Here is an 85,571-nt window from a genome sequence, read left to right as displayed (position 1 = left end):
AAGTGGGCGGGTGATCACCCGCCCACTTCTCTATGCCCGGTGGTTCTTCCCCGCGGCTTGTACCCAGGACTTCTGCCCCGGAACCCAAGTGCCCTGAGCCTCGGTGCTCAGGGCACTTCGCGTTCTCGCTCAGCGGCGTTCGTCGTCGGCGGAGACGTCGCCGGTGCCCGCGACTCCGCCCGCGCCGGGGGCTGCCGGAGCTGCACCGGGGACTGGCACCTCGGGAGCGGCGTTCGCCTCGGCGTCGAGGGATGTCGTTTCCCCGCCGCCGGTCGCTTCCGGTGGATCGCTGTCAGGATCACGGTCCGGCCGGGGTCCGTTGGCTCTGACGATGTATCCGACCATCGTGTTGAGGACCGCCACGAGCGGCACCGCGAACAAGGCGCCGACGATCCCGAACAGATAGGCGCCTGCGGCGACCGCGAGCACCACGGCCAGCGGATGCACCGACACCGCCTTGCCCATGATGAACGGCTGGAGCACCTGCCCTTCGATCTGCTGCACGGCGACGACGACCAGGAGCATGATCAGCGCACTGCCGAGGCCATTGGACACCAGCGCGACGAGCACCGCGATGACGCCTGAGGCGACCGCACCGACGACGGGCACGAATGACGACAGGAACACGAGCACCGTCAGCGGGATCACCAGTGGCACCCCGAGGAAGGCTGCGCCGATTCCGATGCCGATCGCGTCGATGCCGGCGACGAGGATCTGACTGCGCACATACTGGACCAATGACTTCCATCCGCGCAGCGCCGCACCCTCAGCGGTCTTCTGTGCCGGGATGGGCAGCAGGTTGATCATCCACTTCGAGATCTTCTTCCCGTCATAGAGGAAGAAGAAGGTCGTGAACAGGCACAGGGCAGCGCCGGCGAGGAACGACCCAACCGAGGACGTGGCCTGCCACGCGCCGCCGAGGAGCTGGCTGCTGTTGCTCTGCAGCCAGCTCGTGGCTCGGGCGATCGATTCATCGATGTAGGCCGAGACGGTCGTGGAGTCGATGCCGAAAGGCCTGTTGGCCAGCCAATCACTGATGGCGGAGAACCCGGAGATGACCTGCGAGACCAGCTCGGGCATCCCAGAGTAGATCTGCTGACCGACGAGGGTGATCAGCCCGGCGACGACGACGAGGAAGCCGACGAAGCTGATCGCCGCGGCCGCAGCCTGGGGCAGGCCCTTGCGCACCAGCCAACTTGTCAGCGGCGCAAGCAGCGCCGTCAGGAGCAGGGCGATGAGCGCCGGAAGCAGGACGTCGGAGACCTTGGCCAGCAGCCACAGGGCCACCCCGATGCCGACAAGGACCACGATCGAGCGCCAGGACCAGGCTGCGGCGACTTTGAGACCGGGAGACACATAGGGTTCGGCTTCGGCCTCCGCACGGATCCGCGCGATCTCCTCGGGAGTCAGGTGCAGATCGGTGTACTGGGAGCTCGGGTCCAGGGCTCGTGCCTGGTCCCGTTTGAGACGAAACGTGTCCCACGCCCCCCGGAATCTGTTCGCGCCGGGCTTCTTCTCGTTCTCAGACATGCTTCAACAATAGTTGTTCGGTGCCTTTCGGAGGTGCAATGATGGCGGAGAAAGGGGAAAATCTTATGGGTAAGCGAATGCTCTACGCCCTTGCCACCATGACCGGCACTGCGGTGGGGGTGGGTGCTTCCGCCGTGGGTCTCCTCCGCCACCAGGCCGGCTCTCTCCGGCGTGCCTTCGACGACGACGTCAACCGGCACTACGAACCCGTCACCGAGGCCATACCTCCTCCCGAAGGCGACGACGATGGCGATTCCGTGGCATTGGCGATTCTCGGTGACTCGTGGCTGTGCGGCCTCGAGGTCGAGGATCCGACCCGGACGCCGCCCCACCTCATCGCCCGCGGACTCGCCAGAATGCTCAGCACCACCGTCCGCGTCCAATCGACGGCCCGCCCCTCGGCCCTGTCCGAGGACCTGCCGGCGCAGGTGGGTGAGATCCTCAACTCGGCGTCGCTCTCGCGCCAGCTCTCGCAGCGACGGAGCGACGACCGGCGCTTCGCCGTCATCTCGATCGGCACCGGGGACATCATCCATCCGATCCATGGCACGATCGGCATCCCTGTCCTCAACCAGGCGATCAACCGACTCCAGCGCGAGGGCCGGTACACGGTGTTCGTGCTGGTGTGCCCCAACCTCGGAGGGCTGCCGGGGCTGCGCGACCCGTTGAAGACGTCTCTGCGTCGCACCTCCCGGGTGCTCGCGGGTTCCCAATGGCTGGCAGCTCTGGCCGCCCATGCCGTCCCCCTTACCGCGACCCAATCGCTGAGCGGCACGACGAAGGCCTCTCTGCTCAACGAGTCCGGTCGGTTCCCCAGCACCCTCGGCTATGCGCAGCTCTCGAGCACCGTGCTGGCTGCCATCGCCGAACGCATCGATGCCCCCGTCCTCGTCGACCGCAGCCTCGACATTCCCGAATTCGCCGAGCGCAGCTCGGATCCTGAGGCGAATTCGCCGACCGAGGCGGAGGATGAGGCCACCCCCCGCGAGGAATCGGACTCGGAGGTTCGATGATCCCTGTCGTCCTCGCCTCTCAGTCGCCCGCGCGCCGGCAGATCCTCAGAGCCTCGGGAATCGATCCGATCATCGTCGTCTCCCATGTCGATGAGGAGGCCATCGAGGCGTCCTTCTCCGGAGACGTCTGCGAGCTGACCACAGCGCTCTCCGAGGCCAAGGCGCGCGCTGTCATCGACAGGATCCTCAACGAACCGCCGGCGCAGCTCCTCGGCGCTCTCGCAGACTCCGCCGCAGTCCCCGCCCCGGCAGTCGCCTCTGCCGCAGTCGCCGGAATCTCGCCGCGGGGCGGCACCGTCGTGCTCGTCGCCGGCGACTCCCTCCTCGAACTCGACGGACGCCCCATCGGCAAGCCCGGCACCGCCGAGCGCACCCGCGAGGTGTGGAGGGACATGGCCGGCCGGACGACGGTCCTCCACACCGGGCACACTGTGGCCGTGCTCGAGGTCTCCTTCCCACAATCGGGCCGCCCGCAGTTCGAGGTCAGGGACATCCGGTCGGCCCGTTCGTCCACCTCGGTGCTCATCGGCCGACCGACCCCGGCCGAGCTCGAGGCCTACATCGCGACTGAGGAGCCCTTCCACGTGGCCGGGGCCCTGACCATCGACGGATACGGCGGAGCGTTCGTCGACCGACTCGACGGCGACCATCTGACCGTCCTCGGACTGAGCCTGCCCGTGGTCCGAGGCCTCGTCTCCGACGTGGGACTGTTCTGGCCCGACCTGTGGTCTGCGCGGCGACACGCCCGGACCGATTGAAGACATCACCCCTGGTTTTTATCGCATGCCTACAATCTCTTGGTGCCGCTCCCTAAATTGATCGGAGATCATACTTAAAGGAGCGCCATGACCACAGTTCTCCCCGAGCAGACCGCACTGCTGCACACTCACGTCCCCACTGCCGCAGTCCACCGCGTCCTCATCGCCAACCGCGGTGAGATCGCGCTGCGCATCATCCGCGCGGCACACGACATGGGAGTCAAAGCCGTCGCCGTCTACACCCGCGCGGACTCGGACGCCGACTTCGTGCAGCTCGCGGACGATGCGTGGCTGCTCGACGGTGCGGGCGCAGGGGAGACCTACCTCGACATCGACAAGATCCTCGCGCTGGCCAAACGCGCCGGCGCCGATGCCATCCACCCCGGCTACGGCTACCTGGCCGAGAACGCCCTGTTCGCCCAGGCCGTCATCGACGCGGGCCTGACCTGGATCGGTCCTCCCCCGGCCGCGATCGAGCTCCTCGGCGACAAGTCAGGGGCCAGGGAGGTCGCCGAGGCGGTGTCCGCACCCGTGGCGCCGGGCTCCGACGGTGCCGTCGCCGATGTCACCGAGGCCGCCCGGGTCGCCGAGCAGATCGGCTATCCCGTCGTCATCAAGGCCGTCCACGGCGGTGGCGGACGAGGCTTCCGCGCCTGCGCCTCGGCCGACGAACTCGAAGCCGCCTACACCGCCGCCACCCGAGAGGCGCTGGCCGCCTTCGGCCGCGGAGAATGCCTGATCGAGAAGCAGATCGTGCGCCCCCGCCACATCGAGACCCAGTGCCTGGCTGATGCCCACGGCAATGTCCGTGTGCTCTCCACCCGCGACTGCACGCTCCAGCGCCGCAACCAGAAGATCGTCGAAGAGGCGCCGGCGCCCTACCTCTCCGCCGAGCAGGAGCAGATCGTCACCGAAGCCTCAGCCCGGGTGCTCACCCACGTCGGCTACGTCGGAGCAGCCACCTGCGAGTTCCTCCTCGGCACCGACGGCACCATCATCTTCATGGAGGCCAACGCACGGATCCAGGTGGAGCACACTGTGACCGAGGAGGTCACCGGCGTCGACCTCGTCGCCTGGCAGCTGAAGATCGCCTCTGGCCAGCGACTGCCCGACGAGTTCCCCACGGTGCGCGGCCACTCCATCCAGTTCCGCATCAACGCGGAGGATCCGACGACGTTCTTCCCCGCCACCGGCACCGTGAAGAACTATCGGGCGCCCGCAGGCCCCGGGGTGCGGCTGGATTCCGGGATCGGCGAGGGCAGCGTCGTCGGCACCGACTTCGACCCGATGCTCGCCAAGCTCATCGTCACCGGGGCCGATCGCCCTCAGGCCCTGGCCAGGGCCAAGCGCGCCCTCGACGAGTACCGGATCGACGGTGTGTCGACCCTGCTGCCGCTCCACCGTGTCCTCGTCGCCGAGGACGCCTTCGCGAAGGACTTCCAGGTCTGGACGAACTGGCTCGAGACCGCCTTCGTCAATCCGCTCACCAACCCACAGCCAGGAGATCACATGAGCGCGAGCGTCGACAGCTTCACCGTCGTGGTCGAGGTCGACGGACGCCGGATGACGGTGTCTGTGCCCAAGGACGTCGTCTCCGACCTCGGACACGTTCCGAGTCCGAGCGTTCCCCGCCGCAAGCGCAGCCTGCGCCGGAAGGGAGCCCGCCTCGACGATGACTCGAATGCCCTCAATGCGCCGATGCAGGGCACGATCGTCTCCGTTGCCGTCAGCCCCGGCGACAGCGTCGAAGCCGGGGACACCCTGGCCGTCATCGAGGCGATGAAGATGGAGCAGCCGCTCAAGGCCGGGCATGCCGGCACCGTCGCCGAGGTGCTCGTGGCCGCCGGTTCCTCCGTGAAGGCCGGAGAGGCGCTCATCCGCTTCTCCGCCTGAGCGCGTTCTCCGCCTGAGCGCGCGGGGCGGTCCGACCGCCCCCGCTCTCGGGAGTCCAGTGAGATGCTAGTCTCACTGGTGTGAACCACGCCACGACTCTCGACGAACTCGCGCAGCGCCTGCCCTCCGGCGCGCTCATCACCGACCCGGTCAAGCTCGAAGCCTACCGCCGCGATCGTGCGGAGGACCCAGATGCCGGCACTCCTCTGGCCGTCGTCCGCGTGACCTGCACGGCTGACGTGCAGGAGGTGATGCGCTTCGCCTCGGCGACCCGCACCCCGGTGATCCCGCGCGGGGCCGGGTCGAGTCTGTCAGGTGGTTCGACAGCCGTCGACGGGGCGATCACGCTGTCGCTCGAACAGATGCGCGAAGTCACCGTCGACCCCGCCACCCGGATCGCCACCGCTCAGCCCGGGGCCTTCAACTTCGAGGTCAAGGACGCGGCCGCCGAGCACGGGCTCTGGTACCCGCCGGACCCCGCCTCTTACACCTTCTGTTCGATCGGCGGAAACATCGCCACCAATGCCGGCGGGCTGTGCTGTGTGAAGTACGGGGTCACCGTCGACTATGTGATGGGGTTGGAGGTCGTGCTTGCCGACGGTCGCGTCGTCAACCTCGGCGGTCCGCGGATCAAGGACGTCGCCGGGCTGCCGTTGACGAAGCTCTTCGTCGGCAGCGAGGGCACCTTGGGCATCATCACTGAGATCACCCTGCGCCTCATTCCCGCTCAGCGTCGGCCGCAGACGCTCGTCGCGACGTTTCCCACACTCGCCTCGGCGACTGCCGCAGTGCTCGCGATCACCTCGACCATGCGCCCGTCCATGCTCGAGTTCATGGACGCGCCGACGATCAACGCCGTCGAGGACGAGACCAAGATGGGCCTCGACCGCGAGGCCGCGGCGATGGTCATCGTCCAGTCGGACGAGCCCGCCGAACACGCCGGAGTGGAGATCGCCGAGGTCACCCGCCTGTGCGAGGAGGCAGGAGCCACCGAGGTGTTCTCCACCGACGACCCCGACGACGGAGAGGCATTCGTCGCCGCACGCAGGCTGGCGATCCCGGCGGTGGAGAAGAAGGGCACGATCCTCCTCGAGGATGTCGGAGTTCCCATCCCCGCGCTCGGCGACCTCGTCGACGGGATCGCCGAGATCTCGACCCGGCACGACGTCATCGTCGCCGTCCTCGCCCATGCGGGCGACGGCAACACGCACCCGCTCGTCGTCTTCGACCCCACCGACGAGGCCGCCCGCGAACGCGCCCACCTCGCCTACGGCGAGATCATGGACCTCGCCGTCGGCCTCGGCGGAACGATCACCGGCGAGCACGGCGTCGGCCGGCTCAAACGTCCCTGGTTGGCCGGGTACCTCGGCGACGATGTGATGGACCTCAACCACCGGGTCAAGGACGCTTTCGACCCGCTCGGCATCCTCAACCCCGGAGCCATGCTGCTCTCGGCGGAGCAGCGCGCCTCCGCCGACGGATAGGTCTTCCCCGGCCGCAGGGACTTCTCAGAGGTCGATGAAGGCGGATTCGGCATCGTTGCCGGGACACCGCCGCGCCCGCTCGGCCTCGGCTGCGCCAGCAGCCTCGTCCCCCACCTCACGCAGCATGATCGACCGGGCGATGTGGAAGGGGCGGCGGCCCTCCAGGCCCACCTCCTCCAGGGCTCGCAGACCGGCGCGAGGCCCCTCGCTGCGGGAGATCGCCACCGCCTCGGCGAGGGCGACCATCGGAGTCGGTTCGAGCCGGTGGAGCATCGCGTAGAGCACCCGGATCTGCTTCCAATCCGTGTCCGCGAAACTCGCGGCCTCCGCGTGGAGGGCAGCGATCGCGGCCTGGATCGTATAGCCGCCCGACCCCGGTTCTCCGGCGGCGCGGGTGACGAGGGAGAGCCCTTCGACGATGAGGGACGAATCCCACCGACTGCGCTCCTGCCGTGACAGCGGCACCGGCAGCCCCTCCGCGTCACTGCGCGTGGCCTGCCTGGCCTCGGTCAGCAGGAACAGAGCCAGCAGTCCTCTCACCTCGGTCTCTGCGGGCAGCAGATGAGCGAGCACCCGAGTCAGTCGGATCGCCTCGGTCGTCAGCTCCGGGCGCACGTGGGCCGGCCCCGCCGTCGCGACGTAGCCCTGCGTGTAGATGAGGTAGAGCACCCGCAGCACGGGCGGCAGTCGCTCGGGCAGCTCGTCGTCGGCGGGGCGGCGGAAGGGGATCCCGGTGACGCGGATGCGCTTCTTCGCCCGCACGAGGCGCTGCTGCATCGTCGTCGTGTCGACGAGGAATCCGGCGGCCACCTCGGCAGTGGACAGTCCGCCCAGGCAGCGGAGGATGAGAGCCACCTGCTCGCTCGTCTTCAGAGTCGGGTGCGAGCAGGTGAAGAACAGGTTCAGGCGCTCGTCGGGGATCCGGGCGGAGCCGAAGGACTCGACGAGTTCCTCGGAATGATCGCGGGCCTCGCCTGCGACCAGCTCGTCCTCGATTCGAAGGGTTGCCAGTCGCCTGGCCCGCACCGCATCCCCGCGGACGATGTCCAGGGCCCGGTTCTTCGCAACGGTGAGCAGCCAGGCGGCGGGATTGTCCGGGGTTCCGGCCTCCGGCCACCTCTCCATCGCCGCCACCATCGCATCGGAGAGGACGTCCTCGGCGAGGTCGAGGTCGTGGAAGCGGTGGGCGAGCACCGCCAGCAGGCGCGACCGGTCCTCTGCCCCGAGGCGGGAGAGGACGGCGGCGACTGCGGCGGTGTGCTCGCCGGGGCCTGTGGTCATCGGTTCGGACCGGCGTCGGTTCAGTACTCGGCGACGGGCCGGATCTCGATGTGACCGAATCGCGCTCCCGGGCTCCTCTTCGCCCAGGCGATGGCCTCGTCGATGTCGGCGACCTCGATGACATAGCTCCCGCCGACGAAGTCCCCCGTCTCGGCGAACGGGCCGGAGGTCACCAGCAGCTCCTCGGACTCCGAGTCCGCGCTCACTCTCACCGCGGTCTCGGGGCCCTCGAGGGCGAACCCGCCGACGACGACGCCCGCCTCGGTGATCTCCTGGTCGAACTTCATGAACTCGGCCGGATCGGGCCCTGACTGGTCACCGCATTCGGCATCCTGGTGGTCGCCCATGAGCAGCAGCACATACTTCATCGCTCTCCCCTTTCGAAGGAGATCTCGGGCCGGGCGGAAGTGCCCGACATCGATATGACGGACGAGCACCGCCGACATCGACAGGTGAGCCGCAGAATTCTCGCGAGCAGCCGTGCGCTGCCAAGAACCTCCCGGTCGCCGCAGCCTCAGAGGTGACGGTGCAGCTTCCTCGACGCTTCGGTCAGGGAGCCGCTCACGGACGGGTAGACGACGAAGGAGGCCGAGAGCTGATCGACGGTCAGGCGGTTCTCGACAGCCATGGTGATGGGGAGGATGAGCTCGCTGGCGCGCGGGCCGACGACGACACCGCCGAGGATGGAGCCCGAGCCGCGGCGGGCGAAGATCTTGACGAACCCGTCCTTGATGCCGAGCATCTTGGCTCTGGGGTTCGTGTCCAGGGGAAGCATCACGGTGTCGATGTCGGTGGGGTTGTCGCGGTAGTCGCTCTGGGTGAAGCCGACGGTCGCGATCTCCGGGGCGGTGAACACATTCGAGGCGACGTTGCGCAGCTTGAGCGGCTGGACCGCGTCCCCGAGTGCGTGCGACATGGCGATCCGGCCCTGCATCGCGGCCACCGAGGCCAGGGGCAGCACGCCGGTGCAGTCACCGGCAGCGTAGATCCCCGGACGGGAGGTGCGCGAGACGCCGTCGACGGCGATGTGCCCCGATTCGCTGACCTTGACCCCTGCCGCCTCGAGCCCGAGGTCGGTCGTGTTGGGGATCGATCCGACCGCCATCAGGCAGTGCGAGCCCTCGACCCGACGCCCGTCGGCCAGGGTCACGAGCACTCCGGAATCGGTGCGTTCGACCGACTGCGCCCGCGACCGGGAGAGGACGTTCATGCCCTTGTTGCGGAAGACGAATTCGAGGACGTCCGCCGCGTCCTCGTCCTGCCCCGGGAGGACCTTGTCACGCGACGACACGAGTGTCACCTTCACGCCCAGCGCCCGGTACGCCGAGGCGAACTCCGCACCCGTGACACCGGATCCGACGACGATGAGGTGCTGGGGCAGGGTGTCGAGGTCGTAGAGCTGAGTCCAGCTCAAGATCCGCTCACCGTCGGGCTGGGCGCTGGGCAGCTCGCGCGGATGGGCGCCGACGGCCAGCAGGATCGTCGAGGCCTCCAGTTCGTATTCGGTGCCGCCTGCCTCGACGACTGTGACCCGATCCCGGTCGGCCAGGGTCGCCCGGCCCTTGATGACCTTGACCCCGGCCCGGACCAAGCCCTCGTAGACGTGTGTCGCCTGGGCGTCGGCGAGGTTCATGATGCGCTTGTTGACCGCCTTGAGGTCGGCGCTGACCGTGCCGCCCTCATCGTCTGCCTCGTCCACTCCGGCGATGCGGATGCCGAGCTTGTACGACCCCGAGATCTCATCCATCATCTCGGCGGTGGCGATGAGGGACTTCGACGGCACCACGTCGGTGACGACGGCAGCGCCGCCGCACCTGTTGGCCTCGATGAGCATGACGTCTGCGCCCAATTGAGCGGCGACCAGGGCGGCTTCATAGCCTCCAGGGCCTCCACCGATGATGATGACTCGACCTGCAGCGGATTCGAATTGTGTGTTCACGGGGCAATTCTCTCAAATCTCGGGTCGCGGGCGCGAATGGCGCGCGAATGGGGTCAGCGGGCACGAACGGGGTCAGCGGGCGCGAATGGGGTCAGGGGGCGGGGACGATCTCTGCGGTGTCCCTGTGCAGGGCGGAGATCCGCAGGTAGGACTGTGCGTTCTCCCGCACCTTCTCCACCCCCTCGGCAGTCATCTCCCGTCGCACCTTCGCGGGGACCCCGGCAACCAACGACCGACGTGGGATCTCAGTGCCCTCGAGCACGATCGCCCCGGCGGCGACGAGCGACTCCGAACCGACGTGGGCGCCGTTGAGGACGGTCGCATGCATGCCGATGAGAACATCGTCGTCGACCGTCGCCCCGTGAACGAGAGCCTGGTGGCCGATCGACACCCGCGCCCCAATGGTCACGGGACGACCCTCGTCGGTGTGCATCACGGTGTTGTCCTGGACGTTCGAGTCCTCGCCGATCGTGATCGGCGCGGATTCCGCTCTGAGCACGCACCCATAGAAGACGCTGGCACCGGCCTTGACATGGACGTTGCCGACGAGGGTGGCTCCGGCGGCGATGAACGCCCCCGGCTCGATCCGAGGTGTGTGTCCGGCCACGCTGATGATGCGCGCCTGCGGTTGATCCTCAGTGGTCATGAGCCCTCCGTCGGGTCGTCTCCTGCCCGCCGCCACGAGTGTGGCGGCGCTGGTCACCGTCAGTCTATCCGCCGTCTCACCATGACGGATGCGGCACGAGTCGATTTGCGTTCGATGGTCCTGTAGCAGGAGAATGGGCGATTTATTTGTCAGACATTTCACACTGCCACACCCTTGTGCCCCCATGACGCTTGTGTGAACCTTGACTGAGAGAGTTGCGCCGGCCATTGCTGCGCACCGAGTTCATCTTCACCACCGTCGAAAGGTCACCATGGATTGGCGACACCGTGCCGCATGCCTCAACGAGGATCCGGAACTGTTCTTCCCCATCGGAAACACCGGTCCGGCACTTCTCCAGATCGAAGAGGCCAAGACCGTCTGTCGCCGTTGTGAAGTTGCAGAGACATGCCTGCAGTGGGCCCTCGAATCCGGCCAGGACGCCGGTGTCTGGGGCGGACTGAGCGAAGACGAGCGCCGCGCACTCAAGCGTCGTGCCGCTCGTGCCCGTCGGGCCGGCTGAGCGCCACCCCCACGACATCTCAGACCCGGCCGGTCGCGCAGATCACCAACTGCGCAACCGAGCCGGGTTTCGTCGTCCGGCCCGCTGAGCGGCGCACTTCGCGAACCGACCGAGCTGCTCACCTCGGCGAACCGCCTGCTCAGTCGTAGGTGTCCGCCCGCAGCGGAACGTCGAGGACCGCTTCGGTCCCGCCACCCTCACGTTCGCGCCATTGGATCGACCCGGCCAGGTCGGCCGACACCAGGGTGCGCACGATCTGAGTGCCCAGACCGTTCCCCGGACTCTGGGACTCCCCGAGCCCGACACCGTCATCGGCGATCGTCACCCGCAGGTGGTCGCCGTTGCGCTCCGGAGTCACCCATACGTGGCCGTTGAGGGTCTCCCCCGGGGCGAGGTTCGACTGCTCCGAGACGGGGAACCCGTGCTCGATCGCGTTCGTGATCAGCTCCGTGATCGCCAGCGCCAGAGACGTCGCATCCGCCGAGGAGATGGTGCCGAAGCTGCCGCAGCGCTTGAGCGTGATCTGCACCAAGGGACTGGTCAGCTCGGGCGTCAGGCGCAGCCCTTTGTCGACGACCTCGTCGAAGTCCACCTCGGACTCCACACCTTGGCTGAGCACGTCGTGGACGACAGCGATGATCGAGACCCGCCGCATCGCCTCCGACAGGGCGGCTTTGGCCGCCGGTTCGTCGATGCGCCGGGTCTGCAGACGCAGCAGCGCCGACACCGTCTGCAGGTTGTTCTTCACCCGGTGATGCATCTCCTTGATCATCGCATCCCGCGACTGGAGCTCCCGTTGCCGGCGGCGCATCTCGGACACGTCCCGCGCGAGCACGATGGCACCGGTCCTCGCCCCGTGGTCGGTCAGCGGAATCGCGCGCAGGGACACACTCATCCGCCCCACCTCGAGCTCCGTGCGCCACGGGGCACGACCGGTGAGCACCAGCGGCAGGGTCTCGTCGACCTGACGGAGGTCGTCGGTGAGGCTCGAGACCACCTCGGCGAGGTAGGCCCCCTCGATCGCCCCTGCATGCCCCAGCCGGTGGACCAGGGACAATGCGTTCGGGGACGCATACGTCACGTGTGAGTCCCGATCCAGGAGCAGGATCCCGTCACCCACCCGCGGGTCGCCGTGGCGGGCACCGGTGGGGGCGTCCCGATCGGGGAACGCCCCCTGGGCGATCATCTGCAGCAGCGACATCGCCGCCTGGCGGTAGAACCGCTCCAGCCGGGACGATCCGCGGCGGCGGACCTCTTCCGAATACCGCACCATGATCGCAATGGTCTCGCCGTGCCGGACCAGGGGCACGGCCTCGGCGGTCACTGCGGTGTCCTCGGTGGCGGCGTTGACCCCCATGCACTTGGCCTCCGCGACCTCGGTGACCAGACCGTCGGCGTGCATGGCGGCGGTGAGAAGCTCACGTTCGAGACCGGTGGCCCGGGCTCCGAGGAGATCGCGGTTGAACACACTCGCCCCGGTCGTGGGACGAGTGTGCGCGACCACGGTGTAGGTCCCGCCCGTCGAGGGCACCCACAGGACAAGGTCGGCGAAGGACAGGTCGGCGATCAGCTGCCAGTCCCCCACCAGCAGGTGGATGTACTCGACATCCGATTCGTCGGTGATGCCTTCCGCGGCGAGGAGCTCCCCGAGCATCAGGCGCTGTGCTCGGATTCCCAGTCCGACGACCGCACCACTCCGCGCATCATGCGCAGCAGCACGGACAGAGGCGCCTGGGTCACGGTCTCGAGGCCGAGGACGGTCTCGATCGTCTCGAGCACCCGGGCCGCGACGGTCTCGTTGCGGTCGAGCCATTCGAGCAGACGCTGATCGGCCCGCTCCTCCGGGGTCCCTGAGACCGGGGACCGGGTGGCCGAGAGCACCGAGCCGGCGACGGACAGGATCGCAGAGTAGAAGTCGTCACGCAGAGAACCGCGGGCCAGAGCCGACCACCGGTCACTGCGGTCGAGACCGCCGATGAGGCTGAGCATCTGCGAGCCGGAGAACTTGTCGTTGACGGCGTAGTACACCTCGGCGACGTCCTCAGCGGATTCACTCGACCGCGAGGCCAGCTGCGCGACGTCGAGGAGCGCGAACTCGTCGAGCAGCGCAGCGGCGCGCCAAGCGAGATCCGAGGGCACACCTTCGGTGATGTACTCCTCGGCCTTGGCTGACATCACCGCCGAGTCGTAGCCGCGCACCAGCTCAGGAACCCGAGCGCGCAGGGCTTTGACGACCCGTCCGTACTTCTCGATGCCCGAATCGACGTCGAGGGTGTCCGGCGCCTGCTGCACCAGCCAGCGGGAGGATCGGTCGAGCAGACGCACATAGTCGTGCTGGAGCTTGACCTGGACATCGGTGGGCACGACGTTGTCGAGGGCGCACACCGAGTCGAAGAACTCGTCGAGGTCGAAGATCTCGGACACGACGACGAACACCCTCGCGATCTGCGGAACCGAGGCCGGGGTCTCCTCGAGCATCCGGTAGATGTAGGTCAGACCTCCACGGTCGACCATCCGGTTGACGAGCTTCGTCGTCGCGATCTCCCTGTGCAGGGGATGTTCGGGAATGAGATCCCCGTACTCGGAGACCAGGGCGTCCGGGAAGTAGGACACAGCGACCCGCTTCATCCAGTCCTCGTCGGGAACCTCACTGCTGAGGATCTCGTCGGCGGCGTGCATCTTCGCGTAGGCCAGCAGCACGGCCAGCTCCGGCGAGACGTAGTACGGGTAGTCCCGCTGCGCGAGTTCGTCGGGGCCGGGCAGGAATTCGACCGCCCGGTCGAGCTCGGCGTGCCTCTCCAGGTAGGTGAGCATGCGACCGTAGGTGCCGGACATCGACCGCGTCTGCGCGCGGGCCTCGCCGAGGACGACGTTCTGGGCGTAGTTGTTGGCCAGCACGCTGTTCGCCACCTCGTCGGTGAACGACAGGAGCACCTTCTCCCGGTCGGCCGCCTCGAAGACGCCCTTCTGCAGCAGGGTCCGCAGCAGCAGTTTGATGTTGACCTCGTGGTCGGAGCTGTCGACGCCGGCGGAGTTGTCGACGGCATCCGTGTTGATCGCGACGCCGTGCAGCGCGGCCTCGACGCGGCCCAGCTGAGTCACGCCGAGGTTGCCGCCCTCACCGACGACCCGGCAGCGGACCTCACGGCCGTCGATGCGGATCGAGTCGTTGGCCTTGTCGCCGACGTCGCCGTGGGTTTCGTCGCTCGACTTGATGTACGTGCCGATGCCGCCGTTGTAGAGCAGGTCGACGGGAGCTTTGAGGATCTCGGACATCAGCTGCGCGGGACTGCGCTTGCCGGCGGCCACTCCGAGCACCTCGGCGGCCTCGGGACTGAGGTCGATCGATTTCGCCGACCGCGGGAAGACTCCGCCTCCGGCCGAGATCAGTTCGCGGTCGTAGTCCTGCCAGCTCGAGCGCGGCAGGTCGAAGAGACGCTGACGCTCGACGTAGCTGCGGGCGGCGTCGGGGTTGGGGTCGAGGAAGATGTCGCGGTGGTCGAAGGCGGCGACGAGGCGGATGTGCTCGCTGCGCAGCATGCCATTGCCGAACACGTCGCCGCTCATGTCACCGATGCCGACGACGGTGAAGTCGTCCTCTGCGGTGTTGAGGCCGAGCTCGCGGAAGTGCCTCTCCACAGACTTCCACGCTCCGCGCGAGGTGATGGCCATCTTCTTGTGGTCGTACCCGACGGAGCCGCCAGAGGCGAAGGCATCGCCGAGCCAGAATCCGCGGCGCTCGGCGATCGCATTGGCGACGTCCGAGAAGCGGGCGGTCCCCTTGTCGGCGGCGACGACGAGGTAGTAGTCGTCTCCGTCGTGACGGACAACCCTCTCGGGGTGGACGACCTGCTGGACGCCGCCCGAGTAGACGAGGTTGTCGGAGACCTCGAGCAGGCTTTCGATGAACACCTCGTAGGCGGCCTGGCCGGCGGCCATCCATGCATCGCGGTCCGTCATCGGGGGCAGCTGCTTCGGGAAGAAGCCGCCCTTGGCACCCGTGGGCACGATGAGCGCGTTCTTGACCATCTGGGCCTTGACGAGTCCGAGCACCTCGGTGCGGAAGTCGTCGCGACGGTCCGACCAGCGCAGTCCGCCGCGAGCCACCGTGCCGAAGCGCAGGTGCACGCCCTCGACCTGCGGCGAATAGACCCACATCTCCAGGGCGGGCTTGGGCTTGGGGACGAAGCTGAGCTCCGTAGGGCGGATCTTGAGCACGAGCGCGGTCGGCAGGTCGCCGGACTCGTCGATGTAGTAGTTCGTCCGCACGGTGGCGCGGAGCAGTTCGAGCGAGGAGCGCAGCACTCGGTCGGCGTCGAGGCTGGCCACCTCGGTCAGCGTCGATTCGATTGACTCGTTGAGTTCCTCCATCTTCGCCTCACGCGTCGAATCGTCGACCGCGGGGTCGAACTTCGCGGTGAAGTAGTCGACGAGCAGGCCCGAGATCACCGGATTGGCGCTGTAGACCTCGCCGACGTAGGCGTCGGAGTAGGTGAAGCCGGCCTGGCGCAGGTACTTGCCGAGCGCACGGATGATCGTCACGTGCTTCCAGTCGAGGCCGGAGACGACGAGGCGGTCGAAGACGCCTGCCTCCTTCTTGCCCTCCCAGCCGGCCATGAAGGCCGCGGCGATCCGCTCGTAGTCGGCATCGTCGAGGTCTTCGTCGAACTTGAGCCCGAAGTCGTAGATGTAGCGGTGGCTGCCGTCGGGCATGTCGAGTTCGTGCGGCCGCTCGTCGAGGACCGTGGCGCCGAATGCGGTGAGGAACGGAAGCACCCCGGACAGCCCGATGCGGTCGCGACGGTACAGGGCCAACCGCACCGAGGCGTTGTCGTCGGCAGCGGGCTGGTAAAGGTGGACGGAGGGGCCGCGGCCCGATTCCAGGGCCTCGAACCGCTCCACGTCGGCGACCGCATCGGCCGGAGTGTGGTGTTCCTTGTAGCTGGGAGGGAACGCCTTCGACCAGGTGTTGGCCCGGGCGATGGAGTTGCCAGTGTCCCACCTCTCGGTCGGGGCGAGGAAGGCGTGGACGTCCTCGGACCAGGAGCGCACGGCGCCGACGATCCGGTTCTTCACGGCGTCCTCGTCGATCTCGGGCAGCGCACCCGAGTGGGAGACGCGGGCGACGAAGTGGATGCGGGCCAGCGCGGATTCGGAGAGCAGCACATCGAAATCGACGCTCTGGGCATGGTAGAAGTCGCGCAGCACCTCCTGGACCCGGACTCGGGCACCCGTGTCGTAGAGGTCGCGGGGCAGATAAAGGATGACCGAGACGAAGCGCTGGTAGGGATCGCGGCGGATGAACACGCGGGTCTGGCGACGCTCCTGCATGTCGACGATCTGCATGACGATGTCGAAGATCGCCTCGGTGCTGTCGTGCATGAGGTCATCGCGCGGGTAGGTCTCGAGGATCCCGAGGAGCTCGTTGGCCGAGTGGGACCCGGAGGGGTACCCGCTGGCGGAGAGGATCTTGCGGACCTTGCGGTTGATGATGGGGATGTTGAGGACGCTGTCGTTGTAGAACTCAGGCTTGAAGAGGCCGACGAAGCGGCGCTCACCGACGATCCGTCCGGATTCGTCGAACGTCTTGACGCCGATGTAGTCCATGTAGGAACCGCGGATGACCCGGGACCGGGAGTTCGCCTTCGTCAGCACGAGCACGTGCGGCTCGAGCGCCTTCGCTGCCACGGCCGAGTTCAGCTGGGACTTCGTCAGCGGGCGCAGGGCGGAGATGCCCAACGAGGTGTGCTCGAGAGGTTCGAGTTCGCTGTGGCCATCGGTCTGGGAGTAGTCGTATTCGCGGTAGCCGAGGAACGTGAAGTGCCCGTCGAGCCAGGTGAGCAGCTCGGCGGCGGATTCGGCCTCACCGGCGAGCTCGGGTCGCGGCGGCTTCGCCTGGAGTTCGGCGGCGATCTCGCGGGCCTTGTCGGCCATCGCACGGGCATCGCCGGCGGCGGCGCTGACGTAGGAGAGCACGCTGCGCAGCCGCTCCTCGAGGTCGCCGAACTCCGCCTCGGGAATGCGATCGATCTCGATCCGGATCCACGACTGCTGCTCGGGCATGTCCGTGGCGGGCGTCTCCGTCATCTCACTCACCAACGGGAGGCCGGCGGTGTCCGCGGAGACGGCGGGCGCCTCGGCGCGGGAGAGGACCGTCAGCTGCGATCCGTGCCCGTCGACGGCGAGAATCGGATGGTGGACCAGGCGGATCGCGTGGCCTGCGGTTGCCAGATCGCTGACGATCGAGGCGACGAGGTGCGGCATGTCGGCCAGGACCATCGCGATGACGGTGTGATTGCCGAGGAACTCCGGGGAGTCGACCGGCGGGTTGCAGATCTCGATGACAGGCGCCGTGCCGTCGTTCTCGAGTCCGAGGGCGTAGTGGTGAGCCGCCGCGGCGGCCATCGCCTGCGGTGCGGTCTCGGGAGCGCCCGGGTCAAAACGCGGAAAGTACGATTCGATGAAGTTCTCCGGGGCCGCCTGCCCCTTGAGCTTCCTCCACTCTTCTGCAATCTCCGAATACGAGACCTGAGACACCTTGCCACCTCTACGATCAATGCACAGTTGAGAATGCGATCCGGGTCAGAATCGCCACGACCAACACTATGCTCAAACGCCGGGAAAGGCACGCCGGACGGACCTCTGCCGCGGTCGCCGCACCGGCTGGCAGACTGGAGGCATGCGAACTCTGACTCTGCACCGCGAGACGTCACTCGACCGCTCAGCCTTCCTGGCCCGACTCTCCGACGCCGCGCTCTGGGACTCGCTCGGATCCCGAGCCCGGCTCGAACGCCTCGACGCCGACACCAGGGTCGAGGTGACGACTCCGATGTCGGCCTCGGACCTGCCCGAGGCGCTGGCGTCGCGTTTGCCGAGCAGCGCCGAGCTGGTCGAGGTCTACATTCTGCCCGGCGACATCGTCGGCGCATCGACGGAGGTCCGGATGACCGCTCATGCGGCGGGCGTTCCCGTCGAGATCGATGCGCTCATCACCCTCATCGACAGGGACGCAAGCGGGACGGGAGCGGGCACCGCCGTGGATGTGCGAGCGGAGATCAGCTCCTCGGTCCCGCTCTTCGGCTCAATGATCGAGTCTGCCGTCGCTCCCGTGCTCGAGAAGAAGCTGGGTCAGCGACTGGCGACGTTCGCGGCATAGCCGCTGGGGACGCGGCCGGAGCAGATCGGCCCGGACGGCTAGGGCCGGAGCAGATCGGGCAGTTCCGTGACGTCGTACCAGAGCAGATCCGAGTCGCCGAGGTGGTCCTCCGCAGCCTCGAGACCCTCGGCTTCGGCCACGGCCACCGCACGCTCCCAGACATCGGGCTCGTCGACGTGGATGCTCACCATGGCGCTGGGGTCGAGCCTCTCGAGGCGGACGAGTTCGAATCCTTCGATGAGCATCTCCCGCGGGCACGTCTCCGGCGCGTCGAAGGCAACCACGGCACGCGGGGAGGGTGGCGCTGATCCATCGCGACCCTCCAGCGCCTCCGTGGCGGCGAGTGCCGCGGCGATGCACAGGGCGTCGAACTCCTTCGCCTCCCCCTCTTCGCCGCGCAATCCGCGGGCCTCGGCGTCGGGAGCAACGGCATAGCCGGAGTCGACCGCCGTCTCGAGCGCGGACAGGGTCGTCGGGATGTAGCAGCGGATGGCCATGCCCCCCATCCTAAGACTTCGCCGCGCTAGGACTTCGCCGCGCCGAACCCCCGCAGTCTCCGTCGAGCGCTCCTGCCGGCACCCCGCCGACCGCTGTCGGGCGTGCCGGGGTGTCTGCGTGAGCGGGTGCGCGCCGGGACCAGCTCCTCAACCGCCTCGGCGAATTCTCGGCTCAGCTGCGACCTCGGGTTCGCCTCGTGCAGGGTCAGTCCGGCGAGCATCGCCGCGTCGAGTCCCGACCGGTCGTCGCTGAAGACGAAGTCGGGCGCAGCACTGAGGAATCGCGTCAGCACTTCCCGGATCCGGTCCTCGGCACGGTGCCCCACGGCTCCTGCCCTGACCTTCGTGATGGCAAGGCGCGACTTCTCCCTGATCCGCTCGGCCCGCTCGGTGCCGAGCAGCCTGACCAGTCGCTGCAGTCCGATCGGGTCACCGGCGGCGAGGACGAGCACGGTGTCCGCCGCGTCCAGGGCCGCCCGGGTGGCGCAGTGCCGATCGTAGAACGGATCGGCGAACTCGTCGTCGGGGTCGCAGCGGTCGGAGACATCGACGATGACGAGGTCGTACATCGTCGCCAGCCGGTTCAGGACCGCGGTCAGGGTCCCCGCGCGCACCTCCGGCCATCTGTCGGCGCGGGTCAGCCCGGTGACCGCGTGAAGGTCCGCGGAGATGACCGCGTGCGGAACATCTTCGACGTCCACCGGCGGGTTCTTCTCGGCCTCCCGTCGGCACAGACTCGCCAGGTGGGACGACTCCTCGGTCAGCCCCAGGCTGGTCGCGACCATCGCCGAGACAGTGTCGGCGTCGACGATGACGGTCCGGTGTCCCTGTCTGGCGGCGTGGTCGCCGAGGTTGACGGCGGTGGCGGTCCGGCCGGGGGACGATCCTGTCCCCCACACCGTGAGGATCCTTCCGGCTCCGCGCTCGGGGCCCGGCGGACGGCTCGGCCGGGGTGGGACCAGAGTCGAGTGCAGGACCTCGTCGAGGCCGGCACGCATCGTCGCCGAGTCCGCTGTCGAGGCGATGCTGCGCGTCACGCCGAGCGATCCGAGGGCGTCCGCGTCGTTGCCGAATCCGAGGACCTTGGTCCCGGTGGCCGTGATCGCAGCGACGACATCGGCATCGAGGCCCGGGAAGTACTGGCCGACGACGGCGACGTCGGCACCGCCCGTCCGCGCGTGGGCGAGCAGCTCGACGTCGTCCGCGGGCCGGGCGACGGTGGTCACGTCCTCGATTTCGCTGAGAAGTTCGAACAGGATGAGGTCGAGTTCGAAGTCGACAGCCAGGACCACCTGCGTCATCGCCGGGTCCCTGTCGAGTCCCCGGGTGCTCCGACGACCGAGAGGATGCTGTTGCCGTCGAGCACCGTGAGCAGTCCGGCGAGCTCGTCGATCGGGACGAAGACTTCGATCCGCGCCCCATCGCCGACCCCGAAGCTCCCTGTCTCCCGGGTGATGTCAGCCACCGGCGCAGATGTCACGATCTGCGTCGGCTCCGCCTCGACCTCATCGAGGCCGTTCGATTCGGGCACAGCCCACACGTCGACAAGGCTTCCGGTGTCGACCCCGGACGGAACCGACCCGGCGACGTCGATCGCCACCGTCCGGCCCGAGAGCTCGGGCAGAGGCACCAGCACCGAGGCGGCGAGCAGCTCACCCGGCGCGACGACGCTGCGCACGCTCGAGTCGGGCGGAAGCGGGGAATCGGCCGAGACGTAGCGGTCCCCGACGTCCGCCAGGTTCACCTCGGCGACGACCAGGTCGTCGGAGCCGACTTCCTGACCGGGCACCAGGGAGGACGCACTGGCCCAGACCCTCGTCGTGGATGTCGCCGCCTCGATGAGGAGGTAGGTCGCGATGACGGCGAGGACGACCAGGACCGCTCCGATGAGCAGACGGGCATCGGTCCAGCGCGGGCGGCGGAAACGTTTCGAGAGCTCCATTGCATCCCCTGAATCCTCAAGTTTCCTCTGACGGAAACCGTGTAGTAGTGATAGTATTGAGCATCAAATGAGGTCAAAGCAATGCTTTTGGCAAAAATCAGATCACCGGTGACAGAGAAAGGCTTCTCATGGTTGTCGAAAACCGCTTCCTGCCACTCACCGATGTGGCCGACCTGCTCAACGTCTCGATCGCCCAGGCCCGGGCTCTGGTGCGCACCGGCGACCTCCGCGCCATCAAAGTGGGCGGACGCGGGCAGTGGCGGGTCGAGAAGTCCGAGATCGAGGCGTACATCCAGCGCATGTACGAACGGACCGAGCACGAGATCAAGTCCGGCTCCATCGACGACTGACGGCTCGCTCGCGTTCATGCGAACGGGTTGATCCGCGCCGACACGAGTGCGATCGCGTGGTGGGGAATGATCCTCCCGGCGATCTCGAGGTAGTCCGAGGCCACCATCTCGGCGTGCCCGCGGATCGTGCCGCCCTCGCCGGTGAGCACGATGGTCAGCTCCTCCCTCGCCGCGCTCAGCCGCCGCAGCGCCGAGCCCATGCCCAAGCGCTCGAGACCTCCGACCTCCCTCTGATGCCGTCGCGCGCGTGTTCTCGCCTCGACGACGCTGGACAGGGAGACCACGACGGTCTCGATCCCCGTCACCACGAGAATCCCCGCGCCGAGGAAGTCGGCGGTGCCGGCGACCTCGCGCCCGGCCACCCTGAGTTGGACGGGGTGGCCGAGGCTCCCACGCAGCCGCTCGACGAGGGTCCGCTCAGCAGCCTGCGCCGCCAGCTCCTCCGCCAACTCACCCCGTCTGGCGTGCACCTCCTGTGAGCTGTGCATAGCCTCGAGGTCCGAGAGCAGCGCGTTGATCCGGTCATCCATAGAGTGAAGCCTGCCCCAGCCCGAAGTCGCTGACAAGACACTTCTCTGTCAGATGTCGGCAGTGTTCAGTTCCGTTCAGAATTATCTATTGACATCAAACGCGACCGGAATGCATAGTTGGTGAACTAACCCAACGAAGGGCAGTCAACGTGTATTTACTGATCGCTTGTGCGTCGTCATGGCTGGTACTCCTCGGCGGGTATGCCGTCGCGTGGACACGACTGAGCGCCCCGTGGACGACTGCGGATCTGCTCGTGCTCATCCTCGCCGGAACCGCAGCGCTGGCCTTCACCCGGATCGGTCTGGTCTCGCTCTTCTCCCTGTCCCTGCGCCTGCTCCCGCATGGCCGACTGCGCCGGCGGCTGAGCGCGATGCTCCTGCGCTTCGGCCCGCTGCTGCTGCGCTCCAGCGTCGCCGCCGTGGTCTCGGCGGGACTGGTGGCCCAGGCCGGGCACGCCCTGCCGCACCCCTCGACCGCGGCGGCGTCGCTGACCTCGGAGCCATACTGGTCCTCCGCTGCCTCGCCGCCCGATCCCGGATGGCCGACCACCCCGGCGGAGGCCGCGAATGAGGAGGACGAGAGGACTGCGCCGGCAAAGACAGAGGAGTCCGGGGACACGGAACCCGACCCACCTCTGGATCCCGCCTGGCCGACCGAGCCTCCTAGAAGTGGAGACACCGGTGGACACTCCGACGGCGGCGAGGACAGCGCAGAGCGGGACAGCGGCGACGAGGACAGCGCAGAGCGGGATGCGGATGGAGGTACTGCCGAGGGCCCTGCCGCGGGTCGTGCGGAGGGTCCTGTCGACGGTCCTGTCGACGGTCCTGCCGCTGCGGGAACCTACACTGTCCGGTCCGGTGACTCCCTGTGGTCGATCGCGCTCGCGCACGCCGAGGACAGTTCGACCGCGGCTGCGCTGGTCCGCGAGATCCACGCCGACAATCGGGACACGATCGGCCCAGACCCGAATCTCATCATGCCCGGACAACGATTGGAGATCCAGCCATGACCGCCCCTTTGGTCCTCACCCGCCCGCGTGCGGCCGAACCTCCGCGGCCGATCGGCCGGAGGGCGCAGGCTCCCGCAGTGGCGCCGGGCGACGGCGACGATGCCCGGATCGCCGCCACCGCCAAATCCCTGGCCGTGGCCTGCCTGGAGGTGTTCGCCGGAGTCAGGCGCAGCGATTCCATCGCCCGATGGGTCGACCGCGAGCTGCTGGAGAAGATCGACCAGCGTGCCCGACTGCGTGCGGAGCTGGCACCCGTGAAGCCGATGGGCGATCTCGGAACCCGCCGGAGGGTGCAGGCCGGCAGCGCCAGGGTCTGCCGGATCGACGAAACGGTCGCCGAGGTGGCGGTCGTCGTCCGCACCCACAACCGCTTCCGGGCGGTGGCAGTCCGCTTGGAACTGCTCACCACCCGGTGGACGATGACTGCGCTGCAGACGATGTAGCGGTGCCGCGCATCGCGGTTCTACCGAACGGCGGATCAGCCGAACGATCGGATCAGCGCTTGACCTTCTTCTTCTGACGGCGCTGGGCGCGGTTGGCAGCCTGCGGCTCCTCGACCTCGTCCTCGTCCTCGTCGCTTGCGCTCGCACCGTCGACCGACGGCGCCGTGAGCTGCATCTTCGGGGTGGTGTGCCGCAGTTCGGCGGCATCCACTTCGACGTTGGAGTCGTCTCCGTTGCCGGCATGAGTGTTGACGGTGACCTGCAGGGTGTTGGTCAGGCGGACGACGTCCTCCTTGATCCCATCCTGCATGGTCTTGAACATCTCGTAGCCTTCTCGCTGGTACTCCACCAGCGGGTCCCTCTGGGCCATCGCCCGCAGACCGATGCCGTTCTTCAGGTAGTCCATCTCATAGAGGTGTTCGCGCCAGCGCTTGTCGATCACGGACAGCACGACCCGGCGCTCGAGCTCGCGGGTGCCTTCCTCCCCGAGCTCCTCTTCGCGGCGACGGTAGAAGAGGTCGATGTCGGCCTGGACCTCCTGATTGAGGCGGTTCTTGGTCAGTTTGCCCAGTCCGCCGAGCTCCTCGGCGAGGTCCTCCTCGGTGATCGACGGGGTGTAGATCTTGCCGAGCGCTTCGAACAGCTCGTCGATCTTCCATTCCTCGACGGGACCCGTCGTGGCTTCGGACACGTAGGCATCGATGACCTCTTCGCGGAACTTCGCCACCTGCTCGGCGAGGTCCTCGCCGTCGAGGACCTTGCGGCGCTCGGTGTAGATGACGGTGCGCTGACGGTTGAGGACGTCATCGTACTTGAGGACGTTCTTGCGCTGTTCGGCGTTGCGCTGCTCGATCTGGGTCTGCGCCGAGAGGATCGCCCGGGTGACCATCTTCGATTCGAGCGGGACGTCGTCGGGGACGTTGGCGGTGGCCATGATGCGCTCGGCCGCGCCCGAACCGAACAGGCGCATGAGGTCATCGGTCAGTGACAGGTAGAACCTGCTCTCACCGGGGTCGCCCTGACGTCCGGAGCGACCGCGCAGCTGATTGTCGATGCGCCTCGACTCGTGGCGTTCGGTTCCCAGCACATAGAGTCCGCCCAGCTCGGTGACTTCCTCCGCTTCGGACTTGACCCTCTCCTCGGCGGCGCGGAGCACGTCCTGCCACTGTGCTTCGTACTCCTCCGGATTGTCGTGAGGGTCGAGTCCGCGCTTCTCCATCTCGCTCACGGCGATGAACTCGGCGTTGCCGCCGAGCATGATGTCGGTACCGCGGCCGGCCATGTTCGTGGCCACGGTGACCGCACCCTTCCGGCCTGCCAGGGCGACGATCGAGGCCTCCCGGGCGTGGTTCTTCGCGTTGAGCACCTCGTGGCGGACTCCGCGCTTGGCGAGGTGCTTCGAGAGGTACTCGCTCTTCTCGACGCTGGTGGTGCCGACGAGGATCGGCTGCCCGAGCTCATGGCGTTCGACGATGTCGTCGACGACGGCTTCGAACTTCGCGACTTCGTTCTTGTAGACGAAGTCGGGCTGATCGATGCGCTGCATCGGCTTGTTCGTCGGGATCGGGACCACGCCGAGCTTGTAGGTTGACATGAATTCGGCCGCCTCGGTCTCGGCGGTTCCGGTCATTCCCGACAGCTTCTCGTAGAGGCGGAAGTAGTTCTGCAAGGTGATCGTCGCCAGCGTCTGGTTCTCCGCCTGGACCTTGACGTTCTCCTTGGCCTCGATGGCCTGGTGGAGCCCTTCGTTGTACCGGCGACCCTTGAGCACGCGACCGGTGTGCTCGTCGACGATGAGGACCTCGCCGTCGAGGAGGACATAGTCCTTGTCCCGCTTGAACAGCTCCTTGGCGCGGATCGCGTTGTTGAGGAAGCTGATCAGCGGGGTGTTCTCGGCGTCGTAGAGGTTGCCGATTCCGAGGTAGTCCTCAACCCTTTCGATTCCGGGCTCGAGGACTCCGACGGTGCGCTTCTTCTCATCGACCTCGTAGTCGCGGTCGGGCTTGAGTCGTTTGACGACCTTCGCGAACTCCTCGTACCACCGGTTGGCGTCGCCCTCGGCGGGTCCGGAGATGATGAGCGGGGTGCGGGCCTCGTCGATGAGGATCGAGTCGACCTCATCGACGACGGCGAAGTGGTGGCCGCGCTGGACGAGCTCTTCGGCCGACCAGGCCATGTTGTCGCGCAGGTAGTCGAAGCCGAATTCGTTGTTCGTCCCATAGGTGATGTCAGCGGCGTACTGCCTGCGCCGGTTGTCCGAGGACATGTTGGCCAGGATGCAGCCGGTCTCCATGCCGAGGAACCGGAACACGCGTCCCATCAGGTCGGACTGGTAGGTCGCCAGGTAGTCGTTGACGGTGATGATGTGAACGCCGTTGCCGGTCAGCGCGTTGAGGTAGGCCGGCAGCGTCGCCACCAGGGTCTTGCCCTCACCGGTCTTCATCTCCGCGATGTTGCCGAGGTGGAGTGCGGCGCCGCCCATCAGCTGCACATCGAAGTGGCGCATGCCCAGCGTCCGACTCGCGGCTTCACGGACGGTGGCGAAGGCTTCGGGAAGCAGCGAGTCCAGCGTCTCGCCGTCCTCATAGCGCTGCTTGAAGCGATCGGTTTCCTCCCGCAGCTCAGCATCCGTCATGGCGCTGAACTCCTCGGACAGCTGGTTGATCGCGTCCGTGTAACGGCGGAGCTTCTTCAGCGTGCGACCTTCACCGGTCCGCAGAAGCTTCTCGAGGAAATTAGCCACTTCTCTCCTAAATGGCTCTTCGTGAGCCTGACGACAACTCGAATGACTGTATAGTCCCTAGCTTAACGGCAGGTGAGTGCCTTCCACGTCCAGCGCCTGAGCGCCCAGCCAGTTGCCCATCAGTCGGAGTTCTGCGATCAGCTCGTCCCAGTGCTCCTCCCCCGGCTCCCAGGTGATCCGGTGGGCGCGCAGCGTCTTCGCACGGGCGTCCCGGTGCAGATCGACGCGGGCGACCAGCCTGTCGCCGAGGAGGAACGGCAGCACGTAGTAGCCGTGCACGCGTCTGGCCGCCGGGGTGTAGATCTCGATCCGGTAGTGGAAGTCGAAGAGCCATTCGATTCTGGGCCGGTGGAAGACCAGCGGATCGAACGGCGCCAGCAGCGCTCGAGCGCTCACCTGGCGTGGGGCCCTGGCCGCATGCCATTTGAATGCCCTGGTCCCTTCGACGTCGACTTCGCTCAGCTCACCGGCGTCGAGCAGAGCGGAGATCGCCTCCTCGGTGGGTCTGCGCTGCTGGCGGAAGTAATCGGCGAGGCAGTCGGCGCGGGCGATTCCCAGCGCGCGGGCCGCGACCCGGGTCAGTTCGAGGACGTTGTTCGTGGTTCCCGAGACCCCGCGCACGCGAGCGGCGTCGGCGGAGTCGATGCCCAATCGCGGATCGTCTGCGGTGCCATACGTCAGTGTCGGCTGTGGGAGGACGGGGCTGACGTCGCGGGGCAGGGCGTAGATCCGCTCGAAATGGTCGTTGCGCGCCGCGGAGCTGATCACGCCCGCGGCGAAGAGGGACTCGAGCGCCAGTTTGACCTGGCTCGGATTCCAGCCCCAGTGACCGCGATTGCGTTCGGTAATCCCGTGGTCGACGACCTCGGCGGCTGCGCGGGCTGACATCGGCCCGGACTCCAGCGCCTCGAGGAGCGAGCGCTGCAGCGCCCGGAACGCGGGCCCGGTCTCGGGGTGCCGCTGTCCGAAGTCGCCCCGCCACCATTCCGTTCGGGTGCGTTCGAAGTGGTGCAGGGTCTCGGGCGGAACGTAGGCCGCGGCATGTGCCCAGTACTCGACGCCCATCCGCGGGTCCTCGTGGAGGAGCCGGTCGAGGGTTGGACGCGGGTACGGCCCCAGCCGTGAGAAGAAGGGAAGGTAGTGGGAGCGGACGACCCGGGCGACCGAATCGATCTGGACCAGACCCATCGTCGCGAACGCCGCCTTCAGGTGCCGGGCGGTGACCGAACCCGGACGTGGGCGATCCAAGCCTGTCGCAGCGATCGCCGTCCGTCGCGCCGCCGCCAGTGACATCTTCCTCATGTGAAGAAGACTAAGCCACACCCCGGACATGGGCATCGGCCCGGGCTGGGCCACACCCCGGACATGGGAATCGCCGAGGTGGATGTTCGACACATCCACCTCGGCGATCGCGCCGGCCCCGGTCGGTCCCGGGTCAGCGGAAGTCAGTCAAGAGCGGCCTCGAGCTCGTGGTCGAGGGCGATGACTCCGTAGCTCCAGCCCTTGCGCCGGTAGACCACGGATGGTTTGGCAGATTCTTCGTCGATGAACAGGTAGAAGTCGTGCCCGACGAGCTCCATCCGGTTGAGCGCCTCCTCGATTCCCATCGGCGCGGCGGCGAAGGTCTTCTCGCGGAGGACGATCGGGGAATCTCCCTCGGCCTTGATCCGGCCGTTCGTCTGATCGTTTGCCGGCGCTTCCGCCTCTGTTGGGGCGGAGTCCTCGATGGTCGATTCGCTGACCGGCACCTTCGCCAGCGCCTCGGCGGTGGATTCCTTTCGGTGCCGTCCCGCCCGGGGGACCTTGTTGCGGTCGCGGGCTCGGCGCAGTCGTTCGACGAGCTTCGCCCACGCCAGGTCGAGTGCCGCGTACTTGTCGCTCGCCATGGCCTCCGCCCGGATCACCGGGCCCTTCGCCACCACGGTCAGTTCGACTCGCTCACTGGTCTCGGGCTGCCGAGTGTTCTTCTCGTGGGCGACGAGAACCTCGACTCTCTGAGCTCGAGGAGCGAGCTGCTCGACCTTGGCGATCTTGTCCTCAATGTGGGCGCGAAAGCTGTCGGAGATGGTCAGTTGACGTCCTTTGACAACAATGTCCATGATGCGTCCTTAGCGGCTCGTCCGTCGGATGAATCCGATCCCATTCCCTTGGATGGGTAGTCACCGTTATACAGTAAAGGGAGAGACAAATCGAGTGCCTCCCCGGCCGAGTCCGATAACAGCGGCTATAGCGGGTCTGATCTGCACCGATGCCAGAATTCTTGCGCTTTCTGCCAGGGTTGCTCCGGTCGTCGCGAAGTCGTCGACGAGGATCGAGATATGCGCTTCGGCAATCGCGGTCCGTCCCAGCGCATTCACCTGCCCGGCGTCGATGAGCTGTGTTCCCCAGGCGTTCTCCTCCCGTGCGCGAGCCCCCAGCCCGACCTGGTCGCGGCGCCTGTGCGACCGCAGCACATCGGCGACCTGGAGCGACAGCTCGGGAGCCAGTGCGGCCGCGCGACGGGCCAGAGCCGCGGTGTGGGAACCGCCTCGGCGGCGCCGTGCCCGCTGCGAACTGGGTGCGGGGATGACGAGGACCGGACCGGACGAACAGTGAGTCATCTCCAAGGCGGCTGTGATGGAACGTGCAAGACCCAGCGCCAGCGGGTCGAGGATGTCGCGTCGGCCGTTGTCCTTGAAGTTGACCACCATGTGTGACAGGTGCGAAGTGTACTCGGCGATCCCGACGACCGGGATGGTCCCGTAGCGGGGTTCCATGGCGCGCGGGATTCCGCCGAGGAGGTGCAGGCAGGCCGTGCACAGGGAGACGTTCTCCCTCCCGCAGCCGGCGCACCGGCGGGGCAGGAAGAGCTCTGAGAACTCGGTCAGCAGACCCATGGAGGACTCGCCCCGGTGCTCAGCCCGGGTAGGAGGGATCCTTGGCGGAGATGTCGATGAGCTTCTGCCAGGCGTTGGAGTTGTAGGAGTAGATCTCTCCCTGGTCGCTCGTCACGAGGATCGATCGTCCGTCCTCGCCGGCCGAGATCCGGCTCCCGTCGGGCAGCTCGCCGAGTTGCTCGGGCGGTGCGGTGACGTCGATGCGGAACGGCTGCACCGGTTCGTTCTTCTCCATCGAGGCCAGCGCCACCAATGAGGTCGATCCGGCCCAGGAGACATCGTCGACCCAGTTGAAGTTCGATCCCATCTCGATCGGGGTCGCGCTCAGCCCGTTCGTCGGATTCCCCGCCCGGTCTCGCGGGATGCCCACCAGATCGATCCGGGCGGGCTGGTCCTCGAGGGTGCTGAGCAGGGCGATCCTGGTGCCGTCCCGGGAGACCTCCAGGTCGAGCAGCTCACGTCCGGCCAGGAAGTCGGCGTTGACCTCGTACACCTTGTCGTCGGGGCCCACGGCCCTGATCACTCCGGTGTTCTGCCTCTCCGCGGTCCAGACCATGTTGAAGCGGTCGATGCTCGGCCCCACGAGGTCCTTGCCGCCGAGGATCTGCGAGGCCTTCCGGTCGTTGTCCTTGAGCCGCATCAGACGGTCGCGGCCGTCGGTGAGGTAGGCGTAGAGCGATCCGTCGAGCGACACCGCTGGGTCGCTGGGGTCCTCTTTCGACAGGTCCGGGCTGTTGTCGACCGGTGTCAGCCGGGTTCCCGAGATGCGGGCCAGACGTCCGTCCGCCAGCACCACGGGCGGGTCGTCGACCTTGACGGTGGCGTCGATCTCCGGCTGCAGGCTCTCCGACACCAGCTGCCCATTGATCGACAGCTCGACGCTCGAGATCGAGGGCACCGCCTGCAGCGTGGAGGCGATCTGGGCGCGGATCAGGCCCTTCTCCCGGTCGGTCGGGGCCGGAGTCTGCTCGTTGAGCGAGACCCGGGCGACGCCGTTCTCGATGGTCACCACGTTCGAATCGCTGAGCTTGGCGCCCTCGGGAATCGCCGTGACCACGGAGCCGACCATGTAGGGGGCCGGTCCGCTGAGCAGTTCGTTGACGATCGCCGTCGGCGTCGACGAGGACCGCAGGAACCACCGGGAGTCGGGTACGAGGTAGGAGAAGTCGGAGGTGAAGAATTTGACCGAGTAGTTGAGGAAGATCGTGCGGAACGTCGCCTGTGAGATGAGCAGGCCGTCCGGCGCCGAGGAGATCCGCCATTCCCCGTTCTCCTGCCGGAGGGAGAATTCGAGGTTCGAGCGGGTGCCCGGCGTCGTCGAGTGGTAGATGCCCGAGGAGTTGACGAGGCCGGTCACGGGTGCGGACAGGTTGAGCCGCTGCTGATCCGAGGTGACTTCGTAGTTGAGCGAGTCGAGGTCGGCGTCGGTGGGCAGCAGGGAGACGGATTCAAGGGGACGCCACTCCTGTCCCTCGGTCTCCGTGAGGAACGACCGGGCGACTGAGAAGTTGTTCTCGGTTCCCGCACCGGCGGCGAGGAAGCCGCGCACGATGTCTGCGGGGCTGGCTCCCGGAGCCGGGCCGTCCGGGGTCCGGGCGCTTCCGGCGCCCGGTTGGGCCGAGCCGGAGTCGATGTGCCCGACCGGGGAGGAGACGGGGATGGAGGCGCAGCCGACCAGGGCGAGGCTCGCGCACATGGAGGCGAGCAGCATCCGGACGCGGGGCCTGATCCTGTGTGCACTCATCGTGGTGTGCCTCCTTCGGGTGCGTCGTGGTGGGCATCGGCATCGGCCGATCCGCTCGTCGTCCCTGTCTCATCGGCCGGGGCGTCGGGTTCGTCGATGAAGCCCTCATGCGTCGGGGACTCGAATTCGGCTTCGACGACGATCGGGATCGACCCGGTCTGGATCCGGACCGAACCGTCCGAGGACAGGGGGCCGGCGACGAGAGCAGAACCCTGGATCTGCGCATCGCGCGGCGGCAGCGGCAGCGGCGACGAGGTGATCTCCTGGTCGGGCCGACGCGGGATGGTCAGCCGGAAGCACGATCCCTCACCGGGTTTGCCCCAGACCTGCAGCCAGCCGTTGTGCAGGTGGGCGTCCTCGAGCGAGATCGCCAGTCCCAGCCCGGATCCGCCCAGGGTCCGCTTGCGCGCGGGGTCAGCGCGCCAGAACCGGTCGAAGACGTGCTCGACCTGCTCCTCGGTCATCCCGACTCCGTGATCGCGCACGCTGACGGCGACCGCCTCGGCGTTGGAGGCGACATAGACGTCGATCGGCTTCTGCTCCCCGTGCTCGATCGCATTGACGACGAGGTTGCGCACGATGCGGGTGATGCGGACCCGATCGACGTCGGCCATCACAGGTGAGGACGGGGCGTGGACGACGATGTGGGACGACATCTGCTCGGCGACCATCGACACGGATTCGACGACGGAGGTGACGATGGCGCCGACGTCGACGGGTTTGGCCACGAGGGCGGCGGCGCCGGCGTCATAGCGGGAGATCTCGAGGAGATCGGAGAGCAGGCTGTCGAAGCGTTCGGCCTGGGAGTTGAGCAGCTCGGCGCTGCGGGCGGTGACGGGGTCGAGGTCGTCGCGGGCGTCGTAGATGAGGTCGGCGGCGGCGCGAATCGTCGTCAGCGGGGTGCGCAGCTCGTGGGAGACGTCGGAGACGAACTGCCGCTGCAGGACGGACAGCCGCTCCATCTGCTGGATCTGGTGCTGGAGGGTGTCGGCCATGTCGTTGAAGCTCTCCCCCAGCACCGCGATCTCGTCGTTGCCGTGGACGGGCATGCGCTCGTCGAGGTCACCGTCGGCGATCAGCCTGGCCACCTCGGCGCCGGTGCGCACGGGCGTGACGACGAGCCGGGTGACGATCCACGCGACCGCGCCCACGAGGACGACGAGGACGAGGGCTGCCACGAGCATCGAGTTCTGGACGAAGTCGAGGGTGTCCTGCTGCTCGGACAAATCGCCGAGGTAGTAGAGCTGGAACTGCCCCGCGCCGGGGATCGTGACCTCCTGCGTGATGAGCAGTCCCGGGGCCGAGGTGCCCGGCAGCTTCACCGACTGGTAGAGCATGTCGTCCTGCGGGGCCCGGTTGATCGACTCCTCGAGCTCCTCACTGACGGGAAGGGCCTGGAGCGGGTCATCGCCGACGACGGTGCCCGCGGTGATCGTCGAGAACGAGGAGTTCGGGTCCTTCGGCTCCAGGGTGAGCGAGAACAGGGATCCGGTGGAGCGGTTGTAGATCGAGTTGAGCTGCGAGCTCAGGGTCTCCTGCGTCACCGCGCGGCCGTCGACGGGGGCCAGGCTGCGCAGTTCGGAGACGATGCCTCCGGCCTGGGACGACAGCGACTGCAGACGGGTGTCGAAGAGTCCGCGGGAGATCTGCTGGGACATGTACGTCCCCACTCCGAAGATGGCCACCGAGGTGAGGACGATGGTGAGCATCACGATCCGGAACTGCAGGGAATGACTGAACGACCGCAGCAGGAAGTGCCACAGCGAACGGATCGCTGCGGCACTGCTGTGGACGGCACCGGCGACGGCCGGGAACCGGTTCACGCCGCTCGGCCCGCCTTGTAGCCGACGCCGCGGACCGTGACGATGATGTCAGGCTTCTCCGGGTCGCGTTCGATCTTCGACCGCAGTCTCTGCACGTGCACGTTGACGAGGCGGGTGTCGGCGGCGTGCCGGTAGCCCCAGACCTCTTCGAGCAGGGTCTCGCGGGAGAACACCTGCCACGGCTTGCGGGCGAGTGCCACCAGTAGATCGAACTCGAGCGGCGTCAGGGAGACCGGCACCCCTCCCTTGGTCACGGTGTGGCCGGCCACATCGACGACGACGTCGCCCACGGTGAGCAGCTCGGGAGCCTGCGGCTCGGAGATCCGCAGCCGGGCCCGGACCCGGGCGACGAGCTCCTTGGGCTTGAAGGGCTTGGGCACATAGTCGTCGGCGCCGGATTCGAGTCCGAGGACGACGTCGACGGTGTCCGACTTGGCGGTGAGCATGATGATCGGGACGGAGGAGACTTCACGGATCTCTCGGCAGACCTCGAGGCCGTCCTTGCCCGGCAGCATGAGATCGAGGAGCACCAGATCCGGGCGCACCGTCTGGAATTCGTCGAAGGCCTGATCGCCGGTGGCGCAGAAGAAGGGCTCGAAGCCTTCGCTCTTGAGCACAATCCCGATCATTTCGGCCAGAGCCGTGTCATCATCTACTACGAGGATACGAGCATTCATTCCCCTATTGTCTCCCATCGGGACGTGTTCTTTCACTTCGACACTCGCGGCCGGGCCCTGCCGCGACCGGCGGCCGGACACCCCCGATCGGACCCGTCCGCCCGCGGTCGGCTCTCCCCCTCCGGTGGGAGGAAGTCGCGACAGGTTTCGTGGCAGTATGGGCAGGACATGGGACGATCGAATGCGTGGACCTCGGAAGTCGACTGGACGACCGGTCAGTGGCAGGAGCGCAGGCAGACTCCGCCCCACCGGGGATGGCGTCCCCCGACACCACGGGGAGTCCTGGCCAAGCGACCGCTGACCTTCTTCGAGGTGCTCGATTCCGGTTTCCGCCTCCTGCGCTTCGACCCGGGCCTGACCATCGGCTCCGCTCTCATCGTGTTCTCCCTCTGGACGTTGGCGCTGACCGCGGTCGGCACCTTCCTCGTGCTGCGCTTCTTCCCGGTCCTGTCCGAGATCGTCGCCGACGACGAGGCGATGTCCGGCTTCCTCCTGCTCGTCCAAGCGGGGTCGTTCGCGCTCAGTCTGCTCAGCCTCGGCGTCGTCCATCTCCTCGCCGGGCTGACCGCACCCGGCGTCGAGGACTCCTACCTCGCCCGCAGGACCAGCCTGAGCGCGTCCTGGCGGCGTCTGCGCGGCCGACGGCTGCCCCTGGTGTCTGCGACGGTGCTGATGAGCGCGGTCAACGCCGGGCTGCTCGTCCTCCTCGCCCTGCCGGCGTTGGCGTTCTCCCTCGTCGAGAGCTTCGCGCTCGCCGTCGTCTGCGCGGTCGTCGCCTTCCTCCTGTGGGCGGCCGCTCTGGTGTGGCTCAACGTCCGGTTCGCGTTCACCGGGGTCGTCATCGCCACCGAGGGTCTCGGGGTGCGCCCGGCGCTGCTCCGCTCCTGGCGGCTCACCCGACACGGGTTCTGGCGCACATTCGGTCAGCTGGCGTTGGGGTACTTTCTGTCCAACCAGCTCGTGCAGCTGGTCATCACCCCGTTCCTCGTGATCCTCATGGGCGTCTTCTCCGTCCTCCTCGCCACCTCAGAGTCGGAGACGGCGCTGACCGTTCTCGGCATCGTCGGCGCAGGCATCGTGCTCCTCCTCTCGACGGTCGCCTCGGCGGTGCTCTTCGCCTACTTCTCGTGCCTGGTCTGCGCCTGCTGCTTCGACCGGCAGGTCCGCACCGAGGGCTTCGACCTCGCTCTCATCCGTCGCAGTGAGGAGGAGACCCGATGACCGGCGCCGAGATGATCGGCAGGGTCACTGCTTCCGGCGCCGAGGTGATCAACCGGGACACCGGACGCGAATGGGTGGAGCGGGAGCTGTCGAAGCCCGAGTACTCCGCGAGCGACCTCACTCCCCTCGAACGTCTGGGCCGGTGGCTCGACGACCTCTGGGAGTCGCTGCTGCACGGCGCCCTGCAGGCGAACTCACCGTGGTGGCTCCTCGTCGTCCTCGTCGCCGTGGCCGGGATCGCCGCCCTCATCGTGTGGCGGGTGCGCCGGGCAGGGCTGCGGAGGGCGCACATCCCCCTCGCGGCCTTCGACTCCGCAGCCGGCTCCCCCGATCCTCAGGTGTGGCGCATCCGCGCAGGGGAGGCAGCCGATGCGGGCGACTTCGCCGCTGCGGTCATCGATGAATCGCGGGCGATCTATGCCGTGCTGGCCGAACGGCGCGTCATCACCCTCGACTCGGCGTCGACGGCCAGCGAACTGAGCCGGCGAGCAGGTGCGGGCCTGCCGGACCACCGTGAGGCCCTGGACCGGGTGGCGCGGGTGTTCAACGACCTCGCCTTCGGAGCACGCGCGAACGGCGAGCGCGGTGAGGATCTCTCCGCCGTCTACGCAGAGCTCTGCACCCTGGACTCGGCGCTGAGTGCTCTGCCGGTGCACCCGGCCCCCTCTGCCGATCGGGTGGTGCGGGCATGAGCGCATCCATCGACGTCGCGACCCGAGGGCTGCGGTCGACTGCGACCGTGAGGCTGGGCCAGCGCCTGCGGTCGACCGGGGTCTGGATCGCCGCCGCCGTCATCGTCCTCCTCACCGTCATCGCCACGATGGTCATGACCGGGGAGCAGGAGCCGAATGAACCCCTGCACTACGATTCGACCGCCGGGGACGGGACGAAGGCCCTGGTCGAGACCCTGCGCACGCACGGGGTTTCGGTGACCACCACCGACGACCTGGCGACGGCACGGGCCGGCGCCGCCCAGCCGGACACGACCCTGCTGATCCCCGCGAATGCGGACGCGCTCAGCCCCGGGGACGCCGCCGGACTGCGCGCGGCCCTGCTGCGCGGCGGCAATGGGCTCGTTCTCGTCGCGCCCGGACCGCAGGTCTCCGCGCTCTCCGACCGCATCGTCCTGGCCGATGACGCCTCCCCGCTCGCCGCTCCCGAACAGGAATCACAGCCCGACTGCGCTCTGCCCGCGGCCCGAGCGGCCGGCAGTGTCGCCACCGGAACGGTCGAATACACCGAACGGAGCCCGGGCACCCAGGGAATCACCGTCTGCTATCCGTTCTCCGGCCCCGGAGTCGTCGACGCCGATGACAACCGCGGCCAGCTCCTCGTCGACGCCGGCGACGAGGTGCCCGTGACAGTGCTGGGCAACCCCGAGTGGGTGACGAACTCGGGGATCGTCGAAGAGGGCCATGCGTCTCTCGTCCTCAGCACGCTCTCGCAGACCTCGCAGCTCATCGTCTACCGTCCCGAGGCCGCCGCGGCCGGGCCCGCGGCCCCGTCGGCTCTCGACTTCCTGCCCCGCTGGCTGGGCGCCGGGGCTCTGTGGCTGATCCCCTGCGCACTCGTCGGTCTGCTGGTGGTCTCCAGACGGTTCGGGCCCTTGGCCGTCGAACGCCTGCCGGTGATCGTGCCCTCGATCGAGACCGTGCGTGGGCGCGCCGCCCTGTCCGCGCGCAGCCACGACCGCGCCGGGGCCCTCGACACCCTGCGCACCGCGTCCCTGCTGCGCATCGCCGGCAAGCTGGCGCTGCCTCCTCAGGCCCGCCTCGGCGACATCCTCGCAGAAGTCAGCGCCCGCACCGGCCGTGATCCGGTGCAGATCGACGCGGTCTTCGTCTCGACGGTGCCGCGCACCGACGCCCAGCTCCACGCCATCGCCGAACAGCTCACCCTCATCGAAAGCGAGATCACCCGCACATGAACCAGGTTCCCGCCGAGACTCCCGGACCCCACTCCCCACAGCTGCCCGCGCCCACCCGGACCACGCCGCCGGCCCCCCGCTCGGCTCCGCACGATCCGCTCCGGGAGGCGTTCTCACATGTGCGCATGCAGATCGCCAAGGCCGTGGTGGGACAGGACGAGGCCGTCACCGGTCTGCTCGTCGCCCTGCTCTGCCGCGGACATGTCCTGCTCGAAGGAGTGCCCGGTGTGGCGAAGACCCTGCTGGTCCGCGCGTTCGCCCGCTCGCTGAGCCTGGACAGCTCCCGCATCCAGTTCACCCCCGACCTCATGCCCAGCGACGTCACCGGCTCCCTCGTCTACGACGCCTCGGTCTCGGACTTCGAGTTCCGGGCCGGACCGGTGTTCACCAACATCCTCGTCGCCGACGAGATCAACCGAACCCCGCCGAAGACCCAGTCGGCCCTGCTCGAGGCGATGGAAGAGCATCAGGTCTCCGTCGGCGGAGCCTCCCGCCGACTGCCCGAGCCCTTCATGGTCGCGGCCACCCAGAACCCCGTCGAGTACGAGGGGACCTATCCTCTTCCGGAGGCCCAGCTCGACCGGTTCCTGTTCCGCCTGGTGATGGACCTGCCCGCACGCGAACACGAACTGGAGATCCTCGATCGCCATGCCCAGGGCTTCGACGCCTCCCACCTCGACGCCGCCGGCCTCGAAGCCGTGGCCGACGCGGACATGATCGACCGTGCCCGGCAGCGCATCGCCGGAGTCCACATCGCCCCCGAGGTCATCGCCTACATCGTCGATCTGGCGCGCGCAACCAGGCAGGCACCGTCCCTGGCCCTGGGCGTCTCCCCGCGCGGAGCCACCCGGGTGCTCGCCGCCGCCCGCGCCTATGCCTGGCTGGGCGGACGCGGCTACGTCACCCCCGACGACGTCAAGGCGCTCGTGCCGATGACACTGAGCCATCGGGTGATCCTGCGCCCGGAGGCCCAGATGGACGGGCTGAGCGTGGACCGGGTGCTGGCCTCGATCGTCGCCACGACCGAGGTCCCCCGCTGACGATGACCGCCCGCCTGTTCCTCCTCACGGTGGTGGGGATCATCCCCGTCATGATCGTGCCCGGGTGGCCGACGGGCCTCCTCGTCGCAGGCACCATCGTTGCCCTCGCAGTCGGAGACTTCTTCCTCGTTCCCCCGCCGAAGCTCGTCGACGTCCAGCGCACGCCGGGACCGATGGTCCGCCTCGGCGACCCCACCCATTCGACGCTCACGCTGGCCAACGGCTCGTCACGGCGGCTGCGGCTCGAGGTCAGGGACGCGTGGGCACCGAGCGCGGGAGCCCGCCGGACCCGTTCGCGGCACGTGCTCGCCCCGGGTCAGAGCGCTGAGGTGCGCACCGACCTCGACCCCGTCCGCCGAGGTGCACTGCCCGCCGACAAGGTCACCGTCCGCAGCCGCAGCGCTCTGGGCCTCATCGCCCGCCAGTCGAGCCTCGACGTGCCCGCCGTCATCAGGGTGCTGCCTCCGTTCGTCTCCCGCCGGGAACTGCCCTCGAAGACCTAGCGGCTGCGGGAGCTCGACGGCCGCTCGGCCGTGATGATCCGCGGGATGGGCACCGAGTTCGATTCGCTGCGCGACTACGTCGACGGCGACGACGTCCGCTCCATCGACTGGAGGGCCAGCGCCCGCGCCCAGAACCTCGTGGTCAGGACGTGGCGGCCCGAACGGGACCGCCGGGTCATCATCGTCGTCGACTCCTCCCGGCTCTCTGCCCGCAGGTGCGGGACCGGCACCGTCTTCGACGCCGCTCTCGAGTCGGCGCTGCTGCTGACCGCCCTGGCCGCCGGGGCCGGGGACCGGGTCGACGTCATCGTCGCCGACGCACGTGTGCGGGCCCAGGCCTCGAGCCATCGGGTGAAGGATCCCGTCCACGAGCTGTCGGTGGCCCTGACCCCGGTGTTCCCCGAACTCCTCTCCGCCGACTGGGAGCAGATCGCCTCGGCCGTGATCCGCACCTCCCGCCAGCACGCCCTGGTCGTCCTCCTCACCGCGCTCGACGAGGGCACCGTCGCCGACGAGATCCTGCCTGTGCTGCCGAGCCTGCTGGCCCGTCATCGAGTGGTCGTCGCCTCGGTGACCGATCCGGACCTGGAGGCGATGGCCGCGGACCGCTCCGACGTCGACGCCGTCCACGCCGCGGCCGCCGCCGAGGCCCAGCGGCTCGCAGAGGCGTCACTGCAGGCTCGTCTGCGGCAGTCATCGGTCGAGTCGGTCACCGCCCTGCCCGAAGCCCTGCCGGGAGCTGTCGCCGATCTCTACATCCGGCTCAAGGCGACCGGGAAGCTGTGACCGGCGCTGTCGGAGTCGGTCCGGCGCCGCGGGGTCAGCCAGTCCGACGCCGCGGAGGAGTCGGTCCGGATCTGAGGGGGCAGTCGTGTCAGCGGTCGGTGGCGAGCACCTGGTGGCCGGCCTCATGGTCGTCGAGGTCGGCACTCAGCCCCGCTCGGTGTGCTCGCCGTCCCAGGGTGCCCGCGTAGACGACGACGGCAGCCGTATAGGCGATGCCGATGACGATCTTGACCACCGGCGGCAGCGGATTCGGGGTGACGAACCCTTCGATGAGTCCCGAGCCGAGCAGCAGGAGGACCAGACCGCCGGCGACGACCAGCAGTGAGCGCGCCTCCGCGGCGAGCTGGGTCCGACGCAGTGTCGGGCCCGGGATCACCCAGGCGAAGAACAGGCGCAGACCTGCGGCAGCGGCGAGGATGATGCAGCTGATCTCCGGGACCCCGTGCGGGAGGATGTAGAGGAAGAAGTCGGCGCCGCGGTCGAACTCGAACATCATCGCCCCCGAGAAGCCGACGTTGACGGCGTTGACGAAGAGTCCGAGGACGACGTAGACGCCGGTGACGCCGAGGAGCACGAACTGCACGGCGATCCACGCGTTGTTGGTCCATACCCCGACCGCGAAGAACCCGTTCGGGTTCTCCTTGTAATAGTTGACGAAGTCGTGTTCGGCGAACTGCCTGCGCTCCGCGTGGTCGCCGAACGTGCTCAGCACCTCCGGGTGGCTGCCTGCCCACACCCCGGCGGCAGTCGCCACCGCGAGGAAGAGGAGCGCCACGACGAGGAAGTCGTACCTCAGCCGGTAGATCGACAGCGGCAGGGACACGACGAAGAAGCGCGACAGCCCAGAGAGGCCGCCGGCGGAGACCCCGGACAGTTGAACACGTGACCGGTGGACGATCGCCGAGAGTCGGGCGGCCTCCAGCGAGTCCGGTGCCACCGTCATGATCCGCGACAGGTCCCGTGAGGCATCTTGGTAGAGGGTGAGGAAGCGCCCCGTCTGCTCGGGGTCCAGCGTGTTCCTCTTGGCCAGGGTGGACAGCTCACGCCATTTCTCGCCGTGGAGTTCGGCCAGCAGGTTCGGGTCCATGCTCCAACCCTATCCGCACTGTGTCAGGATGGACACGTGAGTACCGTGGTGACAGGAGAGGCTGTCGAACTGAGTGTCCAGCCGGCTGCGTTGGCTGCTCGCGCGCTGAGCTGTCTCATCGACTACGTCGTCTATTCGATCGTCAACATCGGCCTGCTCATCGCCGCGTTCTGGCTGCTGGTGGAGATCCTCATGCTCAACGCCCTCCTGCTGACGTCGGTCATGCTCGTGCTCGGTCTGGCAGTGTTCGTGGGACTGCCGCTCGTCCTCGAGGTCCTCACCCACGGCCGCTCACCCGGCAAGCTGATCCTCGGGCTCCGTGTCGTCCGCGACGACGGGGGCGCCGTCCGGCTCCGTCACTCGTTCATCCGGGCTCTGCTCTGGCCGTTCGAGATCCTCTCCACCGGCGGCGGCGTCGCCGCACTGTCCGGGCTCCTGTCGTCGCAGTCGAAGCGCCTCGGCGACTACATGGCCGGCACCCTCGCCGTCAGCGAACGCAGCGCCGCGCCTCCACTGGTCGGCACCCACGTGGCCGAGCACCTGCACGAGTGGCTCGGCGTCGCCGACATCACGGCGATGCCGCCGGGTCTGCACCGGCGCATCGTCGCGTTCCTCGGCATGGCTGAGGGCATGACCCGGGAGTCTCGCTGGCAGCGCTCGATCGAACTGGCCACCGAACTCAATCCCTATGTCGCCCCCGCGCCGCCGGAGGGCACCCTGCCGGAGCAGTTCCTCTCCGCCGTCGTCCACCAGCGACGCGCTGCCGAGCAGGCCAAGGAGACGCGTCGGAACCGGGCCGCCGAGGACTTCCGGACGGGCGTCGATGCGCTGCCGCACGGGCTGCGACTGCGCCGACGCCGGTAGGCAGGGCCGACCGGAGGCCGGCCCTGGGCGGAGTCGGCGCTGCGCCGGCGCCCGCAGACGGCGCCGGTCGAAAGGCCGCTCAGTACCGGTAGTGCTCGGGCTTGTACGGTCCGGCCACGTCGACGCCGATGTACTCGGCCTGCTCCTTGCTCAGCTCGGTCAGCCGGGCCCCGAGGGCCGGAAGGTGGAGCCTCGCGACTTTCTCGTCGAGCTCTTTCGCCAGCCGGTGCACGATGTTGTCGTAGAGTTCGTGGCGTTGCCACAGCTCGATCTGCGCGAGCACCTGGTTGGAGAACGAGGCGCTCATGACGAACGAGGGATGTCCGGTGGCATTGCCGAGGTTGAGCAGCCGCCCCTCGGAGAGCACGAGGATGTCCGTGGTCTCCCGCTCGAGTCCGAGTTCGGCCGGAACCGGCACGGTCCATTCGTGGACCTGGGGTTTGATTTCGACCTTCGACACGCCTTCGAGCTTCTCCAACCCGGCCAGGTCGATCTCGTCGTCGAAGTGGCCGACGTTGCCCACGATGGCTCCTGGTTTGAGCTTCTGCAGCACGTCGACGCCGACCACCCGGGTGTTGCCGGTGGTCGTGATGACGATGTCGGCCTGGGTGGCGACATCGTCGAGGAGGTCGACCTGGTAGCCGTCCATCGTCGCCTGCAGCGCGCAGATGGGGTCGATCTCAGTGACGATGACGCGTGCGCCCTGGCCGCGCAGCGCCTCGGCGGCACCTTTGCCGACATCGCCGTAGCCGACGACGACGGCGATCTTGCCGCCGATGAGGACGTCGGTGGCGCGGTTGAGACCGTCCGGCAGGGAGTGGCGGATGCCGTAGCGGTTGTCGAACTTCGACTTCGTCACGGAGTCGTTGACGTTGATCGCGGGGAACGGGAGGTTGTTCTCCCGCGCCAGGCGGTAGAGGCGGTTGACGCCGGTCGTGGTCTCCTCGCTGACGCCCTTGATCCCGGCGGCCAGCTTCGCGAACCGGCCGGGCCGGGCCTCCAGCGAGGTCTTCAGCTGGGCCAGGAAGACCTGGTATTCGGCGGGAGCGTCCTCTCCTGCGACCGGGGCTCCCCCGGCGGCTTCGGCCTTGGCCCCTTCGAGGACGTACATCGTGGCGTCACCACCGTCGTCGAGGATGAGGTTGGGCCCGTCCGCGAAGTCGAAGATCTTGTCGGCGGCCCACCAGTACTCTTCGAGGGTCTCGCCCTTCCAAGCGAAGACCGGAACACCGGACGGCGACTCGGGGGTGCCCGAGCCGACGACCACGGCCGCAGCGGCTTCGTCCTGGGTCGAGAAGATGTTGCAGCTGGCCCAGCGCACCTCGGCGCCGAGGACGACGAGGGTTTCGATGAGGACCGCGGTCTGCACCGTCATGTGCAGGGAACCGGCGATGCGGGCGCCGGCCAGCGGGCTGGTGCCGGCGTACTCCTCACGCAGGGCCATGAGTCCGGGCATCTCGCGTTCGGCCAGGCGGATCTGGTGGCGTCCGGCCTCGGCGAGGCTGAGGTCGGCGACCTTGAAGTCGGTGGATTCGAGCACAGTGCCTCCTGCGGATGGTGATGGGTGATGGGTGACGAAGTCGCTGACTTGGGCGGTGAGTGCGGCCAGCCGGTCGGCGTCGGCGGCCTCGACATTGAGCCTGACGAGGGGCTCGGTGTTCGATTCGCGCAGGTTGACCCACCAGTCCTCCCCTTGGAGGCTGACGCCGTCGATGTGTTCGACGGTGCAGTCGGGGAAGTCCGCAGCGGACGCGGCGAAATCGGTGAGCACCGCGGTGGGATCGTCGACGGAGAAGTTGATCTCTCCGGACTGGAGGTAGGTGTCGTATTCGGCGACGAGCTGCGAGGCGAGGGTGCCGTCCGCGGCGCGGCCGGCGAGGGCGGCGATGAGGTGGCAGGCGGCGAGCATCCCGGAGTCGGCGCCGAAGAACTCCTCGAAGTAGAAGTGCGCGGAATGCTCGCAGGCGAACACCGCCCGCTCCTGTCGCATCAGGCTCTTGATCCCCGAATGCCCGACCTTCGAGCGCACGGCCCGACCACCGGCTGCGGCGATCGTCTCCGGCACACTGCGGGAGGTGATGTGGTTGTGGATGACGACGGGTTCGCGGTCCCCGGCGGCGCGGGCGCGGGCGATCTCGCGCGAGGCGACGAGGGCGCCCACCGCCGAGGCGGACAGGGTGTGTCCCCGTTCGTCGATGAAGAAGCAGCGATCGGCGTCGCCGTCGAAGGCCAGTCCGAGGTCGGCGCCGTGTTCGACAACGGCCCGCTGGACGTCGAGGAGGTTCTCCGGTTTGAGCGGGTTGGCCTCGTGGTTGGGGAAGGTGCCGTCGAGCTCCGTGTAGAGGCCGATGACCGTGAACGGAACCGGTGCGCAGCCGGCGTCGGAGCCGAACACCTCGCCGACGAGCTTGCCCGCCATCCCGTTGCCGCAGTCGACGACCACTGTCAGGTCCCGGACCTCCTCGACGCGGGTGAGCTCACGGAGACGGGCGACGTAGCGGCGGCACATCTCGGCGGCGGCGTCCTCATCGATCGCGACGCCGGCCGCAGCGACCGGTGCCGACTCCGAGGAATTGTCAGCTTCGGGGTGCGGGGCCTCTCCGGCGTGCTCCTTGATCCGTCCCAGGCCGGAGTCCCGGCTGACGCCTCCGGCCCGCGGCGAGCAGATCTTGATCCCGTTGTAGTCGGCGGGGTTGTGGCTGGCGGTGATCATCGCGCCGGGCAGGTCGAAGATCCCCGAGGCGAAGTAGAGCTGGTCGGTCGAGCACAGCCCCAGGAGCACGGGCCGGGACCCCGCCGCCGCGACTCCGGCGGCCAGCGCCTGGGCGAATCCGGCAGAGCTCGGTCGCATGTCGTGACCGATGACCACCTCGGTGGTGCCATGGGTCTCGCGCATGGTCCGGGCTGTGCCCCAGCCGATCGCGAACACGATGTCGTCATCGAGTTGGTCGGGGATCCGGCCGCGGACGTCGTAGGCGCCGAAGGCAGACTCGAGCGCGCGGACGCGTTGGGCCCGGGAGTCACCGTCGGTCATCGGCGGCCTTCGCCGATGATGCGCAGGTGCCCGTGCCTGCGTCCTCCCGGTGCCTCCTCGGCGCGGATGTCGGTGGGGCGTCCGGGGCGGTTGTCGGTGGGGCGTCCGGCGGCTTCGCGGACCGCGTCGGCGATGGCGAGCAGGTCGTCGTGTGTGCGTTCGGGAGGGGTCTGGCCGCCGTCGATGCGGATGAGCTCCCAGCCCACCGGCGGGGTGAGCTTCGCGGCGTGGTCGAGGCACAGATCATGGGCTCCCGGTTCCGCACGGCGCGACAGGGGCCCGACCACGACGCAGGCGTCGGCATGGACGTAGGTCATGGTGGCGGCGGCGCTGCGGGAGCAGCTGACTTTCGAACAAATTCTCACAGCGGACACAGTCCCACACTCTACCCTGTGGCTCCGGCGATGCCGGGCAGCCCCGGCCGGGTCGGCCAGTAGAATGTTCTCCCATGACCACCAGACGGCATCGCGATCGGCACGGTCGCGGACTGCGCTCCCCGCTGTTCCGCGCCGACGTTCCCGCCCGCCTCGATCGCGCCGACAGCTTCGCCCGGACGGCCACAGCGGAGTTCGCGCGACTGAAGTCACTGGAGCCCGAACTCCTCGCCGACGTGGTGCTCGCGATCGACATGATCCCGCCGGTGAACTCGACAGAGCCGAGCTTCGGACGCGTGTTCCCGGCCAACGGCGACCGCCGGACCCATATCGTGCTCTATCGCCGGGTCATCGAACACCACAGCACCAGTGCGCAGCGGCAGTCCCTGATCGCCGAGGTGATCGTCGACCAGGTCGACATCCTCCGCGGCTCGTAGACGGAGCGGTTCCCTGGCTCATTTCACAGGTGGTGTTCGCTGGTCACTGCAGGCGGATGTCGCGGTAAGCGACTCCTGCCGGGGCCGGTGCCGGCGCGACGGCGGAGATCCCGGCATCGGTGGTGGTGACCAGGCTCGCATGCACCCCGTCCGACTGGCTGCCCGAGGCATGCTCCCCGTTGATGATCACCGACCGCACCGCCTGCGAGCTCAGCTCCGCAGGAGAGAAGACGCTGGTGCCGGTGGGGTTGAGCTCGATCTGGCGGGGGTCGGTGAGCGTTCCGTCGTCGAGCATTCCGCGCACCTGCACCTGCCCCTGACCGGGTGAGATGAAGAGCTTGCTGGTCCCGGTCCGCGGCAGCGCCATCACCTGGGTGTCGGCCAGGCGCTCGGTGGCGCTGACGCTGCCGAAGTCCCCGGCGCCGCCGCCATGTTCGGAGGCGATGAATCCGCCGGCCTGCACCGGCTGGTTCGCATCGATGACGACGCTCGTCGCCTGCAGATCGCCGAGGTCAGCCTCGGCGACGCCGCGCGGGGCGATCGTCATCGACGACCGCCGGAGATCGATCTGTCCGTCGGGTCCGTAGGCCTTGAGGCTCACCTCGGCGATGTCGGCTCCCGGGTTGGCGACCCGCACGCGCACGCCCTTGCCATCCAGGCCGGTGAGGACCTGCTGGGCGTCGGCCGAGGCTCCGGCCGCGGCGAGATCGATGCCCTTGGGGGTCAGCCCGTCCAGCAGCGTCTCCTGCACGGAGCCGGAGAGGACACCGCCGGTGGCGTTGACCTCGACGGCCAGAGCGTCGGCTCCGCCCGCCAGTCCGGCCAGCCGCACGGCCCGCTGGTCGCCGGCCTTGATGCTCAGGTCCGTCGGCTCGCCGCGGGAGCCGGTGGGGGTCAGCAGGGAGACCTCCGCCTGCACGGGAGCGTCGCCGGGATTGCTCAGCAGCAGTTGGGAGTTCGATCCCGGTGCCCCGGAGCCGGCGAGGATGCGGAAGTTGGACGCGGGTGCGGCGCAGGTGAGGGTGGCAAGACCGGTGAGGTCGCCGGAGGTGCCCTCGATCGTCTGCATCCCGGTGGTCAGGGCGGGAGCGCCGGGGCGGGCGAAGCCGGTGATGAGCTTGGTCGCGGAGATCGGATCGTCGCCGGAGACGAAGCCGGAGGAGACGGGGTTGTCGAAGTCTGCCGCTCCGCCGAGGTCGGCGACCTGCAGACGGGCCGCCGACACCGACCCGTCCGTGGCCGAGACCGGCGCCGAGGAGGAGACGACTCTGGTGCTGACGTTGGAGTCGTCGACGAACTCGGCGTCGGTGCCCTCGGCGGCATCGTCGACGAGCAGGGGGCCGGGGCAGATCACGCGGGTGTCGGCGGTGGGCATCCGCACCTGCTCGGGACTGCGATCGAGGGTGCCCGGGATCGGCGGGGTCAGGAACGAGGTCGTGGCGACGAGCACCCCGGGAACTGCGATGGCCGCGAAGGTCACAATGCTGCGCAGATGTCTCATGGCTTCGCCTCCTGGGACGCACGTGGGTGGGTGCGGGACCCGAACGGGATCGCGACCAGCAGGCAGATCAGCCCGAGCCCGAGTCCCGCGACCACGCCGGGGGCGTACAGGGGCGAACTGCTGCTCAGCGTCACGGTGCCACCCGAGGGAGGCAGTGAGAACGCTGCCGCCCAGTCCGCGCCTGCGGTGTCCGGCCGGGGCAGTTCGACCCCGTCGAGACTGGCGGACAGATCGTCTGCGGGCGTGGACACCACGAGGCTGCGCCCATCGGTCCCCGCCGGGACCTGCACGGTGTCGCCGCTGACGTTCGCGGTGGTCAGGCTGCCGTCGGCCTCACGGATGAGGTAGCGGCCGGAGGTGGGTGCATCCACCTGCCACAGCGTCCCGGCTTCGGTGGGTCCGACCCGCAGCAGTCCGGAGGTCGCTGCCACCGAGTTCGCCAGTCTCGCCGACTGCGGGTCGACGAGGACGAAGTCCACGCCGAGGCGGGAGAGGAGGGAGCGGACGTCGACGGCGTCGTCGGCGGACAGGGAGGCCGCCGACTGGGCGATGAGCACTTGATCAGCGGGGATGGGCAGCGGTCTGCGCTCCCACGGCCACCCACCGAGCGCCTCGGCGGCGTGGATCGTCGAGGTCCCGACCACCGTGCCATCGGCAGTCGAGATCAGCGAGGCCAGCACCTGGCCGTCGACCTCGCTCAGCGTCAGGGTCCGGGCACGGGCCTCGCTCGCCGCCCGGTCCGCGGCCAGCGCCGGGATCCTGGCGGATTCCTGCGCATGGACGACATCCGGTGAGGAGGTGCTCGAGCCGATGCCGAGAACGATCATGCCGAGTGCGGCGACGGCGACCAGCCCGGCCAGTGAGCGCATCGGGATGCGTCGTCTGCTCGTCGACTTGGCGGTGGTCCGTTCGGCGCCGAGCGCCAACAGCATCACCGCGCCGAGGCTGAGCAGGGTCAGCCCGGCCGCCGGGTAGGAGCCGATGAGCTGGAAGGGACCGACCTGGGCGGGCAGCAGGATCTGCACCGTCGCCAGCAGCAGACCGGACAGGTAGAGGCCGACAGCCCACATCAGTTTGCGCAGCTTGAGTCGGGCCTCGATGAGGGTGAGGAACGCGAGGACGAGCATCGGCACGAGCAGAAGCGGCACCCACAGGGCCAGCGCTTCGGCGCCGACCCCGTGGATCCCGAGACCCCGGAGCAGCGTCGACGCCCAGGTCATGTCGACCGGGCTCGGGTAGCTGAGCGCGAGCAGGTAGGTCGGCGGCGCCGGCGGGGCCAGGGTCTGCCCCGGCATGACGAGGAGGGCGCCGGGCTCCCGGAACAGTCCGAGCAGCCACGGCCAGGCCAGCGCCACGGTGGGCACGAGGAGCCAGAGGTGTCGCAGTCCCCGCCCGGTGGCGAGCAGATACGCGGTGAGGACGAGACCGACCACCAGCATCAGCGGGATGCCGGCGATGACGACGAAGAGCAGCAGACCGGCGGTCGCCGCCGCTGCCACGGAGCCCGAGCGCAGGCTGCGCCGCAGGGCCAGGACGACCAGCGGGGCGGTGATCCAAGCGAGGATGACGCCGAGGCGACCGGCCGGGATGGCAGTGGTGAACACCGGGGCCGCGATCCACAGCAGAGCCGCCAGGGCGCGGACCCACTTCCTCTTGACGACGATCCGGGCGCAGGCGTAGGCGGCGATGACCGCGAGGATCGGACCGAGGAGGATCAGCGTCCGAGCCATCAGGTCGACGTCGCCGAGGAACGGCAGGCTGAGCATCGTCAGCACCGCATGGTAGGGGTCGGCGGGAGCCAGGATCCCGGTGGAGACGTCATCGGTGGGATCGAGCAGCCGGGCGAAGAGGTCGCGCAGAGTGACATCGGTCGAACCGAGCGCACCGCCGGTGAGGTGTCCGGGTCCGAACAGCCGATGGGAGAGGAATCCGCTCATCGCGGCGGCGAGGACGATCAGGTAGGTCAGCGGCTGCCGGAACAGCCCCGGCCCACCGCTGACCTCAAGGCGGGAGAACGAGTCGATCTCTTCCTCGGTGTCGCCGATCTGATGGAGGTCGGCTTCGTCTGGGGTCGCGGTGCCGTGTCGTTCGTGATCGCGCCGGGTCTCCTCGGCGGCGTGCATGCTCCGGCGCGCCACGGCGAGTTCGTCGGGGTTGGCGAACAGCGCCGCCAGATGGGCGCTGCCACCGCGCTTGGCGATCCGGCTGCGGCGGACGTTGGCTCTGCGCACCTTCGCGGTGGCGCGGGCATCGGCGCCGAGGCCGAGCAGCGCGGACAGGTGCCAGGAGGCCGTGCGAACGTCGTTGGCGAGCAGTCCGAGGACGGCGTCCTTCAGTCCGCTGAGCACCAGCAGGCAGATGAGCGCAGGCAGGGAGGGATGGGCGAGGCTGAGCCGGTAGCGCTGCTCGGCGCGGATCTGCGCCTTCGAGACGGGCGGGTGGGCGGAGCTGCCCAGACGCACGGCATGATCAGCCGAGATCTCGAGCCTCGCGGCCGGGGCGACGACGACGCGGCGCCCGAGGTCGCGCAGTCGGCGGGAGTATTCGATCCCGCGGTGGGGTGGGCCGAGGATGCGGCTGGGTGCGCCGATGCGTTCGAGGTCGGCGGTGGCGATGAGCATGCCGGGCATGTCGAGGGCCAGGGTGTCGATGTCCGAGTCGCGTTGGCCCTGGTCGATCTCACCGGTGCCGACAGGGTTGAAGCGGGCGCCCGCCGAGGTGGTCGTCACTCCCGCGGAGACGATGCGCCCGTCGTGCATGATCTTGGGACCGACAGCGGCAATGGATTCGGTGGCGCCGATGGCGTCGAGGAGTTCATCGAGGCAGCCAGGCGCCGGCCGGCAATCGTGAGTGAGGAACCACAGATGGGAACTTTTCGCCACGGCCGGCAGCGAGAGCGCCTCGCTCACCGCGAGACCCCCGAGGTCCACGATCGGGATCCCCGGGTGGGTCTGGCGGAGAGCGGTTTCGAGCTCGGCCCTGCTGGAAGCGTCGCCGGTGGTGACGACGACGGTCACGGCAGGACTCACACGGCTCGTTTCTTCAGCCGGCGGCGTTCGCGTTCCGACATGCCGCCCCAGATTCCGAATCGCTCGTCATTGGCCAGGGCGTACTCCAGGCATTCCGAGCGGACCTCGCAGGACCCGCAGACGCGCTTGGCCTCTCTGGTCGATCCTCCCTTTTCGGGGAAGAACGCCTCCGGATCGGTCTGGGCGCACAGCGCCTGATCCTGCCACGACAGCTCTCCGTCACCGACAGCTCCGAGGAGCAGCGACAGCGGTGAGACCGCGGCATCGTCCGTGGGAAGCGGCGTCAGATCGTTCGGATCGATCGCCAGCGGATCGGGCAGGGTCTCCGGCGTCCGGGAACCCGGCTCGACGAACCAGTCCTCAGCACTTCGTGAAGTCACTCCGGGCAACTGCCCGAAGTCCTCCTTCTCCTGCCATTTTCTCTGTGCGCTCTGCACGATCTTCCCCTTTCTCACCCCCAGCGTCGCACCAGCAGAAGATAGAATCGTCCGCGTGGTGCGCTCACGAATCCGTCAGCATTCGTGCTAGGTGCGTTCCCCTTAGGTATAAATTACACGCGTGTCATTACTGCCGCGTCAAGCCCTCCGCGCAAGCCCGGCGAAGGCGAGGAGCGTTAATAGAACGCGCGTTCTCATGCACACGCGCCCACAACACCACATCTAGCGGACGTCCATCGTCAGTGACACAACCTATGGGGAGCATCTGAACGGATCGTGGGAATTTCGGAAAGATCACACGCAGGTGGGATTATGGAGGGATGAGAGTCGTATTGCTCGGTGCCACTGCCGAATCAACCGGTACAGTCAGCGATTTCATCGCCCGCGCAGGATTCGAGGACTCCGCTCCCCCGATCGAGACGCTCACCGTCGTCGCCTCCACTCTCACCGACGCCACTGTCCACGGCCTGCGCTTCAGCCCCGACATCGACGCCTTGACGATGCCGGCCACCGAGCCCGTCGCCGGCGGGGCGGTCGACGAGCTGCTCGCTTATCGGGTGGACGCCGAATGGTTCCCGATGACCGAGCGGACGCTGGCCGCAGCCGTGCTGCGGACGCGTCTGCTCAACCTCGGCTACACGCTCGCCCAGGCGACCGCGGCGATGGCCAAGCGGTTCTCCCCCGACTTCGACATCCTCCCGCTGAGCAACCAGGCGGTGGAGGCGTTCGCGATCGTCGATTCGACCGCCTGGCCGATCCACCGCTGGCTGGCCGAGGGCCGTCCTGCCGCGGAGGAGTTCGCCCTCAGCGGTCTCGACGCCGCCCAGGCGGCTCCCGGCGTCCTCGCGGCGATCCGCGCTGCCGACCTCGTCCTCGTCTGCACGGAGGCGATGCCGGAATTCGGCGTCGAGGCGGTAGTGTCCCTGCCGGGGATGAAGGATGCCCTCGAAGGCACCCGGGGACACGTCGTCGCTCTGGCCGGAGATCGCCTCGGCGACGGCGACCGCCGCGACGAGGGCGACCACCTCGGCGACGATGACCACCATGACCACGCCAGTCGGCACGGGGATCACCGCGACCGGCTCCGGCAGCACCTGGGGTCTGTGACCTTTGTCGACAGTGTCGCCGAGGCTGTCGCCCTGGGAGAGATCGACCGCCGCACCTCGACGATCTGGGATCACGCATGAACGACCGACTGCTCACCGTCTACGCCCCTCCCGTGGAGGAGGCGATCGTCGCCGGCTCCGACCTGGCGGCGATCCTCATCAACGCTCTGCGGCGGAACCGGATCGACCTCAAGGACGGGGACGTGCTCGTCGTCGCCTCGAAGGTCGTGTCCAAGGCCGAGGGTCGGATGACGCAGGTGGCGAACCGGGCGGAGTTCGAGGACCTCGTCGCGGACTCGTCGTCCCACCTCGTCGCCGAACGCACCTATGCCTCAGGGACGACCGTCCAGATCGTGCGCACGCATGCGGGCACAGTGCAGGCCGCCGCCGGCCTCGATCAGTCGAACTCGGGCGGAGCGGTCGTGCTCCATCCCGTCGACTCCGACCGCTCCGCCGACGAACTCCGGGCGCGAGTGGAACAGGCGTTCTCCGTGCGCATCGGACTCGTCATCTCCGACACGACTTCCCGGCCCTGGCGGATCGGGGTCGGCGACTTCGCCCTCGGCCTGTCCGGATTCTCCGGCCTCGACGATCAGCGCGGCCGGCTCGACGACGACGGCCGTGTCCAGACCGTGACCGTGCGCGCCATCGCCGACGAGATCGCGGCCGCTGCGGACCTCGTCAAGGGCTCCTCACGCGGACTCCCGATGGCCCTCGTCCGCGGTGCCGGCGGCTACCTCGACAACGGCCGGGATGGGGCGAAGGCGCTCAACCGGGACCTCGACGAGGACTGGTTCCGCCACGGCCACGTCGAGGCGATCCACCGCGGACTCGGAGTCACCGCCGTTCCCGGCCGGGCCGCAGCGGGAGACGGCGGGGACGACATCCTCGAACGCGTCTCTCGCGCGCTCAGAGTCGTCCGCGCCGGTCAGGCTCGCACACCCGGCCACGAGGCCTGGCGGATGCGCATCGAAGGAGCGGGATCGCGCGTCATCATCACTCCTTCGGACGGACCGGCCAGCCCACAGACCGAGGGCCCTCCCCTGCTCGAGGCGATGGTCGGGCTGGGTTCGCTCGTCGAACGCACCCACACTGCGCTCTACGCCGAGGATCTCACCGCCACCACCCGCTGGCAGTGGCAGCAGAGCTCCTACCCGCGCGGGGTGATCATCGACATCGGCCTGCAGAGGCCCTGAGCCCCGATTCCCATCCTCGCCCCGCACCCCGGTGCCCGCACTCACCCGCACCCGACTCATGAAAGCTGGTCACCCGTGGATCTCTCCGTCATCGCCCGCACCGGCGGGCCCGTCCTCCTCTGGCGCGGTCCCGACCACGACAGCCTCGACCTCACCGGACCGGTCATCGCCAACTGGGTGAATAAGGGAGTCGGCCTCTTCGGCGATTACGACCTCGGTCCCGACTTCACCCTGTTCGTGCCGATGCCGAACGGCCTGCACTGGCGAGAGGTCGTCGCGATCCTCTCTGTCCTGCTGGCCGGAGGGCGGGTCGTCGTCGGCGAGGCCACCCCGTCGATTGCGCCCGAGGGTGACTTCCATGCCTTCGTGCCGCTCGGATCGGAGACGGAGGAGAGCTTCGTCGACGCCGAGGAGATCTTCGTCTACAATCCCCCGGCTCTGGCGCTGAGCACCCCGGTCGCGGCGGACTTCATCGACGTCAACTCCTCGATCCGGGCCTACCCCGACGTCACCTCTCGTCGCCTCGACGCCTCCGGAGTCCTCGAGGTCGGCGCCGAGCCCGTCGACTGGACCCACTCACCGACGGTCACCGGGTCTGCTTCCGGTTCCAGACCGGAGGGACTCCTCGTCTCCCACTCCACCCCGCGGGCGGATGAGTGGGCCCGCTTCCTCGGCCACCTCCTCGGCGGCGGTGAGGTCCTTCTCGCCAACGGCATGGCCGAGGATCGGATCTCACACCTGGCGGGCACTCTCGGAGAGGTCCGTGGCAGACTGGGTTCATGGACAAAGTAGTTGACACAGCCGCTGCGGCGGTAGCCGATATTGCCGATGGTTCATCGATCGCCGTAGGCGGTTTCGGGGTCGTCGGCGTGCCTGAGTTCCTCATCCGCGCGATCGACGCTCAGGGCACGAAGGACCTCGAGGCGATCTCCAACAACGCCGGCGTCGACGGACGCGGCCTGGGAGTCCTGCTGGCCAACCATCGACTGCGCCGGATCATCGCCTCCTACGTCGGTGAGAACAAGGAGTTCGCCCGACAGTACCTCTCCGGTGAGCTCGAGGTCGAGCTCACCCCGCAGGGAACCCTGGCGGAGAAGCTGCGTGCCGGAGGTGCCGGGATCCCCGCGTTCTACACGATCACGGGAGCCGGCACCCAGGTCGCCGAGGGCGGCATCCCCTGGAAGTACGACTCGGAGGGCACCGTCATCAAGTCGTCGCCGCCGAAGGACATCCGGGTGTTCGACACCTTCGGGGAGGAGAAGGAATACGTCCTCGAGCAGTCCTTGGCGCCTGACTTCGCGTTGGTCCGCGCCGCTGTCGGCGACCGTCACGGCAACCTCGTCTTCCACTCCTCGGCGCGCAACTTCAATCCCCCGGCGGCTCAGGCCGCACGTGTGACCATCGCCGAGGTCGAGAAGCTCGTCGAGCCGGGCGAGATCGATCCCGATGCCGTGCACCTGCCGGGCATCTTCGTCCACAAGGTCGTGCCGCTGACCCCCGAGCAGGTCGCCGACAAGCCGATCGAGAAACGCACCGTCCGCACCGAGCCGAGCGCTGACAAGGGCTGAGGAGAACCTGACATGGCATTGACAAGAAACCAGATGGCGGCCCGTGCGGCTCAGGAGCTGGGCGACGGCAGCTACGTCAACCTCGGCATCGGCATGCCCACCCTCGTGCCGAACTTCCTCCCCGACGGCGTGCACCTCGTCCTCCAGTCGGAGAACGGACTGCTCGGGGTCGGACCCTACCCGCGTGAGGACGAGATCGATCCCGACCTCATCAACGCCGGCAAGGAGATCGTCACGATGCTCCCCGGCGCCTCCTACTTCGATTCGGCGGCGAGCTTCGGCATGATCCGCGGTGGGAAGATCGACGTCGCGATCCTCGGCGCGATGCAGGTGGCCACGAACGGCGACATCGCGAACTGGATGATCCCGGGCAAGATGGTCAAGGGCATGGGCGGCGCGATGGACCTCGTCCACGGCGCCAAGCGCGTCATCGTCATCATGGACCACGTGGCCAAGGACGGCACTCCCAAGCTGCTGTCCATGTGCGAACTGCCCCTGACCGGCAAGGGCGTCGTCGAACGCATCGTCACCGACCTCGCCGTCCTCGACATCAGCGGTGACGCGTTCACCCTCGTCGAGTTGGCACCGGGAGTCACGGCCGAGGAGATCCAGGAGAAGACCGGCGCCGAGGTGGTCGTCCCCGCCGAAGTCGGCACCGTCACCGTCCCCGACGTCTGAGCCGGCCCGCGGGCGTCTTGCTCGTCCCGCGGCACCACGGGAAGAGCGGCACCTTCACCGCGAAGGTGCCGCTCTTCTGCGTCTCGCCTCGATTGCCCCGGCCCGCGTTGAACACCGCGAGCCGCAATTCCCACCGCTGGGCGCAATTCGGCTGCTTGCAGCAGTATGAGTTAGGACGATCGAGACGCTTCGCTTCGAACGAAGGTCCAGAAGCTGGCTATACCGCTCGCGAATCGATCTCAAGGCCTTCGTACGGCCCGGCCGCCCTTGAACACAGAGTGAATGGCCGTCTCGGCGTCGCCGAGCACAGTGACGTCGTCAAGCGGATTGGCGTCAAGCACGAGCAGGTCGGCGTGGGCTCCCTCGGCGACGACTCCCAGACGCCCCTCCTGACCGAGCAGACGCGCTGCTGTCGTCGTCGCCGATCGCATCACCTGCTGAGGGGTCTGGACCTGGGACCGGATCACGAACTCGTGGTTCTGGTGCGGGTGCATTCCACCCAACAGATCCGAGCCGTAGACGATGTTTACTCCATGTTCAGTGGCCAGGGCCAGGGCATCGATGCCGGCATAAAGAACATCGTCGACCTTCTTCTGACTGGATTCGGGTAGGCCGAACTGAGCTCCGTCGGCCTTGAGCCTTTCGTAGGTGACAAGTGTCGGGACGAGGAAGGCATCATGTTCCAGGAACAGTTCCACGCTCTTCTCATCGATGAGGTTCCCGTGCTCAATCGACCGCACTCCCAGGGACAGACCTCGATTCACGGAGCGAGCAGTGTAGGCATGGCCGAGCACATAGCGATTGGCGGCGTCAGCCTCTTCGACAGCTGCTCGGATCTCCTCGTCGGAGAACTGCGTGGAGTCAACCCGATCCGTCGGGGACGCCACTCCCCCGGAGAGCATGATCTTGATGTGGTCGGCGCCGGTGCGCAGATTCTCTCGCGCCGCCTTGCGCACCGCATCAGCACCGTCGCAGACAATCCCGATGTTTGGGCAGCACATGTGACGATCGAGTACGTGGGTGCCCGGACCCCGCATGTCGGCATGCCCTCCTGTCTGGGACAGTGCCTTGCCACCGAAGAACAGCCGCGGTCCGGTGATCAGTTCCTCGTTGACTGCGGCCGCGAGGCCGAAGTCGGCACCGCCTGCATCGCGGACAGCGGTGAAGCCGCGCGAGAGCATGTCTCCGAGCAGACGCGAGGCCTGTGCCGCGAGATAGTAGGGTGACTCTCCTCCGAGGTCTGAGAGGTTCGCTGTCGACGCGAGCACGTGGACGTGCCCATCGATCAGCCCCGGCGACACGACACGCCCACCAGCGTCAAAGGCACCGCTCGCAATAGTCGTCGCTCCCGCTCGGACAGCCGTGATCTCACCGTCCGCAATCTCGATCGTGCTGGGCTCAGAGAGGGTTCCGCTCTCGACGTCCAGGATCCGCGCGTTGATGATGGACGAGACTGCCGTGTCGAGATGCATATCGATTTCCATTCTGGCGACCGTGTGATGATGGAACCACACTATTAATTCTGCAATGGCTTTTGCAAAGGAAGTCCGTACTGTGAACAGCTTCACCGACTGGATCGAGTCCTTCGAGTCCGGCACTCGTCTGACTCGGAGCACCAAAGCCGTCCTGCACGCCATCGCGGCCGATCCTGAGGAAGCCGCCTACTGCTCAGCTCAGGCGCTGGCCAACATCGCAGGAGTCAATGTTGCGACGGTCGTCCGAACAGCGCAGGCCCTGGGCTTCTCCGGCTGGCCCGCGTTCTCCGCAGAGATCCGCAGCCGCTACCTGGCCTCCCTGACTTCACGGAACGTCTACATCCACAACCGGAGTCAAGGGATTTCGGCGACGGCGATCGATAAGGACATCGAGCTGCTCGAGCACCTGCGGAGCAGCCTCGACGAATCAGCCCTCAGGCGCATGGCCGAACATATCGGCGCGGCAGCGAGTACGGGCGTCTTCGCGACCGGGGCATATTCGGCCCCCGGGGTGCAGCTTGCCCACATCGGGCAGATGCTCGGCTATCCGATCCGGTGCCATTCGGGTTCGGCGACGTCGATGATCAATGAGGTGAGGCTGCTGCGTCAAGGCGATTGCTTCCTGGCGTTCTCCCTCTGGAAGTCCTCGCGCATCGTGCTGCAGGTCGCAGAGGTGGCGAAACAGCAGGGGGTCAAGATCTGCGTCATTGCCGATCGACACACGGCCCTCACCGGCATCGCGGATGAATATGTGCTTGTCCCCACCGAGACCACACAAGTGATCTCCTCCCTGGTGTGCGCGACCAGCGCCGTGCAGATTCTCTTGGGGCTCATCGCCAAGCGCGACGAGAGCAGGACTCACAGGATGCTCGAGCAGATCGATACCCTCTGGGAACTCACCGCCGTTGTGGCCGAGGAATGAGATTCCTGCATAATCTATTGCATTCTGCGGCAACAGTGGTTGAGAATCGTGTTCGGCCTGTGCATGACTGTGCTCCACAACACTAGGATCGCCCATGAATCTCACTTTTGTCCTCGTCCTCGTCGTCTACGTGGCGATCATGATCGCCATCGCCGCGTGGTTCGGTCGCTCTGCCGCAATGAAGGACGGAGAGGATTTCGTGCTGGCCGGCAAGTCGTTGCCCACTTGGGTTCTGGCCGGCACGCTGCTGGCGACGTTCGTCGGATCGGGTTCGATCATCGGCGGCGCCAACTTCATCTACACGAACGGGCCCCTCGCCGGCGCTCTCTTCTTCGGCGGCACGTTCTGCGGAATCGCGGTCCTCTACTTCCTCGCTCCCAAGGTCCGGAAGAACGGCTTCCACACTGTGCCAGAGCTCTTCGAAGCCAAATTCGGACGGCCGGTCCGAACCGTGGGCACGATCATCGTCCTCGTCGCCTTCATCGGCATCACGGCCTATCAGTTCACCGGCGCGGGATATATCCTCACACTGATCACTCCCCTGTCGACTACTCAGGCAACGATCATCGCCACAGTCCTCATCACCTTCCTGTCCCTGTCCGGCGGGTTGAAGTCGGTGGCATGGACCGATCTTCTCTCCGCAGTGCTTATCGTCGCCTCTCTCCTTGCAGTGCTCATCTGGGTGTTCGTCGTCGACCTCGGTGGATTCGGCAGCTACGTTGGCCGGCTCGATCCGGCGTTCAAATCGGTGACAGGGGTGCTCTCTCCCCTACAGATCCTCGGATTCTTCCTGCCGCTCTTCCTGCTCATCCTCGGCGATCAGAATATGCATCAAAGATTGGCGGCAGCGCGATCGCCGAAAGTTGCGCGCAATGCCACGATCCTATTCTTCTTCGGGGCCGCGCTTATCGTTGCTCCGATCATCCTCCTGGCCTCCAGTTCCACAATCCTCATGCCAGGAACCAACCCAGATATGGCGATCCTCGCTCTTGCAGAAGGAGAATTCACGCCTTCCGGAATGGGTGCTGTTCTCCTTGTTGCGTCCCTCGCCCTCATCGTCACGACCGGTTCCTCATACCTGCTCACGTGTTCGGGAAACATCGTCTATGACCTCATCTACGTCAGGAACAAGACCAAAGGCGATTCGAAGCGGGGAGTCGTCGTCGGTCGCCTGTCCGTCCTCGCCATCGCGGTCCTCGGATTCATCTTGGTTCAGTTCTTCGAATCGGTGCTCGCTCTTCAGATGTACGCATACTCGATGTACGGTGCGGCGATTACGCCCGTCATCCTGGCGGCCCTGTTCTGGAAGCGGGTGACCCCCGCGGGAGCGATGTGCTCGATGATCGTCGGAGGAGCGGTGACGATCATCTGGGAGGCCACAGGCCGATCGGAGACACTGAATTCAGCCATCCCTGCGCTGCCGACAGCAGTCGTCGTGCTCATCGTCGTCAGTCTGCTCACAAAGCGACGGAGACCGCAGGCCGAAGCCTCAGCCGAACACCGTACGCTGTCACAGGAGGTCTGAGCCAGGGTTCGGTGCTCTGCCGGCTCGCAGATCACTGACATGCAGAAGAGCGGTGCCTTCACCGCGAAGGTGCCGCTCTTCTGCGTCTCGCCTCGATTGCCCCAGCCCGCATTGAACACAGCGAGCCGCAATTCCCACCGCTGCGCGCAACCACCACCGTTGGGCGCCACCGCCACCGTTCAGCCGGCAATAGTCACCGCTGGGCGCACCTATCGCCGTTCAGTCGGCAACTCCAGGGCTCAATTTCCGCCGGTCGGCACACTGGCAATAGGTGGCTCAGCACTTGGCACCGCTGGCCGCAAAGCACCCCCGTGCAACGGTGCGAATTGCAGGCAATGGGTGTGCGACTATCCGGTGACCGGCTCCCCTGCGCAGGCACAGCGCAGCGGCAGGACGTTCGACCTTCCGGCGTCCCATCCGCCTGCCCTCAGGCGCAGCGCTACGGCCGCTCCAGGCCCGTGGTGGCGACGAACAGGTCACCGTGGCCGTCTGCCGTGATCCCAGGCTCGTTTGCCGCGATGAACACGCTCTGGCCCCGGGTCAGTGTCACCGACGATCCGACCGAGGTCAGCGTGATCGTGCCGGAGGTGCACAAGACGATGCTCGGGCCCCGACGATCGATCTTCTTCAGCCGTGGGCACCGCAGCACCTGCAGCGCGAACTCCTCTGTCGGTCCGCGGAAGACTCCGTCACGGTCGGGATCGACCCTGTGGGCAGCAGCCGCGGTGAACTTCGCGACCCTGCCGAGTTCCGGGATGTCGACGTGCTTGTGCGTCAGGCCCCCGCGCAGCACGTTGTCGCTCGACGCCATGATCTCGATGCCGGTGCCTCCGAGGTAGGCGTGGAGCACACCGGGTTGGATCGCCAGCGCCTCCCCCGGCTCGAGGTGGGTGCGGTTGAGCATGAGGGCGACGAGAACTCCAGGATCGCCCGGGAAATCGCTGACGAGCTCCCGCAACGTCTCCATCGGGTCGACGGCGCTGCCGGCCCGGCTGGCATGTCCGTCCGGGAGCTCTCCGAGCTCGTGCGCGGAGAGCTCGTCGACGAAGCGCGGAGCGCGCGGATCACCGAGGATGAGCTCAACGGTCCGGGAGTTCGCGCGCGCTTCACCGAGCGACCTCAGGGACGCCAGCACCTCGCCGAGGAAGTCGAGCGCTTCGGGAGTCAGAGGCAGTGACAGGAACCGCTCGAATGTCGCCCTGACGGCCCGACGAGGACGGAAGTCGGTCAGGGCATGGAACTCGGTGAGCGCGTAGATGAGCTCCGGCTTGGCCGAGGGATCCTTGTAGTTGCGGTGCGGCGCATCGAGGTCGGGGCCGTCGGCTTCTTCGCGAGCGAATCCGATCGCGGCCTGCTCGGGGTTCGGATGCACCTGGATGGAGAGCGACTTCTGCGCGGACAGCACCTTGAGCAGGAACGGCAGCCGCGGGCCGAAGACGTCCACGCCATCGCGTCCGAGCAGCCCTTCCGGGTCGCCGGCCAGGTACTCGATGAGGTTGGGACCGGTGGGAGCACTCGTGGTCGTGCGCGTGTCCGTCGATGAGGTCGAGGAGGCGGAGCCGATGTGCCGGTACCCCGAGGCGAATGCCCCCGAGTGAGGCTGCTCCGAGACCAAGTGGGACGGGCTGAGGGGATGCGCTCCGAGCCAGAGCTCAGCGCAGGGAGTGCCGTCGGGCACGGTTCCCAGAATCGCTGGAATCGCGTCCGTGCTGCCCCAATCAAAGTTCTTGACTGTGTTGTGCAATCGGCGCAATGTGATGAGCCCCTTCAGGTGAACGTGTTTGCTTGTCCGTCCACCGTAGCGCGTCCATCTGCCGAGGTCGTGTCTTTTTCCTCCGCCTTCACCAATTGTTCAGTACTTGTCACAATCTGTTCACCACGTGTGACCAGGCCTGAGAGGCGCTCCTGCCGGCAGATCCGGCGCTCCGCAGACCAGAAGGTGGCAGATCCGGCGCTCCGCAGACGAGAAGGTCCCCCAACCACGACGTCCGGAGAGCACAAGGGCCGAAGACAGAACAACGGTGCCTCGCGTCCGACTCCTGGGGAGCCGGGCGCGAGGCACCGTTCATGCGTGCACCGAGGCACGGCTGCGCTGTCAGCCGATCACGCGGATGACCTTCGCACCGCGACCGAGCATCCACTCGTAGCTGCGCTTCGAGGTGTTCGTGCGGCTCGAGCCCGCGTCGTACATCTTCCCCTTGGTCTCGGAGATGATGCCGATGTGGCCGGGAATCCAGATCATATCGCCGGGCTTGGCATCCTTGAGCGAGATCTCCTTGCCCGCGCGTCGCTGCTGGCTCGTCGTGCGCGGCAGGTCGATGCCGATCTTCCCGTAGACGTGCTGGGTGTAGCCGGAGCAGTCCCAGCCCGACTTCGGCGAGGTGCCTCCCCAGACATACTTCACGCCGAGGTGCTTCTTCGCCTCTTTGATGACGGCGTCACGCTGAGCCTGGATCTGCTCGTCCTTGGACGGCTTGTCGTCCTTGGGCTCGTCCTTCGGAGGATCGGCCGGCTTCGGCTCTTCCTTGGGCTTCTCCTTCGGAGGATCGGCCGGCTTCGGCTCTTCCTTCGGCTCGTCCTTGGCTTTGTCGTCTGCAGAACCTTCCCCGGAGTCTGCAGCCGAACCGCCATCTGAGGCATTGTCTCCTGGTGGAGCAGAACCGGCGCCGCCGGGAGCGTTGGCGTCCAACGCTCCCGGTGCGATGGTGCCCTGGGGCGAGAACTCAGTGGTTCCGTACCCTTCGGCCCAGACCACTCGAGCACCCTCGAAGAGCTGCTCGACCCGCCCGTCCTTGATGACGGGGTCGGACTTCGGGTAGCCGAGGTGTCCGTTCTCGTACCCCTTGGCCTTCCAGTAGTCCCGCACGACTCCCACGGTGGCGTGGGCCCCGGTGGTCTTGGACCAATGGATGGATCCCTTGGTGAACGGCTGGTAGGTGCCGCCGTTCTTCAGACCGCCCCGCTCGTTGCCGATGGGCAGTCCCAGCTGGGCGACCAGGTCGCCCTTGTAGCTGGAGGCGATGCCTCCACTGACGTGGTGCGCGCCGGTCTTCTTCGACCAGAAGACGACGCCCTTCTCGTAGTTGCGGGCACGTGCGCCTTCGATTCCCTTGACGTCGTACTCGCCGCTGGTGGCCTTACCCAGTTCCTTGGCGTGCGCCTCGGCGTACTGCTCGATGTAGGTCTTGGGCTTCGGTTTCTCCTTCGGCTCGTCCTCGGGAAGCTCGCCGGACTTGAGGATCTTCGACGCGGTGTCACGGATCTCGCCCATCTTCGCGTAGAAGGCGTCGCCGGGGCAGTCGGTCTGCGCCAGGTCGCGGTGGGCGACGACGGTCGACTTGCTGACCGAGCGTCCCGACAGCGAGAGCTTCCACGCGATCGCAGAGGCGACGGCATCACGCGTCTTCCGCGGCGGGGCCTTCTTGTCATAGGTGCCGAGCACCGAGATGCCGAAGGTGCCGGAGTTGTGGTTGGCGACGTGAGCTCCGATGACGGCCTTGTTGATGTCGCCGCCACGAGCCTGCCAGAGACGGCCGTACTTGTCGGCGATGACGTTGTAGCCGATGTCGTCCCAGCCGCGTCCCTTCTGGTGGTAGGTCTGGATGCCGCGCAGGATCGACGGCACGTCCTCGGCCGAGTAACTGTTGGCACCGGCGGTGTGGTGGACGACGGCCTGCTTGACGCTGCTCGCATAGTCGGGCGAACCGTCGTAGGGCTTGGCGCCCCAGGACTTGCGCGAGGCGATGTTCGGCTTCGGAACCTTCTTCGACTTGGCGACGTTCGTCACCGTCGCCGATCCCGGCACGAAGTTCTGGTTCGTCACGGTCGCCTCGGCCGGAGCCGCTGCCGTCTCCACCGAGCCCGTCTCGGCCGATTCTCCGGCACCGGTTTCGGTCGGAAGCGAAGCGCCGCTCGCGCCGTCGGCACTCTGCGGTTCGATCTCGACGGGGGCGTTCTCGGCCACTGCCTGTGCGTCTGCCGCGGACCGCTTCGGGTCAACGAGGACGAGTTCCGCGTCACTGGGGGCCTGATCTCCCAGGATGCGCATCTGCACGCCCGTCGCATTGTTGACGGTGAAGGGTTCGGAGCCCTCGGTCGGGGAATTGTCGCCCGCTTCCTCGTCGAGGGTCCTCCAGCTGTTCCAACCGGACTCGCTCTTGACCCGGACCTGGATGCGGATGTTCGACTTCACCTCGGAGAACGTGAAGCCGACGAGGCTCGGGTTCTTCGACGGCACGTCGAGCACATCGGAGATCAGCGCGATGCCGACGCCGTCCTCGGTCTTCTGCTGCACCGAGCCCGAGATGTCCTCGTCGGGCTTCGAGTCCTCGGTCGCGGGGTCCTCGGTCGCGGGGTCCTTCGACTCCGGAGCCGTCGAATCCTCGGCCGGAGCCGAGGGGGCGGTGGAGGCACCCGGGTCCGCGGGTTGCTGGGCGGGAGCAGATCCTTCCGACGGGACCGGCGAGTTCGTCTCCGCGGGCCCGGACAGGCTCGCTGAGGCCGGGGTTGCCGAAGCAGGGGTCACCGTCGCGGAGGCTTCAGGGCCGATCGCCGAACTGACGTTGACCGTGGAGGGGATCTGCGTGGATGAGAGAGCGGACTGCGACTTGAAGATGTTGGGCAGATTGCTCGTCGCGCTCTGATTGGTCACTTGGCCGCCGGAATCGGCGGAGTCGCGAGCACCGGGGACTTTGAGTCCCTCTTCGCTCACATTCAGCGCCTTCTGGGTCACTTCCGGCTCGACCGTTGCCGCGAAGGCAGTCGGAGCCGTGACCACTAAGGTGCCGACGAGTGCGACAGAGGCGCAGCCCGCGACAGTGGGCAGTATGTGTTTCATCGTTACAGCCTTTTCGAGGAAGACAGGGAAGTTCAGGCCAGAGGATCACTTCACCGTTGGTAGGACGGTGGGCAACCCCAACATCTCAAAATTGTTACACATTTTCGGCGTGTCACACTAGCCAGATGAGAAATTACTGTGATTACAACGGTGTAGTTCCCAGTGTTGGCAAGGGACACACCGTGGTGAAACTTTTTCGCCGGTCTCACCCGATCGGCTGTTCCCGCAAGTGCGGATGCGTCATCGCACCCGTCGGCTCGGCTCATCCGATGCCCAGCAGAAGCCCGCCGAAGTCCGGCAGCGCCTCGCCCCATTCTCTCACCGGCCGCAGCGGCCCACGGCCCGAGTCACGAATGAGTCACGTCTGAGGTCTCAACAACCTCACTTGCGGTGGCACCTCACGGCACGTAGCAGATCGACCGCGTGTCGTCCTTTGCAGGCTTCTCCGAGGGGCTGGATCCCTGAGCTCGGATGGCGGCCCCGATGCCCGCTCCGACGCCCGCCGTGGCAGCCGAGGGGCCTGCGGATTGCGCATTCGACTGCTTGTCCAGCTGCGCGATCTTGTCCGCGACGAGGCTCCTGGCCTCGTCGAAGTCCGGCTGTGATGGTGTCACACGCGGCGGAGTCAGGTCAAGCGACTCGATCTTCTGCGACTTCACCTTCAGCGCCAGATCCACGAAGGTGTCGACCTGGCTCGATGGGATGTCGGTCGCAACTGCGCCCGGCGTGGCCTTCGCGATCTCCTGGAAGCGGGTCAGAACTGTGGCGGGGTCCATCTGCTTGACGATGGCAGTCTGGACGCAGCGCTGGCGGATCATCCGCTCGTAGTCGCTGGAGAACTCCCGGGAGCGGGCGAACCACAGGGCGTGGAATCCGTCGAGCTCCTGCTTCCCCGGTTCGATCCAGCCCTTGACCGGCCCATGCTGCCCGGTGGACGGGTCGATCTTCGAGGAGATCGGGACGCGCTTGCCCGATACGAGCGTGATCCCGCCGAGGGAGTCGATGAGCTTCTCGAACCCCTTGAGGTTGACCATGACGTAGTACTGCGTCTTCAGGCCCGTGATCGCCGAGACGGCGTCCATGGTCGCCTGCTCCCCCGCTCTCTTCGGGTTCTCGAACTCGTCCCGGTGCTCCTCGCCCTGCTGGAACACGGCGTTGAGGAGGCATTCGCTGCCGCAGTTGTAGCCCTGCGGGTACTTCTCGTGCAGCGGCGTGCCCTCCGGGAAGGGCACGTTCTGCATGTTGCGGGGCAGACCGATGATCAGCGTCGCTCCGGTGTCGGCGTCGATCGAGGCCAGCGACAGCGAGTCGGGCCGGATGCCCGTGCGTCCCTTTCCGGCGTCCGAACCCAGCAGCAGGATGTTGTAGCGCCCGTCGACAGGCTTGACGGCCTTGCCCGAGGCGAAGAGCTCACTCATCAGCTGCCGTTGGCTGTTGAGCATCGACGTGCCCCACGCCATGGGTCCGACGACGATGAGGAGGAGCGCGCAGAAGGCGGCGATGAAGCGCTTCCGGGCCCGGGGCGAGACCGTGACCAGCTTGATCCGCCGCAGAGTGTCGAACAGGCACACCACCCAGTTGATCGCCACGATCGGCACCCAGACCGTGAGGAATGTGAGGATGAACGGGTTGGTCCCGAAGGTGAAGGCGAACGTCTTGTCGACGAGCACGGCGACAGCCGCCGCGATGACGAGGATCCAGCTGATCCCGGTGATGAGAAGCGATACCTTCGCCCAGCGGCGAGCCCCGAACAGCAGCTGCACCCCGCCGGGCAGGACTGCGGTGACGAGGAGAAGCATCCACGCCCGCAGGTCCCTGGTCGGCTGGGTCGCATACGCCGGGTAGTGAATGGGGTCGACGTATCTCGTTTCGGCCACTGAACTTCCTTCTACCTGTTCCGGCTGCTCCGGGGAATCCTCCAGCGCAATGGCACACACCGGTCCGCAGACGAGCTCGTGTCAGAGCCGTCTGCGATCCGCCACCATCGCACTGGGTCAACTCTGCCAAACGTTCTGGAGAGTCGACTGTGTTCGTCCATTGTGACCGCTCAAGCGCCCGCGGGTCGGTAAGCCGCCGATTCCAGGCATGTCGCCGCCCGGACCGCGGCGGGAGCGCCTCAGGCGTGTGAGCATTGTCGCAGCGACACGACACTGAGCTCAGCCGAGCAGCGCGCGTCCCATCACGAGCCGCTGGATCTGGTTGGTGCCCTCGTAGATCTGGGTGATCTTGGCGTCGCGCATCATCCGTTCGACCGGGTGGTCCATGACGTAGCCGGCCCCGCCGAGGAGCTGCACCGCGTCCGTGGTGATCTCCATCGCCGCATCCGAGGCGAACGCCTTCGCCGCGGCCCCGAAGTAGCTGAGGTCGGAGTCACCGCGTTCACTCTTCGCCGCCGCGGTGTAGGTGAGCTGGCGGGCGGCCTCGAGCTTCATCCCCATGTCGGCGAGCATGAACTGGACGCCCTGGAAGTCGGCGACGCGCTTGCCGAACTGCTGGCGCTCCTTGACGTAGCCCAGGGCGTAGTCGAGGGCGCCCTGGGCGATGCCGACGGCCTGAGCCGCGATCGTCACCCGGGTGTGGTCGAGGGTGGTGAGGGCGAGCTTGAGACCGTTGCCGACCTCGCCGATGACGCGGTCGCCCGGCAGCCGGACGTTGTCGAAGAAGAGCTCACGGGTGGGTGAGCCCTTGATGCCGAGCTTGCGCTCCTTCTCGCCGAAGGTGAAGCCGGGGTCCGACTTCTCGACGACGAAAGCGGTGATGTTGCGCCCCCGCGGACCAGCCGGGTCGGTGACGGCCATCACCGTGTAGTACTCCGAGACTCCCGCGTTGGTGATCCACGTCTTCACCCCGTTGAGCACCCAGTCGTCCCCATCGCGCACCGCTCGGGTCTTCATCGAGGCGGTGTCGGACCCGGCCTCGCGCTCGGACAGACCGTAGGAGAACCCTGCCGCGCCGCGGGCGACGGCGGGAAGATACTTCTGCTTGATCTCCTCCCCGCCTCCCAGTTGGACCGGCAGGCTTCCGAGCTTGTTCACGGCGGGGATGAGCGACGAGGCCGCGCATCCGCGCGCGATCTCTTCGATGATGATCGACACGGCCAGCGCGTCGGCGCCCACTCCCCCGTACTCCTCCGGGATGTGGGCGGCGAAGAAGTCGGTGCCGACGAGCGCGTCATGGGCTTCCTGCGGATAGCGCGATTCGGCGTCGACCTCGGCGGCATGCGGGGTGATCTTGTCCGCGACGACGTTCCGGACTGCGGCCCGGATCTCCTCATGTTCCTCGGTCGGCTGGTAGAGATCGAACATCGCACTCCTCGTACTGATCAGTTGTTAAGTGATCCCATTATTGCCGGAGCGCGCGGCCCTTGTCGAGGGCGACCTCGCGCAGGGTGCGCCGGTAATCGTCGAGGCGGGACCGCAGCTCCTGCGCGGCTTCGGTGTCGGAGGCGGCGAGGATCCGGGCCGCGAGCAGTCCGGCGTTCTTCGCGCCGCCGATCGAGACCGTGGCGACGGGAACGCCTCCGGGCATCTGCACGATGGACAGCAGCGAATCCATCCCGTCCAGGTGCTTGAGCGGCACCGGCACTCCGATGACCGGCAGCGACGTCAGTGACGCGATCATTCCGGGCAGGTGGGCAGCCCCTCCGGCGCCCGCGATGATCACCCGGATCCCGCGGTCGGCGGCCGACTTCGCCCATTCGACCATGTCCTCGGGCATGCGGTGGGCGGAGACCACCTCGGCGGAGGAGTCGATGCCGAACTCGGCCAGCGCCTCGGCGGCGGCCTTCATCGTCGGCCAATCCGAATCGGAGCCCATGACGATGGCGACGGCCGGACTCACCGAGGCGGAGCTCCGGTTGGACCGGCTCGCCGAGGCGGGGGCGGCGGAGGCGTTCTGCTCAGTGGTCACAGGGTTTCCTTCTCATCGTCGGCGGCGAGGTGGGTCGGAGCGGGGATGTCGGGGTACGGGTCGACGTCGACTCCCGCGATGAAGTCGGCCGCGTGGCGGGCGCGGGCGAGCACCGAGTCCCTGTCGTAGCCGTAGGCGTTGACGTGGCCGACCTTGCGGCCGGGGCGGACGGACTTGCCGTAGAGGTGGACCTTGATCGCGGGATCATGGGCCATGACGTGGAAGTAGGGCTGGTAGAGGTCCTCGTGGTCGGCGCCGAGGACGTTGACCATCACCGACACCTCCTCCCGGGCGGCGGGGCTGCCGAGGGGGAGATCGAGGACGGCGCGCAGGTGCTGCTCGAACTGGCTGGTCACGGCCCCGTCCTGGGTCCAATGGCCGGTGTTGTGCGGGCGCATCGCGAATTCGTTGATGAGGAATCCCTCGGGAGTCTCGAACATCTCCATCGCCATCACGCCGGTGACGTCCAGCGCCCCCGCCACCTTGAGGATGGCTTCGGTGATCGCGGTGGCCTTGTCCGCGGGCAGCCCGGGGGCCGGGGCGATCGCCTCCTTGCACACTCCGTTCTGCTGCCACGTCTCGACGACGGGCCAGACCGCGGTCTGCCCCATCGGGGACCGGCCGACCATGACGGCGAGCTCGCGGGTGAAGTCGACCTTCTCCTCGGCGAGCAGCTGCGGCATCTCCTCCAGCCAGTCGCTCACCTCGGCGAGGTCCTCGATGACCCGCACACCTTTGCCGTCGTAGCCGCCGCGCGGGGTCTTGAGGATGAAGGGGAGGCCGACCCGCTCGGCGAACGCCTCGGCGTCGGCCACGGAGGTGATCGTCGCCCATGCGGGGTTGGGCAGGCCGAGGTCGTCCATCTTGGCCCGCATCAGGATCTTGTCCTGGGCGAAGATCAGAGCCTGGGGTCCGGGGCGGATCGCGTGGCCCGCCTCGGCGAGGGCCTGCAGGTGCTCCGGGGGCACGTGCTCGTGGTCGAAGGTCACGACGTCGACCGTCTCGGCGAAGGCCTTGAGGGTCGCGAAGTCCGTGTAGTCACCGACGGTCACCTCGCTGATGACCTGGGTGGCCGGGGCGTCCGCGGTCTCGGCGAGGACCGAGAAGCGAACGCCGAGGGCTTCAGCGGCAGGGGCAAGCATGCGTGCTAATTGGCCTCCGCCAATCACACCGATACGAGGAAAAGTCACGCTTCCCAGTCTATCGGTCGTCACCGCCTCCGGGATTGCCGAGCCCGGATGGCGAGTCGCACCCCGATGAAGGACTTACGATGGATCCGGGTCCGCTGCAGCCGAGCACAGTCGGCGCGGGAGGGAATCGGATCGACCGAACAGCCCGAGGAGGCACGATGGGACGCAGCCGCTCGGAGATCTTCCGGCTCGCGAAGTTCGGGACGGTCGGGAGCATCGCCTTCCTCGTCGACCTCAGCGTGTTCAATCTGCTGCTGTTCACCACCGACATCGGCCCGCTCATCCCCAAGGTCGTCTCCGTCGCCGCCGCCACCACCGTGTCATGGCTGGGGTCGAGGCATTGGACGTTCCGTGACGGGAAGACCGATCGTCCACTGCGCGAGGCCCTGGGCTTCTACCTCGTCAACGCCATCGGCCTGGCGATCGCCGGACTGTGCCTGGTCGTCTCCCATTACGTGCTGGGCTGGACCTCTCCCCTGGCCGACAACATCTCCGCCAACGTCGTGGGCGTGGGGTTGGGCAACGTCTTCCGCTACCTCATGTACCGCTTCGTCCTGTTCCAGGTGCCCGCCCACCGCAGCGCGCCGAGGCGCGAAGTCGTCGACCTCACGCGGGCCGACCTCGAACGAGCCGACCTCACACGACCAGGAGCGGGATCTGCAGTTCTCGAAGCGTCGTCGACCCATGATGGCCGATGAGCGCCAGCGCGGACGGTGACTCGTTGTCCGAGTCGACGACGGCGAAGTCCTCGTGGCAGATGACCATGACGTCACCGATGCGTCCCCGCACCCGCGCGTCGACGGGACCGAAGTAGCCGCGCTCGACCGCGGTCTGGCCCGACAGCACGAGGGCGCGCGAGCCGACTGTTTCGGTCCACGTGGCCAGCACGTCCGCCTCGGCGCCGGGCTGCGCATAGATATGGAGTGCCCGCGGTTCCCCGCCGAGGTGTCGCACGCCCTCGCGCAGCACCGGAACGTCGGCGACGTCGAGGCGCTCATCATGGGGAATGTCGACCATCCCGTGATCGGCGGTGACGATCATCGTCGAGTCCCCCGGCAGGTCGGCGGCCAGCTGGGAGAGCGCGAGATCGACGTGCTCGAGCTCCTCGGTCCACTGGGAGGAGTCGGAGCCGTGGACGTGACCGGTCTTGTCGAGGTTGCCCCAGTAGAGGTAGACGAGCCTGCGGCCGGGCGCGCGCACCTCGGCGACGGCCTGAGCGCAGCGCTCCTCGAGGGTCTTCGACGCCCGAAACCGGCCCCCGCGCAGGGAGGCGCGATTGAGTCCGCGCCCGGCGAACTTCGCCTCGCCGAGGCTGACGACGTCCACGCTCGCCGTGCTCAGCCGTTCGAACAGTGTCGCATCGGGCACCCAGGTGACCGGATCGACGTCGAGATCCCAGGTCAGCTGGTTGAACACGGCGTCCTTGGCGGGGTCGAGCACTCGGTAGCCGACGACTCCGTGACTGCCGGGCATCCGGCCGGTGGCCAGGGAGGACAGGGAGTTCGCGGTCGTAGACGGAAATCCGGCCGACAGCGTGCGCCGGCTGGACGCCAGCGTGCGGAAGAAGGGGGTGTACCCGCTGTACCTGATCAGCTGCTGCTCGCCCAGACCGTCGACGAGGACGACGATCGCGGTGCGCACTTCCCGGTCGAGGCCGAGCTGCTCGGCGCGTCTGCGGGTCTCCGGATCGAAGATCTCACCGGCGCCGAGGCTGAGCGCCGTGGCGGGGACGACGTCGGAGAGGATGGGCCCGGCGTAGTCGGGCGGTCCCATCAGGGCGCGGCCGGCGTCGGATTCGGCGTGGTCGGATTCGGCGTGGTCGGATTCGGCGTGGTCGACCGGCTCGGCAGCCATCAGCGCCGCGATCGCAGCCGGGCTTGGAACACCGCGGCGCGCAGCTTCGCGGAGAAGGCCGCGATCCGGTCCACGGCGTCCTGGCCCTCGGCCTCTGCGGACACGCGCAGCATGACGTCCTCGGAGTAGATCGATCCGCCGTAGCCGTGATCGCCCATGCAGTTGGGGTCGCCGCAGGCCTCGGGGAAGGCCTCGATCCGGCGGGCCGCACCCCAGGACAGGGTGAGCGAGACCTCGACCGGTTTGTCGCCTGGCTGGTAGGCGGCCGGGTCGGCGTACGTCCGGCCGACCATGACGGTGCCGAGGCGTTCGAGTTCGATGTCCTCGCTGCTGGTCACGGCCTTGGGCTTCGAACCGGGAGCGGCGTTGGGGTCGTCGTCGACGTGGGCGAGCAGCAGCCGGGTCTCGGTGAGCACGAACGCCGTGACGTGACGGTGGATCGATTCGATGTCGACGTGGGTGTCGATGTGGACGAAGTGGGCCAGAACCGGTTCGCCGAAGAGCGACTCGGCCAGGATTCCCTGCGTGAGTTGCGGGTAGTAGCCGGCCGACTGCAGATCAGAAACGAGAACTTCGGGTAGAGCCATATGTCCTATTGTGCCGTACCCGCGCGTGTTCTCCACAGCCAGGTCGTCGGGGACGGCGGAGCCTATGCTTGGACCATGGAGCATTATCCTCATGCCTGGGAAGCCGACGTCGTCCTGCGTGATGGCGGAACCGCGCACCTTCGCCCCATCGTCCCCTCCGACGCCGCGGCCCTGGCCCGGATGCACGAGTCCCAATCCCCCGAGTCGATCTACCTGCGCTTCTTCGCTCCTCTGCCCAAGCTGCCCAAGCGGGACCTCGACCGGTTCGTCAACGTCGACCACCATGATCGGGTGGCGCTGGTGATGACGATCGGCGCAGATATCATCGGCGTGGGCCGGTACGACAAGATCTCCGACACCGTGGCCGAGGTCGCCTTCAACATCGCCGACGCCCACCAGGGCCGCGGCGTCGGCTCGATCCTCCTCGAGCACCTCGCCGCCGCCGCCCGGGAGTCGGGGATCCAGCGCTTCACCGCCGAGGTGCTGCCCCAGAATCGGTCGATGCTCCAGGTGTTCCAAGCTGCCGGCTATGAGGTCTCCCGCGGCTTCGACGACGGCGTCGTCGCCGTCAACTTCGACATCGATCCCACCGCCCGCTCGATCGAGGTCCAGGCCTCCCGGGAGCACCGCGCCGAGTCCAAGAGCGTGCGCATGGTCCTCCACCCCTCCTCGGTGGTGGTGATCGGGGCCAGCCGCAAGCACAACTCCACCGGCAACCTCCTCATCCGCAACATCACCGCGGCGAACTTCACCGGCACGCTCTGGGTCGTCCACCCCGAGGTCGACCAGATCGCGGGCGTGCAGGCCTATCCGAGCCTGGCCGACCTGCCCGGGACCGCGGACCTCGCCGTCATCGCGGTGCCCGCGGCCTCCGCCACCGAGGTGGTCCAGGAGTGCGCCGCCCACGGGGTCAAGGCCGTGCTCGTCATCTCCTCCGGCTTCGCCGAGACCGGCGAGGCCGGCGCGGAGCTGCAGCGGCAGATGGTCTCGACCGCGCGGTCCTACGGGATGCGCGTGGTCGGGCCGAATTCGTTCGGCCTCGTCAACGAGGCCGAGGACATCTCGCTCAACGCCTCGCTCGCCCCGTTCCTGCCCGCCTCGGGGACGCTGGGTCTGTTCAGCCAGTCCGGGGCACTGGGCACGGCGCTCCTGGCCGCGGCGAAGAAGCGCGGCCTGGGCATCTCGACGTTCGTCTCCGCCGGCAACCGCGCCGACCTGTCGGGCAACGATGTGCTCCAGTACTGGGAGGAGGATCCGGCGACGCAGACGGTTGGGCTCTACCTCGAATCGATCGGCAATCCCCGTAAGTTCGCCCGCATCGCCCGCCGGGTCTCCCGCGTCAAACCCGTCATCGTCATCAAGTCCGACCTCACCGGCCGCGAGCTGCCGCCCGGGCACATGGTGCGCACGTCCTCGCTCGCCCCGCACACCCTCGATCAGGTTCTCGGCCAGGCCGGAGTCATCAGGGCCGACACGATCCACCAGCTCTTCGACCTCGCGCAGGTGTTCTCGACGCAGAAGCTGCCCGCCGGCCGGCGGGTGGGAGTCATCGGCAACTCGGCGGCGATGTCGACTCTGATCGTCCAGCGCGCCCGCGCCCAGGGCCTGCACATCGAGATCGAGCCGGTCTCCCTCCATCCCGAGGTCGAGGCCGGGACGTTCCGGGCCGAACTCGAAGCGATGTACGCCCATGCCGACGTCGACTCGGTCATCGTCATCTTCACCCCCTCGGCCGGCGCGGACGAGCGGGAGATCGCCGCCCACGTCGCCGAGGCGGCGGCCCGGTCACAGAAGACGACGGTGGCATGCTTCCTCGGCATCCACGGCGTTCAGGACGAGCTGACCACCCACCTGCCCGATGGCGAGGGCAATCGCAGGCCCTTCACGGTGCCCAGCTATGTCGGCCTCGAGGACGCGGTGTGGGCATTGGCCCGGGCCACCGAGTACTCCCGCTGGCGTGCCGCCGACCACGGGCGCTTCCTCGACATCGAGGACCTCGACGACTCAGGTGTGCGCGAAGTCATCGAATCCGCCCTTCCCGGTGCCGCCCCCGGCCGACCGGTGACCCTGGAGCGGGAGAAGGCCCGGGCTCTGCTCTCCTGCTACGGGATCGAGGTGCTGCCGTATCTCACGGCCGCCTCGGTGGACGAGGCGCTGCGGGCCGCGGAGACGATCGGCTACCCCGTGGCACTCAAGGCCGTGTCGACGACCCTGCGGCATCGGATGGAGCTCGGCGGGGTGCGGCTCAACATCGACGACCCGGCCGAACTGCGCGAGGACTTCCTCGCCATTCAGGACGTCATCCGCTCCATGGTCGGTGAGGAGGAGCCTCTAGTCGACATCCAGGCGATGGCGCCACCCGGGGTGCCATGCGTCATCCGCGCCGGCGAGGACCCGCTGCTGGGACCGCTGCTCTCCTTCTCCCTGGCCGGAGACACCACGGAGCTGCTCGGCGACGTCCAGCACCGCGTGGCACCGCTGACGGACAAGGACGCCGCCGACATGATCCGATCGGTCAAGGCCTCGCCGCGATTGTTCGGCTACCGCGGACTGCCACCGGTCAACATCGAGCCGCTGAAGAACGTGCTCGAACGGCTGTCCGTCCTCGTCGAACGCCACCCGCAGATCGCCGAACTCGAGATCAACCCGATCGTCGCCACCGCAACGGACGCGCACCTGCTCAGCGTGCGGATCGAAGTGCTGCCCGACCCGACTCGGATCGATTCGACAAGGAGACTTCTCGGATAGTGCCGAGTCGCGCCTATTGGTAGCCCAGACGCAGTCTTTGGCCCTGCTGTGCACCGATAATTGGGAACAGGCTGGCAGAACGAAGAAAGTTGGCGCGTCTTATACCAATCACTACGCTCAAAGGGTAATGTCAGTATCCGTTCACGCACGAAACGTTATGAATTTGTGCTGAAAGCCCGACCTGACCGTTTGGTCACTCACCTGAAATGGCATCCGACTTCGAGGTGCCGAAAGAGAGCGAGGCCTCAAGAATATGATCTCCCGTAGGGACGTCGTCACGGACTCCGCCATTGCCGTCGTTGCAGAACAGGGAGTCCGTGGACTCACCCACCGTGCTGTCGACGCGCTGGCGGAGCTGCCCGTCGGCTCCACCTCCAACGTCTACCGCACCCGCGACGCCCTGATCACCGGGATCATGGAACGGATCGGCGAACTCAACGCCCTTCAGCTCGAGCGGCTGCCCCACACGCAGCAGACCTCCGACAGGTCCCCCGGGGATCTGGCCGTCGATTTCTGCATGAACTGGCTGACCACCGACCGCAGCAGGTTCTACGCGATGGTCATGCTCAGCCTCGACCCCGCCCTGCCGAGCGAGGCCCAGGCGGCCAAGGAGAAGAACCTGCGCCACTTCGAGGAGTTCGTCGTCCGCGTGGGCGGCGTCAGCGAAGAGGTCGCACACCGGGTCAACGCCGCGATCATGGGTGTCATGGTCTGCGAACTCATGGCCGGCACCGCCAACCGGGAGAACCTCGACGGGTATGTCAAGGACGTCCTCCAGTGGATGCAGGAGCACACCACCGCCGCCTGAACCGACGACACGACACCGCGACGGGAGCCCCTTGCCCGGTAGAACTCAAATAGAACGCTAGAATCGACGGGTGCCGCGCAAGCCTGCCCGCCGGGGCAGGGCGGCCCAACTGGTCCCGTTCGTGCGCGTGAAGGAGTTCCATGACCGCAGGCAGAGTCATCGACGTCGACGTGTCGGCCGAGATGGAGAGTTCGTTCCTCGAATACGCCTATTCGGTCATCTACTCCCGTGCCCTGCCGGACGCTCGTGATGGTCTCAAGCCGGTGCAGCGCCGCATCGTCTACCAGATGGGCGACATGGGGCTGCGCCCCGACCGCGGGCACGTGAAGTCCTCGCGCATCGTCGGCGACGTCATGGGCAAGCTCCACCCACATGGCGACACTGCGATCTATGACGCCCTGGTCCGGATGAGCCAGGACTTCATCATGCGGGTGCCCCTCGTCGACGGGCATGGCAACTTCGGCTCCCTCGACGACGGCCCGGCGGCTCCCCGGTACACCGAGGCGCGCCTGACTGACGCGTCGATGAAGATGATCGCCGGCCTCGACGAGGACGTCGTCGACTTCATCGGCAACTACGACAACACCCTGACCCAGCCGGAGGTCCTGCCCAGCGCCTTCCCGAACCTGCTCATCAACGGGGCCTCGGGCATCGCGGTGGGCATGGCGACGAACATGGCTCCGCACAACCCGGGTGAGGTCATCGCCGCCTGCTGCCACCTCATCCGCAACCCCGAGGCGACCCTGGCCGAGCTGATGCGCTTCATCCCCGGCCCCGACCTGCCCAGCGGCGGACGGATCATCGGACTCGATGGGGTCCGGGAGGCCTACGAGACCGGGCGCGGCACGTTCCGCACCCGGGCGACCGCCTCGATCGAGAACATCAACGCCCGACGCAAGGGCATCGTCGTCACCGAACTGCCCTTCCTCGTCGGCCCGGAGAAGGTCGTCGCCAAGGTCAAGGACGCCGTCGGGGCGAAGAAGCTCATGGGCATCGCCTCGATCGACGACTACTCCGACCGCAAGAACGGCCTGCGCCTGGTCATCGGGATCAAGAACGGCTTCAACCCCGAGGCGGTGCTCGCCGAACTCTACCGGCAGACTCCCCTCGAAGAGTCCTTCGGCATCAACAACGTCTGCCTCGTCGAGGGCCAGCCGAGGACCCTGGGTCTGCGCGAGCTCCTCACCGTCTACCTCGCCCACCGCATCGACGTCGTCCGCCGGCGCACCGTGTTCCAGCTCGGCAAGGCCAAGGACCGCCTCCACCTCGTCGAGGGTCTGCTCATCGCGATCCTCGACATCGACGAGGTCATCCAGCTGATCCGCTCCTCCGACGACGCCGCCACGGCTCGCGGGCGGCTGATGGACGTCTTCGAACTCTCCGAGCTGCAGGCGACCTACATCCTCGATCTGCAGCTGCGTCGCCTGACGAAGTTCTCCCGGCTCGAGCTCGAGGCTGAGCGTGACGAGCTGAAGAAGCGCATCGAGTACCTCGAGGGTCTTCTCGCCGATGAGGCACAGCTGCGCGAACTCGTCGCCACCGAACTCGAGGCGACGGCCGAGGTGATCGGTTCGCCGCGGCGCACCGTCCTCATCGAGGGTTCGATGAAGGAGCTGTCCGCCAAGGGGAAGAAAGGCCCCGCGGACCTGACGATCGCCGACTCGCCCTGCCGGGTGCTGCTGTCGACCTCCGGGCGCATCGCCCGGACGAACGACGCTTCTGGTCTGCCGCGAACGGGCAAGCGTGCCAGCCATGATGCTCTGGCCGCCGAGGTGGTCGCCACCACCCGCGGCAAGATCGGGGCCTTGACCTCGACAGGGCGGGTCCAGATCATCGACGTCGTCGACCTGCCGGCCCTGCCCCCGGCCGCCGTGCGTCCGACCGTCGCCGGCGGTGTGAAGATCGCCGAGTACATGGGGCTGCCGAAGACCGAGAAGGTCATCGGCCTCATCGACCTCGACCGCGAATTCGTCATCGGCACCGCCGCCGGCGTCGTCAAACGCGTGTCGGTGGCAGCGAAGCCGAACAAGGACGACTGGGACGTCATCAGTCTCAAGGGCACGGACTTCGTCATCGGCGCCTCCCAGCCCGAGGACATCGATGAGTCCCTGGCGGTGTTCGTGACGTCGAACGCGCAGCTGCTGGCCTTCGACGCCTCAGGACTGCGTGCGCAGGGTTGGAGCGCCTCCGGCGTGGCCGGCATCAAACTCGCAGCCGAGGCGCAGGCCATCTTCTTCGGCGTGGTGCCCAAGGACGCTGCCGAGAAGTCAGAGTCCGACGGGTCGGGCGGCACCATCGGCTCGTACAAGGTGGTGACGATCGCCAGTGGAGAGAACTTCTACGGAGCGCCCTCGTCGTCGATCAAGGTCACGGAGTTCTCCGAGTTCCCGACCAAGGGACGCGCCACCTCGGGTGTGCGCGCCCACCGGTTCCTCAAGGGTGAGACCGAGCTGTCCCTGGCATGGGTGGGCGATTCCCCGCAGGCCGCGGCTCAGGCCGGTGGCGCCCGGACCCTGCCCATCGAATGCTCGCGACGCGACTCCACCGGCTCGCCGCTGGAATCGAAGATCGACGTCGTCGGCACGGTGCCACTGGTGGGTGGAGGTGCTGGAGACGACAGCTCCGACCCTCGGGCTGCGGACGCTGCTGGGGTCGCCGACGCTGCGGAGGTTGCGGGCCGGCAGGGCACGCAGGGCCTGGCGACGAGCTTCGACGAGCTTGAGCTCGACCTCGATGAGGCGAAGGAGGAGATCGCCCGGGCGAAGATGGACACCGACGACGTGGTCATCGTCTCCCGCGACGACGACGAGGACGACTCAGCGCTGTTCTGATCAGGCAGGTGCAGACCGCGTCCTGCGAGCTCAGCCCTCGTCCTCGATGTCGAGCTGCATCCGGGCCGCGGTTCCGCGGGTCATCTTCCGCACACCCGTCTCCCCCAGCCCCTGCAGAGTCAGCGACTCGCGCGGTTCGAACACGTAGGCGTCCGAGGTCGAGAGCACCCTGGCGGTCTCTTCGTCGGTGTAGATGGTGCCCGGTTCCGCCACTGCGGTCAGGCGCGCAGCAAGATTGACGCTTGACCCGAAGATGTCGCCGAGGCGTGAGAGAACCCGCCCCCAGGCGAGGCCGACGCGGGCCTGCGGCAGCTCCTCCTCCGCCGTCACCCTCTCCATCAGCGTCATCGCGATCTCCGCGCCGGCGGCGGGAGTCTCGGCGGCGAAGAACACCTCGTCGCCGACGGTCTTGATCACGCGTCCGCCGCCCGTGGCGACGATGTTGTAGGCCATGCCCTGGAACTTCTGCACCATGTTGGCCAGCTGCCTGGGCTCCATCTTCTGCGACAGTCGGGTGTAGGAGACGAGGTCGATGAACCCCACGGCACGGGCCAAGGGCATCGACGAGTCGTACCAGCCCTGCCGGTTGTCCATGGCCAGACCATGCGAGACGTTGACGTTGAGTCGGCCCATCGCCTCGGCGAGGTTGCGTCGCCACGAATACGTGAGCATCCGCTGCAGCGGGTCGATCATCTCCTCGAGGACCTGCAGCGCATCCCGACGGGCCTCGGGGTCGGTCAGGCCCTTCTCCTCGGTGAGGAATTCGACCAGGGTCTCCATCTGCCACACGACGAGGCGGTCCGTGGTCTGGCCGATCGCCCGGGCCAGGGACAGGGCGGTGTCCTGGTCGATGAGCCCCTCGGCGACGGGCTTCGCCCAGATGCGCAGGGCGTGGGCGTCGGAGACGGTGTACGCCTTCTCGTCCTCACCCGCCTGCGGCATGCCGAGCGCCCGCCACATCTTGCGCGCCGAGACCGTCGAGATGCCGCCGAGCTTCGCCGCCTCCCGACGATCGAGCACCCGCTTGCCGTCGAGCAGGATCTCTTCGAGCCGCTCGGCCGCGCTGCGGGTCTCGTAGACGGTGTCGTCCTCGGCGTCGACGACTGCTTCGAGTGCTGCGGTGCGCGGATCCTTCTGCAGTCCGCCCGCGAAGTCCCCGTCATCGTGGCTCGGGTCGACCGCTGCCGGGGTCTCCGCGACGACCGGCATCGCCATGGTCGCAGCGGCAGGTTCGGCAGGCGCGGAAGGCGAGGAAGGAGCAGCGCTGCGCTCGTCGGAGGTGCCGACGTCCTCGATGTCATCGCTGTCGTGGGCAGCACTGCCGTCGGCGGCACTGCGATCGTCGGCAGTCCTGTCGTCGGCAGTCAACTGCGCTTCGTCGGGCGACCTGGTTTCGGCGGTCGGCGAACCGGCCTTGTCCGCGTGCGCGGCGTCGGCCTGCGCAGCGCCCGCCTGCGCAGTGTCAATCTGTGGAATGTCCTCGTCAGCCTCCGGGGAGTCGCCTTGTCGACCACCCAGGCGTGGATTCGGGCTTTCGGTCATCCGGCAGTCCTCAGATGGTGCACATCGCCGGCGCTGTACGAACGGTCGCCGTCGAGGATGAGGTCTCCCCCGGCATCGAGACCCGTGGCCCTGCCTATGACACTCGTGCCGTCGGGGCGCTCGACCCTGACCTGTGATCCGAGCGTCACCATGTTCGCACGCACCTTCTCGGCCGCAGCGCTGCTGCTGAAATCCGAATCACCATTGTCGATCAGCTCCTGATAGGCAGGGATCAGTGTGGCCAGGATCGACACTAACAAGTCCTCATGATCAATCTCTGAGCCGTCGGTGCCCTTCTCGATGGCCAGGGAGCTGGCGGTCTCGCGCGGCAGGTCTGCTGATGACAGTCGCGTGTTGATCCCCATCCCGAGGATGATCCGCGGTCCGGCGGGAAGCGTCTCGATGCGGGCCAGGATCCCGCAGAGTTTCTTCCCCTCCACGGTCAGTACGTCGTTGGGCCACTTGAGCACGGCGGGAACGCCCGCCTCGGAGATCGCGGACCGCACCGCCTCACCCGCGAGCAGCGGGATCCAACCCCAGGAGTCGAACACGGCGCCCGGAGTCAGCAGGAGCGAGAACGTCAGGGAGCGCCGTGCCGGCACGGTCCAGGTCCGGCCCAATCGTCCGTGGCCGGCGTTCTGGTGATCGGTGCCGTGCACGGTGAACTGCGCGGGCAGCTCGGCGGGGCCGTCGGCGGTGCTCACGGTGCGGGTGAAGTCGGCGGGCGCCTCGGCGAGGGTGGACGCGCCGGTGACGAGAGCAGCCAGTTCGTCGTTGGTCGAGGGGCACGTGTCGTCCCAGATCGCGGTGGGGATGCTCAGGCCCTGAGCGGCGGCTTTGCGGCGGAGGGAGTCGACATCGACGAGGAAGGAGGTGTGTTGGCTGTTCACCAGTCCACTTTAGATTCTTTTGGCGGGAGTGCACAATGAACTCGCCGCGCCTCGTTATGGTGGAGCTATGACGGAAACCCCTCGGACCACAGCTGAGCGCATCGACGCCTTCCTCCAGCGCCGCGACGCGGCCCATCGCGGCAATGAGAAGGCGGTGGAGAGCCAGCACAAGCGCGGAAAGCAGACCGCTCGGGAACGCATCGAGCAGCTCCTCGATGAGGATTCGTTCCAGGAGATCGACGAGTTCGCCCGCCATCACAACCACCAGTTCGGGATGGAGAACAACCGGCCCGACGGCGACGGCGTCGTCTGCGGGCTGGGCACGATCGACGGCAAGACCGTGGCCGTGTTCGCCCATGACTTCACCGTCCTCGGTGGATCGCTCGCCGAGGCGAACGGTCGCAAGATCGTCAAGGTGCAGAAGCTCGCGCTCAAGCTCGGCTGCCCGATCATCGGCATCAACGACTCCGGCGGCGCCCGGATCCAGGAGGCCGTCGGCTCGATCGCCCTGTTCGCGGAGATCTTCCGCCTCAACGTCGCCTCCTCGGGCGTGATCCCGCAGATCTCCCTGATCATGGGCCCCTCGGCCGGCGGCGCCGTCTACTCGCCGGCGCTGACCGACGTCACGATCATGGTCGACAAGACCAGCCACATGTACATCACCGGGCCCGACGTCATCAAGACCGTCACCGGTGAGGAGGTCGGCCACGAGGAGCTCGGCGGCGGCCGGACGAACAACACGGTCTCCGGCAACGCCCACTACCTCGCCTCCGACGAGGAGGACGCGCTCAACTATGTGCGCGACCTGCTCTCGTTCCTGCCGCAGAACAACCTCGACCCCGCCGATGCCGACGAGTTCGAATCCGACCTCAGCCTCACCCCCGAGGACGAGGCGCTCGACACCCTGATGCCGGATTCGCCTTCGCAGCCTTACGACATCCTCGACGTCGTCACCACCGTCCTCGACGATGGCGAGTTCCTCCAGGTCTCCGAGCTCTTCGCCCCCAATGTCGTCACCGGCTTCGGCCGCGTCGAAGGGGTCAGCGTCGGCGTCATCGCCAACCAGCCGATGCAGCTGGCGGGCACTCTCGACATCGACGCCTCGGAGAAGGCCGCCCGCTTCGTGCGCATGTGCGACGCCTTCAACATTCCCATCCTCACCTTCGTCGACGTCCCCGGTTTCCTGCCCGGCACCGACCAGGAGTACGGCGGCATCATCCGCCGCGGCGCGAAGCTCATCTACGCCTACGGCGAGGCGACCGTTCCCCTGATCACGCTGATCACCCGCAAGGCCTACGGCGGTGCGTACTGTGTGATGGGGTCGAAGCAGCTGGGCGCCGACATCAACCTGGCCTGGCCCAGCGCGCAGATCGCGGTCATGGGCGCCCAGGGTGCCGCGAACATCGTCCACCGACGCAAGCTCAAGGCCGCCGAGGAGGCAGGAGAGGACGTCGAAGCGCTGCGGTCCGAACTCATCCAGGACTACGAAGATGCCCTGCTCAACCCGTACCTGGCCGCCGAGGAAGGCTACATCGACGCCGTCATCAAGCCGAGCGAGACCCGCAACCGGATCGTGCGGGCCCTGCGGGCGCTGAAGAACAAGCACGTTGACGCCCCAGCGCGCAAGCACGGTAACATCCCCCTATGAGCGAGGACGCGCAGACCAACGCGAGCGTGGTCAGGGCCCATGACGGCGCACCGGTGACCGAGGAGATGGCCAGTGCGGCGGCAGTGGCCGCGGTCGTCGCGATTCGTCAGGTCGCCGCCGCCTATGCGGCTCATCAGGCCACCGTGCACGCGCAGCTGGAGACCAAGAAGCACGACCGCGCCGGCTTCAACGCGCCCCGGCGCAATGTCCGCAAGCGCCTGCCGCTGACCTGGACATCGAGGTAGAGCGAGCCGCCGAGGTGATGCCGCCCCTGCTCAGGTGAAGCCCGTTCGGGTGAAGCGCGCTCAGCTGAAGCGCGCTCAGTACCCGAGCTTCGCGTTGGCCAGGACCGGGATCGCCTCGGCGGCCTCATCGGCGACCGAGAGGTCGACGTCGACGATCTCCAGTGCCTCCTCGCCGCCGAGTTCGACCACGATCCGTCCGAAGGGATCGACGACGAGGCTGTGGCCCACCCCGGTCGGACCCTTCTTCGGGACGTCAACCCCGGTGACCTGCGGATCGGCCTGTCCGAGGGCGACGATGAACATGTTGGAATCGAGCGCGCGCGCCTGGGCCAGCACCTGCCACTGCTCGACCTTCCCGGGACCTGCTCCCCACGACGCGGAGACGATGGCGAGCCGCGCACCGCGGCGGCTCACCTCGGCGAAGAGCTTGGGGAATCGGATGTCGTAGCAGATCGTCAGACCCACCGGCTCACCGTCGACGTCGATGAGGAAGGGCTCCTCGCCGGGCACGACGGTGTCGGATTCCTTGAAGCCGAAGGCGTCGTAGAGGTGGATCTTCGCGTATTCGCTGCGCCTGCCGTCCGGAAAGTAGGCGGCGAGCAGGTTGATGACCTTGTCGCCCCTCGCGGCGAACTCGCCCACGATGACGGCGATGCGGGTCTCGGTGGCCAGGTTCGCAAGCGACGCCTGCCACGACTGCAGGTGCTCATCGGCCTGATCGCGCAGCCCCCGGTGGAACGCCGACATCGTCGCCTCGGGGAACACGACGAGTTCGGCGCCGGAGGCAGCGGCCCGGCGTGCGTGGTCCTCGACCTTGGCCAGGTTATCCGCAACGTCCGTGGTGGAGTTGATCTGCGCAAGTGCGATTCTCATGGACCGTCCTCTGACTGTGGAGTGCAGGTGGCGCTGCACCGCATTGACATCGCCGAGGTGGTGGTGGCCTCGGCCTCTTCATTCCAGGCTATCGCGAGCGCCGGTCCTGCGGTACCCGCGAGCACCGCCTCAGCCGAGGAACTCCCGGCCGGGGCGCCCGCCCCGATAGCGGCCATGGACCCAGTAGTAGACGAACGTGGCGAGGACGACGAGACCGGCGCAGAGCATGAACATCCCCGACCCGCCGGTCAGTGGCATGAGCGCGCCGAGGATGATCGGACCGATGCCGGACCCGGCGTCGAGGAGCAGGAAGAACGACGATGTCGCGACCGGCACCCGGGACATGTCGACGGACTTCACGGTGATGGCCTGGGCGCAGGGCATCAGGGAGCCGAAACCCAGACCGATGAGGACGCCCGCGACGATGATGCCGGTCATGGTCGGCACGAGAGCCAGGAGGACATTTCCGGCGATGTTGAGCAGCAGCACCGGGAAGATGACGACGTTGTCGCCGAGCAGGTCCTGGATCCGCCCGACGAACAAGCGGGCGACGAGGGAGGCCACGGCGTAGGCGACGAAGAAGAGGGAGGCCGCGGATGCGACCCCGTTGTCCTCGGCGTAGCCGGCGAGGAACACCAGGGCCGCGGCATAGGCCGTTCCGGCGATGAGCATGATCAGGCCGATCCGCAGGCCCACCGGGTCGACGAGCGTGCTCAGCTGCAGGCGCCATTTGCTCTCGCGCTGGGCTGCGGTGACCTCCTGCTCGGGCAGCCTGATGACGAAGCACAGCAGCAGCGCGATCACCGACATCACCGCGGAGGCGATGAAGAGCATCGGGAAGTCGAACTCGCGCGGCAGGACCACGCCGAGGTACGGCCCGAGGGCGGTGGACAGGGTCGTCGCGGTGCCGAAGTAGCCGGTGCCCTCGCCTCGGCGGGAGGAAGGGATGATCGACTGGATCGCGGTCATGATCGCGGTGTTCCCAGTCCCGAAGGCGACTCCGTGGATGAGCCGGACTGCGATGAGCAGGGCCAGGGAGTCGGCGGCGAGGTAGGCGAAGGAGGCGAGGACGAAGGCAGCCATGGAGATGATGAGCAGCTTCTTGCGCCCGATGAAGTCAAGGTACTTGCCGGTGAGGATGCGGGACACGACGGCGCCGACGATGAAACCCGAGGAGGCGAATCCGGCGGCCGCGTCACCGGCCGAGAACCGCACCACCGCATATCCGGCCATTGAGGTCATGAGCAGGTAGAACACCATCGCCATGGTGAGGTTGAGGCCGATGCCGACGATGAAGTCCTTGGTCCACAGCTGTGCTTGCGCCACTGATCTCCCATCTCACAACCCGCTCGTCATTGGTCCTCGGCAGATTCCCGCGAGAACCTGTCCATGTTATCGGCACCCGCACGGCGGTCGTTCTTCTCCGGCGGTGATCTTCCTCGCCGTACGCTCGTCCCGGAGGGTTCCTCCTCATCGCGGCCCCGCCACCTGGAACGACTGTGTCTCAGGTCATATAGAGTGAGTCCATGACCCAGACCAGAATCCCCTCGGCCATCGACGCGGTGGCAGAAGCGCACGTCGACGGATCCCTCGCCCTGTCCCCCTCGCTGGCCCTCTACCTCGGCCTCGACGGGGCCACGGGCTTCGACGACTACTCCCCCGCCGGCCTCGCCGCGAAGAACGACCTCACGGTGGCGACCCTGGCCAGGCTCGCCGAGGCGGAGCGGACCGCGGACTTCGTCGACGACGTCGATCTCGTCACCCTCGACGCGATGCGCGAGCGCCTGGGCGTCGACAGGGAGCGCTACGAAGCCGGACTCGACCACTCGAGCCTCAACGTCATCGCCTCTCCCCTGCAGGAGATCCGCGACGCCTTCGACCTGCTCCCCACCGAGACGTCCGAGAACTGGGCGACCGTCGACACCACGCTGGCGGCTGTGCCGAACTCCCTGGCCGGATACCAGGAGTCCCTGCGCCTGGCCCAGAGCGGCGGCCAGGTGGCCGCCCGGGTCCAGATCGAGAAGGTCGCCCAGCAGGCCGAGGACCTGTCCCAGCCGGGCAGCAGCTTCGACACACTCGTCGAGGGTGCGACCGCTGCGCCCGGTGACCTCCGCCGCCGACTGTCCACCCATGCCGAGGCGGCTCGAGAGTCCTTCGCGCAGCTGGCCGAATTCCTCCGCGCCGAGCTCCTCCCCGGCGCACCGGAGAACGAAGCCTGCGGCAGGGAGGCCTATGCCCTGCACTCCCGCAGCTTCCTCGGTGCGAGCGTCGACTTCGACGAAACCTACGCCTGGGGTCTCGAGGAGCTCGCCCGCATCGACGCCGAGCAGCGCGCGGTCGCGGCGACGATCAACCCCGACGCCGACCTGTTCGAGGTCATGGACCAACTGAACAAGGACCCGCAGCGGACTCTGCACGGCACTCAGGCGCTGCGCGACTGGATGCAGGAAGTCGCCGACGAGGCGATCTCCGAACTCGGCAGATCGCATTTCGACATCCCCGAACCAGTGCGCACCATCGAATGCATGATCGCGCCGTCGACGACCGGCGGAATCTACTACACGGGCCCCACCGACGACTTCTCCCGCCCGGGCCGCATGTGGTGGTCGGTGCCCGAGGGCGTCACCGAGTTCGCCACCTGGCAGGAGAAGACGACCGTGTACCACGAGGGCGTGCCCGGTCATCACCTCCAGGTGGGCCAGGCCACGTACGTCTCCGACACCCTCAACCGGTGGCGCCGTCTCATGTGCTGGGTGTCCGGGCACGGCGAGGGCTGGGCGCTCTACGCCGAAAGGCTGATGGCCGACCTCGGCTACCTCGATGATCCCGCCGACTACCTCGGAATGCTCGACTCGCAGCGCCTGCGCGCGGCTCGTGTCGTCCTCGACATCGGATTCCACCTCGGACTCGAGGCTCCCGAGAGCCTCGGCGGGGGGATCTGGAACCGGGAGAAGGCCTGGCAGTTCCTCACCGACAACGTCGCCATGGACCGCAGCTTTCTCGCCTTCGAGCTCGACCGCTACCTCGGTTGGCCCGGACAGGCGCCGAGCTACAAGATCGGCCAGCGCCTGTGGGAGCAGTTCCGCGACGAGGCGAAGGCCGAACAGGGGACCGATTTCGACCTCAAGGCGTTCCACACGAAGGCACTGGGGCTGGGCTCCGTCGGACTCGACACCCTGGGCCGGGCAATGAAGCGGTAGGGCGGGTCGTGAAGGCTGACCTGTCGGCGGTGACCGGCACCCGGTTCAGAATTCGGCCGTTCCCGACAGGACCACCTCTGCGCGTCCTCCGACCCACAGCCTGTCGTCGGCGCAGCTGATGCGGATGCGCCCCTTTCTGCCGATCGCGGTTCCCTGAGCCGCCGTGAACGGGGCATCGGCGCGTCCTGTGGAGATCAGCCATTCCGCCGCCGCAGCGTTCAAGCTCCCCGTCACCGGGTCCTCGCGCAGCGGCTCGCCGCTTTCAGTGAAGAAGGCACGCAGCTCGAAGGCTGTTTCCGCCTCGGGGCGGTGGGCTCCGATGACGCCGATGTCCCAGCGCTGCGGATGCGCCGAGGCGTCCGGTCGCAGCCCGAGAACCGTATCAGCGCTGTCGAGAAGCAGACCCACCCAGCCGGGACCGTTGTCGAGCCACTCGGCGTCGAGTACCTGCGTCTCGTCGACTCCGAGGATGTCGATGAGGGTTTCGAGCAACTGGGGGTCGACGGCACCGGAGCGCAGTCGTTCGGGCGCGGAGAACGACAGCAGGTCACCGTCGATGCGCACCGGCACCAGCCCGGCAACGCATTCCTGCACCACCACGCGTGGTTCCTGCGGCACTCCCCCGGCGTCGAGCCAGGCCCGCGCCGTTCCCAGAGTCGGGTGGCCGGCGAAGGGCAGCTCAGTGTTGAGGCTGAAGATCCGGACCCGGTAGTCGGCGCCCGGCACGGTCGGAGGAAGGACAAAAGTGCATTCTGACAGGTTCGACCAGACCGAGAACCGTCGCAGGCTCTCGTCGTCGAGTCCTTCCCCATCGAGGATCACCGCCACCGGGTTGCCCGTACAG

At 67.6% G+C, this 85,571-nt stretch carries 69 protein-coding genes and 1 pseudogene; 31 read left to right on the top strand and 39 right to left on the bottom strand.

Going from position 1 to position 85,571, the window contains the following annotated elements:
• Nucleotides 1–129 precede the first annotated feature (129 nt).
• Nucleotides 130–1,530 (bottom strand): AI-2E family transporter, encoded by a 1,401-nt coding sequence (locus RIT73_RS13005; RefSeq protein WP_309132503.1) that lies wholly within the window; start codon nucleotides 1,528–1,530, stop codon nucleotides 130–132.
• Nucleotides 1,531–1,595: 65 nt separating this feature from the next.
• Between RIT73_RS13005 and RIT73_RS13000 the strand changes: the two genes are divergently transcribed.
• From RIT73_RS13000 to RIT73_RS12985, 4 genes are all read left to right on the top strand, one after another.
• Complete coding sequence (locus tag RIT73_RS13000; protein ID WP_309132502.1) at nucleotides 1,596–2,543, top strand: SGNH/GDSL hydrolase family protein; 948 nt, start codon at nucleotides 1,596–1,598, stop codon at nucleotides 2,541–2,543.
• Nucleotides 2,540–3,301: a nucleoside triphosphate pyrophosphatase gene (locus RIT73_RS12995; protein WP_309132501.1), complete on the top strand. Its 762-nt coding sequence runs from the start codon at nucleotides 2,540–2,542 to the stop codon at nucleotides 3,299–3,301. The genes RIT73_RS13000 and RIT73_RS12995 overlap by 4 nt, the downstream gene beginning before the upstream one ends.
• Nucleotides 3,302–3,388: 87 nt before the next feature.
• Nucleotides 3,389–5,194 (top strand): biotin carboxylase N-terminal domain-containing protein, encoded by a 1,806-nt coding sequence (locus RIT73_RS12990; protein ID WP_309132500.1) that lies wholly within the window; start codon nucleotides 3,389–3,391, stop codon nucleotides 5,192–5,194.
• Between the two features lie 80 nt (nucleotides 5,195–5,274).
• Nucleotides 5,275–6,678, top strand: coding sequence for an FAD-linked oxidase C-terminal domain-containing protein (locus RIT73_RS12985; protein WP_309132499.1), 1,404 nt, complete (start codon nucleotides 5,275–5,277; stop codon nucleotides 6,676–6,678).
• A 24-nt stretch (nucleotides 6,679–6,702) separates the two neighbouring features.
• Here RIT73_RS12985 and RIT73_RS12980 read toward each other — a convergent pair whose 3' ends face one another.
• The 4 genes from RIT73_RS12980 to RIT73_RS12965 form a co-directional block, all read right to left on the bottom strand.
• Nucleotides 6,703–7,959, bottom strand: a complete 1,257-nt coding sequence (locus RIT73_RS12980) for a DUF6596 domain-containing protein (RefSeq protein WP_309132498.1) — start codon at nucleotides 7,957–7,959, stop codon at nucleotides 6,703–6,705.
• Between the two features lie 20 nt (nucleotides 7,960–7,979).
• A complete protein-coding gene (locus RIT73_RS12975; protein ID WP_309132497.1) occupies nucleotides 7,980–8,327 on the bottom strand; it encodes a YciI family protein in 348 nt (115 codons plus the stop codon).
• A 146-nt stretch (nucleotides 8,328–8,473) separates the two neighbouring features.
• Nucleotides 8,474–9,898: an NAD(P)H-quinone dehydrogenase gene (locus RIT73_RS12970; RefSeq protein WP_309132496.1), complete on the bottom strand. Its 1,425-nt coding sequence runs from the start codon at nucleotides 9,896–9,898 to the stop codon at nucleotides 8,474–8,476.
• Nucleotides 9,899–9,989: 91 nt separating this feature from the next.
• A complete protein-coding gene (locus RIT73_RS12965) occupies nucleotides 9,990–10,544 on the bottom strand; it encodes a gamma carbonic anhydrase family protein (RefSeq protein ID WP_309132495.1) in 555 nt (184 codons plus the stop codon).
• A 271-nt stretch (nucleotides 10,545–10,815) separates the two neighbouring features.
• On the opposite strand from RIT73_RS12965, the gene RIT73_RS12960 reads away from it, so the two are divergent.
• Nucleotides 10,816–11,064, top strand: a complete 249-nt coding sequence (locus RIT73_RS12960) for a WhiB family transcriptional regulator (RefSeq protein ID WP_009374875.1) — start codon at nucleotides 10,816–10,818, stop codon at nucleotides 11,062–11,064.
• 139 nt (nucleotides 11,065–11,203) lie between these two features.
• On the opposite strand, the gene RIT73_RS12955 is transcribed toward RIT73_RS12960, so the two are convergent.
• Together RIT73_RS12955 and RIT73_RS12950 are read right to left on the bottom strand one after the other, a co-directional pair.
• Complete coding sequence (locus tag RIT73_RS12955; protein ID WP_309132494.1) at nucleotides 11,204–12,718, bottom strand: histidine kinase N-terminal domain-containing protein; 1,515 nt, start codon at nucleotides 12,716–12,718, stop codon at nucleotides 11,204–11,206.
• Entirely contained in the window at nucleotides 12,718–17,601 is a 4,884-nt protein-coding gene (locus RIT73_RS12950; protein ID WP_309132493.1) for an NAD-glutamate dehydrogenase, read from the bottom strand. The genes RIT73_RS12955 and RIT73_RS12950 overlap by 1 nt, the downstream gene beginning before the upstream one ends.
• Before the next feature lie 142 nt (nucleotides 17,602–17,743).
• On the opposite strand from RIT73_RS12950, the gene RIT73_RS12945 reads away from it, so the two are divergent.
• Complete coding sequence (locus RIT73_RS12945; protein WP_309132492.1) at nucleotides 17,744–18,220, top strand: DUF2505 domain-containing protein; 477 nt, start codon at nucleotides 17,744–17,746, stop codon at nucleotides 18,218–18,220.
• 38 nt (nucleotides 18,221–18,258) lie between these two features.
• Here the strand turns inward: RIT73_RS12945 and RIT73_RS12940 are convergent, their stop codons facing one another.
• Genes RIT73_RS12940 through RIT73_RS12930 form a run of 3 tightly spaced genes read right to left on the bottom strand, consistent with a single transcriptional unit; the run spans nucleotide 18,259 to nucleotide 20,659 of the window.
• Nucleotides 18,259–18,717 (bottom strand): DUF6912 family protein, encoded by a 459-nt coding sequence (locus RIT73_RS12940; protein ID WP_309132491.1) that lies wholly within the window; start codon nucleotides 18,715–18,717, stop codon nucleotides 18,259–18,261.
• A 26-nt stretch (nucleotides 18,718–18,743) separates the two neighbouring features.
• Entirely contained in the window at nucleotides 18,744–20,018 is a 1,275-nt protein-coding gene (locus tag RIT73_RS12935; RefSeq protein ID WP_309132490.1) for a DNA-binding response regulator, read from the bottom strand.
• Entirely contained in the window at nucleotides 20,015–20,659 is a 645-nt protein-coding gene (locus RIT73_RS12930; RefSeq protein WP_309132489.1) for a hypothetical protein, read from the bottom strand. The genes RIT73_RS12935 and RIT73_RS12930 overlap by 4 nt, the downstream gene beginning before the upstream one ends.
• A 128-nt stretch (nucleotides 20,660–20,787) precedes the next feature.
• Between RIT73_RS12930 and RIT73_RS12925 the strand changes: the two genes are divergently transcribed.
• Nucleotides 20,788–21,009: a helix-turn-helix domain-containing protein gene (locus RIT73_RS12925; protein WP_113903293.1), complete on the top strand. Its 222-nt coding sequence runs from the start codon at nucleotides 20,788–20,790 to the stop codon at nucleotides 21,007–21,009.
• A 14-nt stretch (nucleotides 21,010–21,023) separates the two neighbouring features.
• On the opposite strand, the gene RIT73_RS12920 is transcribed toward RIT73_RS12925, so the two are convergent.
• Complete coding sequence (locus RIT73_RS12920) at nucleotides 21,024–21,539, bottom strand: hypothetical protein (protein WP_309132488.1); 516 nt, start codon at nucleotides 21,537–21,539, stop codon at nucleotides 21,024–21,026.
• Between the two features lie 149 nt (nucleotides 21,540–21,688).
• Here RIT73_RS12920 and RIT73_RS12915 point away from each other — a divergent pair, with 149 nt between their 5' ends.
• Nucleotides 21,689–22,549, top strand: coding sequence for a LysM peptidoglycan-binding domain-containing protein (locus RIT73_RS12915; RefSeq protein WP_309132487.1), 861 nt, complete (start codon nucleotides 21,689–21,691; stop codon nucleotides 22,547–22,549).
• Nucleotides 22,546–22,992 (top strand): Rv3235 family protein, encoded by a 447-nt coding sequence (locus tag RIT73_RS12910; RefSeq protein ID WP_309132486.1) that lies wholly within the window; start codon nucleotides 22,546–22,548, stop codon nucleotides 22,990–22,992. The genes RIT73_RS12915 and RIT73_RS12910 overlap by 4 nt, the downstream gene beginning before the upstream one ends.
• 52 nt (nucleotides 22,993–23,044) lie before the next feature.
• Here the strand turns inward: RIT73_RS12910 and secA are convergent, their stop codons facing one another.
• The 7 genes from secA to mtrA all read right to left on the bottom strand — a co-directional run bounded on the left by secA (nucleotide 23,045) and on the right by mtrA (nucleotide 32,855).
• Nucleotides 23,045–25,735 (bottom strand): preprotein translocase subunit SecA, encoded by a 2,691-nt coding sequence (gene secA, locus RIT73_RS12905; RefSeq protein WP_309132485.1) that lies wholly within the window; start codon nucleotides 25,733–25,735, stop codon nucleotides 23,045–23,047.
• 57 nt (nucleotides 25,736–25,792) lie between these two features.
• The gene (locus RIT73_RS12900; protein WP_309132484.1) at nucleotides 25,793–27,037 is read right to left on the bottom strand and encodes a DNA glycosylase AlkZ-like family protein; all 1,245 of its coding nucleotides are present in this window, start codon (nucleotides 27,035–27,037) and stop codon (nucleotides 25,793–25,795) included.
• Nucleotides 27,038–27,180: 143 nt separating this feature from the next.
• Complete coding sequence (gene hpf, locus RIT73_RS12895; protein ID WP_309132483.1) at nucleotides 27,181–27,834, bottom strand: ribosome hibernation-promoting factor, HPF/YfiA family; 654 nt, start codon at nucleotides 27,832–27,834, stop codon at nucleotides 27,181–27,183.
• Between the two features lie 66 nt (nucleotides 27,835–27,900).
• Nucleotides 27,901–28,611 carry a ComF family protein gene (locus RIT73_RS12890; protein ID WP_309132482.1) on the bottom strand — a complete coding sequence of 237 codons (711 nt, stop codon included), beginning with the start codon at nucleotides 28,609–28,611 and terminating at the stop codon, nucleotides 27,901–27,903.
• A gap of 19 nt (nucleotides 28,612–28,630) precedes the next feature.
• Nucleotides 28,631–30,355 carry an LpqB family beta-propeller domain-containing protein gene (locus tag RIT73_RS12885; RefSeq protein ID WP_309132481.1) on the bottom strand — a complete coding sequence of 575 codons (1,725 nt, stop codon included), beginning with the start codon at nucleotides 30,353–30,355 and terminating at the stop codon, nucleotides 28,631–28,633.
• Nucleotides 30,352–32,178, bottom strand: coding sequence for an MtrAB system histidine kinase MtrB (gene mtrB / locus RIT73_RS12880; RefSeq protein WP_309132480.1), 1,827 nt, complete (start codon nucleotides 32,176–32,178; stop codon nucleotides 30,352–30,354). The genes RIT73_RS12885 and mtrB overlap by 4 nt, the downstream gene beginning before the upstream one ends.
• Complete coding sequence (mtrA, locus tag RIT73_RS12875) at nucleotides 32,175–32,855, bottom strand: MtrAB system response regulator MtrA (protein ID WP_309132479.1); 681 nt, start codon at nucleotides 32,853–32,855, stop codon at nucleotides 32,175–32,177. Before mtrA ends, mtrB begins: the two co-directional genes overlap by 4 nt.
• Nucleotides 32,856–33,023: 168 nt before the next feature.
• Between mtrA and RIT73_RS12870 the strand changes: the two genes are divergently transcribed.
• Genes RIT73_RS12870 through RIT73_RS12845 form a run of 6 tightly spaced genes read left to right on the top strand, consistent with a single transcriptional unit; the run spans nucleotide 33,024 to nucleotide 38,332 of the window.
• Nucleotides 33,024–34,076 (top strand): hypothetical protein, encoded by a 1,053-nt coding sequence (locus RIT73_RS12870; protein ID WP_309132478.1) that lies wholly within the window; start codon nucleotides 33,024–33,026, stop codon nucleotides 34,074–34,076.
• Nucleotides 34,073–34,768, top strand: coding sequence for a DUF4129 domain-containing protein (locus RIT73_RS12865; RefSeq protein ID WP_309132477.1), 696 nt, complete (start codon nucleotides 34,073–34,075; stop codon nucleotides 34,766–34,768). Before RIT73_RS12870 ends, RIT73_RS12865 begins: the two co-directional genes overlap by 4 nt.
• Nucleotides 34,765–36,003: a DUF4350 domain-containing protein gene (locus RIT73_RS12860; RefSeq protein WP_309132476.1), complete on the top strand. Its 1,239-nt coding sequence runs from the start codon at nucleotides 34,765–34,767 to the stop codon at nucleotides 36,001–36,003. The genes RIT73_RS12865 and RIT73_RS12860 overlap by 4 nt, the downstream gene beginning before the upstream one ends.
• A complete protein-coding gene (locus RIT73_RS12855) occupies nucleotides 36,000–37,043 on the top strand; it encodes a MoxR family ATPase (RefSeq protein ID WP_309132475.1) in 1,044 nt (347 codons plus the stop codon). Before RIT73_RS12860 ends, RIT73_RS12855 begins: the two co-directional genes overlap by 4 nt.
• Nucleotides 37,044–37,045: 2 nt before the next feature.
• Complete coding sequence (locus RIT73_RS12850) at nucleotides 37,046–37,546, top strand: hypothetical protein (RefSeq protein ID WP_309132474.1); 501 nt, start codon at nucleotides 37,046–37,048, stop codon at nucleotides 37,544–37,546.
• 45 nt (nucleotides 37,547–37,591) lie between these two features.
• On the top strand, nucleotides 37,592–38,332 hold the full coding sequence (locus RIT73_RS12845; protein WP_309132473.1) for a DUF58 domain-containing protein: 741 nt from the start codon (nucleotides 37,592–37,594) through the stop codon (nucleotides 38,330–38,332).
• A gap of 88 nt (nucleotides 38,333–38,420) precedes the next feature.
• On the opposite strand, the gene RIT73_RS12840 is transcribed toward RIT73_RS12845, so the two are convergent.
• Nucleotides 38,421–39,419 (bottom strand): stage II sporulation protein M, encoded by a 999-nt coding sequence (locus tag RIT73_RS12840; protein ID WP_309132472.1) that lies wholly within the window; start codon nucleotides 39,417–39,419, stop codon nucleotides 38,421–38,423.
• Nucleotides 39,420–39,455: 36 nt separating this feature from the next.
• Here RIT73_RS12840 and RIT73_RS12835 point away from each other — a divergent pair, with 36 nt between their 5' ends.
• On the top strand, nucleotides 39,456–40,283 hold the full coding sequence (locus RIT73_RS12835) for an RDD family protein (RefSeq protein ID WP_309132471.1): 828 nt from the start codon (nucleotides 39,456–39,458) through the stop codon (nucleotides 40,281–40,283).
• A 79-nt stretch (nucleotides 40,284–40,362) separates the two neighbouring features.
• Here RIT73_RS12835 and ahcY read toward each other — a convergent pair whose 3' ends face one another.
• The 3 genes and pseudogenes from ahcY to RIT73_RS12820 all read right to left on the bottom strand — a co-directional run bounded on the left by ahcY (nucleotide 40,363) and on the right by RIT73_RS12820 (nucleotide 43,682).
• On the bottom strand, nucleotides 40,363–41,823 hold the full coding sequence (gene ahcY, locus RIT73_RS12830) for an adenosylhomocysteinase (protein ID WP_309132527.1): 1,461 nt from the start codon (nucleotides 41,821–41,823) through the stop codon (nucleotides 40,363–40,365).
• A gap of 54 nt (nucleotides 41,824–41,877) precedes the next feature.
• Nucleotides 41,878–43,317, bottom strand: a pseudogene (manB, locus tag RIT73_RS12825) (phosphomannomutase/phosphoglucomutase); the annotation flags it as partial.
• Complete coding sequence (locus tag RIT73_RS12820) at nucleotides 43,314–43,682, bottom strand: DUF3499 domain-containing protein (RefSeq protein ID WP_309132470.1); 369 nt, start codon at nucleotides 43,680–43,682, stop codon at nucleotides 43,314–43,316. The gene RIT73_RS12820 and the pseudogene manB, both read right to left, overlap by 4 nt.
• Before the next feature lie 83 nt (nucleotides 43,683–43,765).
• Between RIT73_RS12820 and RIT73_RS12815 the strand changes: the two genes are divergently transcribed.
• A complete protein-coding gene (locus RIT73_RS12815; RefSeq protein ID WP_309132469.1) occupies nucleotides 43,766–44,128 on the top strand; it encodes a metallopeptidase family protein in 363 nt (120 codons plus the stop codon).
• Between the two features lie 43 nt (nucleotides 44,129–44,171).
• Here the strand turns inward: RIT73_RS12815 and RIT73_RS12810 are convergent, their stop codons facing one another.
• From RIT73_RS12810 to RIT73_RS12800, 3 genes are read right to left on the bottom strand one after another with little or no spacing between them, the layout of a single operon-like run.
• Entirely contained in the window at nucleotides 44,172–45,629 is a 1,458-nt protein-coding gene (locus RIT73_RS12810) for a DUF5719 family protein (protein WP_309132468.1), read from the bottom strand.
• Entirely contained in the window at nucleotides 45,626–48,658 is a 3,033-nt protein-coding gene (locus tag RIT73_RS12805) for a glycosyl transferase (RefSeq protein WP_309132467.1), read from the bottom strand. Before RIT73_RS12805 ends, RIT73_RS12810 begins: the two co-directional genes overlap by 4 nt.
• Nucleotides 48,655–48,906, bottom strand: coding sequence for a WhiB family transcriptional regulator (locus tag RIT73_RS12800; RefSeq protein WP_309132526.1), 252 nt, complete (start codon nucleotides 48,904–48,906; stop codon nucleotides 48,655–48,657). Before RIT73_RS12800 ends, RIT73_RS12805 begins: the two co-directional genes overlap by 4 nt.
• 509 nt (nucleotides 48,907–49,415) lie before the next feature.
• On the opposite strand from RIT73_RS12800, the gene RIT73_RS12795 reads away from it, so the two are divergent.
• From RIT73_RS12795 to RIT73_RS12775, 5 genes are all read left to right on the top strand, one after another.
• Nucleotides 49,416–50,282, top strand: coding sequence for a 2-phospho-L-lactate transferase CofD family protein (locus tag RIT73_RS12795; RefSeq protein WP_309132466.1), 867 nt, complete (start codon nucleotides 49,416–49,418; stop codon nucleotides 50,280–50,282).
• A complete protein-coding gene (locus tag RIT73_RS12790; protein WP_309132465.1) occupies nucleotides 50,279–51,397 on the top strand; it encodes a coenzyme F420-0:L-glutamate ligase in 1,119 nt (372 codons plus the stop codon). The genes RIT73_RS12795 and RIT73_RS12790 overlap by 4 nt, the downstream gene beginning before the upstream one ends.
• Nucleotides 51,398–51,472: 75 nt before the next feature.
• Nucleotides 51,473–52,189 carry a hypothetical protein gene (locus RIT73_RS12785; protein ID WP_309132464.1) on the top strand — a complete coding sequence of 239 codons (717 nt, stop codon included), beginning with the start codon at nucleotides 51,473–51,475 and terminating at the stop codon, nucleotides 52,187–52,189.
• The gene (locus RIT73_RS12780; protein WP_309132463.1) at nucleotides 52,177–52,965 is read left to right on the top strand and encodes a CoA transferase subunit A; all 789 of its coding nucleotides are present in this window, start codon (nucleotides 52,177–52,179) and stop codon (nucleotides 52,963–52,965) included. Before RIT73_RS12785 ends, RIT73_RS12780 begins: the two co-directional genes overlap by 13 nt.
• A 12-nt stretch (nucleotides 52,966–52,977) precedes the next feature.
• Entirely contained in the window at nucleotides 52,978–53,643 is a 666-nt protein-coding gene (locus RIT73_RS12775; RefSeq protein ID WP_309132462.1) for a CoA transferase subunit B, read from the top strand.
• 239 nt (nucleotides 53,644–53,882) lie between these two features.
• On the opposite strand, the gene RIT73_RS12770 is transcribed toward RIT73_RS12775, so the two are convergent.
• On the bottom strand, nucleotides 53,883–55,127 hold the full coding sequence (locus RIT73_RS12770; protein WP_309132461.1) for an amidohydrolase family protein: 1,245 nt from the start codon (nucleotides 55,125–55,127) through the stop codon (nucleotides 53,883–53,885).
• 43 nt (nucleotides 55,128–55,170) lie between these two features.
• Here RIT73_RS12770 and RIT73_RS12765 point away from each other — a divergent pair, with 43 nt between their 5' ends.
• Complete coding sequence (locus tag RIT73_RS12765) at nucleotides 55,171–56,040, top strand: MurR/RpiR family transcriptional regulator (protein WP_309132460.1); 870 nt, start codon at nucleotides 55,171–55,173, stop codon at nucleotides 56,038–56,040.
• Between the two features lie 94 nt (nucleotides 56,041–56,134).
• The gene (locus RIT73_RS12760; protein WP_309132459.1) at nucleotides 56,135–57,565 is read left to right on the top strand and encodes a sodium:solute symporter family protein; all 1,431 of its coding nucleotides are present in this window, start codon (nucleotides 56,135–56,137) and stop codon (nucleotides 57,563–57,565) included.
• Between the two features lie 439 nt (nucleotides 57,566–58,004).
• Here the strand turns inward: RIT73_RS12760 and manA are convergent, their stop codons facing one another.
• The 6 genes from manA to RIT73_RS12730 form a co-directional block, all read right to left on the bottom strand.
• A complete protein-coding gene (gene manA, locus RIT73_RS12755; RefSeq protein WP_309132458.1) occupies nucleotides 58,005–59,309 on the bottom strand; it encodes a mannose-6-phosphate isomerase, class I in 1,305 nt (434 codons plus the stop codon).
• A 351-nt stretch (nucleotides 59,310–59,660) separates the two neighbouring features.
• Nucleotides 59,661–62,402, bottom strand: a complete 2,742-nt coding sequence (locus tag RIT73_RS12750) for an NlpC/P60 family protein (protein WP_309132457.1) — start codon at nucleotides 62,400–62,402, stop codon at nucleotides 59,661–59,663.
• Between the two features lie 398 nt (nucleotides 62,403–62,800).
• Complete coding sequence (locus tag RIT73_RS12745; protein WP_309132456.1) at nucleotides 62,801–64,279, bottom strand: LCP family protein; 1,479 nt, start codon at nucleotides 64,277–64,279, stop codon at nucleotides 62,801–62,803.
• Between the two features lie 279 nt (nucleotides 64,280–64,558).
• A complete protein-coding gene (locus RIT73_RS12740) occupies nucleotides 64,559–65,707 on the bottom strand; it encodes an acyl-CoA dehydrogenase family protein (RefSeq protein ID WP_309132455.1) in 1,149 nt (382 codons plus the stop codon).
• Nucleotides 65,708–65,744: 37 nt separating this feature from the next.
• Nucleotides 65,745–66,218: a 5-(carboxyamino)imidazole ribonucleotide mutase gene (gene purE, locus RIT73_RS12735; protein WP_309132525.1), complete on the bottom strand. Its 474-nt coding sequence runs from the start codon at nucleotides 66,216–66,218 to the stop codon at nucleotides 65,745–65,747.
• 89 nt (nucleotides 66,219–66,307) lie between these two features.
• Entirely contained in the window at nucleotides 66,308–67,453 is a 1,146-nt protein-coding gene (locus RIT73_RS12730; RefSeq protein ID WP_309132524.1) for a 5-(carboxyamino)imidazole ribonucleotide synthase, read from the bottom strand.
• Nucleotides 67,454–67,659: 206 nt separating this feature from the next.
• On the opposite strand from RIT73_RS12730, the gene RIT73_RS12725 reads away from it, so the two are divergent.
• Nucleotides 67,660–68,199: a GtrA family protein gene (locus RIT73_RS12725; RefSeq protein ID WP_309132454.1), complete on the top strand. Its 540-nt coding sequence runs from the start codon at nucleotides 67,660–67,662 to the stop codon at nucleotides 68,197–68,199.
• Here the strand turns inward: RIT73_RS12725 and RIT73_RS12720 are convergent.
• The gene (locus tag RIT73_RS12720; RefSeq protein WP_309132453.1) at nucleotides 68,138–69,355 is read right to left on the bottom strand and encodes an alkaline phosphatase family protein; all 1,218 of its coding nucleotides are present in this window, start codon (nucleotides 69,353–69,355) and stop codon (nucleotides 68,138–68,140) included. The genes RIT73_RS12725 and RIT73_RS12720 overlap by 62 nt on opposite strands.
• Nucleotides 69,355–69,942 (bottom strand): DUF5998 family protein, encoded by a 588-nt coding sequence (locus RIT73_RS12715; protein WP_309132452.1) that lies wholly within the window; start codon nucleotides 69,940–69,942, stop codon nucleotides 69,355–69,357. The genes RIT73_RS12720 and RIT73_RS12715 overlap by 1 nt, the downstream gene beginning before the upstream one ends.
• Before the next feature lie 75 nt (nucleotides 69,943–70,017).
• Between RIT73_RS12715 and RIT73_RS12710 the strand changes: the two genes are divergently transcribed.
• From RIT73_RS12710 to RIT73_RS12700, 3 genes are all read left to right on the top strand, one after another.
• Nucleotides 70,018–72,690, top strand: coding sequence for a GNAT family N-acetyltransferase (locus RIT73_RS12710; protein WP_309132451.1), 2,673 nt, complete (start codon nucleotides 70,018–70,020; stop codon nucleotides 72,688–72,690).
• A gap of 253 nt (nucleotides 72,691–72,943) precedes the next feature.
• A complete protein-coding gene (locus tag RIT73_RS12705) occupies nucleotides 72,944–73,498 on the top strand; it encodes a TetR family transcriptional regulator (RefSeq protein ID WP_309132450.1) in 555 nt (184 codons plus the stop codon).
• A gap of 140 nt (nucleotides 73,499–73,638) precedes the next feature.
• On the top strand, nucleotides 73,639–76,329 hold the full coding sequence (locus tag RIT73_RS12700; protein ID WP_309132449.1) for a DNA topoisomerase IV subunit A: 2,691 nt from the start codon (nucleotides 73,639–73,641) through the stop codon (nucleotides 76,327–76,329).
• Nucleotides 76,330–76,359: 30 nt separating this feature from the next.
• Here RIT73_RS12700 and RIT73_RS12695 read toward each other — a convergent pair whose 3' ends face one another.
• Both RIT73_RS12695 and RIT73_RS12690 read right to left on the bottom strand, forming a co-directional pair.
• A complete protein-coding gene (locus RIT73_RS12695) occupies nucleotides 76,360–77,871 on the bottom strand; it encodes an adenylate/guanylate cyclase domain-containing protein (protein WP_309132448.1) in 1,512 nt (503 codons plus the stop codon).
• Complete coding sequence (locus RIT73_RS12690) at nucleotides 77,868–78,761, bottom strand: biotin--[acetyl-CoA-carboxylase] ligase (protein ID WP_309132447.1); 894 nt, start codon at nucleotides 78,759–78,761, stop codon at nucleotides 77,868–77,870. The genes RIT73_RS12695 and RIT73_RS12690 overlap by 4 nt, the downstream gene beginning before the upstream one ends.
• 67 nt (nucleotides 78,762–78,828) lie before the next feature.
• Here RIT73_RS12690 and RIT73_RS12685 point away from each other — a divergent pair, with 67 nt between their 5' ends.
• A complete protein-coding gene (locus tag RIT73_RS12685) occupies nucleotides 78,829–80,409 on the top strand; it encodes an acyl-CoA carboxylase subunit beta (protein ID WP_309132446.1) in 1,581 nt (526 codons plus the stop codon).
• Nucleotides 80,406–80,654, top strand: a complete 249-nt coding sequence (locus RIT73_RS12680) for a hypothetical protein (protein ID WP_309132445.1) — start codon at nucleotides 80,406–80,408, stop codon at nucleotides 80,652–80,654. The genes RIT73_RS12685 and RIT73_RS12680 overlap by 4 nt, the downstream gene beginning before the upstream one ends.
• Nucleotides 80,655–80,729: 75 nt before the next feature.
• Here the strand turns inward: RIT73_RS12680 and RIT73_RS12675 are convergent, their stop codons facing one another.
• A complete protein-coding gene (locus RIT73_RS12675) occupies nucleotides 80,730–81,527 on the bottom strand; it encodes a carbon-nitrogen hydrolase family protein (protein WP_309132444.1) in 798 nt (265 codons plus the stop codon).
• A 129-nt stretch (nucleotides 81,528–81,656) separates the two neighbouring features.
• Nucleotides 81,657–82,853, bottom strand: a complete 1,197-nt coding sequence (locus RIT73_RS12670; RefSeq protein ID WP_309132443.1) for an MFS transporter — start codon at nucleotides 82,851–82,853, stop codon at nucleotides 81,657–81,659.
• A 200-nt stretch (nucleotides 82,854–83,053) separates the two neighbouring features.
• Between RIT73_RS12670 and RIT73_RS12665 the strand changes: the two genes are divergently transcribed.
• The gene (locus RIT73_RS12665; protein WP_309132442.1) at nucleotides 83,054–84,727 is read left to right on the top strand and encodes a DUF885 domain-containing protein; all 1,674 of its coding nucleotides are present in this window, start codon (nucleotides 83,054–83,056) and stop codon (nucleotides 84,725–84,727) included.
• Nucleotides 84,728–84,772: 45 nt separating this feature from the next.
• On the opposite strand, the gene RIT73_RS12660 is transcribed toward RIT73_RS12665, so the two are convergent.
• Nucleotides 84,773–85,571 (bottom strand): PhzF family phenazine biosynthesis protein (locus RIT73_RS12660; protein WP_309132441.1); only part of this gene is annotated, 799 nt, incomplete at its 5' end.

The organism is Brevibacterium sp. (assembly GCF_031179145.1).
Classification (GTDB): Bacteria; Actinomycetota; Actinomycetes; order Actinomycetales; family Brevibacteriaceae; genus Brevibacterium.
Note: the sequence above shows the minus strand (reverse complement) of the source record. Positions and strands in the feature narration are given on the sequence as shown.

Excerpts from the sequence above, each read along its gene's own strand:
- RIT73_RS13005 (WP_309132503.1), bottom strand. The coding sequence starts at position 1,530 with ATGTCTGAGAACGAGAAGAAGCCCGGCGCGAACAGATTCCGGGGGGCG.
- RIT73_RS13000 (WP_309132502.1), top strand. The coding sequence starts at position 1,596 with ATGGGTAAGCGAATGCTCTACGCCCTTGCCACCATGACCGGCACTGCG.
- RIT73_RS12995 (WP_309132501.1), top strand. The coding sequence starts at position 2,540 with ATGATCCCTGTCGTCCTCGCCTCTCAGTCGCCCGCGCGCCGGCAGATC.
- RIT73_RS12990 (WP_309132500.1), top strand. The coding sequence starts at position 3,389 with ATGACCACAGTTCTCCCCGAGCAGACCGCACTGCTGCACACTCACGTC.
- RIT73_RS12980 (WP_309132498.1), bottom strand. The coding sequence starts at position 7,959 with ATGACCACAGGCCCCGGCGAGCACACCGCCGCAGTCGCCGCCGTCCTC.
- RIT73_RS12975 (WP_309132497.1), bottom strand. The coding sequence starts at position 8,327 with ATGAAGTATGTGCTGCTGCTCATGGGCGACCACCAGGATGCCGAATGC.
- RIT73_RS12965 (WP_309132495.1), bottom strand. The coding sequence starts at position 10,544 with ATGACCACTGAGGATCAACCGCAGGCGCGCATCATCAGCGTGGCCGGA.
- RIT73_RS12960 (WP_009374875.1), top strand. The coding sequence starts at position 10,816 with ATGGATTGGCGACACCGTGCCGCATGCCTCAACGAGGATCCGGAACTG.
- RIT73_RS12955 (WP_309132494.1), bottom strand. The coding sequence starts at position 12,718 with ATGCTCGGGGAGCTCCTCGCCGCGGAAGGCATCACCGACGAATCGGAT.
- RIT73_RS12945 (WP_309132492.1), top strand. The coding sequence starts at position 17,744 with ATGCGAACTCTGACTCTGCACCGCGAGACGTCACTCGACCGCTCAGCC.
- RIT73_RS12940 (WP_309132491.1), bottom strand. The coding sequence starts at position 18,717 with ATGGCCATCCGCTGCTACATCCCGACGACCCTGTCCGCGCTCGAGACG.
- RIT73_RS12935 (WP_309132490.1), bottom strand. The coding sequence starts at position 20,018 with ATGACGCAGGTGGTCCTGGCTGTCGACTTCGAACTCGACCTCATCCTG.
- RIT73_RS12930 (WP_309132489.1), bottom strand. The coding sequence starts at position 20,659 with ATGGAGCTCTCGAAACGTTTCCGCCGCCCGCGCTGGACCGATGCCCGT.
- RIT73_RS12925 (WP_113903293.1), top strand. The coding sequence starts at position 20,788 with ATGGTTGTCGAAAACCGCTTCCTGCCACTCACCGATGTGGCCGACCTG.
- RIT73_RS12920 (WP_309132488.1), bottom strand. The coding sequence starts at position 21,539 with ATGGATGACCGGATCAACGCGCTGCTCTCGGACCTCGAGGCTATGCAC.
- RIT73_RS12910 (WP_309132486.1), top strand. The coding sequence starts at position 22,546 with ATGACCGCCCCTTTGGTCCTCACCCGCCCGCGTGCGGCCGAACCTCCG.
- RIT73_RS12900 (WP_309132484.1), bottom strand. The coding sequence starts at position 27,037 with ATGAGGAAGATGTCACTGGCGGCGGCGCGACGGACGGCGATCGCTGCG.
- hpf (WP_309132483.1), bottom strand. The coding sequence starts at position 27,834 with ATGGACATTGTTGTCAAAGGACGTCAACTGACCATCTCCGACAGCTTT.
- RIT73_RS12890 (WP_309132482.1), bottom strand. The coding sequence starts at position 28,611 with ATGGGTCTGCTGACCGAGTTCTCAGAGCTCTTCCTGCCCCGCCGGTGC.
- RIT73_RS12885 (WP_309132481.1), bottom strand. The coding sequence starts at position 30,355 with ATGAGTGCACACAGGATCAGGCCCCGCGTCCGGATGCTGCTCGCCTCC.
- mtrA (WP_309132479.1), bottom strand. The coding sequence starts at position 32,855 with ATGAATGCTCGTATCCTCGTAGTAGATGATGACACGGCTCTGGCCGAA.
- RIT73_RS12870 (WP_309132478.1), top strand. The coding sequence starts at position 33,024 with ATGGGACGATCGAATGCGTGGACCTCGGAAGTCGACTGGACGACCGGT.
- RIT73_RS12865 (WP_309132477.1), top strand. The coding sequence starts at position 34,073 with ATGACCGGCGCCGAGATGATCGGCAGGGTCACTGCTTCCGGCGCCGAG.
- RIT73_RS12860 (WP_309132476.1), top strand. The coding sequence starts at position 34,765 with ATGAGCGCATCCATCGACGTCGCGACCCGAGGGCTGCGGTCGACTGCG.
- RIT73_RS12855 (WP_309132475.1), top strand. The coding sequence starts at position 36,000 with ATGAACCAGGTTCCCGCCGAGACTCCCGGACCCCACTCCCCACAGCTG.
- RIT73_RS12850 (WP_309132474.1), top strand. The coding sequence starts at position 37,046 with ATGACCGCCCGCCTGTTCCTCCTCACGGTGGTGGGGATCATCCCCGTC.
- RIT73_RS12845 (WP_309132473.1), top strand. The coding sequence starts at position 37,592 with ATGGGCACCGAGTTCGATTCGCTGCGCGACTACGTCGACGGCGACGAC.
- RIT73_RS12840 (WP_309132472.1), bottom strand. The coding sequence starts at position 39,419 with ATGGACCCGAACCTGCTGGCCGAACTCCACGGCGAGAAATGGCGTGAG.
- RIT73_RS12815 (WP_309132469.1), top strand. The coding sequence starts at position 43,766 with ATGACCACCAGACGGCATCGCGATCGGCACGGTCGCGGACTGCGCTCC.
- RIT73_RS12810 (WP_309132468.1), bottom strand. The coding sequence starts at position 45,629 with ATGAGACATCTGCGCAGCATTGTGACCTTCGCGGCCATCGCAGTTCCC.
- RIT73_RS12795 (WP_309132466.1), top strand. The coding sequence starts at position 49,416 with ATGAGAGTCGTATTGCTCGGTGCCACTGCCGAATCAACCGGTACAGTC.
- RIT73_RS12790 (WP_309132465.1), top strand. The coding sequence starts at position 50,279 with ATGAACGACCGACTGCTCACCGTCTACGCCCCTCCCGTGGAGGAGGCG.
- RIT73_RS12780 (WP_309132463.1), top strand. The coding sequence starts at position 52,177 with ATGGACAAAGTAGTTGACACAGCCGCTGCGGCGGTAGCCGATATTGCC.
- RIT73_RS12775 (WP_309132462.1), top strand. The coding sequence starts at position 52,978 with ATGGCATTGACAAGAAACCAGATGGCGGCCCGTGCGGCTCAGGAGCTG.
- RIT73_RS12770 (WP_309132461.1), bottom strand. The coding sequence starts at position 55,127 with ATGGAAATCGATATGCATCTCGACACGGCAGTCTCGTCCATCATCAAC.
- RIT73_RS12765 (WP_309132460.1), top strand. The coding sequence starts at position 55,171 with ATGGCTTTTGCAAAGGAAGTCCGTACTGTGAACAGCTTCACCGACTGG.
- RIT73_RS12760 (WP_309132459.1), top strand. The coding sequence starts at position 56,135 with ATGAATCTCACTTTTGTCCTCGTCCTCGTCGTCTACGTGGCGATCATG.
- RIT73_RS12750 (WP_309132457.1), bottom strand. The coding sequence starts at position 62,402 with ATGAAACACATACTGCCCACTGTCGCGGGCTGCGCCTCTGTCGCACTC.
- RIT73_RS12740 (WP_309132455.1), bottom strand. The coding sequence starts at position 65,707 with ATGTTCGATCTCTACCAGCCGACCGAGGAACATGAGGAGATCCGGGCC.
- purE (WP_309132525.1), bottom strand. The coding sequence starts at position 66,218 with ATGGGCTCCGATTCGGATTGGCCGACGATGAAGGCCGCCGCCGAGGCG.
- RIT73_RS12730 (WP_309132524.1), bottom strand. The coding sequence starts at position 67,453 with ATGCTTGCCCCTGCCGCTGAAGCCCTCGGCGTTCGCTTCTCGGTCCTC.
- RIT73_RS12725 (WP_309132454.1), top strand. The coding sequence starts at position 67,660 with ATGGGACGCAGCCGCTCGGAGATCTTCCGGCTCGCGAAGTTCGGGACG.
- RIT73_RS12720 (WP_309132453.1), bottom strand. The coding sequence starts at position 69,355 with ATGGCTGCCGAGCCGGTCGACCACGCCGAATCCGACCACGCCGAATCC.
- RIT73_RS12715 (WP_309132452.1), bottom strand. The coding sequence starts at position 69,942 with ATGGCTCTACCCGAAGTTCTCGTTTCTGATCTGCAGTCGGCCGGCTAC.
- RIT73_RS12710 (WP_309132451.1), top strand. The coding sequence starts at position 70,018 with ATGGAGCATTATCCTCATGCCTGGGAAGCCGACGTCGTCCTGCGTGAT.
- RIT73_RS12705 (WP_309132450.1), top strand. The coding sequence starts at position 72,944 with ATGATCTCCCGTAGGGACGTCGTCACGGACTCCGCCATTGCCGTCGTT.
- RIT73_RS12700 (WP_309132449.1), top strand. The coding sequence starts at position 73,639 with ATGACCGCAGGCAGAGTCATCGACGTCGACGTGTCGGCCGAGATGGAG.
- RIT73_RS12695 (WP_309132448.1), bottom strand. The coding sequence starts at position 77,871 with ATGACCGAAAGCCCGAATCCACGCCTGGGTGGTCGACAAGGCGACTCC.
- RIT73_RS12685 (WP_309132446.1), top strand. The coding sequence starts at position 78,829 with ATGACGGAAACCCCTCGGACCACAGCTGAGCGCATCGACGCCTTCCTC.
- RIT73_RS12680 (WP_309132445.1), top strand. The coding sequence starts at position 80,406 with ATGAGCGAGGACGCGCAGACCAACGCGAGCGTGGTCAGGGCCCATGAC.
- RIT73_RS12675 (WP_309132444.1), bottom strand. The coding sequence starts at position 81,527 with ATGAGAATCGCACTTGCGCAGATCAACTCCACCACGGACGTTGCGGAT.
- RIT73_RS12665 (WP_309132442.1), top strand. The coding sequence starts at position 83,054 with ATGACCCAGACCAGAATCCCCTCGGCCATCGACGCGGTGGCAGAAGCG.